General features: G+C 30.0%; 96 protein-coding genes, 3 tRNA genes, 1 pseudogene and 1 CRISPR repeat array (1 of these 101 cut by a window edge). Of the genes and pseudogenes, 69 read left to right on the plus strand and 31 right to left on the minus strand.

What is annotated here, in order from left to right:
• From ACSHW5_RS00710 to ACSHW5_RS00770, 13 genes are all read right to left on the minus strand, one after another.
• Window positions 1–2,770 carry the 5' portion of a sensor histidine kinase gene (locus ACSHW5_RS00710; protein WP_435674178.1) on the minus strand. It extends 122 nt beyond the left edge of the window, so the window shows 2,770 of its 2,892 coding nt (coding positions 1–2,770); its start codon is at window positions 2,768–2,770; its stop codon lies beyond the left edge, outside the window.
• A gap of 60 nt (window positions 2,771–2,830) precedes the next feature.
• On the minus strand, window positions 2,831–3,583 hold the full coding sequence (locus ACSHW5_RS00715; protein WP_435674179.1) for a LytR/AlgR family response regulator transcription factor: 753 nt from the start codon (window positions 3,581–3,583) through the stop codon (window positions 2,831–2,833).
• Between the two features lie 3 nt (window positions 3,584–3,586).
• Window positions 3,587–5,563, minus strand: a complete 1,977-nt coding sequence (locus tag ACSHW5_RS00720; RefSeq protein WP_435674180.1) for a tetratricopeptide repeat-containing sensor histidine kinase — start codon at window positions 5,561–5,563, stop codon at window positions 3,587–3,589.
• 151 nt (window positions 5,564–5,714) lie between these two features.
• Complete coding sequence (locus ACSHW5_RS00725) at window positions 5,715–6,575, minus strand: hypothetical protein (protein WP_435674181.1); 861 nt, start codon at window positions 6,573–6,575, stop codon at window positions 5,715–5,717.
• Window positions 6,576–6,681: 106 nt separating this feature from the next.
• A complete protein-coding gene (locus ACSHW5_RS00730; RefSeq protein WP_435674182.1) occupies window positions 6,682–7,482 on the minus strand; it encodes a TPM domain-containing protein in 801 nt (266 codons plus the stop codon).
• Window positions 7,482–7,919: a TPM domain-containing protein gene (locus tag ACSHW5_RS00735; RefSeq protein ID WP_435674183.1), complete on the minus strand. Its 438-nt coding sequence runs from the start codon at window positions 7,917–7,919 to the stop codon at window positions 7,482–7,484. The genes ACSHW5_RS00730 and ACSHW5_RS00735 overlap by 1 nt, the downstream gene beginning before the upstream one ends.
• A 6-nt stretch (window positions 7,920–7,925) precedes the next feature.
• Window positions 7,926–8,522 (minus strand): LemA family protein, encoded by a 597-nt coding sequence (locus ACSHW5_RS00740; protein WP_435674184.1) that lies wholly within the window; start codon window positions 8,520–8,522, stop codon window positions 7,926–7,928.
• Between the two features lie 198 nt (window positions 8,523–8,720).
• Window positions 8,721–12,374: an AAA family ATPase gene (locus ACSHW5_RS00745; RefSeq protein ID WP_435674185.1), complete on the minus strand. Its 3,654-nt coding sequence runs from the start codon at window positions 12,372–12,374 to the stop codon at window positions 8,721–8,723.
• Window positions 12,375–12,386: 12 nt separating this feature from the next.
• Window positions 12,387–13,589 carry an exonuclease SbcCD subunit D C-terminal domain-containing protein gene (locus ACSHW5_RS00750; RefSeq protein WP_435674186.1) on the minus strand — a complete coding sequence of 401 codons (1,203 nt, stop codon included), beginning with the start codon at window positions 13,587–13,589 and terminating at the stop codon, window positions 12,387–12,389.
• Between the two features lie 281 nt (window positions 13,590–13,870).
• Complete coding sequence (locus tag ACSHW5_RS00755; RefSeq protein WP_435674187.1) at window positions 13,871–14,611, minus strand: hypothetical protein; 741 nt, start codon at window positions 14,609–14,611, stop codon at window positions 13,871–13,873.
• A 72-nt stretch (window positions 14,612–14,683) separates the two neighbouring features.
• Window positions 14,684–16,498 carry an acyl-CoA dehydrogenase gene (locus ACSHW5_RS00760; RefSeq protein WP_435674188.1) on the minus strand — a complete coding sequence of 605 codons (1,815 nt, stop codon included), beginning with the start codon at window positions 16,496–16,498 and terminating at the stop codon, window positions 14,684–14,686.
• A 10-nt stretch (window positions 16,499–16,508) separates the two neighbouring features.
• Entirely contained in the window at window positions 16,509–16,838 is a 330-nt protein-coding gene (locus ACSHW5_RS00765; RefSeq protein ID WP_435674189.1) for a MerR family transcriptional regulator, read from the minus strand.
• Window positions 16,839–17,038: 200 nt separating this feature from the next.
• Window positions 17,039–18,007: a M23 family metallopeptidase gene (locus tag ACSHW5_RS00770; RefSeq protein ID WP_435674190.1), complete on the minus strand. Its 969-nt coding sequence runs from the start codon at window positions 18,005–18,007 to the stop codon at window positions 17,039–17,041.
• A gap of 160 nt (window positions 18,008–18,167) precedes the next feature.
• On the opposite strand from ACSHW5_RS00770, the gene alaS reads away from it, so the two are divergent.
• The 9 genes from alaS to ACSHW5_RS00815 all read left to right on the plus strand — a co-directional run bounded on the left by alaS (window position 18,168) and on the right by ACSHW5_RS00815 (window position 27,883).
• Window positions 18,168–20,786 carry an alanine--tRNA ligase gene (gene alaS, locus ACSHW5_RS00775; protein ID WP_435674191.1) on the plus strand — a complete coding sequence of 873 codons (2,619 nt, stop codon included), beginning with the start codon at window positions 18,168–18,170 and terminating at the stop codon, window positions 20,784–20,786.
• A gap of 69 nt (window positions 20,787–20,855) precedes the next feature.
• Window positions 20,856–21,803, plus strand: coding sequence for a GSCFA domain-containing protein (locus ACSHW5_RS00780; RefSeq protein WP_435674192.1), 948 nt, complete (start codon window positions 20,856–20,858; stop codon window positions 21,801–21,803).
• A gap of 75 nt (window positions 21,804–21,878) precedes the next feature.
• A complete protein-coding gene (locus tag ACSHW5_RS00785) occupies window positions 21,879–22,598 on the plus strand; it encodes a DUF6498-containing protein (protein WP_435674193.1) in 720 nt (239 codons plus the stop codon).
• A gap of 17 nt (window positions 22,599–22,615) precedes the next feature.
• Window positions 22,616–23,611, plus strand: a complete 996-nt coding sequence (locus tag ACSHW5_RS00790) for a hypothetical protein (RefSeq protein ID WP_435674194.1) — start codon at window positions 22,616–22,618, stop codon at window positions 23,609–23,611.
• 74 nt (window positions 23,612–23,685) lie between these two features.
• Window positions 23,686–24,165, plus strand: coding sequence for a DUF6252 family protein (locus tag ACSHW5_RS00795; protein ID WP_435674195.1), 480 nt, complete (start codon window positions 23,686–23,688; stop codon window positions 24,163–24,165).
• Between the two features lie 95 nt (window positions 24,166–24,260).
• Complete coding sequence (locus ACSHW5_RS00800; protein ID WP_435674196.1) at window positions 24,261–24,716, plus strand: hypothetical protein; 456 nt, start codon at window positions 24,261–24,263, stop codon at window positions 24,714–24,716.
• Window positions 24,717–24,920: 204 nt separating this feature from the next.
• On the plus strand, window positions 24,921–25,118 hold the full coding sequence (locus tag ACSHW5_RS00805; protein WP_435674197.1) for a hypothetical protein: 198 nt from the start codon (window positions 24,921–24,923) through the stop codon (window positions 25,116–25,118).
• Window positions 25,119–25,267: 149 nt separating this feature from the next.
• Complete coding sequence (locus tag ACSHW5_RS00810) at window positions 25,268–27,181, plus strand: tetratricopeptide repeat-containing sensor histidine kinase (RefSeq protein ID WP_435674198.1); 1,914 nt, start codon at window positions 25,268–25,270, stop codon at window positions 27,179–27,181.
• A gap of 48 nt (window positions 27,182–27,229) precedes the next feature.
• Window positions 27,230–27,883, plus strand: coding sequence for a response regulator (locus tag ACSHW5_RS00815; RefSeq protein WP_435674199.1), 654 nt, complete (start codon window positions 27,230–27,232; stop codon window positions 27,881–27,883).
• A gap of 69 nt (window positions 27,884–27,952) precedes the next feature.
• On the opposite strand, the gene ACSHW5_RS00820 is transcribed toward ACSHW5_RS00815, so the two are convergent.
• Window positions 27,953–28,270, minus strand: a complete 318-nt coding sequence (locus tag ACSHW5_RS00820; RefSeq protein ID WP_435674200.1) for a rhodanese-like domain-containing protein — start codon at window positions 28,268–28,270, stop codon at window positions 27,953–27,955.
• 12 nt (window positions 28,271–28,282) lie between these two features.
• Entirely contained in the window at window positions 28,283–30,043 is a 1,761-nt protein-coding gene (locus tag ACSHW5_RS00825) for an aromatic amino acid hydroxylase (RefSeq protein WP_435674201.1), read from the minus strand.
• A gap of 127 nt (window positions 30,044–30,170) precedes the next feature.
• Between ACSHW5_RS00825 and ACSHW5_RS00830 the strand changes: the two genes are divergently transcribed.
• A complete protein-coding gene (locus ACSHW5_RS00830) occupies window positions 30,171–30,935 on the plus strand; it encodes a M48 family metalloprotease (protein ID WP_435674202.1) in 765 nt (254 codons plus the stop codon).
• A 274-nt stretch (window positions 30,936–31,209) separates the two neighbouring features.
• Here ACSHW5_RS00830 and ACSHW5_RS00835 read toward each other — a convergent pair whose 3' ends face one another.
• Window positions 31,210–31,599, minus strand: a complete 390-nt coding sequence (locus tag ACSHW5_RS00835) for an ankyrin repeat domain-containing protein (protein ID WP_435674203.1) — start codon at window positions 31,597–31,599, stop codon at window positions 31,210–31,212.
• Between the two features lie 283 nt (window positions 31,600–31,882).
• Here ACSHW5_RS00835 and gpmI point away from each other — a divergent pair, with 283 nt between their 5' ends.
• The 5 genes from gpmI to ACSHW5_RS00860 all read left to right on the plus strand — a co-directional run bounded on the left by gpmI (window position 31,883) and on the right by ACSHW5_RS00860 (window position 36,237).
• A complete protein-coding gene (gene gpmI, locus ACSHW5_RS00840; RefSeq protein ID WP_435674204.1) occupies window positions 31,883–33,400 on the plus strand; it encodes a 2,3-bisphosphoglycerate-independent phosphoglycerate mutase in 1,518 nt (505 codons plus the stop codon).
• Between the two features lie 12 nt (window positions 33,401–33,412).
• Entirely contained in the window at window positions 33,413–33,943 is a 531-nt protein-coding gene (locus tag ACSHW5_RS00845) for a TlpA family protein disulfide reductase (RefSeq protein ID WP_435674205.1), read from the plus strand.
• A gap of 195 nt (window positions 33,944–34,138) precedes the next feature.
• The gene (gene map / locus ACSHW5_RS00850; protein WP_435674206.1) at window positions 34,139–34,942 is read left to right on the plus strand and encodes a type I methionyl aminopeptidase; all 804 of its coding nucleotides are present in this window, start codon (window positions 34,139–34,141) and stop codon (window positions 34,940–34,942) included.
• A gap of 96 nt (window positions 34,943–35,038) precedes the next feature.
• Window positions 35,039–35,413, plus strand: coding sequence for a GxxExxY protein (locus tag ACSHW5_RS00855; RefSeq protein WP_435674207.1), 375 nt, complete (start codon window positions 35,039–35,041; stop codon window positions 35,411–35,413).
• A gap of 53 nt (window positions 35,414–35,466) precedes the next feature.
• Window positions 35,467–36,237 (plus strand): class I SAM-dependent methyltransferase, encoded by a 771-nt coding sequence (locus tag ACSHW5_RS00860; protein ID WP_435674208.1) that lies wholly within the window; start codon window positions 35,467–35,469, stop codon window positions 36,235–36,237.
• Window position 36,238: 1 nt separating this feature from the next.
• Here ACSHW5_RS00860 and ACSHW5_RS00865 read toward each other — a convergent pair whose 3' ends face one another.
• Complete coding sequence (locus ACSHW5_RS00865; RefSeq protein ID WP_435674209.1) at window positions 36,239–37,552, minus strand: hypothetical protein; 1,314 nt, start codon at window positions 37,550–37,552, stop codon at window positions 36,239–36,241.
• Window positions 37,553–37,652: 100 nt separating this feature from the next.
• Window positions 37,653–38,732 (minus strand): FAD:protein FMN transferase, encoded by a 1,080-nt coding sequence (locus tag ACSHW5_RS00870; protein WP_435674210.1) that lies wholly within the window; start codon window positions 38,730–38,732, stop codon window positions 37,653–37,655.
• A gap of 54 nt (window positions 38,733–38,786) precedes the next feature.
• Between ACSHW5_RS00870 and ACSHW5_RS00875 the strand changes: the two genes are divergently transcribed.
• The 19 genes from ACSHW5_RS00875 (at window position 38,787) to ACSHW5_RS00965 (ending at window position 57,038) form a co-directional block, all read left to right on the plus strand.
• A complete protein-coding gene (locus ACSHW5_RS00875) occupies window positions 38,787–39,632 on the plus strand; it encodes an OmpA/MotB family protein (protein ID WP_435674211.1) in 846 nt (281 codons plus the stop codon).
• A 250-nt stretch (window positions 39,633–39,882) separates the two neighbouring features.
• Window positions 39,883–40,443 (plus strand): aspartyl/asparaginyl beta-hydroxylase domain-containing protein, encoded by a 561-nt coding sequence (locus ACSHW5_RS00880; RefSeq protein ID WP_435674212.1) that lies wholly within the window; start codon window positions 39,883–39,885, stop codon window positions 40,441–40,443.
• A 166-nt stretch (window positions 40,444–40,609) separates the two neighbouring features.
• Window positions 40,610–41,251, plus strand: coding sequence for a peroxiredoxin (locus ACSHW5_RS00885; RefSeq protein WP_435674213.1), 642 nt, complete (start codon window positions 40,610–40,612; stop codon window positions 41,249–41,251).
• A 243-nt stretch (window positions 41,252–41,494) separates the two neighbouring features.
• Entirely contained in the window at window positions 41,495–42,010 is a 516-nt protein-coding gene (locus tag ACSHW5_RS00890; protein ID WP_435674214.1) for a DUF4231 domain-containing protein, read from the plus strand.
• A gap of 327 nt (window positions 42,011–42,337) precedes the next feature.
• Entirely contained in the window at window positions 42,338–42,760 is a 423-nt protein-coding gene (locus ACSHW5_RS00895) for a hypothetical protein (RefSeq protein ID WP_435674215.1), read from the plus strand.
• A 218-nt stretch (window positions 42,761–42,978) separates the two neighbouring features.
• Entirely contained in the window at window positions 42,979–43,743 is a 765-nt protein-coding gene (gene map / locus ACSHW5_RS00900; RefSeq protein ID WP_435674216.1) for a type I methionyl aminopeptidase, read from the plus strand.
• A 215-nt stretch (window positions 43,744–43,958) separates the two neighbouring features.
• Window positions 43,959–45,332 (plus strand): hypothetical protein, encoded by a 1,374-nt coding sequence (locus ACSHW5_RS00905; protein WP_435674217.1) that lies wholly within the window; start codon window positions 43,959–43,961, stop codon window positions 45,330–45,332.
• A 367-nt stretch (window positions 45,333–45,699) separates the two neighbouring features.
• Window positions 45,700–46,494, plus strand: coding sequence for a cation transporter (locus ACSHW5_RS00910; RefSeq protein ID WP_435674218.1), 795 nt, complete (start codon window positions 45,700–45,702; stop codon window positions 46,492–46,494).
• 653 nt (window positions 46,495–47,147) lie between these two features.
• Window positions 47,148–47,663 (plus strand): hypothetical protein, encoded by a 516-nt coding sequence (locus ACSHW5_RS00915; protein WP_435674219.1) that lies wholly within the window; start codon window positions 47,148–47,150, stop codon window positions 47,661–47,663.
• Window positions 47,664–47,956: 293 nt separating this feature from the next.
• Complete coding sequence (locus ACSHW5_RS00920; protein ID WP_435674220.1) at window positions 47,957–48,559, plus strand: hypothetical protein; 603 nt, start codon at window positions 47,957–47,959, stop codon at window positions 48,557–48,559.
• Window positions 48,560–48,817: 258 nt separating this feature from the next.
• A complete protein-coding gene (locus tag ACSHW5_RS00925) occupies window positions 48,818–49,366 on the plus strand; it encodes a hypothetical protein (RefSeq protein WP_435674221.1) in 549 nt (182 codons plus the stop codon).
• A 546-nt stretch (window positions 49,367–49,912) separates the two neighbouring features.
• Window positions 49,913–50,791, plus strand: coding sequence for a Kelch repeat-containing protein (locus ACSHW5_RS00930; RefSeq protein ID WP_435674222.1), 879 nt, complete (start codon window positions 49,913–49,915; stop codon window positions 50,789–50,791).
• Between the two features lie 146 nt (window positions 50,792–50,937).
• The gene (locus ACSHW5_RS00935) at window positions 50,938–51,891 is read left to right on the plus strand and encodes a Fic family protein (protein ID WP_435674223.1); all 954 of its coding nucleotides are present in this window, start codon (window positions 50,938–50,940) and stop codon (window positions 51,889–51,891) included.
• 513 nt (window positions 51,892–52,404) lie between these two features.
• Window positions 52,405–52,653: a type II toxin-antitoxin system ParD family antitoxin gene (locus ACSHW5_RS00940; RefSeq protein ID WP_435674224.1), complete on the plus strand. Its 249-nt coding sequence runs from the start codon at window positions 52,405–52,407 to the stop codon at window positions 52,651–52,653.
• Window positions 52,646–52,945 (plus strand): type II toxin-antitoxin system RelE/ParE family toxin, encoded by a 300-nt coding sequence (locus ACSHW5_RS00945; protein WP_435674225.1) that lies wholly within the window; start codon window positions 52,646–52,648, stop codon window positions 52,943–52,945. Before ACSHW5_RS00940 ends, ACSHW5_RS00945 begins: the two co-directional genes overlap by 8 nt.
• 560 nt (window positions 52,946–53,505) lie before the next feature.
• A complete protein-coding gene (locus ACSHW5_RS00950) occupies window positions 53,506–53,832 on the plus strand; it encodes a helix-turn-helix domain-containing protein (RefSeq protein ID WP_299214677.1) in 327 nt (108 codons plus the stop codon).
• Entirely contained in the window at window positions 53,829–54,869 is a 1,041-nt protein-coding gene (locus ACSHW5_RS00955) for a DNA cytosine methyltransferase (RefSeq protein WP_435674226.1), read from the plus strand. The genes ACSHW5_RS00950 and ACSHW5_RS00955 overlap by 4 nt, the downstream gene beginning before the upstream one ends.
• Window positions 54,859–55,902, plus strand: a complete 1,044-nt coding sequence (locus ACSHW5_RS00960; protein WP_435674227.1) for a DNA cytosine methyltransferase — start codon at window positions 54,859–54,861, stop codon at window positions 55,900–55,902. Before ACSHW5_RS00955 ends, ACSHW5_RS00960 begins: the two co-directional genes overlap by 11 nt.
• Window positions 55,878–57,038, plus strand: a complete 1,161-nt coding sequence (locus tag ACSHW5_RS00965) for a hypothetical protein (protein ID WP_435674228.1) — start codon at window positions 55,878–55,880, stop codon at window positions 57,036–57,038. Before ACSHW5_RS00960 ends, ACSHW5_RS00965 begins: the two co-directional genes overlap by 25 nt.
• A gap of 329 nt (window positions 57,039–57,367) precedes the next feature.
• Here ACSHW5_RS00965 and ACSHW5_RS00970 read toward each other — a convergent pair whose 3' ends face one another.
• The gene (locus tag ACSHW5_RS00970; protein WP_435674229.1) at window positions 57,368–57,733 is read right to left on the minus strand and encodes a Na(+)-translocating NADH-quinone reductase subunit F; all 366 of its coding nucleotides are present in this window, start codon (window positions 57,731–57,733) and stop codon (window positions 57,368–57,370) included.
• A gap of 8 nt (window positions 57,734–57,741) precedes the next feature.
• Complete coding sequence (locus ACSHW5_RS00975) at window positions 57,742–59,094, minus strand: DEAD/DEAH box helicase (RefSeq protein WP_435674230.1); 1,353 nt, start codon at window positions 59,092–59,094, stop codon at window positions 57,742–57,744.
• Window positions 59,095–59,193: 99 nt separating this feature from the next.
• Between ACSHW5_RS00975 and ACSHW5_RS00980 the strand changes: the two genes are divergently transcribed.
• The 10 genes from ACSHW5_RS00980 to ACSHW5_RS01025 all read left to right on the plus strand — a co-directional run bounded on the left by ACSHW5_RS00980 (window position 59,194) and on the right by ACSHW5_RS01025 (window position 71,948).
• Window positions 59,194–59,958: a TatD family hydrolase gene (locus ACSHW5_RS00980; RefSeq protein ID WP_435674231.1), complete on the plus strand. Its 765-nt coding sequence runs from the start codon at window positions 59,194–59,196 to the stop codon at window positions 59,956–59,958.
• Window positions 59,959–59,962: 4 nt separating this feature from the next.
• Window positions 59,963–60,655 (plus strand): hypothetical protein, encoded by a 693-nt coding sequence (locus tag ACSHW5_RS00985; RefSeq protein ID WP_435674232.1) that lies wholly within the window; start codon window positions 59,963–59,965, stop codon window positions 60,653–60,655.
• Complete coding sequence (locus tag ACSHW5_RS00990) at window positions 60,652–61,131, plus strand: methylated-DNA--[protein]-cysteine S-methyltransferase (RefSeq protein WP_435674233.1); 480 nt, start codon at window positions 60,652–60,654, stop codon at window positions 61,129–61,131. Before ACSHW5_RS00985 ends, ACSHW5_RS00990 begins: the two co-directional genes overlap by 4 nt.
• A gap of 194 nt (window positions 61,132–61,325) precedes the next feature.
• A complete protein-coding gene (locus ACSHW5_RS00995; RefSeq protein WP_435674234.1) occupies window positions 61,326–64,622 on the plus strand; it encodes a hypothetical protein in 3,297 nt (1,098 codons plus the stop codon).
• A 297-nt stretch (window positions 64,623–64,919) separates the two neighbouring features.
• The gene (locus ACSHW5_RS01000) at window positions 64,920–65,264 is read left to right on the plus strand and encodes a hypothetical protein (protein ID WP_435674235.1); all 345 of its coding nucleotides are present in this window, start codon (window positions 64,920–64,922) and stop codon (window positions 65,262–65,264) included.
• A gap of 66 nt (window positions 65,265–65,330) precedes the next feature.
• Window positions 65,331–69,650 (plus strand): CusA/CzcA family heavy metal efflux RND transporter, encoded by a 4,320-nt coding sequence (locus ACSHW5_RS01005; protein WP_435674236.1) that lies wholly within the window; start codon window positions 65,331–65,333, stop codon window positions 69,648–69,650.
• Between the two features lie 2 nt (window positions 69,651–69,652).
• Window positions 69,653–69,778, plus strand: a complete 126-nt coding sequence (locus ACSHW5_RS01010) for a hypothetical protein (RefSeq protein ID WP_435674237.1) — start codon at window positions 69,653–69,655, stop codon at window positions 69,776–69,778.
• Window positions 69,779–69,793: 15 nt separating this feature from the next.
• Entirely contained in the window at window positions 69,794–70,780 is a 987-nt protein-coding gene (locus ACSHW5_RS01015; protein ID WP_435674238.1) for an efflux RND transporter periplasmic adaptor subunit, read from the plus strand.
• A 52-nt stretch (window positions 70,781–70,832) separates the two neighbouring features.
• A complete protein-coding gene (locus ACSHW5_RS01020) occupies window positions 70,833–71,381 on the plus strand; it encodes a DUF3575 domain-containing protein (RefSeq protein ID WP_435674239.1) in 549 nt (182 codons plus the stop codon).
• 63 nt (window positions 71,382–71,444) lie between these two features.
• On the plus strand, window positions 71,445–71,948 hold the full coding sequence (locus ACSHW5_RS01025) for a hypothetical protein (RefSeq protein WP_435674240.1): 504 nt from the start codon (window positions 71,445–71,447) through the stop codon (window positions 71,946–71,948).
• A gap of 101 nt (window positions 71,949–72,049) precedes the next feature.
• Here ACSHW5_RS01025 and ACSHW5_RS01030 read toward each other — a convergent pair whose 3' ends face one another.
• Both ACSHW5_RS01030 and ACSHW5_RS01035 read right to left on the minus strand, forming a co-directional pair.
• Window positions 72,050–73,591: a glycine--tRNA ligase gene (locus tag ACSHW5_RS01030; RefSeq protein WP_435674241.1), complete on the minus strand. Its 1,542-nt coding sequence runs from the start codon at window positions 73,589–73,591 to the stop codon at window positions 72,050–72,052.
• 45 nt (window positions 73,592–73,636) lie between these two features.
• Complete coding sequence (locus tag ACSHW5_RS01035) at window positions 73,637–74,200, minus strand: class I SAM-dependent methyltransferase (RefSeq protein ID WP_435674242.1); 564 nt, start codon at window positions 74,198–74,200, stop codon at window positions 73,637–73,639.
• Window positions 74,201–74,253: 53 nt separating this feature from the next.
• Here ACSHW5_RS01035 and ACSHW5_RS01040 point away from each other — a divergent pair, with 53 nt between their 5' ends.
• Together ACSHW5_RS01040 and ACSHW5_RS01045 are read left to right on the plus strand one after the other, a co-directional pair.
• Window positions 74,254–74,940 (plus strand): ComF family protein, encoded by a 687-nt coding sequence (locus tag ACSHW5_RS01040; RefSeq protein ID WP_435674243.1) that lies wholly within the window; start codon window positions 74,254–74,256, stop codon window positions 74,938–74,940.
• A 151-nt stretch (window positions 74,941–75,091) separates the two neighbouring features.
• Window positions 75,092–76,705, plus strand: a complete 1,614-nt coding sequence (locus ACSHW5_RS01045) for an Ig-like domain-containing protein (protein WP_435674244.1) — start codon at window positions 75,092–75,094, stop codon at window positions 76,703–76,705.
• An 82-nt stretch (window positions 76,706–76,787) separates the two neighbouring features.
• Here ACSHW5_RS01045 and ACSHW5_RS01050 read toward each other — a convergent pair whose 3' ends face one another.
• From ACSHW5_RS01050 to ACSHW5_RS01065, 4 genes are all read right to left on the minus strand, one after another.
• Window positions 76,788–77,396, minus strand: a complete 609-nt coding sequence (locus ACSHW5_RS01050) for a thioredoxin family protein (RefSeq protein WP_435674245.1) — start codon at window positions 77,394–77,396, stop codon at window positions 76,788–76,790.
• Window positions 77,397–77,399: 3 nt separating this feature from the next.
• Window positions 77,400–77,912, minus strand: a complete 513-nt coding sequence (locus tag ACSHW5_RS01055; RefSeq protein WP_435674246.1) for a TlpA family protein disulfide reductase — start codon at window positions 77,910–77,912, stop codon at window positions 77,400–77,402.
• Window positions 77,913–78,012: 100 nt separating this feature from the next.
• Window positions 78,013–78,537, minus strand: coding sequence for a GNAT family N-acetyltransferase (locus tag ACSHW5_RS01060; protein ID WP_435674247.1), 525 nt, complete (start codon window positions 78,535–78,537; stop codon window positions 78,013–78,015).
• 36 nt (window positions 78,538–78,573) lie between these two features.
• The gene (locus tag ACSHW5_RS01065; RefSeq protein ID WP_435674248.1) at window positions 78,574–79,356 is read right to left on the minus strand and encodes a S1/P1 nuclease; all 783 of its coding nucleotides are present in this window, start codon (window positions 79,354–79,356) and stop codon (window positions 78,574–78,576) included.
• A gap of 125 nt (window positions 79,357–79,481) precedes the next feature.
• Between ACSHW5_RS01065 and ACSHW5_RS01070 the strand changes: the two genes are divergently transcribed.
• The 7 genes from ACSHW5_RS01070 (at window position 79,482) to ACSHW5_RS01100 (ending at window position 85,178) form a co-directional block, all read left to right on the plus strand.
• The gene (locus ACSHW5_RS01070; RefSeq protein ID WP_435674249.1) at window positions 79,482–80,342 is read left to right on the plus strand and encodes an SPFH domain-containing protein; all 861 of its coding nucleotides are present in this window, start codon (window positions 79,482–79,484) and stop codon (window positions 80,340–80,342) included.
• Window positions 80,343–80,422: 80 nt separating this feature from the next.
• Complete coding sequence (locus ACSHW5_RS01075; RefSeq protein ID WP_435674250.1) at window positions 80,423–80,581, plus strand: DUF4177 domain-containing protein; 159 nt, start codon at window positions 80,423–80,425, stop codon at window positions 80,579–80,581.
• 2 nt (window positions 80,582–80,583) lie between these two features.
• Window positions 80,584–81,102 (plus strand): hypothetical protein, encoded by a 519-nt coding sequence (locus tag ACSHW5_RS01080; RefSeq protein ID WP_435674251.1) that lies wholly within the window; start codon window positions 80,584–80,586, stop codon window positions 81,100–81,102.
• A gap of 6 nt (window positions 81,103–81,108) precedes the next feature.
• Window positions 81,109–81,273: an Arc family DNA binding domain-containing protein gene (locus ACSHW5_RS01085; RefSeq protein WP_435674252.1), complete on the plus strand. Its 165-nt coding sequence runs from the start codon at window positions 81,109–81,111 to the stop codon at window positions 81,271–81,273.
• A 234-nt stretch (window positions 81,274–81,507) separates the two neighbouring features.
• A complete protein-coding gene (gene ggt, locus ACSHW5_RS01090) occupies window positions 81,508–83,208 on the plus strand; it encodes a gamma-glutamyltransferase (RefSeq protein ID WP_435674253.1) in 1,701 nt (566 codons plus the stop codon).
• Between the two features lie 341 nt (window positions 83,209–83,549).
• A complete protein-coding gene (locus ACSHW5_RS01095; protein ID WP_435674254.1) occupies window positions 83,550–84,290 on the plus strand; it encodes a hypothetical protein in 741 nt (246 codons plus the stop codon).
• A 24-nt stretch (window positions 84,291–84,314) separates the two neighbouring features.
• Entirely contained in the window at window positions 84,315–85,178 is an 864-nt protein-coding gene (locus ACSHW5_RS01100) for an RluA family pseudouridine synthase (protein ID WP_435674255.1), read from the plus strand.
• 192 nt (window positions 85,179–85,370) lie between these two features.
• On the opposite strand, the gene ACSHW5_RS01105 is transcribed toward ACSHW5_RS01100, so the two are convergent.
• On the minus strand, window positions 85,371–86,900 hold the full coding sequence (locus tag ACSHW5_RS01105; protein ID WP_435674256.1) for a PLP-dependent aminotransferase family protein: 1,530 nt from the start codon (window positions 86,898–86,900) through the stop codon (window positions 85,371–85,373).
• A 33-nt stretch (window positions 86,901–86,933) separates the two neighbouring features.
• On the opposite strand from ACSHW5_RS01105, the gene ACSHW5_RS01110 reads away from it, so the two are divergent.
• From ACSHW5_RS01110 to ACSHW5_RS01150, 9 genes are all read left to right on the plus strand, one after another.
• Window positions 86,934–87,224 (plus strand): DUF1272 domain-containing protein, encoded by a 291-nt coding sequence (locus ACSHW5_RS01110; protein WP_435674257.1) that lies wholly within the window; start codon window positions 86,934–86,936, stop codon window positions 87,222–87,224.
• 2 nt (window positions 87,225–87,226) lie between these two features.
• Window positions 87,227–87,742, plus strand: a complete 516-nt coding sequence (locus ACSHW5_RS01115; RefSeq protein WP_435674258.1) for a GNAT family N-acetyltransferase — start codon at window positions 87,227–87,229, stop codon at window positions 87,740–87,742.
• Window positions 87,743–87,744: 2 nt separating this feature from the next.
• Complete coding sequence (locus ACSHW5_RS01120; RefSeq protein WP_435674259.1) at window positions 87,745–88,404, plus strand: pyridoxamine 5'-phosphate oxidase family protein; 660 nt, start codon at window positions 87,745–87,747, stop codon at window positions 88,402–88,404.
• 52 nt (window positions 88,405–88,456) lie between these two features.
• Window positions 88,457–89,734: a hypothetical protein gene (locus ACSHW5_RS01125; RefSeq protein WP_435674260.1), complete on the plus strand. Its 1,278-nt coding sequence runs from the start codon at window positions 88,457–88,459 to the stop codon at window positions 89,732–89,734.
• The gene (locus ACSHW5_RS01130) at window positions 89,734–90,816 is read left to right on the plus strand and encodes an AI-2E family transporter (protein WP_435674261.1); all 1,083 of its coding nucleotides are present in this window, start codon (window positions 89,734–89,736) and stop codon (window positions 90,814–90,816) included. The genes ACSHW5_RS01125 and ACSHW5_RS01130 overlap by 1 nt, the downstream gene beginning before the upstream one ends.
• Window positions 90,817–90,823: 7 nt before the next feature.
• Window positions 90,824–91,999: a class I SAM-dependent methyltransferase gene (locus ACSHW5_RS01135; protein ID WP_435674262.1), complete on the plus strand. Its 1,176-nt coding sequence runs from the start codon at window positions 90,824–90,826 to the stop codon at window positions 91,997–91,999.
• A gap of 194 nt (window positions 92,000–92,193) precedes the next feature.
• Window positions 92,194–93,000: a formate dehydrogenase accessory sulfurtransferase FdhD gene (gene fdhD, locus ACSHW5_RS01140; RefSeq protein ID WP_435674263.1), complete on the plus strand. Its 807-nt coding sequence runs from the start codon at window positions 92,194–92,196 to the stop codon at window positions 92,998–93,000.
• Complete coding sequence (locus ACSHW5_RS01145; protein WP_435674264.1) at window positions 92,993–95,284, plus strand: FdhF/YdeP family oxidoreductase; 2,292 nt, start codon at window positions 92,993–92,995, stop codon at window positions 95,282–95,284. Before fdhD ends, ACSHW5_RS01145 begins: the two co-directional genes overlap by 8 nt.
• Before the next feature lie 44 nt (window positions 95,285–95,328).
• On the plus strand, window positions 95,329–96,858 hold the full coding sequence (locus ACSHW5_RS01150; RefSeq protein ID WP_435674265.1) for a hypothetical protein: 1,530 nt from the start codon (window positions 95,329–95,331) through the stop codon (window positions 96,856–96,858).
• A gap of 195 nt (window positions 96,859–97,053) precedes the next feature.
• On the opposite strand, the gene ACSHW5_RS01155 is transcribed toward ACSHW5_RS01150, so the two are convergent.
• Both ACSHW5_RS01155 and ACSHW5_RS01160 read right to left on the minus strand, forming a co-directional pair.
• On the minus strand, window positions 97,054–98,217 hold the full coding sequence (locus ACSHW5_RS01155; protein WP_435674266.1) for a DUF3095 family protein: 1,164 nt from the start codon (window positions 98,215–98,217) through the stop codon (window positions 97,054–97,056).
• Between the two features lie 187 nt (window positions 98,218–98,404).
• A complete protein-coding gene (locus ACSHW5_RS01160; RefSeq protein ID WP_435674267.1) occupies window positions 98,405–100,966 on the minus strand; it encodes an ATP-dependent Clp protease ATP-binding subunit in 2,562 nt (853 codons plus the stop codon).
• A gap of 272 nt (window positions 100,967–101,238) precedes the next feature.
• On the opposite strand from ACSHW5_RS01160, the gene gyrA reads away from it, so the two are divergent.
• Window positions 101,239–103,755, plus strand: coding sequence for a DNA gyrase subunit A (gene gyrA / locus ACSHW5_RS01165; protein ID WP_435674268.1), 2,517 nt, complete (start codon window positions 101,239–101,241; stop codon window positions 103,753–103,755).
• A gap of 22 nt (window positions 103,756–103,777) precedes the next feature.
• Window positions 103,778–105,022 carry a tetratricopeptide repeat protein gene (locus tag ACSHW5_RS01170; RefSeq protein ID WP_435674269.1) on the plus strand — a complete coding sequence of 415 codons (1,245 nt, stop codon included), beginning with the start codon at window positions 103,778–103,780 and terminating at the stop codon, window positions 105,020–105,022.
• Window positions 105,023–105,269: 247 nt separating this feature from the next.
• Here the strand turns inward: ACSHW5_RS01170 and ACSHW5_RS01175 are convergent, their stop codons facing one another.
• Both ACSHW5_RS01175 and ACSHW5_RS01180 read right to left on the minus strand, forming a co-directional pair.
• Window positions 105,270–106,040, minus strand: coding sequence for an NlpC/P60 family protein (locus ACSHW5_RS01175; protein ID WP_435674270.1), 771 nt, complete (start codon window positions 106,038–106,040; stop codon window positions 105,270–105,272).
• 36 nt (window positions 106,041–106,076) lie between these two features.
• The gene (locus tag ACSHW5_RS01180) at window positions 106,077–107,252 is read right to left on the minus strand and encodes an acetyl-CoA C-acyltransferase (protein WP_435674271.1); all 1,176 of its coding nucleotides are present in this window, start codon (window positions 107,250–107,252) and stop codon (window positions 106,077–106,079) included.
• A 137-nt stretch (window positions 107,253–107,389) separates the two neighbouring features.
• Between ACSHW5_RS01180 and ACSHW5_RS01185 the strand changes: the two genes are divergently transcribed.
• The 5 genes and pseudogenes from ACSHW5_RS01185 to ACSHW5_RS01205 all read left to right on the plus strand — a co-directional run.
• Window positions 107,390–109,453 (plus strand): HD family phosphohydrolase, encoded by a 2,064-nt coding sequence (locus ACSHW5_RS01185; RefSeq protein WP_435674272.1) that lies wholly within the window; start codon window positions 107,390–107,392, stop codon window positions 109,451–109,453.
• A gap of 102 nt (window positions 109,454–109,555) precedes the next feature.
• A tRNA-Ser gene (locus tag ACSHW5_RS01190) sits at window positions 109,556–109,639 on the plus strand.
• Window positions 109,640–109,696: 57 nt separating this feature from the next.
• Window positions 109,697–109,771: transfer RNA gene (locus ACSHW5_RS01195), tRNA-Pro, on the plus strand.
• 30 nt (window positions 109,772–109,801) lie between these two features.
• Window positions 109,802–109,875, plus strand: a tRNA-Arg gene (locus ACSHW5_RS01200).
• A 180-nt stretch (window positions 109,876–110,055) separates the two neighbouring features.
• Window positions 110,056–110,193: pseudogene (locus ACSHW5_RS01205) on the plus strand (DUF3871 family protein); the annotation flags it as partial.
• 75 nt (window positions 110,194–110,268) lie between these two features.
• Window positions 110,269–111,226: direct repeats of the CRISPR family, unit length 46 nt; unit sequence GTTGTGAATTGATTTCAAATTGTATTTTTACGTGAGCAATCACAAG.
• Window positions 111,227–111,299: the final 73 nt, after the last annotated feature.

Consider the following 111,299-nt stretch of genomic DNA (forward strand, 5'->3'; position numbering starts at 1 on the left):
AATCTAATCTTTCTGTAGTTGCTTTTAGGGCAAATGACTTATGGTTTTCTGCTCTTTTTTTATTAATCTCGTTCGATTTTTTCCTGCCTACACCGTTATCTTCTACAATACATTGTAAAGAATCTTTAGAGATTCTAGTCATTGAAATGAAAAGTTTTCTATTATCTTTTTTATGAAATAAACCATGTTTTAACGCATTTTCTATATAAGGTTGAATAAGCATTGTTGGTATTCCTATAGTTTCTGTATTTTTAATATGAACCTCTAAAGTATATTCTAAAGTATCTTCAAAACGAAGTTTTTCTAACTCTAAATACATGTTTAAACTATTTATTTCTTCTTCTAAAGTAATGCTACTTTTTGTACTTTGCGCCAGATAAGTTCGTATTAAATCTGCAAATTTCCCTAAATAATCTCCTGCTAAATCTTTTTGATTGCTAATAATATAATCTTGAATAGAATTTAATGCATTGAACACAAAATGCGGATTCATTTGTGATCGTAAATTCTCTAACTTTAACGCTGTTAATTCTTTATCAAAAAAAAGTTGTTTTATTTCTCGTTGTTTTGACTTTTCTTTTCTTCTTAATTTCCTATTGTAATAAAACATAATAAACCCAACAAGTAACAAGCTATACACCATTACAAACCACCATTGTTTCCAAAAAGGTAATTGAATAGTTAGGGCTATGTTTTTAATAATACTTTCTTGATTAGGCTTTATTTGAAAAGTGTAATTTCCGGCAGGTAAACTATTATATTTTATATGGTTTACACCCAAATCTGTAGTAACCCAATTATTATCATACCCCAACAAACGATATTGATAGGTTTTATTTTGATTGTACAAAATACCGTTCACATTAAACCCAAATTGTATGGAGTTTTGATTGTAATCTAAATGATAATTCGTTCCAATTTCTACTGATTTTTCGTTAATTTTTATATCATTAAAATAGATTTTTGGCGGATATATGGTTTTAAATACGTTGTTTTTATCGAAAGAAAAAATACCTTTATTAGAAGATAAAACTACCCGATTCTGTAAAATTTCTATTCCAGAAATCTTGTACGATAATATTCCTTCTGTTTTTGTTAAACTTTTAAAGATTTTTGATGCTGTATTTAACACCTGTAAACCTTTTGATGTTGCCACCCAAAGTTGGTTTTTATCCCCTTTTAAATATCTAGTTTCATTAGAAAGCAAACCATTTTCCGTAGTATATTGTGCAACTACTTTATTATTTTTTATTGCTAAAATTCCGTTTTTAAAAGTACCAATCCAAATAGTGCCATCTTTAGTTTCGGTAATAGAAGTTGCAGATATTTCTTTACCATCAAACGTAATATTAGTTGCTTTTAATTGACTATCTAAAACCACTAAACCATCTACATACGCAACATAAATCAATTTGTTTGCACTACTACAGTGCGTTGTGTAAACACGTTTAGTATTAGAATATTTATTAAATAAATTAGTAACTTCATTTAAAAAAGTTAATTGAATATACGTGCCAAATAGTAGTGTATTTTTATCTATACGCGAAAAACTTTTTACGCCTTGTAAGTTACTTTTACGGGTTGTTTTTAATGTATTATTATCTACTATATAAGATTCTTTATCTGTACTTACATAACTATATTTCTTATGAGTATTATATTGAATTGCAGATACCTTACTCTTTAATTGTTTAGATGTAGAATAACGGGCTGTATTGATATTAAAAAAACCCACTTTTCCTTTTTTTGTTCCAAAAAAGAGAATTGAATCATTTACTTTATTAATGGCTGTAATATCATTAATATCTTTAGGCAATGCATAATTAACTACGGCTATATTAGGAATTAAATAAATACCATTGGTAAGCGTTGTTGCCCAATAATTTTCATCTTTATCAATGATAACTTTAGTCACAATTTCATCCTTTAAAATATGCTTTTTAAAGTGAAATTTATTTTGATTGTTTTCAAAAACATAAATTCCTGTATAGGTTAACACCCATAAGTTATCATTAAAAATTGTGATACTAATAATTCTTTTCTCCTTTAAATTTTCTAAGCCTTTTGTTTCATTTATCTCTTGGGTATCAAAATCTATTTTCTTAAATATATTCTCATTGTTAAATTGTTGAGTGATAAAAAAAGAATTATTTATTTTGAATACATGAGTTGCGCCTTGTAAGGTAGATTTCCCTAATTTAGTTTTAATATGAATATTATTTTTAAACTGTCTTGTTTTTTCCAGATGTTTATTAAAGATAATTGTTTTGTCAAAGCCAACAAAAGTTACTGTATTATTAAAGGTTACCACATTACTTAAACCTGCTTCTGAACTTATTATTTTTGTAACTTTTTTTGTAGTTAAATCCGTAGAATAAACAGCATAATGACCGTTAATTAAAAGATAGTTTTCATGCACCGTAAAACTAGCCAGCTGGCCTTTTAACGCTTCTTGTAAATCTATAAATGTATTAAGTTTATTGTTTTCTATATAAAAAAACTGTCCAGAAATATTAGTACACCAAATACGTCCTAATGAGTCTTCTACCAACCCAAAAACAGACAGACCTCTTTTTTCTTTATTGGTATATTGAATGTATGTTTTACCATCATACCTATAAAAACCACTATCAGAAGCCAACCAAATAAAACCTTTACTATCTTCTAAAACATCATAAAACTCTATATCTGGTAAGCCGTCTTTTTCTGTTAAATGAATAGAAACTGGTTCTTGAGCAAACACAAATTGTAAGCCAATTAAAAAAAACAATATGTTTAAAAAAGACGTTTTCAATAGAAAGTAATTATCTAATAAATTTATACAATTAAATTAACCTATGTTGCTTACAATGGTTAAAAACTCTTCCTTTTTATCATTAGATACAGAAATTGTTTTATTATTTTCCATTACAATATAACCACCATCTTTCTTTATATACTCTTTTATATATGCAAGGTTTATAAGATAAGAACGATGTGGACGATAAAAAGTTTTTCTTTTTTGAAGAATTTCTACAAAGAATTTTAAAGGTTTACTTACTAAAATTGTACCATCGTTAATTGTAGAAACATTAGCGTACATTCCGTCTGCTTCTAACATAATAATATCTTGTATGTTTACAAACTTAATACCATCTGCATTTGGCAATCCTATTTTTTTAAAATTAGAATCTTGTAAACTAGTTTTTAATTCTGCTAAACGTTTATGAATTTGAGAATTCCCTAAAAAAGAAAGCGCCTTATTTACAGCGTCCTTTATTTGGCTGGGTCTTACTGGTTTTAATAAATAATCTATGGCAGAAAGCTGAAATGCCTGAATGGCATATTCACTATACGCAGTGGTAAAAATAATTTCGAAATTATAGACTTCTTTTTCAATAAAATTTAAAATTTCTAAGCCAGAGTGTTCTGGCATTTCAATATCTAAAAACACAATACTTGGTTGTTCTTGCTTTATAATTTCTACACCAGAAAGCAAATTGTCTGCTTCTAATATTTTGGTAATTTTAGAACAATTTTCTTCTACTAAAATATGAAGTACTTGTCTTGCTTTTTTTTCATCATCTATAATAAGTGCTTTCATATTCTATTTTTTTATTATTGGTATTTTTAAAATTACTTTTGTTCCTGTAGCTTTGTTTTGATCATATAAATCTATAATTTCTACACCTATTTTTTTCTCTCGACCATAATTTAATAAATCTAAGCGCTCTGTGGTTGCTTTTAAAGCGAAAGATTTGTGCTGACCTTCTCTTTTTTTATTAATTTCTTTAGATTTTTCTCTACCAATACCATTATCTTCTATACTACATTCTATAATTTTATCGGAAGCTTTAGTAATAGAAATTTGTAATTTTCTATTGTCTTTTTTATGCAGTAAACCATGTTTTAAAGCATTTTCTACATAAGGCTGAATAAGCATTGTTGGTATATTTATGGTATCTGAATTTGCTTGTGTATCAACTTTAAAGCTATAGTGTAATTGTTCTTCAAAACGTAACTTTTCTAATTCTAAATACAAGTTTAGATTATGAACTTCTTCTGATACAGAAATAAATCCTGTATCGCTAAAATGAAGATAATTTCTAATTAAATCTGCAAATTTTCCTAAATAATCGCTGGCTAAATTTTTCTTATTCAACACAATATAATCTTGTATAGAATTTAAGGCATTAAAAATAAAATGAGGATTCATCTGGGCTTTTAAAGCTTTCAGTTCAGAATCTCTATACTGTTTTTCTATGGCCAACCTTTTTTGAGTTTCTTTCAATTCTATCTTAATGAATTCTGCTTTCCTTTTTGCTTTTAATCTACTAAAATAAATTAATGACAATAGCAGTAGTAAACCTGTAATAATTAAAGTTCCTAAAAACAAATTCTTGTTTTTCTGACTTTCTAATTGGCTTATTGCTACTTGTTTTTCGGCAAGTTCTTTTTCGCGTTGTGTTTTTTCTGTTTCATATTTAACCTCAAAATCTTTAATGGCTTTTTGTTTTTCAATACCCGATAAAGAATCATTTAATTCGCGTTCTTTTTTATAATACTCTAAGGCTTTTTTATAATTCTTTTTTACATAATATAATTCTGATAAACCTTGATAGCTTTTTTGTTTTGTAATTACTTCTTGGCTATTTTCTATACCTTTATTCGCCATTAAAAAATACTTCTCTGCCTCATTGTATTTGCCCCATTCTAATAAATTATACGCCATATTATGATTAGTAGTAAATACACCGTCTTCTAAATTATTGCTTTTATAAATAGCGGCTACCTCTTTATAATAACGGTGAGCTTTTTCATGTTCTTTTTTATCGGAATAAATATTTGCAAGACTCCTTTTTACATTGGCCAAACTTCTAGGCCTTGTTTCTATTTTTTCAGATTCTAAAGCATATTTTAAGGCTTCATCTAGTTGTTTTTTGTTTTTATATCCTAATGATAAATTGATACAAATACTACTTAACAATCTAGGGTTCTTTTTAGTTACAAGATTGTTATAAACCTCTAAATTTATCGCAATAGATTTATCATATTCGTTAATATCGCTATAAAGTCCGCCAATATTCATTTTTGTAAATAAAACATTTAGTTCTTTGTCTGGACCTAAAGATTCTAAATAACTAATTACTTCTTTATAATACTTAATGGCATTTAAGTAATCTCCTTGATTGTTAAGAATATTTGCTTTGTCATTTTTGGCAATACAAACGGCATACGCATCATTATTTTTTGCATAAAGTGCTATTGCCTGATTACAAATAATTAGAGCAGAATCTAATTTTTTTATTCCTCCATAATAAATAGACAACTCTCTAATTGCGTCTGCTTTGTAAATTTCGTCATCAACTATATTACTGGTTTTAATAGCTTTATCTATAAAGTATTTCTGAATTTTAGAATTTCCCCTCCTATAATTTTTAGAGATTTTAATAAGTTCAAGGTTTTTTAAACTATCATTAGTTATTTTAGAAATTTGCAGTTCTAAACTATCTATTTCTCTTTGTTGAGAAAAATAAGTTTGAATAAAAAATAGGAAATATAATAAGGAAATTACCTTTTTCATACAGGTGGTTTATCCCCTAAAATTAAAAATAAAGTTACTATAAACAGCATATAAATTGCTGAAATACACTTTTGAGTTTTTAAAACAGCAAATGTGCACTAAAAAATACCTTTAATTTCTAATTGCTTGTACAAAAACTAAAAAAAAAGAATTACTTAAACGAAGAAGAATTATAATTTAATTCATACAAAAAACCACCTATTCCATGTGCTTTTTCATCTGTAATTAGTAGTGTTTTATCATCTTTAAAAGTAATTCCTTCTTTTTGAGAGAAATGTTTTAGTTCTATTTTCTCTACTTTTCCAGAAAAAAAATCATCTTCTTTAAAATCAGAAAAGAATACTATATTTTTTTGAGAAAGTAAAATTACAGTGTTTCCATCCGAAGAAATATCTGCAGAAGTAATCCAACTTTTATTAGAATCACCGTTGTCATATTCACCTATAAATTCGGCAACATAAGTACCTTCTTTTGCAGGAATTTTATACAAAGAAGTTTTACCATACTTATTTTTTACTCTACTTTTTGTAAAAAGATATAAGTAGTTTTGATGATAAAAAACAGCTTCACAATCAAAATATAATTGTTTCTTTTTAGGTGGATATTTTGTTTGATTTGGGTATGTAAACTTAATTTTAAGTACTTCAGCGTTCTTTTTTTGCAATTCTGCTGGCGTAATTTTAAGAATTACTAAGTTTTTTCTTTTACTTTGATTGTTCCCAAAATCACCTATATAGACATTCCCTTTTTCATCAGATGTTAAATCTTCCCAATCATGGTTTTTAGTCTGAATATATATTTCTTTTTCTATCTGTCCTTTTAGATTTACACCATATAATTTAGGCGAATTTCCGCTGTCATTCAGCATCCATAAAATTTCAGAATTTTTATCTTTTTCTACTCCAGAAACTTCATCTAACTTTTTTGGTAAATCTGCCAGCACTTTTAACTGTCCAAAATCTTGACAACTAATTTGCAATGAAATACATAAAAGTAAAAGAAGTTTTTTCATATTTAATTTGAAATAAAATAATAGCTTCACAAGAATTAAGAGTACTTTAAATGGTGTTTTTTTGAAGATTATATTACAGTAACAAAAGACAAATTAAATACTATTTTTACCAACTACCACCAGCGCCACCACCACTAAAGCCACCGCCGCCAAAACCTCCGCCAAAGCCTCCGCCAGAAGATGAACCTCCGCCAAAACTACCACCACCAAAACTTCCGCCGCCTCTACCAGCATTGCTTAAAATAATGGTTTCTAAAATGCTTCCGGCAATATCTCGTTTTCTGTAACCTCCACCTCTATTGTTTTTATTTCCTCTAGAAATTAGAATAAAAAAGATAATGACAATCAGGATAAAAAAGATAATCCCAGGGTCAAAACTTTCTGCGTTTTCTTTACGAGTTCCTTTGTATTCTCCATTCAGCAATTGAAAAATAGCATCAGAACCTTTGTCTAAACCTGCATAAAAATCTCCTTTTTTAAATTCTGGAATAATAACATTTCTGGTAATTTCTCCTGTGATACCTGCACTTAAAATATGCTCGATTCCATACCCTGGAGCAATCCAAATTTTTCTATCTTTTTCTGCTAAAAGTATTAAAATTCCGTTGTCTTCTTTTGCCTGTCCTATGCCCCAATCTTGGGCCCATCTAGGCGTAAGAATACCAATACTTTCATTTTTTGTTGTTTCTATAATAATAACAACAATTTGTGTTGATGTAGAATCTGAATAGTGAATAAGTTTGTTTTCTAAACTTGTTTTTTGCGTACTAGATAATAGATTTACATAATCGTAAACACTAGTTTGTTCTTTGGGCTTCTCTGGAATTGTAAATTGACAAAAAACGGTTTGAATTGAAAAAAATCCAACGAAGAAAAATAAAAATTTAAGTGATTTTATAAAATTCATTAACCTTTAGATATGTCATTTGTTAATTCATTGGTATCATCAACTGCCCAAGGAAAATGAACTTGTAATTCTTTTCCAGCCTTTAAGATACCTTGTACTATTCCTTCTTTAAAATTGCCTTTTACAAACTCCTTTTGAATAATTTCTTTTGTTGAATTCCAGAAATCCTTAGGAACCACTTTATTTATTCCGGCATCACCACAAATAACAAATTTTTTATCATCAACAGCAACGTACACTAAAACGGCATTTGCATCTTTTGTATTGTTCATTTTAAGAAGATAAAATACTTCTAACGCACGCTCATAATGGTCTTTTTCTGTGGAAGACTCAATATGAACACGTATTTCGCCAGAAGTATTTTTCTCTGCAATTCTTATAGCAGAAATAATTTCTTGCTCTTCTTCTTTGGTAAGAAACGCTTCTACTTTAGACATCTTTTTCTATTTAGTAAAATCAACTTTTACAGGTTTCTCTGCTCCTGGTTCTGCTTGAAAATAAGGTTTACCTTCAAAATTAAACCAACCCGCTAAGATGGAGTTTGGAAAGGTTTTAACGTGATTATTATACGGTTTTGTTTGTTCATTAAACCTTGTTCTTGCTGTTAAAATTTGATTTTCTGTACTTGCCAACTCATCTTGTAACTTTAAAAAATTCTCATTTGCTTTTAACTCAGGATATCTTTCTACAGTTACCAAAAGGCTTTTTAATGCACCGCTTAAACCTCCTTGTACTTGATTAAATTGTGCCAATTGTTCTGGTGTAATGTTAGAAGGATCTATGTTTACAGAAGTAGCTTTTGCTCTTGCTTCAATTACAGCAACCAAGGTTCCTTTTTCAAAATCTGTTGCTCCTTTTACAGTATTTACCAAATTATCTATTAAATCATTTCTTCTTTGATAAGACGTTTCTACATTTGCCCAAGATTCTGAAACATTTTCAGTTAATTTTACTGCAGTATTATTAAACCCTACTGCCCAACTATATAAAGCATACCCTATTACCGCGATAATTATTACCGGAATTAACCATTTTTTCATAATTTCTAAATTTAATTTTTGATTTGATTTCTTGTAATACAAAAATACCTTTTTTTCTTGACATTTTAAAGCAATGTATTACCAACTATAGTTATTGTTTACATGCATATTTATATTACATTATTTCTCCTGTTATTTTTTAATGTATGTCAGATTAATTCGTAAAATTCTTTGTTTTTAATATGTATTGTTTTCATTTTAAGGAATTTCTACCACGCTAATTCCGTTACTTTTTTTAGTAATTTTTATTTGGGTAGGAATCCGTTCTTTTAAATTTTCTACGTGAGAAATTATTCCTATCAACTTTCCTTGAGATTGCAGCGTTTCTAAAGTAGAAATCACCGTTTCTAGCGTATGATTGTCTAAAGTTCCAAAACCTTCATCAATAAACAAGGAATCTATTTTTACATTTTTACTTGCCAAATCAGACAATCCTAAGGCCAAAGCCAAACTAATAATAAACTTTTCTCCTCCACTAGAAGTGTCTACCAATCTCATTTGATCTGTTTGATAATGGTCTATCAAATTAAAATTAAGTTCTTCTTTTGGCTTGTAGGTATCTTCCATTTTTAAGGAATAACGCTTGTTTAATTTAAATAAATGAACGTTTGCAAGATCTAACAAATGCTTTAAAGTTAATCTTTGTACATACACATTAAATGCGTCTTTTGAGTTTCCTATAACGGTGTATAGCTCTTTCCAAACATTACAAATTTCTAATTGAGCATCTATTTTTTTATACACTTCTTGGTTACGATCTCTTATTTCTTTATCTTTTCTAAAAGCCTGAATAATTTCTCCTTTTTCTGATATTAATGCTTTGTTTTTTAGCTTTAAAGATTCTAATGCTAATTTGCTTTCTTCTTCAGAAATCTCAAAATTTTTGGCTTTAAGCAAATCTTCTTTTGCCTTTAAATTTGATTCTTTTAATGTTTTTATTTTAACCTCGTTCTCTTTTATTCGGTCTTTATTTTTCTTGAATTTTAAAACATCTTCAACAGATAATAAAGCATTTTCAATGGATGCCCTATTGTTAAAATCACTTGTTTTTAATTGAGCATCTAAAGTTAAGTTTAAAGATGCTAACGTTTCTATTAACGCTTTTAGATTTGCAATATTATCAACTTTTAAGGTCTCTTTTTTATTTTTCTCATCAAGTAATTTCTGCAAGGCTATTTTACCCAATCTCGCTTTTTCTACCAGTTTATTCTTTACAGACTGCAAACTATTTCTCTTGATTTCTACTGTAATTTCCATAGGTAAAATGGCAATTCTTTGTGTTTTTAATTCTGCTATTTTTAGTTCTGAATCTTCCTTAGATTTAATAAATGCCGTTTGAGTTTTTAAATGATTTACAAGTTGTTTTGTCTGATTATCTACATTGGTTTCTATTACTTTGGTAGTTGCTTTTAAATCATCTAAGTTCTTTTGAACTTTATTAAAGTTTGTAATTTTTTCTTCAACTTCTTTAATAAATATATTGGTTTTCTCCGGCAATGGCAACGTATAATTAAATTTAGAAAGTTTAATTTTTAAATCCTCTTCTAAATCAGTACAAATACTAGTTAAAGTATCTATAGCCTTTTGTTGCTCCGCAATATCATCAATAGTATTTTTATTTTTTTCTTCAAGGGTTGCAACCGTTGTTTTTAAAATATGAACAGCGCTATTTTGTGCTTCAATATCTTTTGACAATGTATTTACTTCAGTTTGTAATTGTTGCGCAATTAACAAACTCTTATTTACTATTTTTAGTTGTTCTGTAAACCCATTTAACTCAATATCAATTTTAGATACATTGTTTATTTCACATGAAACAGGCAACTGTTTTGCATTGAATGCTATAGTTTGTAACTCTGGAGTAATAGAATTTAATTGCTTAGTAACACTTTCAATATTTGTATTTAATTGGACTTCAATTTTATCTAATCTGTTTTTATCATTGATGAATTCTTGTAATTTTTCCTTACGTTTCTTTAATTCTAATTCAGATTTTGACACATTTATAGAAATTAAATTCTCTGCAAACGGATGCTCTTTTGAGCCACACAATCCACAAGGTTCTCCCGCAATTAAATGATGACGATCACTTTCATATTTAGCAACACTTCTTTCTAGGTCTAAAATTTTAGAAGCATCAAGAACCAATTTTTCTTGCACTTCACATTCTTTATTTACGGTTAAAATTTCTTTCTGAACCTTCTCTAAATCTGTAGTTAAAGACTTTTGATTTGCTTCTAAAACAATTTTTGATTTTTCAGATTTCGCATGTTGTTCTGCCAGATTTTTAAACTGTTTCCACTGTGCTTCACTTGATAAAAAGGTCTCTTTTTTAGCTAATAAATCAGTAATATTATTTTTACCTAATTCCTTAGTAACATTCGCAATTTCCTTTTCAATTTTTGCCGCTTCAACTATTTTTTGCTGTAGTTTTTCTTTATTTGTTTTTAAACTTTCGGTAGTTATTCTTTTTGCCTCTTTTTTCTGAACAACAGACAAAGAAGTTAGTTTTAAAGTTTCTTTATTACCTTTTAAGGTGGTTAAACTTGTTGCCCAATTAGAGATTTCTAAGGCAACTTCTTTTAAAAATCCATTTTCAGAAATAAAGGTTTCATCTATCTTAATTTTTCTTACTGTTTCGCTTAACTCTTTTGTTAAATTTTGTTGCTCAAGCTTTATTGCATTTATTTGTAAGGTTAATTCGGCTAAGTTTTCTTGTAATTTTTGTTGTGCTGCAAGTTCATTTTTCAGCTCACCATCTAATTTTGTAATCGAATCAAACTTTGGCAACCAAGCAGAAAATTCTTTCTCAGAAGCTGCTAAATTTAGATCTTCTTGTTTGGTAGTTTTATCTAAAATTTCAATTTTTGGGGCTAAAATTGACAATTCTTTTTCAAGAGCATTCAATTGATTTTCTTTAGCAATTTGCTCTTTTTCCGTGCTTTTTAAATTCTGAATAAGCTCCTTAAAAGGTTCTGCTTTTTCATTAAACGCTAACAAATCTAATTCTGGTTTATGCTTCTGAATAAAATTCTCTAAAGCTTTAGAATTTTGGTTTAACGCTTCTGCCGCCACCTCTAATTCCTTACATTGAACATACCAATTCACAATTAATTGTGCTGCTGTAAGCTCTTTTTCAGCGGTAAGTATGTCTAAATCTAAGGCTTTATCCTTCCGCTTTAGTTCCTTTTTTATTTCTTCAGATAAAATATCATCTGCATTAATTTTAGATTGAATCTCTTTTAAAAAATTTTCTTCCCTAGATTTTCTATCTAAAACACCCAGACCAATTTTTTTATAGATTTCTTCGCCTGTAATTTGTTCTAATAGCTTTCCTTTTTCCGGACCTTTTGCGGTTAAAAAAGAAGCAAATTCTCCTTGAGCTAATAGTACTGATCTTAAAAACTGATTGTAATCTAATTGGGTAACTCTAATAATTTCATCTTTTAAATTGGTTTTTTGAGTTGCCAAAGTAACATCTGTAGTAAGGTTTTTTAAACTTACTTCTTCTTGCGGATTCATTAGTAATTTACCCGATTTAGATGCTAATCTAATTCCCCAAAAGGCTTCATAAATTACTTGGTCATTTTCAAAAACCACCCGTGAAAAAGCTTCAAATGCACCATGACTAACCACGTCTATTAATGCACCTTTTGAGTTGTTAAAACGCGGCACATTATTGTACAATGCAATTGTAATGGCGTCTAAAATGGTGGTTTTTCCTGCACCTGTAGAACCTGTAATGGCAAACAAACCAACGTCTTTAAATTGTTCTTTTTCAAAATCGATAATTATAGGAGTATCTGATTTTAATGAATTTATATTCTGTAATTCTATTTTTAATATTTTCATAAAAAACTTCTTTTACTGATTTTTAACAGCTTGTAAAATTTCATTAAAAGCATCCCAAACTGCTGGTTTTTCGTCTAAATTATAGCCCATTTCTTCGCATTTTAGTTTAAAAACTTCAGTTGGTAATAATTCTTTAATCGATTTTGTATTTTCTAATAGTTCTTCAATTCCTATATTTTTTCGTTGATTTTTTAATGATATTTTTAAAATTTCAAACGGATACTTTTCTGCCAATTCTTTTAATTCATCTGTATTTACAGTATGGTTTTCTTTCAAAATAAATTCTACCCAAGGCGTTAATCCGTATAAATTAGAAACCAAATTTGGAAATGCACTCATACATTCTTCCAAAGTTCCTGTTAACCTATAAAACTCTCTAAAACAAGGAATCACATCAGCTTTAATCTCCGTAATTTTATTTTCATCAACCGTTAAAACAAGTACTTTTTTATCATAATTTACTTCACTAAAACTCAAAATATTTGGCGAACCAGAATATCTTACCTTTTCATTGCCGCCAATTATTTGCGGTCTGTGTAAATGGCCCAGCGCTATATAATCAAAATACGTCGGAAAATCTTCAGCGCCAATATGTCCTAAAGTTCCAACATAAATATTTTGTTCGCTATCGGAAATAGAACCTCCTATTGCAAATAAATGCCCCATTGCAATTACCGGTACATTATGTGTATTTATCAACTGGCTTTGTTTCGCTGCAACTTGATAATGTTTTATTAAAGCAGTTTTGTATTTATCTGTTAATTCGTCAAAAGATTCACCTGCAACAGCTCGTCTAATATCACCATCGCGCAAATAAGGAACTGCAGCAATAATTACTTTTTCATTCTTTACTTCAATTTCAAAAACTTCATCTTCAATATTTTCTGTAGCCTTGCCAACAACTTGTATAGAAAGTGCTTCTAATAATTGTTTTGGCGCATTTAGCGTACCTGCAGAATCATGATTTCCTCCGGTAATTATTATGGAAGAACAGCTTGTTGATTTTAACTTCATTAAAAAGTTATAGTACATTTTCATGCTTTGATTTGATGGCGAACCAGAATCAAAAACATCACCAGAAATTAAAAGTACATCTATATTTTCTGCTTTAATATAGTTTTCTATCCAATTTAAAAACAACATTTGTTCTTCAAATTGCGATTGTTCATGCAACCTATGTCCTAAATGCCAATCTGCTGTGTGAAGTATTTTCATATAATTTTTAATATTTTAAGCATCCTGTTAATTCTTTCCTTTACCTATACGTTCCTTTTTTAGAAACACAAATCACCCTAAACTTAGGATGATTTTATCAGTTTAACAAAAGAATAGACTGGTAATTTTAATACTATTTTTAACGTTGTAAAGTTCGTAAATAGAAATCATTTTTAATATCAGAACACCTGTTATTTGTCATACTTTTAAAAGGTATTTGAGTATCTGAGAAATCATAAGAATACAATACTAGACACAAATTCACGTCATAAGTTAGCATTTTATTTCAAATACTGTTCAAAATATTCATTAACTATTTTTTTGTTGAATTTATCTTCACCTCTCCAATATTCAACAAAAGCCCAATCGTGTCTTCCAGTTGTTGGTCTATCATAACTTTTAGGTTCCAAAATTTCACAGCATCCAAGAATTTCCATTATTGTATGGCGCTCATTTTTACTTCCTTTCATAACTTCCTTTAATCGGTCTCTTAATTTTCCTGGATATTCTCCAATCTCTGAATCATTTATAGATTTTAGAATATTTTTAAAAGTCTGAATGTCCAATTCTTTTGGTTCAGAAATATTTTCTTTTTCAAACAACTTTAAATCAAGATAATTGTATAATAAATCTGAATGTCTAACTCCGCTCCATTTAATTCGCTCAAAATTCAGAACATTTAAGTCTTCATTTTTATATTCAAAAATTTCAGGTCGATAAAACTCTCTTTTTCCTTCAAGTATTAATTTGGCATTAAAGTAACTAGCAATAGCAGAACGCCAATCAAGTCTTTTATTAGTCAAACTTGATAAAAATCCGTCAGTTATTTTTTTCGTACTTATTTGGTTTAATAAATTTTTCAAGTCCGCTTTAACCTCTTTCATTGACATTGAAACAGGTTCGAACATCAATCCTTTTGATTTAGCATACTCAAAATCTATTGGGTCAGTTTCAAATTCACGTTTCCAACCTTGAGTATTCCAATAAGTTTTAAATAAAATTGATTTCGCCTTTTTATCCATAGTGTTTCTCAAATGCACGCCTACAGCGTATAAAACAACTTTTTTTTTGTGCCTACATAAAAATGTTAAAACCTATAAAATATATTCTTTGTCTTTTTTGATGGTTACCTCTTCATTGTTCATTAAAGATTCTGACAATGCATTGGTTTTTGGAACTTCGTATTTAAAATAGAATTTCATGGTATGTATTTTACTTTCATAAAAGGTCTCTGAGTACTTTTTATCCCCATTTTTTAATGCATTTTTAGCATCAACAGCCATTTCTAACCACAACCAACCTAGCACTACAATACTCATATATTCCATAAATAAGTTTGCGTCTGCTAAAAAACGTTCGTAATTTCCTTTCTTCGCTATTGGCAATAAATGCCCCAGCACTTTTTGCGAAAGTTTTAATTTATCACCTAAAATAGTTGCATAGGTTTTTAAATCAATATCATTTGAAGCTGCTGCAATGGTTTTTAAAATTTCTGCGGATAATAATTCTAATCCTTTACCATTTTGCATGGTTACTTTTCTTCCCAATAAATCTTGAGATTGAATACCAGTTGTACCTTCGTACACCGCAAAAATTCTAATATCTCTATAATATTGTTGAAGTACAAAATCTGTGCAAAACCCATAACCTCCTAATACTTGTAACCCGTTATCTACAGACTCTGCCCCTGCTTCTGAAGGATACGTTTTTACAATAGGAATTATCATTTCTAACAATAAATGGTACTTTTCTTTTTCTTCTTTTGAAGTTGCCGTTGTTTCAAAATCATGATATTTAGAAGCCAACAACACCAAACATAAAGAACCTTCTGAAATTGCTTTTTGCAACAATAACATTCTTCTTACATCTGGATGTACTATAATTAAACTTTGTTTTTCTGACGGATTTTTTTTCCCTGTACTTGTTAGTTTCCTTCCTTGAGGTCTTTCATTTGCATATTGCAAAGAAGCTCTAAACGCCGCCATAGAAATAGCCGCTGCACCTCTACCAACTGCAATTCTTGCTCCATTCATCATTAAAAACATTTGTTTTAATCCTGCATGTTCTTCACCTACTAACCATCCTCTACAATCATCAGAATCTCCAAAACCTAAATGTGTAGTACAATACCCTCGTTGGCCCATTTTTTGAAAATCGGCAACGGTCATTACATCATTATACTCTAAAGTTCCGTCTGATTTTGGTCTGTTTTTAGGTACTACAAACAAAGAAATTCCTTTGGTTCCTTTTGGTGCTCCTTCAATTCTTGCCAAGACTAAATGCACAAAATTTTCAGAATATTGATGATCTCCACCAGAAATAAATATTTTTTGTCCACTAATTTTATAAAAACCTTGATTGGTTGGTGTTGCTTTTGTTACGATATCAGACAACGAACTTCCTGCTTGTGGTTCTGTTAAACACATAGTTCCTGCCCATTTTCCGGAAAGCATATTTGGCACAAACGTATCTATTAATTCTTTGGTACCAAATTCTACAATTAATTCTGCAGAACCACCTGTTAAACCCGCATAACCCGGTAAATTATTATTGGCAGATTCCATGATATAAAGTGCGGCCTGTAATATAATAAATGGAAGTTGTAAACCACCAATATCATAATTAAAACAAGCTGCAATAATGCCCATCTCTCCAGATTGTTGCATTACTTTTTCTACTTGTTTGTGAACTAATACTGTTCCATCTTTATGATACGCCGGCGTTGTATCCATTTCTTTAAAATACGGATACAACTCTCTATCTGAAAACTCCTTAACTGAGTCTAAAAATAAATTTAACGATTCCATATCATGATCTTGAAATCGTTCTCTAGCAAGTGAATTTTTTAATTTATGAATATCATAAAGTATGTATTTAAGTGTTTCTATGTCTACATACTTTTTTGGCATCTGATAAGATTTAGAGTTGATTTTTTATTTTGAGCAATGCTGCTTTCACTGCTTCTAATCTACTAATAATTTCGATATTATTTACAATTCCTTCCGGATTTTTCTTGAGTTTCTGTTTTGCTCCTTCTAATGTAAACCCTCTTTCCTTTACCAAACTAAAAATTAACTTGAAATTAGAAATATCTTCAGGAGTAAATAATCGATTACCTTTTGCGTTTTTTTTCGGTTTAATAACATCAAACTCTTTTTCCCAAAAACGTATTAATGAAGTATTTACAGAGAATGCTTTGGCAACTTCTCCTATTTTATAATATCTTTTTTCGGGTAAATCTATGTGCATTTTATTCAGTGGTTAGTGGTTAGTGGTCAGTGTTCCGTGTTCCGTGTTCCGTGTTCCGTGTTCCGTGTTCCGTGTTCAAAGCTAAAAAGACTAAGACATTTATAGCCAAAAAATTACTAAAACTTATGAACCATAACTTAATTCTTAATACTTACTTCTTAATACTTAATACTTTTTACTTTTTACTTAATACTTACTTCTTAATCATAAGATTGTCCTTCTTCTTCAGAAGCTTTCTGCATAGCTGCAAATTCTTCTGGAGTTAGATCTCCATAATAAAAACTCATAGGATTCACAGCTCTATCATTTTTGTGCACTTCATAATGTAAGTGCGAAGCCATTGAAAGTCCTGTATTACCCACATAACCAATTAAATCTCCCCTATTCACACTTTGTCCTCTTCTAGCTTTTATTTTACTCATATGCGCATAAATGGTTTTATAGCCATACCCGTGATCTATAAAAACAACATTACCAAAAGTAGCACTTCTTTCTGCTCTAATTATTTTTCCATTACCAGAGGCATAAATTGGTGTGCCAACAGGTGCTGTAAAATCCATTCCTTTATGAAACTTTCTAATTTTTAAAATAGGATGCATTCTATACTTAAAACCAGAAGCCATTCTTGTTAAATCTACTAATTTAACGGGTAAAATAGCAGGAATAGACGCTAACATTTTTTCTTTTTCTTTTGCCAAAACAACAATCTCATCTAAAGATCTAGATTGCACTGCCACTTGTAACGAAAGAATATCTAAATCTTTTGTGAGTTTTTTAATCATTGTAGAATTATCAAAACCGTCTAAGGCTTCATATCTATCTACACCACCAAAACCTGCTTTTCTTTGTTCTTCCGGAATAGGGTTTGCTTCAAAATAAATTCTGTAGATATTATTATCTCTTTCTTGTAGCTCTCCTAAAATAGTAGAACTCTCTTCTAATCTTTTTGATAAAACTTGATAGTGAAGTTTTAAATTCTCTAGTTCTCTTTTTTGAGCACGCTCATTAGGAGACATAAGAAATTGACTCAATACAATAAAGCCTATAAAAGCAATTAATAATACCGCAAAAAAAACAAAAACCGATTTCCTATAATAATCTCCCTTTTTTATATCAATTTTTCGATAAGAAAGTGTATCCGCATCGTAATAATATTTTACTTTTGCCATATTGCTAATTGTACTATTTTTGTGTATTTAAAACAAATTTTGAATTAAATTCATTTTTTGAATGTTAACAAATCTACAAAATGTTTTACAATTGTTATTTTAAAGTTGTTTTTTTAAAGTTTTATTAACAAAATCCTATATTGGAAATTTCCTTTTTTTTATGAAAGCTCAAGATATTCGTGCTACCTTTTTAAATTTTTTCAAAGAAAAATCTCACTTAATTGTGCCTTCTGCCCCAATGGTTACAAAAGATGACCCCACTTTGATGTTTGTAAACTCTGGTATGGCGCCTTTTAAAGAATACTTTTTAGGAAATGGAACTCCTAAAAAAAATAGAATTGCCGATTCTCAAAAATGTTTGCGTGTTTCTGGTAAACATAACGATTTAGGTGAAGTAGGTTATGACACCTATCATCATACGTTATTTGAAATGTTGGGAAATTGGTCTTTTGGAGATTACTTTAAAAAAGAAGCAATTGCCTGGGCTTGGGAATTATTAACCGAAGTTTATAAAATTGACAAAGACATTTTATATGTAACCGTATTTGAGGGTTCTGAAGATGCTGATCAACTAAAAATGGACACAGAAGCTTATGACATTTGGAAACAATTTATAGCTGAAGATAGAATTTTAAAAGGAAATAAAAAAGACAATTTCTGGGAAATGGGAGAGCAAGGTCCTTGTGGTCCGTGTTCTGAAATTCATGTAGACTTGCGTTCTGCTGAAGAAAAAGCAAAGGTAGACGGTAAAAGTTTGGTGAATGAAGACCATCCGCATGTTGTAGAAATATGGAATTTGGTTTTTATGCAATACAATAGAAGAGCTTCAGGCGAATTGGAAGAATTACCAAACAAGCACATAGATACAGGTATGGGGTTTGAACGTTTATGCATGGTGTTGCAAAACGTAAAATCTAATTATGATACAGATGTTTTTACACCAATTATTAGAGAAATTGAAACCATAACCAATACAAAATATGGGAATGATGAACAACAAGACATTGCTATTCGTGTAATTTCTGATCATGTAAGAGCAGTTGCTTTTTCTATTGCAGACGGACAATTGCCTAGCAATACTGGCGCAGGTTATGTTATTAGAAGAATACTTAGAAGAGCTGTCCGTTACGGATTTACATTTTTAGATAAAAAAGAACCTTTTATTTATAGATTGGTAGAAGTTTTAAGCAAAAAAATGAGCGTTGCTTTTCCTGAATTAAAAGCACAAAAACAATTAATTGAAAATGTAATAAAAGAAGAAGAAACTTCCTTTTTAAGAACTTTAGATCAAGGTTTATTGCTTTTAGATAGAATTATTGAAAGCGAAAAATCTAAAGAAATCTCTGGAGAAAAAGCATTTGAATTGTATGACACCTATGGTTTTCCAATAGATTTAACGGCTTTAATACTTTCTGAAAAAGGGTTAACTTTAGATGAAAAAGGTTTTGAAGAAGCTCTTCAAAAACAAAAAAGCAGATCACGTGCAGCAAGTGAAATGTCTACAGATGATTGGACCATTTTATATGAAGATGCCGAAGAAGAATTTGTAGGTTATGACACCTTAGAAACTTCAATAAAAATTACCAGATACAGAAAAGTTACTTCTAAAAAAGATGGTGAAATGTATCAACTTGTATTTAATTTAACACCTTTTTATCCAGAAGGTGGCGGACAAGTTGGAGACAAAGGATATTTAGAGGATTCTAGAGGCGATGTTGTTTATATTTTAGATACAAAAAAAGAAAATAACGTAATTATTCACTTCACAAAAAATCTTCCTAAAGAAATTCATGGTGTTTATAAAGCGGTTGTTGATGAAAAACAACGTTATAGAACTGAATGTAACCATACAGCAACACACTTATTACACCAAGCTTTAAGAGCTGTTTTAGGAACACATGTAACCCAAAAAGGTTCTGCTGTACACTCTAAACATTTACGTTTCGATTTTTCTCATTTTTCTAAATTAACAGTAGAAGAGTTACGCGATATAGAAAATTTTGTAAATGCTAGAATTGAAGGAAAATTACCTTTAGAAGAAAGCAGAAACATACCAATGGAAACGGCAATTGCTAATGGAGCAATGGCTTTATTTGGTGAAAAATATGGCGATTCTGTGCGCGCTATCAAGTTTGGAAAATCTATAGAACTTTGTGGTGGAACACATGTAAAAAACACCGGTGATATTTGGCATTTTAAAATAAAATCTGAAGGTGCAGTTGCTTCTGGTATTAGAAGAATTGAAGCAATTACAAACGATAGTGTTAAAGAATTTTATTTTGATAATAATAGAACTTTATTTGAAATTAAAGATTTATTAAACAACAGTAAAAACCCTGTAAAAGCCGTTGAGAAGTTACAAGAAGACAATGCTCTTTTACAAAAACAAATAGAACAATTATTAAAAGAAAAAGCACAAAATGTAACTGGCGAAATTAAAAACCAATTACAAGAAATTAATGGCGTACAGTTTTTGGCAACAAAAATAGATTTAGACCAAAACGGCATTAAAAACCTAGCTTTTTCTTTGGGTAAAGACAGTAAAAATTTATTTTTATTATTTGCTTCTTCCGCAGCAAAAGACAAAGCCATGCTAACCTGTTATATTTCTAAAGAATTAGCAAATGAACGTGGTTACGATGCCGGAAAAGTAGTGAGAGAATTAGGAAAATTAATTCACGGTGGTGGTGGCGGACAAAATTTCTTTGCGACTGCCGGAGGTAAAAACCCTGGTGGAATTCCTAAAGTATTAGAAAGAGCAATAGATTATTTAGTTTAAAAAAATCTAAAATAAAGTAAGAAAGGTTCAAAGTTTTATTTTGAACCTTTTTTATTTTACCTTTAACCTATGCAACTTCAAACTATAATTTCGTTAAAAAAAGAGACTAAAAACCTCATAGATTACAATGCTAAAATAGTATTGTTTGGTTCTTGTTTTTCCGAGAATATTGGTAACAAATTGGCATATTATAAGTTTCGTTCAAATCAAAATCCATTCGGAATTTTATTTCATCCAAAAGCCATAGAACACCTAATTTCAAACGCACTTTCTAAAAAAGAATACACAGCAGCTGATGTTATCTTACAAAATGAACGTTGGCATTGTTTAGACGCTCATTCCGCTTTAAGTTCTTCCGATAAAAATGAACTTTTAAACAATTTAAATTCCGCAAGTTCCTCTACCAATAAAAATGTAAAAGAAGCTTCACACATCATTATTACCTTGGGCACTTCTTGGGTTTATCGTTTTATTGAAACAAATAAAATTGTGGCAAATTGTCATAAAATTCCACAGAAAAATTTTTTAAAAGAGTTGCTTTCTGTTGATGAGATTACTGCAAGTTTAAAACAAATTATCTCGTTAATACAAAGTGTAAATGCAACAGCTACAATTATTTTTACCGTTTCTCCTGTAAGACATTTAAAAGATGGTTTTATAGAAAACACACAAAGCAAAGCACATTTAATTACCGCAATTCACAACATACTTAATAATAAAGCTGTGTCTTACTTTCCTTCTTATGAAATTATGATGGATGAATTACGCGACTATCGGTTTTATGCAGAAGATATGGTACATCCAAATAAAACAGCCATTAATTATATTTGGGAAAGATTTTCTGAGACTTGGTTTTCTGAAGATTCAAAAAAAACCATGTTACAAGTTGAAGCAATTCAAAAAGGAATTGTACACAGACCTTTTAACAAAAATTCTGAACAACATCAGCAATTTTTAAAAAACTTAGAATTGAAAAAACAAAAACTACAAAACTTGTTTCCTTTTATCAATTTTTAAAAAAATACGTCATTTGCCTTATTTTCAGTTGTAAAAAATTATTGGTACTTTACCTTTTAAAACAAAAAGGTTAAAATGCTAAAAAAAATATTATATCCAACTCCTGAAAATGCTTTTATCTGGTTAAGTTCTATCTACCTTTTATTTTTACTTTATATAGGTAAAGCTACCGCCATGTCTATACTTTTTGCTTATTTTTTAGAAACCATTATTATAGGTATTTTTAATGCATTAAAAATGTTAGGTAGCCTTTCCTACGGAAAATCAAAAAACATAAAATCAGAAAATTACGGTTTAGTTCTTTTTTTCTTAATACATTATGGTTTTTTTATTGCCATACAATCTATTTTTGGTTTTTCTCTTTTTGGCATAGAAGGCAACGGTATTATAAAAGAACCTTTTAATATTATAGAAAATTATACTGCAATTTTAAATTTAGAAGAAATACAATATGCGCTACCGGCAATAGTTTTTACACATTTAGGTAAATTTATTGTAGATTATATTAAAAACGAAAAATACAAAGTTTTTACTGCCACCGAAATAATGTTTAAGCCTTATGTGCGCATATTTATTCAACAATTTGTTGTAATACTTTCTTTCTTTTTTATTGTCTTTGGTGAAGCTGGTATTATTGCCGCTATTTTACTTATTCTTTTTAGATTAATTATAGATTTATCTTTAGAATCTATTAAAGAAAATTCAGCAACATTAAATTATATATCTAAAAAACTATCCAACGAAAAAGTTTCTGAAGAAGAAATAAAAAAACAACTTATTATTTTTACTGAATAAACAAAAAATGACGTAATATGAAAAATTTCCACTACTTAGTAATTGTCTTTTTAGCAAGTATTTTATTACTATCAAATTCTGCACAACCAGGTGTTTGGAATGCTGGTGGTAGTGGCTCTTTTACTCTATTATATCCTGAAGACACTATTGCTTACAAAAAAATTCAGATGAAATCTGAAACTATTTTTATGCAACTTTACAAAGGGTTTGCAACAGTAAAAGGAAACTATTACTTTAAAAATACCAGTACAGATACTTTAAAAATAAAAGTTGGCTACCCAATTAATAATGTTTTTAAACATGTTGAACAACAGGGTAAATTAAATCAGGTTAACGTAGATGGTTTATATAAAATTAAAGGTTTGGTAAACGGAAATGAAGCACCTATCTTTAAAGGACCAAATGCAGAAAACGATAATTGGTACGTTTGGGAAATTGTTTTTCCACCTAATAAAATAACAAAATTTACTGTCTTTTTCTTAGTAAACACCAACAATGCTAGAATTACAGCAGGATATAATGCAGCTAATAAAAATGCTTTTATTTATTTAATTGAAACGGGCTCTTTATGGAAATCACCTATAGAAAAAGGAGATTTTTATACACAAATAATGGATCATATTTCTTTGGATAACATAAATACCAGCACGCCAACACCGTTATTTTTTAACAAAGAAAATAACATTTTAAAATTCTCCATATCAGATTATGGGTACAATCCAGACCCTAATTTTGTGATAACCTACAGCGAGAAAATAGAAAACTTCAATTTTAAAGAAATTACAACAAAAAGTGAGTCTTATTTTAAAGCTATAGATACATTTTCTGAAGATAACATGCACAATACTATTTTTAAACCCATAGAGTTTAAAAGTGCTTACGAAGTAGGTGGCATGGGCAATGGCATAATTGGAGGTATTTTTTACCTTGCTATTTACGGAATTCCTATTCTTATCACTGTTATAACTCTAATTATCCTAATATTTATCTATAAAAAGTTCATTAAAAAATAAATATACGATAAATGCCGTATTGTAAACCTCTTAAGTATTCAAGATTTTTGGTATATAATTAAAAACCAAATATTATGAAAAATTTAAAAAACTTACTACTACTTACTTTTGTTACCATGTTGTTTTCTTGCAGTAATGCATCCGATGAAGACTTAGGGTTATCCGGCGAAGGAACTTTATCTGCTAAAGTTGAAGGAACTGATTGGACATCATTAAAAGCTACCGTTGGTGCAACAGTAACTACAGATGTTGCTGCCATACAAGGATCAACTTCTGACGGAGAATATATACGAATTAATATTTTTAATTATGCTGGTGTTGGTACGTATGTAACAGGCAATGCTTTAACCAATTCAAGTTCAATTTCATACGGAACCATTAATCCTATTGCTGCATGGATGTCTACCTTTGATTTTGGTAACGGAACAATAAAAATTACAGAAGATACTGCAACTACCATCTCTGGAACTTTTTCTTTCACAGGCATAAATGCTAGTGCCGGAAATTCTACTAAAGCTGTAACGGAAGGTAAATTTAGTGCTCCTAAAAACTAAAAAAAATTATGAAAAGGAGAAAAATACGACATCTGTCGTATTTTTTTTGACCCTAATTTTATAGACATTTGAAAAAGAATCTTAAAACTCATATTATGAAAACTTCTGTAAAAATTATAACACTATTTCTAATTTCATTTTTAATCTTTAGTTGTTCTAGTAGCGACAATAGTATGGATGGCAACTGCGCCACTGTTTGCGCATTTACTTTAGCGTCTGGAGACACCGCAGGAACCGCGGCCGCATCTATAGAAGGAACTTATAATTTAACCATGCATTTTCCGGATGCTGCCTCACCTTATAAAGAAGGTACAAAAGGCACTTTTACCCTTATGAATAACATTTTAACGGTAGAAATAGATGGTAAAGAATGTATTACTATTAAAAACCCAAGATTAACCACGGCGGGCTCTACAGAAATTCAATTTAGAGATACTTGTAGAGATAAAATTTCTTATGATGTTTCTATGACAGCTTCCAGAAGTTTGAATGAAATTAATATTTCATCCACAGAAAACAACAAATGGTTAGGACAGTTTAATGATCAATAAAAAAATAACTATTGTTTTTTAAAGGAGATGATTGATACTTTTTCAAAAGGATTTAATCATCTCCTTTAAAAAATCATGTTTTATCAACTAAATTAGTGCTCATTTTTAATATTTATGCCTACAAACCTACATTATCAAATTGCCTTAATTACGCTTATTTTATCAGGTATTTTAATATTTTATTTCACTTTTAATTATAAAAAAATGAAAGAAACAACACAACATAAACTATCTGTAATTTATAATGAATTAGAAATTGAGAAAAAAAATTCTGTACAACTTAAATCGGTTCAAAAAAAGGTAAAAAGACTAGAACAAAAAACCTTTCAGAAACTGGTAAAAATTAAAGTTGATATTTTAAATATTGATTTTACTTTAGGAGAAATTTTTAATAATATTTAAAAAAACCAACTCCTTCAATTCTTCCATTCCCAAAGAATGAAAAAATTCTGTAAATTAGTAACTTATAGATGATCGGTAATATCAATTTAATTATGATTTTTAAAAGACATTTTTTCTTTACCTCCTTTTTCATTTTTTTTTCATTAGTAGTGAACTCTCAAAACAAGAGATTAGACAGTCTTTTACATGAATCAAAAAACGCCAAAGACACTGTTTTAATAACCTACTTAAATGAGATTTCTTGGGAATACAAAAACTCTAATCTAGATACTGCTTTGTATTTTGGAAAAAAAGCACTCAGAATTTCTAAGGCAATAAAAAACAAAAAATCTATTGCAACCTCTTACAACAGTATTGGTAGTGTTTTTCAGGCAAAATCTAATAAAGATAGTGCGCTATATTATCACACAAAAAGTTTAGAATTAAAAAAGATAATACATGATTCTATTGGTATTGCAGATTCTTACACAAATTTAGGAATTATTTTTGATGAAAGCGGAGATTATTTAGAAGCGTTAAAAAACTATTTTATTGCCCTAAAAATATACGAAGAAAAGTCTACTAAATTTGATCAAGTTCCTGCAGTTTTAGTAAATATTGGCATTGTGTATAAAAAACAAAAAAAATATGCCAAAGTCTTAGAATATTATAACAAAGCACTAAAAATTTATGAAGAAAATGATTTTAAAATTGGCATTGTAATTACAACCGGAAATATTGGTGCAGTGCTTCTTAAATTGGGTGAAAATAAAGAAGCAATAACATATAGTAAAAATGCAAGAAAAATATATTCAGATTTGGGCTATAAGAGATATGTTCCTTATATGAATGCAAATATTGCAGAAGCAGAATATAATTTAAAAGAATATGCTACATCTATTAAACGCTATTTACAAGTTATAAAAGAATTTAATGTAGATAGAAATTTGTATGAACTCGCCAGCGCTAAAATTGGTATTTCAAAACCTTATATTTCAACAAAACAATATTATAAAGCAAAAACACAATTGCATGAAGCCCTAAATATTTGCACAACAAATAAGTATAAAGAATTTGAAGTTGATGCTTTAAAATACTTATCTGAAGTACATTTTAAATCTAGCAATTATAAAGTAGCTTATGAATATGAACAAGAATACAACCTTAAAAAAGATAGTCTTTTCGAAAAAACAAAAATAAAAGATATTAATGAGCTTTTAGTGAAGTATGAAACTTCTAAAAAAGAAAAAGAAATTGCCATTCAAAAAGAACAATTATTACAACATAAACTGGCTATAAAAAACAGAAATTTATACACACTTCTACTAACTTCTGCCTTACTTATTTTAGGAATTATCTTTTTTGCTATTTATAAAAAAAATCAATTTAAAAGAAAACAATTACAGAAAGAAATTTACTTAAAAGACGCTTTATCAACCATAAAAACCCAAAACAGGTTGCAAGAACAACGACTTAAAATTTCTAGAGATTTACATGATAATATTGGCTCTCAACTTACATTTATTATTTCTTCTATTAATAATTTAAAATTTATTACCAAAGATTCGAGCGCAACTTTAAAGAATAAATTATCTAGTATTAGCTCTTTTACTTCAGAAACTATTCATCATTTAAGAGATACTATTTGGGCAATGAATAAAAGCGAAATTTCTATGGAAGATTTACATGCCAGAATTTTATCTTTTGTTGAAAAAGCAAAAATTGCCACCGAAAATATCGCATTTGAAATTCATCAAAATGTTGATGAAAAAATTACGTTTTCTTCTATTGAAGGCATGAATGTTTTTAGAGTAATTCAAGAAGCGCTAAATAATGCTATAAAATATGCTGATGCTTCTAAAGTTACCATTACCATGAGCAAAGATCATGAGAATTTACATATTTTAATTGCTGATAATGGCAATGGATTTGATATGAATTCTATTGAATTAGGCAACGGTTTAAGCAACATGGAAAAACGAATGGCGGAAATAAATGGCACTGTAAAAATTAGTTCCCAACTAAAAAAAGGTACTAAAATAGCACTTCAAACACCAGTTAAAAATACGTCAAATGACGTATAACTGTTTTCTTAAGAATTTGTAAATTAGAGAATAAATTAAGAAACTACTATGAACTTAAAAATAAGCATTGCAGAAGACAACTATTTTCTTTTTAAAGCCATTAAAGAAAAACTTTCTTTTTTTGAAAATATTAGCATAAAATTTCATGCCAATAATGGTGCAGAATTAATTGGTAAATTAGAAGACAATCATAATATAGATGTTATTTTAATGGACATACAAATGCCAGAAATGAATGGCATTAGAGCTACAGAACTTGTAAAAAATAAATACCCACAAATTAAAATAATAATGCTTACTGTGGTAGATGATGATGATTGTATTTTTAAAGCGATAAAAGCTGGTGCAAATGGGTATTTATTAAAAGAAATAGATGCAGAAAACCTGTATAAAAGCATTATTGAAGTAACAAAAGGTGGCGCACCAATGACGCCAAGTATTGCTTTAAAAACGTTAAATTTGTTAAGAAACCCTAGTTTATTAGATACCATACCAGAGGAACAAGAAAACATAAAATTGACTAAAAGAGAAACTGAAATTTTAGTGCAGTTAAGCAAAGGGTTAAGCTACAATAGCATTTCAGATAATTTAATAATTTCTCCGGCAACTGTAAGAAAACATATAGAAAACATCTATAAAAAATTACAAGTACACAGTAAAATTGAAGCTGTTATAAAAGCCCAAAAACAGAATCTAATTTAGACAAGCATTGTCTAAATAAAGAAAAAAATATTGCTTTTTTATAGAAAAAAAGCATAAAACTTAGAAACCTTACTTTTCTTCTACAAACTGAGCTACATTTTGCCAAGGCCCACCGTTTATAACATCTACTCCGTTCTGTGCTAAAAACTGTGCTGCTTGCCCGCTTCTACTTCCACTTCTACATACTGCAATAATAGGTTTCTCCCAAGATTTAATTTGTTCTATTTCTAACGGAATTAAATTTAAAACAATGTGTTTAGAAGTACCAATATGGCCTTCATTCCACTCTTCTTGAGTTCTAACGTCTAAAACGATAGCGTCATTTTCTAAATAATCTTTAATTTCACTTTCTTTGTCATTATGACTAAATATACCGAATAATCCCATTTTTTTTTATTTTTAAGACTGCAATTTATTTGTTTGTAATAAATCTAATCCGTTCGCAATTAATTTTTTATAACCATCATGTTTCTTTAATTTCAATAGATATGATAAAATTTTATTTTGAATAGGAAACTGATGTTGCAAAGCTACTTCATATAATTCTAATGGCAATAACCAATCTAAAGGAAATTTAATTTTTAACTGATTCAAAATTTCTGTTATTTTTTTTTCAGTAGTTTGCTCAGCCTCACGCATTTCCCGAACTACATTATACAACACATATAACTTTTTCTCTGTCTCTGTGTAGTGTATTTTATGTGTTTTAGTTTCAGAAACTTTGTTTGTATTTTTAAAAGAATTAGCATCTGCCGCACCTGAATATGCAGAAACAACTTCTTTACCAATGGCCATATCATAAATTCCCCATGTTGGTTTAAACAAAACTCTATCTTCAAAAGTAACGGTACATTCTGTCAAGGAAATTAAAAGAATTTTTCCTCTTAAATCTCTAGTTCCTGTAATTGCCTTTCCTACTACTTTTACACCACTTTCAAATTCTAATGTTAAGCGTTCTCCTTCATAAATTCCGTATGCTTTTAAATCTCTAGGACTCATGTTTTCAATAGGTAAATTAATTCCTTTTAGCTTGCCAATCGGACAGCCAAAACCATCTTTATGTGCTGCTGTTTCATGACCAATTAACTCCTTATCCCTACTAGAAAGTGCTGTTTTTCCCTGAGTTTGTATATAGGCTATTTTTCCTTTTTTACATACAATTACTTCCTTAAAAAGACCAGAAATTTGTATTCCCGTACTTAATTCTACGGTTCCTAAATTATTTGAAGTAATTAGTTTTTCTACACTTTTTAAACCTCCTGTTCTTATTGCCATTGTTTCTGCAAATTCTTCTAAAACCAAACTTAAATAAGCAAAATCTGGCGTTACAAAAAGTTGCGGTTGCGGTTTTGTAATATCAAAATTAACATTTGCAGCTTCAATAGAATACGGTAATTTTTTCACCTCTTTTTGCATACACCATTTACTTTCTCCAATAGAAGACAACAAACCAGCTCCAAATATTTTGGGTTTTGTTAAAGTGTCAATTAACCCGTATTCAACGGTCCACCAATGTAAATTACGTATTTGAGCCATTTCAGACAATTCGCCCATATTTTCTTGTAAAAACGCTACTTTATTTTGAGCTTCAGAAATTTCCGATTCAGAAGAATTTGGGTCTTCTTTTAAAATGGATAAAAGCCTAATAGCTTCATACATTTCATAATCTTTAGCAGAAGAAATTGCCTTACTACCTATCTCTCCAAACCTTCTTAAATATTCTGCATATTCAGGATTTGCAATAATAGGTGCATGACCGGCAGCTTCATGAATAATATCTGGCGCTGGTGTGTATGCTATATGATTAATAGTTCTCATATCAGAAGCAATTACCAAAACATTGTACGCTTGAAATTCCATAAAAGCATTTGGAGGAATAAACCCATCTACAGAAACTGCCGCCCAACCAATTTCTTTTAAAATTCGATTCATGCCATCCATATAAGGAATTTTATCAATAGAAATTCCTGTTTTTTTCAAACCTTCTACGTATGATTTATGTGCAACTTTACTCAGATAATCAACATTCATTCTCATTACATAGCGCCAAACTGCCTGGTTTTGAGCTGTATATTCTTCATAAGGTTGTTGTACCACAAATTTATGCAAATGCTTTGGCAGTTTTTTTGTAACACTATTAATTGGAAAATGGTTTTTCATGTAAATGAATTGAATTATCCTTACAAAATTACATATTAAAATAGTGATTTAATATTTTTCACAAATAAAAGTTCTGTTTTTGTATCTTTATCGCAATTAATAAAAAACAAAAACTATTTTTTTAATAATGAGAAAAGGGAACTTTAAAATACGCATGTTACTTGTAGTTGCAATTGTCTCTTTTATTTACATCAGAAAATGTAGTCATAATGAAGTTAATCCCTACACAGAAAGAACACAAACAATTGGTCTTTCGCCTGCGCAAGAAATAGCCATTGGCGTACAACTTGCACCTACATTGGCTCAATTACATGAAGGATTACATGCTAGTAAACCAGCCAATGATTTGATAAATGCTGTAGGAAAAAAATTGATTGATAGTACTTTTGCTAAAAAATCTGATTATACATTTGAGTTTCATTTACTGCGTGATGAAAGAGAAATAAATGCATTTGCATTGCCTGGCGGACAAATTTTTATTACATACGCCTTGTTTTCAAAATTGAAAAATGAAGATCAATTAGCTGGCGTTCTCGGACATGAAATTGGTCATGTTTTAGCAAAACATACCAATGAAAGAATTACAAAAGAAAATTTTTGGAAACTAGTAACCATGGGCGATGATTTAGGGGATGATTTAGATAAACTTGCAACCGGCATAGAACAATCAACCTTTCTAACAAATGATCATGAAGATGAACTTGAATGTGATGAACTTGCTGTAAGATTAATGATTGATGCTGATTATAATCCGGAACATTTAATTAGTGTCATAAAAATTTTAAAAGCAAATGCAGTTCCAAACCGGATTCCAGAAATTAAAAGTTCTCACCCTATTCCAGAAGATAGAATAGAAAAAATAAAAGCAGCCATAAGAAAATACAGAAAGTAATTCATTCCTATACTTAAAACTACATAGCTGTAAAGTGTGAGATTTTAAATGCATTAAATTTGCCGTTTTTTTTTACAAATCATCTAGGCTTAACTTCCTATTTTAAACCCTTAAAACCCTAAATAAAATAAGGCTTATGTAAATAACACCGCTAAAGGTGATGAATACCATTTTCTAAATTTTAATTACTTAGTAGTTATCTTATTAAAATAAAAAAAATAGACCGCCTTTTTAAAAGACAGTCTATATTCAATTTGTATTTTTTAAGAACTTTTTAAAGCGCCTCTTTCAACACTTTTATGGCATCTGTTGCTTTAGATCTCTTTGCTATTTCCAACGCAGTCATTTTTGCTCTATCTGACTTTGTTTTAATTTTAGCTCCATTATCAATTAAAAGTTGCACAATTTTTGCTTTGTTATGTCTTGCAGCAAACATTAAAGGCGTTAATCCGTTAGATTTTTTGTTGACATTTTCTCCTGCTTCAATTAAAGATTTTACCGCTTCATAATTTCCCATTTGTATTAATTTACAAAAGGTATTTACATTGGTTGCATACGCATTTAACTCTACAGAAGTTTTAGAACTAGCATTTTTTAAAGAATTTGCATTTACTGAAGAAAATGCCATTAAACATACGAACATTGATAAGATTAATTTTTTCATAATATTGGGTTTTGGTTAAATTAAAAATTTGATTGTTATATAGAGAAGACTACCAAAAAAGAAAAACGTTTCAGTTAAACCCCCCAATTAACAAGGGTTTAACAAATGAGCTCTAATTTTAACAATATTTATGAGAAAACTTTTAAAGAAAAAACAATTAAAATTTTCTACATAAATATCTAAAAAACTGAACAAAAATTTACGCTATCGGTTTCGTAAAAAATTTATAAAATCAATAAAAACGGTAAAATATTTCTTAATTTTACTGTTCAATTTTAAGACAATGAACAAGAAAGTTATCCTTATGATTTTGGATGGTTGGGGAATTACACAAGACCCAAAAGTATCCGCAATTTACAATGCAAAAACACCTTTTATTAATGGTTTATATGACAAATATCCGAATGCACAATTAAGAACAGATGGAGAACATGTTGGCTTGCCAGAAGGACAAATGGGGAATTCTGAAGTAGGACACATGAATTTAGGTGCTGGTAGAATCGTGTATCAAAATTTAGCGCGTATAAATAAAGCTGTAAGAGAAAAAACTTTGGGTAAAGAAGAGGTTTTATTAGACACTTTTAAATATGCCAAAGAAAACAATAAAGATGTTCATCTATTAGGATTAGTTTCTAATGGTGGTATTCATGCACACATAGATCACTTAAAAGGTTTATTAGATGTTGCTAAAGAAAACAATGTAAATAATGTGTACTTACATGCATTTACAGACGGACGTGATTGTGACCCAAAATCTGGAACTTATTTTATTAAGGATGTGCAAGATTATATGAAAGAAAACGGAGGTGAAATAGCTTCTGTTACTGGACGATATTATGCCATGGATAGAGACAATAGATGGGAACGTGTGAAAGAAGCTTATGACGGACTTGTAAATGGTATTGGTACTAAAACTACCGATGTTATTGCAACTATGAATAAGAATTATGAAGACGGAATTACAGATGAATTTCATAAATCTATCATTGTAACCAATGAAGATGGCTCTCCAAAAACAAAGATAAAAGAAGGTGATGTTGTACTTTTCTTTAATTACAGAACAGATAGAGGAAGAGAATTAACAAATGCGTTGTCTCAAAATGATTTTCCTGAATTTGAAATGAAAAAATTAGATTTATATTATACTACAATTACATTGTATGATGAATCTTTTAAAGGAATAAATGTTATTTACAACACAGATAATATTAAAAATACTTTAGGCGAAGTATTATCTGCTGCAGGAAAAAAACAAATTAGAATTGCAGAAACAGAAAAATATCCTCACGTAACTTTCTTCTTTTCTGGAGGTCAAGAAGCACCTTTTGAAGGGGAATCTAGAATTTTAAGAAATTCACCAAAAGTAGCAACTTATGATTTAAAACCAGAAATGTCTGCGTATGAATTAAAAGATGCTTTGTGTGAAGATTTAAAGAAAGGAGAAGCAGATTTTGTTTGTTTAAACTTTGCCAATGGAGATATGGTTGGTCATACAGGTATGATGGACGCTGCTATTAAAGCATGTGAAGCCGTAGATATTTGTGCAAAAGAAGTTATAGAAACTGGTTTAGATAATGGGTATTCTATTTTATTAATTGCAGATCACGGTAATTGCGAAACTATGATGAATCCTGATGGTTCTCCTCATACTGCGCACACTACTAATCCGGTACCTTTTATTTTAATAGACAAAGAAATAAAATCTATAAAAAGTGGAGTTCTAGGAGATGTAGCACCAACAATATTAGATTTAATGGGCGTTGCACAACCTAAAGAAATGACACAACATTCACTTTTATAATCTAATTTTTATATGAAAAAAATCCTTTTAAGCCTTTTTATGGTTGTTTTAACTGCTTGTACAGTGCAACAAAAAGCAACTGCAGACAAAAATAAAAGCGGAGATTTAGTTGGTTACGCCAATAAAGAATCTTTTTCTCAAGAACCTTATAAAACATGGTTTCAAGAAAAATTTAATACTTATCAGCTAGACCAATCAACAATAACCCAATTAGAACCTGCTTTAAAAGGAATTAAAATTAAAGGATTTATGGGTACTTGGTGTGGAGATAGTAAAAGAGAAACACCACACTTTTATAAAATATTAGAAAACAGCAATTTTGACTTAAAAGGTTTAGAATTGATTACTGTAAACAGAAGTAAAAAAACTCCTGATAATTTGCAGAAAGGATTTAATATAAAAAGAGTACCCACTTTTATTTTTTATAAAGACGGTAAAGAAATTGGCAGATATGTAGAATATGCACGTGAATCTTTAGAAAAAGACATGCTAAAAATTGTTTCTGGCCAACATTATAAACACTCTTATGATAAAAGCAAATAAAAGATTTCAATACTAAAAATTTAACATAGTAAGCCCTTTCAGATGTACAAAACCTGAAAGGGCTTATTTTTTGTTTAAAAGACTTCATACCTTCTTAAAATTTGAGTTTCTTTTTTATAAATATACTTCTTCAAATCATGATAAAACTTCTAAAATCCTATAAAATACAGTAACTTTGCGTTTCAATTTTTTACGATGATTATAATTAAAACCAAAGAAGAAATAGAACTTATGCGCGAAAGCGCTTTAATAGTTTCAAAAACATTAGGGATGCTTGCTAAAGAAGTAAAACCAGGTGTTACAACATTATATTTAGACAAACTTGCTGAAGATTTTATAAGAGCAGAAGGTGCTGTACCTGGTTTCTTAGGCTTATATGATTTTCCAAACTCACTTTGTATGAGTCCTAATTCTCAGGTAGTACACGGTATTCCAAATAAAACTCCTTTAGTTGAAGGTGATATAATTTCTATAGATTGTGGTGCATATAAAAATGGTTTTCATGGAGATCATGCCTATACGTTTGCAGTTGGAGAAATTGCAGCAGAAACAAAAAAACTTTTAGACATTACTAGAGAAAGTTTATACGTAGGTATTAGAGAATTTAAAGCAGGTAATAGAGTTGGTGATGTAGGTTATGCAATTCAGAAATTTACAGAAGATCATGGGTATGGTGTGGTTAGAGAATTAGTTGGACATGGTTTAGGAAGAGAAATGCACGAAGATCCTGAAATGCCAAACTACGGAAAACGCGGTCGAGGTAAAAAATTTATTGAAGGTATGGTTGTTGCCATAGAACCAATGACAAATTTGGGAACTCATAAAATTAGACAACATGCTGATGGTTGGACCATTACTACTTTAGACAACAAACCTTCTGCACATTTTGAGCATGACGTTGCTATCGTAAACGGAAAACCAGAATTGTTATCAACCTTTAAATATGTTCATGAAGCTTTAGGTATTGTTACCGATGAAGAAGATGAATTTAGACAGTAGTTTTTACGCTGAGATTCACGGAGTTTATTTTATTATGATGTAAAAGAGTTTCACAGAGAAATTGTTTATATTATAAAACCATTTCATAAATAAACTATGGATAATAAAATAACAGAAAAGATTATTGGTGCAGCCATTGAAGTTCATAAAACTCTTGGACCAGGTTTATTAGAATCTGCTTATCAAGAATGTTTATTCTTTGAATTAAAAAATCTAAATTTAAAAGTAAAAAAGGAAGTTTCACTACCAATAATTTATAAAGATTTAAAACTAGATCACGGTTATAGAATTGATTTATTGGTGGAAGATAAAATAGTTTTAGAACTAAAAACTGTGGAGACTTTCACTGATGTTCATTCTGCTCAAATTTTAACATATATGAAATTAGGCAATTACCCATTAGGATTATTAATTAATTTCCACACAAAATTATTAAAAAACGGATTAAAACGTTTTATAAACACAATTTAAAAATCTGTGATTCTCTGTGAAAATACTCTGCGAATCTCTGTGGCACAATAACCATGAAAATCTTCAAGTCCATCTTAAATACAGTACCAAGACCTTGGCTAATTAAAGTCAGTTATTTAGTGCGCCCAATAATTTCTTTTTATTTAAAAGGCAATACATTTACAGATCCAATAGATGGTAAAAGTTTTCGAAAATTTTTGCCTTATGGATATGGTAAACAACGAGAAAATGCACTTTCTCCCTCTACATTATCTTTAGAAAGACACAGATTGTTATGGTTATTTTTACAAAATGAAACCACATTCTTTACTTCTGAAGAAAAAATAAAAGTATTACATATAGCCCCAGAACAATGTTTTTTAGATATTTTTAGACAACAGAAAAATCTAGATTATATTACGTCTGATTTAGAATCTCCTATTGCAGATGTAAAAGCAGATATTTGTAATTTACCTTTTGATGACAAGGCTTTTGATGTTGTTTTTTGTAATCATGTATTAGAACATATTACAGATGATACCAAGGCAATGCAAGAACTTTTTAGAGTGTTAAAACCAAAAGGAATGGGCATATTCCAGATTCCGCAGGACTTATCTAGAGAAAAAACTTTTGAAGACAATACCATAACAGATAGAAAAGAACGCACACAAATCTTCGGACAATATGATCATGTTCGTGTCTACGGAAAAGATTATTTTAACAAACTACGCACCATTGGTTTTACGGTTGATGAAGTAAATTATACTGAGAAATTTTCAGCAGAAAAATTAGCAAAATACTGCTTAATGAAGCATGAAATACTACCCGTTTGTTATAAAAAATAACTTATTGTAGACGCTGACTTTTAATATATTCATCCATTGTTTCTAGTTTTTTTTCTCCTAAAACAATTATATTGTCTTTAATTATATGAAAACCAGACTCTAATTCAACAACTTTAGCAGATCCTTTATAATCTCCATACTCATCTATTGGCGCTCTTACTTTTTTACCTTTATTATTAAGCCAAATGGTTTTATTTCTAAAAATTGCCTGAATAGCATTGTTATAAAAAGCCCCTAAATATTGGTAAATTGGTACTGTTTTTAAAACTTTACCCGATGCAGAAAATAAGAAAGAATCTACATGATGACTTTTTATAGTGTACAATGTATAAATACCACCTCCTAAAGAACCTCCAAAATCATACCATTTGTTATTTTTCTCAACTTTACCATTAATAGAATAATCCTGAATAATTTTTTTACTTTGCAAGTCATTATAAAAACCTACTTTCTCATCTGATTTTATAATTTTTTTCTGATTCAAATCATAAATCATGGTTTCATAAGATTTATTAGGATACATTACCAATAAACCATTTGCTCTTGGCAACATTACCCTGCCATAATGTGTAGATACTGTATTAAAAGCAGTTACTTTAGGCAATAGAAAGCCATCTTTTGTAACCGTATTATAACAAAATATTTTAGTAGGATTTAATGGTTTGTTTAAAAAAAGAATAAAACCATCAAATTTCATTGCACTTTTATACTCATCAGCCGTAATAACAATGTTGCCATCATCATTTAAAATTCCAAAATAAGAATCCTTTAAAAAAAGCGCTACTTTATTTTTATTAAACGGATATATTTTATCAACTTTTAAAACTAGTTCCTTAGATTTTTCTTTCCAAACAGACTTTAAAGATTCTATTTTATTTAAGTCTCTAGACCTACCAAAGATTGCGGTATAACCTTTAGATTTTTGGTAACCGGTATTTTTAATCAAATTCCCGTTTGAATCCTTATTATTTAATTGATTATCAATAAGCGTTTTAAAAGCCAGTAAATTTTCATATTCTTCAGAACTATCTTGGCTTTTTAATGAAAAATAAATATTCACAAACTCTTTGGCTTTCTTATATTGCTCATTTTCATAATAAATTAAAGCCCCCAATTGCGCAACATCAGTAGATGTAACTCTAGACATGTGTGTTAAGGCTTTATTAAAACTTACCAAAGCTTGTTTAAAATCTATTCTATCTTGAATTATATTATTTGCTTCATTAATATAGAGATCGGCAATAGTTTTTTTTATTTGTCCGTTTTGTGTAAAACTAATAAGCACACAAAATAATAAAGGAAGTAATTTTTTCAAACTATATTTTTCTTTTTTATTAATAATAATAACGCAAAATTATAAAAATAATTGCTCTATAAAAGTGAGCAATTACTTATTTATACACATAAAACAACAGCTACTTGTTAACATCAACAACTATTCCACTTTGTTTATAGGTAGAAAACTCTTCTAAAACACCATTAGAGTTTGCGTAAATTAAAATTACGTCTAAATTACTATGATTTTGTAAAAATTCTTTTGTTTTTTCTAATCCCATTGCCATAAAAGCAGTTGCATAAGCATCTACATTTGCACAATCTAAACCAGCTATAACAGAAGCACTTAACAAATTACTTTCTGTAGCCAAACCTGTTTTTGGATTTATAGTATGCACAAATTTTTTCCCATCTTGTGTAATTCTAAATTTTCTATAATTACCAGATGTTGCCATAGATTTGTTAGACAAGTTTAATTTTTTATACCCTTTTTCCGAACCAATTTTTACAGGATTTACTAATTTAATAATCCAAGGATGGTTGTTTTTCTTTGCTCCTTTAGCTCTTATTTCTCCACCAATTTCTATAAGGTAATTGTTTATTTTTTTATCGTCAAAAAAACGAGCAACCACATCAATACCAAAACCCTTTGCAATAGAATTAAAATCGATATAAATGTGATCATCTTCTTTAATTACTTTTTTATTGATGATTTTTACTTTGTTTAAACCTACCCACTGCATTTGTTCTTTTAGCACATTTTCTTCTAAAACAATGTTCCCTTTCTCAGGACCAAAACCATAAGCATTTACCAAGTTGCCAACGGTTGGATCAAAAAAACCATCTGTTTCTTTATAAATTTGTGTCGATTTTTGAAAAACTTCTAAAAATAAATCATCAACAACAATGGTAGAATCTCCTTTATTAATTTTAGAAATATCTGAAGTTGGAATATAAGTAGACAACGATTTATTCACTAAAAAGAAAATACTATCTAAAGATTTTTGATAGTTTTTAGCACCATTTAAGTAGGTAATCTTATAAGAAGTACCAAAAACCATTCCTTTTAAAGTAAAGTCTTTGAATACAGGTTTCTTTGTACATCCTATTAAAACAAAAAATAAAAATAAAAAAACAAGTAAACTTTTAGGTTTCATCCAAAAATAAATTAAGGCACAAAAATAGAGCATAAAATTTTCATAAAATATAGTTAATCCCATTTTTTTGTGAATCCATTTTATTAAGTTTGTAGTCATAAATTTAATTAAGAAATAATGAGAAAAATATCAGTCATTTTATTTTCAATCGTATTATTAAGTTCTTGTGCTAGTAAAAAAGAATTTAACGCATTACAAGCAAAGCATGACCAAGCAAGAACAGAGTTGGTAAATGTAAAAGCAAGTTTGCAAAAGTGCTTAATAGAAAAAGATAAGGATGATGCAAAAACAACTAGTTTGCAAGAGCAAATAGATTATTTAAAAGAAGACAAAAAAAATGCGTTAAAACAAGTTGAAAACTTAACTGTGTTAACACAATCTTCTACAGAAGGTATTAATAATGTGATTGCCCAATTAAGTGAAAAAGATAAATATATTAACGGAATTAGAAGTGCAATGACACAGAAAGATTCTATTAATTTGGCTATAAAATATCATTTAACAAAAAACCTAACAGATGGTATACAGGATGAAGATATTGAAGTAAACGTTGAAAAAACGGTTGTTTTTATCTCTATTTCTGACAAACTTTTATTTAAAAGCGGAAGTTATTCTATAAACGACAAAGCGTATACGGTATTAGAAAAAATAGCAAAAGTAATTAACGATCAGCCAGAAATGGAAGTTATGATTGAAGGTCATACAGATTCTAAATCTATAAAAACTCAGTTTTTACAAGATAACTGGGATTTATCTGCAATGCGTGCTACTTCTATAACTAGAATTTTACAATACAAATATGGTGTACAACCTGCAAGATTAATTGCAGCTGCAAGAAGCCAATATGTACCTTTAGTAGAAAATGATTCTCCTGCTAATATGGCAAAAAACAGAAGAACAAAAATTATAATCATGCCTAGATTAAATCAATTTTTTGATTTATTAGAGCAAGATGCTAAATAGTTTTAGCAAATAGTTTTTTAAAATATCTTAAACCATCTGAAAATTCAGATGGTTTTTTTTGTAAATAAATAGAAATGCAACAATTCTTATAACCAACATAATTAAGTGCTAACAAACCCTATGTTTTAGAGCTTGCAGAAAAGATTACTTCCCCTGTTTTTTTCTAATCATTATATTTTATCGAATACACCTTCCCATTCATAAAATAAAGAATACATATATTGATAAAAATTGTACTTTAGAAAATAATATGGAAACACTAAAACTACCTTTTACTTTTAATGTTGAATTGATAAAAAAAGAACTCGCTCAATTTAGTAAAGAAGATTATTACAATATTTACAATCCGTCTGTAGAAGCAGATACACTTTGGGCCATGCATTTCATAGAACCCATAAATGGAAAAAATGGTTTGCCTGAGTTTGTTCCTAATAAAGCATTACAAAAGTGTCCTTATTTGCTAAAAATATTACAGACTTTTAAATGTAAGAAAGAGACCTTTAGAGTGCATATTTTAGATGCAAATGCCGCCATAAGACCTCACAGAGATATTGGTTATAGAATAGAAGATGGAAAAGTTAGAATTCATATTCCGGTAGAAACAAATTCTGAAGTACAACTGCTAGTTAATAATACTATTGTAAAAATGAGCGAAGGCGAATGTTGGTATTGTAATTTTCATATCAAACACCAAGTTTATAATAATAGTAATGTGCCTAGAAAGCATTTAATTTTAGATTGTATGGCTAACGAATGGTTAGAAAACCTATTTACAGAAAACTCTAAAAATACGTCCCTTTTTAAAGTTTAACAAGACCTTAAAACCTGAAACTTGACTTTCACATAAAAATGGACTAACTTCGTTTACATTCTGATATAAATAACTTTAAACACTCTTAATGCATTAAAAAAAAAGCATGTTATATCAGTAGAAACCATACATAAGTTAAACTTAATATACATAAAAACTAAAAAAAATGAGTACTATTAGATTAGGAGATGAAGCTCCAAACTTTACAGCACAAACTTCAGAAGGAGAAATTAATTTTCATGAATGGCTTGGAGATAGTTGGGCCATTTTATTTTCTCACCCAGCAGATTACACACCTGTGTGTACAACAGAATTAGGAACTGTAGCTAAATACAAAGCAGAATTTGACAAAAGAAATGTAAAAGTGGTAGCGTTAAGTGTTGATGGTGTTGAATCTCATAAAGGTTGGATTAAAGACATTAACGAAACACAAAATACAACGGTTAATTTTCCCATTATTGCAGATGAAGATAGAAAAGTATCTGAACTTTATGATATGATTCATCCGAATGCAGATAGCAAACTTACCGTACGCTCTGTATTTGTGATTGATAATCATAAAAAAATAAAACTAATTATTGTCTACCCAGCATCAACAGGAAGAAATTTTGATGAATTATTAAGAGTTATAGATTCTTTACAATTAACAGCATACCATAAAGTAGCAACACCTGCCAACTGGCAAAATGGAGATGATTGTGTGGTTGTACCTGCGGTTGCAACTGCAGATATTCCTGCTATTTTTCCGAAAGGATTTACAGAAGTAAAACCTTATTTACGATTAACACCACAACCCAACTTAAAATAATTACTTTCCACATAAGGTAAATAAAAGCTCAAAATTATTAATTTTTATAATTTTGAGCTTTTTCATAAGCAAACTATTTTCTGTAAAAACTTCCACTTGACTTTATCAAAAAAAACGACTAACTTCGTTTCTACACCAACGTAAACCTCTAAGAACAAACCTATTTACACTATAATTCTTATAGTTTTTCTAGTGCAACACGTTTCCGATTAAATGAATTCTATGTAATTAAAAACAAAAACGATGAACAGATGGTACTTTAAATCTCAAGAAAATTATAATTCATACGAAGAATTAATAGAAAAAAGTGAACTGTCTGAATCTCAAAAAATTCTGTTTAGAATCAGTTGGTTAAACTATTTAAAATATTTAGATAAGCTAGCCATAAAGGATAGTTTGTTCTTTAATATTCTGCAGTTATTGGTGCTTATTATTGGTATATTAATTCCTGTAATTGAACAAACTGATTTAAATTCGAAAATAGGAATGTCATCCATTACTATCATCAGTATATTAGGTCTTACCATTGCAATATCTACCGCATTAAACAGACATTTTAGATTTGAAGAAAGATGGAAACATTATAGAAAAAATGCAGAAATCATTAGAAATGAAGGCGAAGATTTTTTTGGACAAACAGGAAATTATGAAGATGCTGAAAATGCAAATGATGCGTTTAAAAAGTTTATAGAAAACATCACCATCATCAAAAGACAAGAGGTTGATACCTTTATTATTAAAGTTAGAAAAAAGGAGTAAAATACGCACAGATTCTATGAATCCTTTTACGTATGACCATTATATAAGGCTTTAAAAACAACAACAATAAAGTTGACGACGTTTTAATACCTTCTTTTTTTCAAATCACCTATTTGATTTTTCCTTAATTTGATTTTCTCAATAAAAACAACTAAATTCGTTACCCTTCTGATAAAATGAATTAAAACTCACCTACCTATATTATTAGTTTTCATCGTTGGAAGAACTTTTATTAATTTAAAAACCAATTTGTAAAATTACCTATTTCTAGGTATAGCTTTGATTATAAATATAAGTCATTTTTGTATAAATATAAATCTTATAATTATGAAAAATTTAGCTATCGCTATTTTAATAGTAGCAAGTTCATCAATTTTAATGGCATTTACACTGCATAAAAAAGAAAACAAATTAATTACAAGTGAGAATAATATCTCCGTTGAAAATAAAATATTAAATTTAGATTGTTGGTGGGATGAAACATTTAAAAGAAATTTTAGAGGAAAAAGAGATGCCGCTTGCGGTTCTCGAACTTCCTTAAAAATATGGTATACCAACCCATATTCTTATCCAATTAGAGTTGCTTTTTATTTAAGAGATGCAAGTGGGAATTTAAATTCAAGAGGTCCTTATGTAATTAACGTAAAGCCAGGAAAAACAGTATATCACCATACATGCTACTCAAACGGTAGATACACAATTTTAGCTGCAAAATCAGGTTCTTATTGTTCTTTTCCTAAATTAAAATAGTATTTTTATTTCAATATTTCAATCTGAATTTTATTTGAATAATTAAGAAAATTAAAACCACGAAATAGCAACACCGTATAAAAAAATTGCTGGTAAATGTTAATTTATGAAAGTCCTTAGGGACTTTCTATTTGTTATTTATTTATTTATTTATTAACTTTCGTACTTAAACCCACAAAAAATACATACAAACACTTTGTAGCCAATTAAAAAAAACAATGTCAATAACAAAAGAAGAAGAATTAATAGGAATGAAAAAAATTAGTGAAGTGGTTGGAACTACACTAAAGTTAATGAGAGAATACGCTAAAGTTGGCATGTCAACCAAAGAATTAGATAATTATGGAGGAGAAATTTTAAAGAGTTATGGCGCCAAATCTGCACCGTATGAAACTTATGGATTTCCTGGCTATTCTTGTATAAGTTTAAATAATGAAGCGGCTCACGGAATACCATCAGAGAAAAAAATATTAAAAGAAGGAGATTTAATTAACATTGATGTTTCTGCAGAACTAAATGGTTTTTGGTCTGATAACGGAGGCTCTTTTGTACTTGGAACAGACATTCATAATCATCAACCTCTTGTAGATGCTTCTAAAAACATTTTACGTAAAGCAATAAATACTATTAAAGGTGGTGTAAAAATTTCTGAAATCGGATATTTAATTGAAACGGAAGCTAAAAAATCAGGCTTTAAAGTCATTAAAAACTTAGCTGGTCATGGAGTTGGCAGAAGTTTACACGAAGAACCTGAAAATATTTTAAATTATAAAGTTAAAAGTAACAGAGAACGCTATAAAAAAAACACCACTGTAGCAATAGAAACTTTCATTTCAACAAAATCTACAGTAGCTGTTGAATTAAATGATGGTTGGACTTTAGTAGGAAATAAAGGTGGATATGTTACCCAACACGAACAAACAATACTTATAACCGATAATTCTCCAATTATTTTAACAGCATCTAATGAAATCTGGAACTAAAACATTGTGTAGAAAGAGTTGCCAAATTAGTGCTTCACACAATGAGTCACATTTTTGTAAATGGCTATTTTTCTATAGAAAAATAGCCGTTTACTTTAAACCTAACTTTCTATTCAAAACATCGTAATCTCATCTTAAATATAAATATTCCTTCTTTTCTTATCAAAAAATAAACTTTTTGAAAAATCACGGGTCATAGAAGCAAAATATTTAAAATGATAAAGCACTTCCTTATACTACTCGTTTTTTTAGCAACACCATTATTCTCTCAAGAAAAAGGTGTATCCAATATAATTTCTAGCCCAAATATTAATCTCATAAAACAATCAAAGCAACAAGAAGCAACACCTATAAATTACATCAGTCAGTATGCTAATGTGCCTGAAGGAGGTGTAGCAACAAGTGGCAAATTACCAGATTTAAATGCTTATTACGAGAATGGAGATCCATTAAAACTAAGAGAGTTGATCAAAGGTAAATATACAGTATTGGCTATGGGGTGTTTAACTTGTCCGGAGTTTCATAAAGCATACACAGGTATTGAGGCTTTAAATGTAGATTATGCGCCCAAAGATGTGCAATTCTTTTTTGTGTACAAGAGTCTGCGTCACCCAGAATTAGAAGGATATGTTGAAGCACAAAATATATCGGAAAGATTACGAATGATTAAAGAAGTAAAAAAGAAGTTGGGTACAAAAGTTCCGTGGATTGCAGATGCCATGGATGATAATATTCGAATTGCTTTAAATGCTGGTTCTCAATCTGTATATTTAATATCTCCAAACGGTGAGATTGTTAAAGGATGGGGCAAATTAAAAGAACAGGAGTTGCGCCAAAAGTTAAGCGATAAAGTTGGAGCAGCAAGTACGCAAACTACTGTAAAGGATCTTGACTTGCCTGTTATTAAGCGCTATAAAAAACGCTCAAATGATGCCACAAACATTACAATACACAGACCAGAAGGTTTGAATATTTTATCTATTGAACCTAAAAATCCGGAAGACATCTACTATGTAAAATTACGTGCAGAAGCAGATAGAGATCTACTTGAAACAGGAAATGGTAAATTAGGGTTAGGATTTTTTCCAGATCCAATTTATGATGCACATTGGAACAATCTAACGCCACCAATGAAATATGTACTTGAATTGCCCGAAGGAGTTACCGCTTCTCCTCAAGAGGCAAATGCTGAAAAAGGTCCTGGAGAAAGTGATACAAAACCCCGACAATTTTGGGTAGACATAACAGGAGCTAACCCTTCTGATAAGATAGAATTAACCTTCCATTATTATGGATGCACACCAACAATGTGCAAAGCATTTACGCATAAATACACCATTAATATAACGCCAGAAAACAATGGCGCAAGAACCTTTGGTTTTAATAAAGGTCAACGAAAAAAAAATAATCAAGGAGTAAAAAACAGCAGCAACTCTTTTGGAAAAACGCTAGAGAATATGGATGCTAATGCGGATGGAAAAATTTCTAAGTCGGAAGCAAAAGGTAAATTGAAAGAAAACTTTAACAAACGTGATAAAAACAAAGACGGTTATATTACAGAAGATGAATTGGCAAGAAGAAATCGATAAAAACAGGGTACAATAATGTTACTAAATTACTAGTAAATGCCAATTTACAAAGGTAATCACTGACTTTCTATCTATAATTTATCTGCCATTTTATTGCCGAAACAACACCACCAATCCTATGCAAACCTGTTAAAAGAACTCCTTTAACACCCTTACAATTCAACAAAAAAAACATATTAGGACTAAACTTTCTGTTATACAAACAAGTAAATAAGAAGCTAATCTTAAATGCAATAATTACATCGTGGTTTTTATCTTAACTTGATTTTCTCAATAAAAACAACTAAATTCGTTACCCTTCTGATAAAATGAATTAAAATTCTCTTTATTATATTGTTGTAAGTAATGCAAAAAAAATAGAAACCGAGTGAAAAAGACAATATTTGAGATTACCAAAATGGACTGTCCTTCAGAGGAAAATCTAATCCGAATAAAATTGGACGGCATTTCAAGTATCGCAAATTTAGACTTTGATATTCCGAATCGAAAATTGACTGTTTTTCACAGCGGAGAAATCGAGCAAATAGAAAAGTCTGTTAGCGAACTGAATTTAGGCGGAAAGAAAATCTCGACTGAACAAACCAATCAAACGGAATTTGAAGAAAATAAAAACCAAAAAAGACTACTTTGGTCTGTCCTTATAATCAATTTCGCCTTTTTCATTATCGAAATAACAACAGGAATTATCTCAAAATCTATGGGACTTGTTGCCGATAGTTTGGATATGCTTGCGGACAGTTTTGTTTACGGAATTAGTTTGTTTGCGGTTGGAGGAACTTTGATTATGAAAAATCGGGTTGCAAAACTTGCTGGATATTTTCAAATTACGCTTGCGATTATCGGATTTGTGGAAGTTTTAAGGAGGTTTTTAGGAGACGAGAAACTTCCCATTTTTTCGACAATGATTATCGTTTCGGTTTTTGCACTTATTGCAAACGGAATTTGTCTTTACATTTTACAAAAGTCAAAAAGTAAAGAAGAGGCACATATGAAAGCGAGTATGATTTTCACCTCAAATGATGTGATTATCAATTTGGGAGTAATAATCGCAGGAATTTTAGTAAATTGGTTTAGTTCAAGCAAACCTGATTTGATTATTGGAACAATCGTTTTTGTTTTGGTAATTCAAGGAGCATTTAGAATATTAAAATTAAGTAAGTGAAAGAAAAAAGCATTACTTACAACACATATATAATTTATTGCTGGTTTCTTGCCTATCCCTTCGACAAGCTCAGGACAGGCCCTTCGACAACCTCAAGACATGCTTACATAAGTCCTCACGGACTTTCTTTCTCCTTAATTATTTACAAAATTAGTTGCTTAAATACGCAAAGAAATCATACACAAAACTGTTAAAAGAACTCCTTTAACACCCTTACAATTCAACAAAAAAAAACATATTAGGACTAAACTTTCTGTTTTACAAACAAGTAAATAAGAAGCTAATCTTAAATGCCATAATTACATCGTGGTTTTTATCTTAGCTTGATTTTATCATTAAAAACAACTAAATTCGTTACACTACTGATAAAGTGAATTAAAACACTCTTTATCATATTGTTGTATCCGATTAAAAAAATTAAGTTGTTAAAAAAATCAATCCAAATAATAATCACAATAATTATTCTTACAATTGTAATAATACAATTTCCTAGACTTTTTATTGATAAGCAATATGAATATCGTGTATTCAAAATTTACTCTAATGATAGCATTGAATTAAACGAAGACGTTAATAATATTTTGGATTCAGTATTCATAAACTTGACACGAAGTGATTTTTACAATGACCAAGATGTATTTGAATTATACTTTGTGAAAGACACCTTTTATGAAAAATTAATTGGCGTTTTCGGAATGAATAATATAGCATCTTCAAAATACAATAAGCATATATATATCGGATCTCCTGATTTTAGAAAGAATACCTTAACAAAAGAGAAAAATGAGTATGAATGGTTAAATTTAGTCCAAGTAGTAACTCATGAAGCAGTACATAGTCAAATGTATAGAGATTATTCAAAATTAGGCTTTATGGTAACACCAAGTTGGATAAATGAAGGTTATGCCGAATATATTTCTTATTATAAGACAAGTAGGCAACATAACTATCCATTATCGAAACTTTTTGAAAGATATCAGAAATCGAATCATAATTGGGTAAAAACCGAAATCGGATCATTAACTCCTAAACAATACTTAAGAGACAGAATATTAATAGCATATTTAATTGATGAAAAAAACATGAGTATTGATGACATCATAAAGGATGAATATTTAAAACCATCAGAAATTCTTGAAGAAATTAAAGAAAAGTATTTAGAAAACTAAAACTGGCCATAATAACACCTTGTATACTTTCTTGCTTCTTCTCTCCCATCCCATAAATTCCTGTGGAATTCAATGTTTGTGAGTACTTGTAATTTTATTACTAGGTTTACCCAACTGGTCATAGTCATACCTTACTTGCTTTCCTATAAGTAAATAAAAAGTGACAACTATATTTGATTTTTTCTTAGCTTGACTTTCTCAATAAAAACAGCTAACTTCGTTTAACCTCTGATAAAATGAATTAAAACTTGTATTATCATATCGTTAGGCACAATAAAAAACCGAAATCCTGAATGACAATAATTAAGGCTACAAATACAAAAACTGACAAACAAAAATGGTTGGTTTATATCGTACTTGGAATTTGTGCTTTAACATACATTATTAGATATTCTGAATGGCATTTTATTCTTAAATTTATTTTTTCATTTCCTTTGGTAATAAATCTATTATTCGATTTTTATTATCTAAAAAAGACAAAACCCAGTATAACGAATATTGAGCTGTCTGAATCGTCTTTAATTATTAATAGAAAAAATAAAAAAGGAAGGAAAATAAAATTATCGAATTTAAAGTACTCAATTAGAAAACGGAAATTTGACAAACAAAAAACAGCGATAGAGTTAAAAGAGAAAAAAGGATTAACTTTTAAAACATCTGAAAGATTACACATAAAAAATTGGGACGAAATATTTAAAATTGAGAAAGAACTTGAAAACAAGAAAATCCCAAGAGTTGAATGGAAACCTAAAACTATTTGGGGAAAATATTGGGGAATCTTAATAGATTTATTCTTTATGACAACTATAGATGGAGATATTGGAATGATAGATTACCAAAAAAAAGCAATAGATGGAAACACTGAAAATCCGATAAAAAAAAATAAAAGTAACTAAAACCATATAAACTTTATTGCTAATTATAGCTCACTTGGGAAATTCCTCTGGAATTTCGCTGTTCGTGCTTTATTTAATAAATTCACTGATTAAACACGCAACAAAGCTTATACTACAACGTTAGACGAACTACTCCAATTTCTCAATAAAAACAGCTAACTTCGTTTAACCTCTGATAAAATGAATGAAAACTCACATAATCATATCGTTGGCAAACATTTGAGAAAAATCACGTTCATATTAGTATTTTCAACCTTTATGAGTTGCATTATAGAAGAACAAAAAGTCTTCTATTACCCAAGTTATTCAGAAAATTCCGAAAATAAATTTGAAACAATCAATTTAGATAAAACTAGTTTGAATTTTAAAGAAATTGTAAATAAAATTGACCAAAATTCAAACGAAACATTCATTGAATTTAATGACGGAAAAAATATCAAAAAAATTAAAGCTTTTGTTCATAATGGAGGTTTTATAAAAAGGAAAAATGTACTGCAAATTAGTACAGATTCTGTTTTAATAGACAATGGTTATTTACTTTCAGACTTAAAAAATTTAATGAAAAGACATTTTCTGAATAAAGGGAAAATTAAATATTATTCAGATTCTGTAGAGAAAGCAATTATTGAAATTTCTATAAATCCAAATAAAAATGCTAATGAATTGAAAGAAACTTTAAAAAAATTAACACTTGAATTTGATAATCTTAAAAAAGAAATTAATGAAAGAATTGAGTTGTTTGCTTTTTTTAGTTATTTTAGGTTTGAAAAAATTAATATTCCTCCTCCTCCAATGGAATTGGAATAAAAAAAATTTGCCCACAGCATATATAATTTATTACTTGGTTCTAGCCTATCCCTTCGACAAGCTCAAGACAAGCCTTTCGACAAGCTCAAGACAGGCTTACAAAAACCCTCGCGGATTTTCTATATGTGATTTATTTGCTGAATTTAGTGATTAAAACACGCAACTAATCTTATACAAACACGTTAATCGAACTACTCCAATATCCTCACAAACTCTTCAAAAGCCACATAATATAGTTGGCTTTTAAAAACAAAAGCTATACATTACTTGCTTTCCTATAAGTAAATAAAAAGTGACAACTATATTTGATTTTTTCTTAGCTTGACTTTCTCAATAAAAACAACTAACTTCGCTTAACCTCTGATAAAATGAATGAAAACTCACCTTATTATATAGTTGTGCTTCATTATGAAAAATATACTAATACTAATTACTTTTATAGTAGTTATTTCTTGTAAATCTAAACAAATAGTAACTATTAATAATAACATTCGATTTATTCCAAATAGCAAAACTTTAAAGTTTAAATTGACTGAAAAACAAAAAATGCCATACGCTGCATATGATTTTGGTGCTGAAATTTACGAAGGAAAAATTTACTCATTTTTTGAAGTTCTTACAAAAAAGAGTAGTGGTTTAAGTTACTATAGCCATGGAGAAGTATGGACTTATGATGTTGATAATGATTCTTGGGAATTAATTAATAAAATACCAATGAGACAGTCCTCACCAACTTCTATATTAGTTAACAATAAAATATACTTAATAGGGTCATATGATGATAAAGCAAGAAATTTAGTTCAAGTATATAATATAAGTAACAATGAATGGGAGAAATCATTTAAAATTCCTGTCGGACTATATTGGACATCGGTTGAAAAATTTAAAGATAAGTTTTATGTAATGGGAGGATACAGTGGGTATAACAAGAATATTCCTGGAGGGTCAACTTTTTACAATCTTTTACAAATATATGATACTAAATCTGAAAAATGGAGCGTTGGAAAAGCAGCACCTCAAAGAATGCACTCTCCAAATTCTTTAGAATTTAATAATATGTTTTATGTTTGGGATAATTATAATAATGTGTTTTTTAAATACAATCCTATAGAAAATAAGTGGAGTAATTTAGATAAATTAAAACCTTTTGTTAAGGGCTCTCAAGAAGGAATAAAGTATAAAGATAAATTATTATTTGTCTCTGGAACAAATAACAGTAGTAAAAATACAAAAGCTCGAAAAAAAATATTTTCTTACGATTTGAAAACAAGAGAATATGTTGAGTCTTTTAATAATTTATCTATTGGTAGACACTATGGCTATGGAGTTTTTGAACATAAAAATAAAATTTATATTCTAGGAGGAAGAGAAGAAATTAACTGGAATTCAATAGATAAAGTCATTGAGCTAAATGTAAATAACTAATTACAACAGAGTAAATAATTTATAGCTAAAACACGCAACTAATCTTATACAAACACGTTGGCAACAAGCAAATAAAAAATCCGTTTCATCACATCCTATTAGTTAAATGATTGTATCTTTGATAGTATCAAATGATAGTATTAAAAATGAAACCACCTTACGAAATAACATCTTCTATTTTAAAATTAATAACTTCTATTTCGGAGAAAATTGGAGAATTAAATGCTCATTTATTAAACAAACCTTCGCCTAAATTAAGAAAACAGCATAGAATCAAAACTATTCATTCTTCATTAAAAATAGAAGGAAACACACTTACCGAAGAACAAATAACGGCACTTTTAGAAAACAAAAAAGTTATTGGCCCCAAAAAAGATGTTTTAGAAGTTTTAAATGCAATTAATATTTATGAAAATTTAGATCAATATAATCCTTCTAATGAGAAGTCTTTTTTTAAAGCACATAAAAACTTAATGGAAGGTCTAATTGAAAATTCTGGAAAATACAGAAACCAAAGTGTCGGAATTGTAAAAGGTTCAAAAGTTGAGCATTTAGCACCACCTTTTAGAAATGTTCCTTATTTAATGAAAGACCTTTTTGAATACCTGCAAAAGTCAGACGAAATTGAATTAATTAAGAGTTGTGTTTTTCATTATGAAATGGAATTTATACATCCATTTTTGGATGGAAATGGTAGAATGGGAAGATTATGGCTAACTCTAATTTTAATGGAAAAATATCCAATATTTGAGTTTTTACCTTTTGAAACTTTAATTAGTATAGGACAAGAAGAATATTACAAAGCTTTGGCAGAAAGTGATAATTCAGGAAAATCAACAAAATTTATTGAATATATGTTAAACGTAATTGATGTTTCAATAAGTGAGTTATTGAATTTCAATAATAGAACATTAAATGAAAAAGATAGGTTAGAATATTTTGTTTCTTTAAATAAAACTGAATTTACGAGAAAAGATTATATGGATATTTTTAAAGATATTTCTTCATCGACAGCAAGTAGAGATTTAAAAAAAGGTGCTGAATTAAATTTATTTAAAAAAATAGGCGAAAAAAATAAAACAATTTACCTTTTAAAATAACTGGGCACAATAACTTACAAAATTAATTGCTAGTTATAGCCTATTCCTTCGACAAGCTCAGGACAAGCCTTTCGACAAGCTCAAGACAAGCCTTCCGACAAGCTCAAGACAGGCCCTTCGACAATCTCAAGACAGGCTTACAAACATCCTCGCGGATTTTCTATTCGGTTTGTATTTGCTAAATTAGGTGCTTAAACCACGTAATTTTCTTTACACAAAACCGTAAAATGAACTACTCCAATATCCTCACAAATTTTTCAAAAGCCACATAATAGGGTTGGTTTTTAAAAACAATAACCATAAATTACTTGCTTACCTATAAGTAAATAAGAAGTAACTTCTATCTTTGATTTTTTCTTAGCTTGACTTTCTCAATAAAAACAACTAACTTCGTTTAACCACTGATAAAATGAATTAAAACTCACTTTATCATTTCGTTGGGTGTAATTTGAAAATCGTGATAATTTTGGATAATTTACCAAAAATTGGTAAATTTGGATAAATTTATTAATTATGAAAAATACATCAATATCACTTGGAAATTATTTTGACCAATTTGTGAGTTCACAAGTTTCTGTTGGCAGATATAAAAATGTGAGCGAAGTAATTCGTGCTGGACTTCGTCTTTTGGAAAATGAGGAAAATAAAGTGGTTGCTTTAAAAAACGCTATCCAAGAAGGACTAAATAGCCCAATAGTTGAAAACTTTGACTTCGAAGAAAATCTGAAAAAATTAAAATCTGAAAAACGAAAGAATGATTAAAATTTCTTTCAGGCAAAAAGCCAACAATGATTTAAATAATATCTGGGATTATACTTATGAAAACTGGTCTGAAAATCAAGCAGATAAATATTATGCAACAATTAAATTTGCCTGCCAAGAAATTGGAATAAATCCAGAATTAGGAAAAGTATATAGTGAAATTAGTCAGAATTTGCTCGGATTAAAATCTGGAAAACATATTATATTTTACACTATGATTTCTGAAAATGAAATTGAAGTTGTTAGAATATTACACGAAAGAATGGATTTGAAATATAAAATAACCGAATAAAAACTACACCCAACACCCTATAAAGTTAATTGCTAGTTATAGCCTATTCCTTCGACAAGATCAGGACAAGCTTACAAAAATCCACGCGGATTTTCTATTCGGTTTGTATTAGCTAAATTAGGTGCTTAAACCACGTAACTTTCTTTACACAAACCCATTAAACGAACTACTCCAATATCCTCACAAATTCTTCAAAAGCCACATAATAGGGTTGGTTTTTAAAAACAATAACCATAAATTACTTGCTTACCTATAAGTAAATAAGAAGTAACTTCTATCTTTGATTTTTTCTTAGCTTGACTTTCTCAATAAAAACAACTAACTTCGTTTAACCACTGATAAAATGAATTAAAACTCACTTTATCATATCGTTACCTGCAAGCTGAAAAGCCAACGCACAGTCAAGCACATTTTATTTTTCTCGTGCCTCAAAAAACAAAAAGAGCTTGCCTTTTCCCACCACCATCCGAATAAAAATTATCAAAACTTGATAGTAAATTAGCAAAACATTTATATATTTGCGAATTAAGGGTCAAACCTATTAATGTAAATATCTAATAATGGCAAGTTTCGGAGATTTCATAAAAATTGAAAGAGAAAAGCGAGAATGGACTCAAACTGATTTTGGTGCAAAAATCGGAGTTAATTCGAGTGCGGTTAGTCGCATAGAAAATGGTTCTCAAACATTCAGTAAAAATAAGCTTGATTTACTAGCTAACTTATTTGATAAAGAAAAACAAAACGTTACCGACCTATATTTTGCAGATAAATTTGCACGAGAAGCTACAAAATACAAATGTTCTGAAACTATATTTTCTGTAGCCGAAGAGACTGCTTCGTACATACGAAACAAAAATGTTAAACAAGGAAAATTAGAATTAGAATGAAAAAATATACTCTCATAGATGTATTTTCTGGAATTGGAGGATTTCATAACGGATTTTTAAACACAGAACGTTTTGAAATGTTACTGGCTGCTGATTACAATCAAGATTGTGAATCTTTTCATAGAAAAAACCATCCTGAATTACCTTTTGAAAAGGTGGATTTATCAAAAATTGACGAAAAAATATTTTGGAAGGAAAAAGGAATATCAGAAGTTGATGTTCTTATTGGAGGACCACCTTGTCAGGGCTTTTCAACTATTGGTAGTCGAGCATCTTCAAATGTTCAAAGACGAGAAAAATATGATATCCGAAATAACTTAATTGGACATTTTATAAATCACGTAAGAGTTTTGCAGCCTAAATATTTTATAATGGAAAATGTTAGAGGCTTAACTACTTATAAAAAAGGCAATTTCTTTGAAGATGTTTTAGAAGAATTTAATTCAATCCCAGGATATAAAATAGATTACAAAATATTGAATGCTGCTGATTATGGAGTACCTCAAGTAAGACAAAGAACTTTTGTTTTCGGTAATCGAATTGGTTTTGAAGAAAATACATATCCTGAACCTGACCATTTTGAGAACGGAGTTAATGGTTCCAAATGGACAACTGTTGGTAAAGCTATCAACGACTTAATTGGCAAAGAAAATGAAATTGATAATCATAGCCCATTAAATCATAGACCAAAAAATATTGCGAGATATCAATTAATCCCTGAAGGAGGAAGAATGCCTGAAGATAAATTACCACCTGAACTTTACAGGAAAAATTTTGGTAGTACATTCAAAAGATTGCACAGAGAAAAACCTTCTTTGACAATGGTACCTGGTCATAATGCGTTTCCAATTCATCCAATACTAGACAGAAGTTTAACAGTTAGAGAAGCTGCAAGAATTCAAACATTTTCTGATGATTTAATTTTCACAGGAAATAGACAATCACAATGTATTCAAGTTGGTAATGCAGTTCCACCATTATTTGCCGAAAAATGGGCAAGTCACGTTATTAATATTTTAGATAAATATGGAGAATAATTTAACATTTATTGACTTGTTCTCTGGAGCAGGTGGTTTTTTGAGAGGTTTCATAAATCAAGGTTTCGAGCCAGTATTTTCGGTTGAGAATTGGAAACCTGCTATCGAAACTCATAAATTGAACTATCCAGAAGTTCCTATTATTTCACAAGATATTCGAGAAGTAACTAACGAAAAACTAATTGAATATACAAAAGGTAAAAAAATCAATGTTGTTGTTGGTGGACCACCTTGCCAAGGTTTTTCGACAATTGGAAATCGAAATCCAGAAGACGCGAGAAATAACTTGATTTTGGAATTTTTAAGAGTTGTTGATACTGTGAAACCAGATTACTTCATTATGGAAAACGTAAGAGGTTTAGTTTCTTCGAAAAATGGTTATTTTAAAGATATTCTACTTCAAAAATTTAAGGACATTGGATATGAAAATGTTCAATGCAAAATAGTTTGTGCAACAGATTATGGTGTTCCACAAAAACGATATAGAGTTCTTTTTATGGGTTCATTAGACGGTTCTAAAATTGAATTTCCAGAGCATACGAACTCTAAAGAAAATCCAGAAACTTTAAGAAAGCATATTATGGATTTGGTTGGAAAAGAAAATAAAATTCCGAATCATATTCCCACAAATCACAATCCAATTGTAAAAGAACGTATCAGTTTTATTAAAGAAGGTGGTGGAATTGACTCTGATATTCCTGAACACCTTTTAAAGGGTTCTAGAAGTGATTATAAGGACAATAAACTCAAAAATTTTAGTCACGTTTACAAGAGATTACACAGAGATAAACCTGCAACAACAATGGTTCCAGGTCATAATGCTTTTCCACTTCATCCAACAGAGAATAGAAGCTTGACAGTTAGAGAAGCTGCAAGAATTCAGACTTTCCCAGATGATGTAGTGTTTGAAGGAACAAGACAAGACCAATGTATTCAAGTAGGTAACGCAGTACCAGTAAAATTATCTGAAGTATTTGCAAAACATTTAAAAGAAAAACTAGTAGAACAATGGGAGCAAATCACGACTTATTAGCAGACAAAGCAGGAAGAGCTATAATTTCTAAAATTGTTAACCGAGTTGACGATTGGGGTCAAATATTCTCTGACAACATAAATAAAGCTGGAGATTTTGGTTGGCCAAGACCAGACTATGTTTGTTATGATTATGATTTAGACCAAAGTATTGCGTTTGAGTTTAAACCACCAAATCACCAAAAGCGGGAGTATTTAACTGGTTTAGGTCAGACTTTATCTTATTTGGAAAAACACCATTATTCAGGATTAATTCTTCCAACTGTAGTTGAAGGTTTTGAAATTGCACAGCATATTTCTAATATACTTTCTTTGGACGTTTTTGCTAGACACCACATAGCAGTAATTGGATATAACGAAAGAACACTAGAATCTGACCCTTTAAATTCAATACAATTATTAAAAAGCGTAGCAGATGAAAGAACAGGCGAGATTGTTACAAACGATTTAAGCCAAACATATTGGTGTTGGTGGCGTGACATTAGCCACTACGAAATTTCTACTTTATTAAATATTCTCGACAAACATTCCGACAAGACTGGAGATATTTATAGCCAACACGCTTGGCCAGAATTTTGGGCAATGATGGTAGCTGGTCAGACTAGAACTTGGGAAGGACAAGGAAGGAGAAAAACTGACAATCCTAGAAATAGAGCTAGTGAAAAGCAGAATTATAAAATTCCATTGTTCCAACTTGGTTTGATTGAACCTTCTGAAGGTAGATTAACTGTTGAAGGTTATAAATTAATTTCTGTGGGTAAAATTTATGGATTAGATAGTAGCCTTTATCTCGACTACTTGACAAAATTAGTTTTAATAGAGGGAAAACATTTAATCTTAATTCAAGATTTAGAAGAATTTAAAAACATTGCTGCTGCACCAAGTCTTGCGAGTCAAGACCAATTCAGAATTGACTTTGAACAATACTTGAATGACAATAATTCGATTGGTAGGAGAAAACCTGGTCGTACGACTACAGGTAACAAAGTGAGTTATATTCGAGATGAATTTAAGCTATGGAATAAATTAGGATTACTTAAAACTGTAGGAACAAGAAATTATTTCGTTAATGGTCGTGGAATTGAATTTAATTGGTCCAGAATTACCGAGATTTTAACAAAAGATTTTCTTTACTAAACCAAACGGAAAAGCCAACGCATAAAGCCATACACATTTGCAATTCGCACCAGCCGACACACAAGCCAAAAATCACAAAAGAGTATGTCTTTGCCAACGCTAGCAAGTTTGCGGAAAGAAAAAGCCAGTTTACAACAACGTATATAAAACATAGCTATTACAGGCTTTACGAGAGGTTTTTGCTTATTTATTAAGTCCGCCAAATTTTTATTTTTGTATATTTAGAAATTAAAAGATAAACATAAAAAATAAAAATTCGGCTCGTGTATAATCCGAAAAGTTAGCGTCTTTTTACACGCTACGTTTCATACACAAGACCGTTAAACGAACTACTCCAATATCCTCACAAATTCTTCAAAAGCCACATAATAGGGTTGGTTTTTAAAAACAGGATTATCAACACTTTCCGCATTGGCAATACCAACACCTGCAAACCAAACTTTGGCATTTTGTTTTTTGGCATGTTCTTTAAAAGTTTCCATCCAAAGCACATCATATTCATCTGGGTTTTGAATATTATTACTTGCTTTTACCAATACAAAAATAGTAGGCTCACCTTTTTTAAACAAGACAAACTGCGGATGTCTTTTTAGCTTGCTGTTAATTGCCTGAAACTCATACCCCATTTTTTGAAGCTTCTCTCCTACTATGTTCATTGCTAAATTATGCAATTCTTGTTTCGTTAAAACTTGCATTTGTACTATTATTTTTTCTTGTTTCTTTTGTTGTAATTCTTGTCTCCTCTTGTTTTTGGCTTCTTGTATTTTGCCGCAATCTCTCTTCGGTAAGAACCTCCTTGATTGGTTTTACTGTTTTTCTCGCTCTTTTCATGAAATGCAGGCCCAGGAACGTATTCTAAAGAAGTTCTATTTTTAGAAATTCCTTGATCTTCTCTTGGACGCTCATCTTCTGTTAATAAGGTAGAGATTTCTACATCTTCTGGTAATTCTAAAACCGGAATCTCATAATTCATTAACGCCTGAATACTTGTCTTTGATTCTTGCTCTTTTGGCGTAGAAAAAAGAAGGGTTTTTCCGGCTTTTTCTGCACGACCTGTTCTACCAATTCTATGCATATAATTTTCTGGAAACTCTGGTGTATCAAAATTGATAACATGAGAAATTTTATCAAAATCTAAACCACGCGCCATGACATCTGTAGCTAATAAAATACGGTTTTTACCTTCATCAAATTGTCTTATAGATCTTATTCTATAATTCTGAGTCTTATTAGAGTGTATTACACACATTTCTTCATTAAACGCTTCTTGCAAATGTTTAAATAACAAATCTGCCGTTCTTTTAAAACCAACAAAAATTAATACTTTATGATACGTTTCTTTGTCTGCCAAAAGCTCGTGTAATAAGTTCACTTTGGTAAAAAAGTTGGGCACATTATAAGAAACTTGTTCTATGTTGTCTAATGGCGTTCCACTAACAGCCACAGATATTTTTTCAGGATTTTTAAAGAAATCATAAATCAACGCATCTACATCTTCTGTCATGGTTGCAGAAAACAATACGTTTTGTCTTCTTTCCGGAATTACATCAAAGATGTTCATCAACTGAAAACGAAATCCTAAATCTAACATTACATCTACTTCATCAATGACTAATTTCTGAATAGATTTTAACTTTAATGCATTGCTCAACGCCAAATCATATAAACGACCAGGAGTGGCAACAATAATATCTTGCCCTTGCAAAATAGCTTGTTTTTGGGTATTGATGTTTGTACCACCATAAACTCCTAAAACACGTGTATTTATGTAACTAGATAATTTTTCTATTTCATCTACAACTTGCAAAACCAGCTCACGTGTTGGTACCAATACCAAAACTCTAGGGTGTTGTTGTTTAGAAAACTTTAAATCTTGCAAAATAGGCAACATGTACGCAAAGGTTTTTCCGGTTCCTGTTTGCGCAATTCCTACTACATCTTTCCCTGATCTTACTACAGAAAATGCTTGTTCTTGTATTGGCGTTGGGTTTACAAAACCTAAATCGTCAATGGCATATTGTAATTGATTAGAGATTCCTAAATCTTGAAAAGTCATTCTTAATATTTTCTGCAAAGGTACGTTTTATAAAACGCTAAACAATAGCCGTATTCACTAAGAATAATTTGTAATTTTGCACCAGAAAATTTACCGTAAATGATTACAGATACGCATACACACTTATATTCTAGTCAGTTTAACGAAGACCAAGCTGCCATGATACAACGCGCCAAAGACGCCGGGGTTACTCGTTTTTTTATTCCAGCCATAGATTCTACCTATACAGATAAAATGTTACAGTTAGAAAAAGACTATCCAAATGATGTTTTTTTGATGATGGGTTTGCATCCAACGGCTGTGAAAGAAAATTATTTAGAAGAATTGGCCCAAGTTAAAAAATGGATAGACAAAAGAGATTTTTACGCCATTGGCGAAATTGGTATCGATCTATATTGGGATAAAACATTGTTAACGCAACAACAAAATGCATTCAGAACTCAAATACAATGGGCAAAAGAGAAAAAAATGCCTATTAACATTCATTGTAGAAATGCCTTTGATGAAGTTTTTGAAGTTTTAGAATCTGAGAAAAGTGATGATTTAAGAGGGATTTTTCATTGTTTTACAGGAACTTTAGAACAAGCAAAACAAGCTATTTCTTACAATATGAAATTAGGAATTGGTGGCGTTGCTACGTTTAAAAATGGTAAAATTGATAAATTTTTACATGAAATTGATTTAAAACACATTGTTTTAGAAACAGATGCTCCTTATTTAGCGCCAACTCCATACAGAGGAAAAAGAAATGAAAGTGCTTATTTAACCAATGTAGTTGATAAATTAGTTGACATTTATGGTCTTTCTTTTAATGAAATTGCAGAAATTACCACACAGAATTCTAAAGATGTTTTTAAAATTTAATATGATGAAAAGAATTATTACTTTTTTATTTTTGATTGTTTTTTCGATTAACTCATATTCTCAGAACGGAGAATTATTAAAAAGAAATACTTTTAAAAGTAATCCGACTAAAAAACAGAAAACTTACGCAGAAAAATTAAACTTAGGTTTTAATTTTGGAGCTGTTTTTTCAACTTATGGAAAAGAATTTGATAAAACATTTGACAATAGTCTAGGTCTTCACATTGGTATTGATTTATATTATAAAAAACTATTACTTGGGTTTAACATGCTATTTTCAAGCAGTAAACTAAATCAAAATTTAATAATTGATGATTTTTTTCTGGAAACAGGAAAGAGAAGTATGATTAATAATGGAAATTTAACTTTTGGATATTCCATTTATGAAACTAATCGATTTAGAATATTACCTTTTATAGGTTATGGTGGATTTGGATTTCTTGAGACTTCCGGCAACAACTCAGATGAAAGCGCATTTGTAAAGAGTGTAGCATTTGGACTAAATTTTGATTTAAAGAGTAATAAAAAAACTAGTTCCAAACCAAATATAATTGGTTATTATGAGCGAACCAATTTCTTTTTGAGAGCAAAAATTTTTATGAGTAATAGTATTGGCGAATCATCATTTGAAGGGCACTCAATCAATATGGGCTTAATTATTGGTTTACAAGGAGCAATGTTAAAATCTATTAAATGATTTTGTTTTCCACATATTACAAAACACCAATTGGTACTGCAAAAATTGTAGGAGATGAAAACGGAATTCAATCTGTTTCTGTTTTAGATGAAGACATTGATACATCTAAAGAAATTCCTGATTGTTTACAAGATTGTGTAACGCAATTAAATGATTATTTTAAAGGTAATAGGACCAATTTCAATCTTAAATTAAATCCGCAAGGAACCGATTTTCAGAAAAAAGTTTGGACAGAATTATTGCAGATTCCTTATAATAAAACCAGAACGTATTTAGAACAAAGCAAAGCGTTGGGAGATGTAAAAGCCATAAGAGCAGTTGCATCTGCAAACGGTAAAAACCCAATTTGGATTATTATTCCTTGTCATAGAGTTATTGGTTCTGATGGTTCTTTAACCGGTTATGCTGGCGGAATTTGGCGTAAAAAATGGTTATTAGCACATGAAAACCCCATAAAACAACAAACATTATTTTAATTCAAAAAAAATAGATAAGCCTAGTACTTCACTTTAATTGATTCAAAAAAAATCTTTTTTTTATTCTTCATACATTAAAAAACTATTTTTACGTTATGATGTAAAGATTATATATGCAGCAAAAAATTCTTTTTTTATTCTTATTGTTTCTTGGATTTACAGTCCAATCACAAACAGTATCCAAAGAATTTAGGGTGCAAAAATTACGGATTCAAAAAGACAGCATACAATTAGATTCTGTTGCTCTAAATCCAACAAAGTTTAAAGTTAAAAATGGGTTCTTAAAGGTAATTCCATCATCAGAATATACCATTAATTTTAATGAAGCACTTTTAATTATCAATTCAAAAAAATACCCAGAAATTACAGTAGAGTATTTTAGATTCCCCACATTTATCACTAAAATTTACACACCTTTTAATGAAGGTCTTATTTTTCCAAACGGCACAAGTAACAATCAATTATATAGTGCTACAAGCAAAAAAAAAGCATCAGAAATTAAATTATTTGAAGGTTTACAAACCAAAGGTTTTATCACAAGAGGTCTTACTAGCGGTAACAATCAAAATGCAGTTACAAACTCTGCATTAGATTTAGAAATTTCTGGTAAACTGTCTAAAAATGTTACGCTAAAGGCAAATATTTTTGATACCAATATTCCGTTACAAGAAAATGGTTACTCGCAAAACATTACTGATTTCGACCGTATTTTTGTAGAAATGTTTAGTGATCATTGGCGTGTAAAAGCAGGAGATATTTCTATTCAAAATAATGAAAGTTATTTTTTAAACTTTAACAAACAAGTAGCTGGTTTGCAAGTAGAAGCAAACCTTAATGATCGTACAAAAGTTGCTGCTTCTGGCGCTGTGGTTAGAGGTTTATTTAGCACCTATAAAATTGTAGGTTCAGACGGCAATCAAGGCCCTTATAAAATTTATGGAACCAATAATCAATCTGCAATTGTTATTATTGCTGGCAGTGAAAAAGTGTATATTAACGGCATTCAAATATCACGCGGAGAAGATAAAGATTATACCATAGATTATAATTTAGGCGAAATAGAATTTAACACTACTTTCCCTATTACTAATGACATGAGAATTTCTATTGATTTTCAATATTCCGATAGAAATTACACGCGTTTTGTGACCTATGAAGAGGCTTCTTATAAAAGTGAAAAACTGAATATTAGCGGTTATTTTTATTCTGAAAATGATGCAAAAAATCAACCTTTACAACAAAATCTTACAGACAATCAAAAAGAAATTTTAGCAAATGCTGGTAATAATACCGATTTAATGTTTTCAGAAAGTGCGTATGTAGACAGTTTTAGTGAGAACAAAATTCTCTATAAAAAAACGCTAAGTGGCGCTACAGAAATTTTTGAATATTCTACCAATTCTACAGATGAATTATACAATGTAACCTTTACAAATGTTGGTGATAATAAAGGTAATTACATCATAGATAAAAGTATTGCCATTGGTACAATTTTTAAGTTTGCAGGAATAAATTTAGGGAATTATCAGCCAATTACGCGTTTAGTTCCTCCTACAAAAGCACAATTTTTTGTACTTAAAACAGCTTACAACTCAACAAAAAAAACACAGTTTAATTCAGAAATTGCTTTTAGTAATAATGACGCTAACTTATTTTCTTCGTTAGATAATCATCAAAATACGGCACTTGCAGCAAAAATAGGTTGGCAACAACTTTTAATTGATAAAAAATGGAAACTAAAAAGCAATATAAACCATGAATTTGTTCAAGAAAATTTTAAAACAATACAACGCTGGGAAACTGTAGAGTTTAATAGAGATTGGAATATTTTAACCAATAATGCTACAAAAAACTATTTTCAATCGGAATTTACCTTGCAAAACAACAAAAACGATTTTATTTTGTATCGATTTAACAACCTACACTATAAAGATATTTTTAAAGGGATAAAACATGAAGTGTTATCTAAAATTCAACTAAAAAATACTACTTTTTTTATTGATGGTAGCTTGCTAGAAAACACTTCTACAGAAGAAGACAATTCCTTTTTTAGAGCCAAAGGAAAAGCAGAACAAAATTTTAATAAAAAATGGTTGGGAGCTTTTATCAATTTTGAAACCAATACAAGAAAGAATATTACTACTCAAGATTTTATCAATACAAGTCATCGTTTTAAAGAATATGAAACCTATTTTGGTATTGGAGATTCTACCAACGTTTATGCAAAAGTTGGCGTTAATTTTAGAAATAATGACAGTATAAAATCAAACATATTTACAGAAATTAACAACCGTAAAACATTGTATATTCAGAGTAAAGTACTTGACAATAAAACAAGCAACCTAAGTGTTTTTGCCAATTATAGACTCACTAAAAACAATTTTACAGAAGATACAAAATCATTAAACTCAAAATTGGTATTTAACCAACGTTTATTTGGTAATTTTTTAAATAGTGCCACCGTTTATGAAACCTCTTCTGGTAATGTTGCCAGACAAGATTATGTATATATAAAAACAGAACCAGGTTTGGGTTTTTATACCTGGATTGATTATAATAACGATGGTGTTCAAGACTTTAATGAATTTGAAGTTGCTCAGTTTCAAGACCAAGCTAACTATTTAAGAGTTCCAAAACCAAATTTGGTATTTATTGCCACTCAAAAAGCAAAAATAAACCAAACGTTAACCATTAATTTTACTTCGTGGAACACCAAAAAAGGACTTAAAAAAGCAATTTCTCATTTGTACAATCAAAGTTTTTTATCTGTTGAAAACGAACAAGAACGCATAGGTAATTCTTTTAATTTTAATCCTTTTAAGGTTGATGATAATAAAACAATTGCACTTAACTTTAGTTTTAGAAACAGTCTCTATTTTAATAAAAACCTACAAAAATATAGTACTACATACACCTATGGAAGCCTACAAAGCAAACAACAGTATTTTATTGGAAATCAAGAAAATAACACAAAATTACATCAAATAGATTTTGCTCATAAGTTTAAAACATTTTGGTTGTTTGATTTTATGGGAAAAACATCAAATAACAATTTAGAAACAGAAAATTTTACCAATAGAAATTATCAGATAAATACAAATGAAGTGCAACCTAAAATTAGTTTTTTATACAATGACAACAATCGGTTTACCGCATTTTATCATTTAAAAAACAAAGCAAACCAACTTGCTGATTTTGAAGAATTGCAACAACAAAAATTCGGAATAGAATATTTTTATATCAGCAAGAAAAAGAACCAAATTTCTGCAAGTATTAATATGTTTTTGAATAATTTTACTGGTGATACCAATACGCCTGTTGCCTATCAAATGTTAGAAGGTTTACAAGCAGGTAAAAATTATACTTGGAACTTGTTATTCAATAGAAAATTAAATTCTTTTTTAAATTTAAACTTGAATTATCTGGGTAGAAAAAGTGAAAACTCAAAAACCATTCATACCGGAAGTGTACAATTAAGAGCTATTTTTTAGAGACTTCTTAATTCCTCGAAGCGACACGATTGTGAGGTTCTTTACCCAGTTTTGTCATTTCGAATTTTTGGCAGAAATCTCATAAAGTTTGGTCAGTATGGAGGTATCACTGTTATGAGATTTCTCAATACTTCGAAATGACAATTTTAAAGGTTGCTTTTGCCTCTATCAACTAAATTATTAAAATGTTAATTTTTTTCTTATGTAACATTTATTTCATTATTTATTAAAATAAAATGGTTAATTTGCAGTGTAACTATGAAATTTACGACACTTATATTATCAACTTTAATTCTCATGCAGAGTTTAAATATTGATTTAGAATCTTTTTCTAAAATCAATGTCTTAATAAAACATGCCCAATTTCATCAAGAAACATACGGAGATTCTTTTCTAGATTTTTTAAATGAACATTATGGAGATGAAAAAAATGCTTCAAAAAATCACAAAGAACATGGCAATTTACCTTTTAAAAAAGACTGTGTAAACCACAACCACATCCCTACTGTTTTTACGCTAAACACACAAATTTTTGAATTGAAACAAACCTTAGCAATTCAAATTCCACAAAATTATTTTTACAAAGAATCTTATTCTTTGGTTGAAAAATCTTCTATTTTTCAACCCCCCAAATACGCATAATTCATTCAAGATTTTTAATCCTGTTTTTAGAACAGGTAGTTATTTATTTCTTAATTTTTATGAATTATGTTAGAAAACATTATAAAATTTAGCTTAAAAAACAAGCTAATTATTTTCCTTTTCACACTATTTATCATTGGTTCCGGAATTTATTCTTTAACCAAAATCCCTATTGGGGCAGTACCAGATATTACCAACAATCAAGTACAAGTTATTACCACATCTCGTAATTTATCTACCCAAGATGTAGAGCAATTTATTACCTATCCTATAGAGCTAGAAATGGCAAATTTACCAGGAGTTTTAGAAATTAGATCGGTTTCTAAATTTGGCTTGTCTGTGGTTACTATTGTTTTTGAAGACAATTTAGGCACTTATTTACCGCGGCAATTGTTGGCAGAAAAAATAAAATCGGCTTCAGAAAAAATTCCGGCAGGATTTGGAACACCAGAAATGGGACCAATTACTACAGGTTTGGGTGAAATTTATCAATATATACTAGATGTAAAACCAGGATATGAAGACCAATATTCTCCCACAGAATTAAGAACCATTCAAGATTGGATTGTAAAGCGTCAGCTCTCCGGAATACCAGGTGTTGTGGAAATAAATACTTGGGGAGGATTTTTAAAACAGTATGAAGTTGCCATTAACCCAAACAAGTTAAATGCCATGAATATTTCTGTTTCTGAAATTTATAATGCCTTAGAAAACAACAATAGTGTTGCCGGTGGTGGTTATATTGAAAAAAACAATCAAGCTTTTTTTATTCGTGGAGAAGGTTTGGTAAAATCTCTTGATGATATTGCAAATATTGTTGTTAAAAATGAAGGAACACCCATCTTTATAAAAGATGTTGCTAAAGTGGGGTTTGGTAGTGCAACGCGTTTTGGCGCTATTACAGGAAATGGGCAAGGAGAAAAAGTATTGGGTCAAATTATGATGCTTAAAGACGGAAATTCTAAAGCCATTATTGATGCTGTAAAACAACGTGTAGCTGACATACAAGGTAGTTTGCCAGAAGGTGTTTACATCAACGGTTTTTTAGAACGAAGTGAATTGATAGACAAAACGACCTTTACAGTATCTGAAAACTTAATTTTAGGATCGCTCATTGTTATTTTTGTTGTGGTTTTATTATTAGGAAATTTACGTTCTGGTTTGGTGGTTGCCTCCATTATTCCACTAAGTTTACTATTTGCTATTTCTTTGATGAACCTCTTTGGTGTTGATGCTAATTTAATGAGTCTTGGTGCTATAGATTTCGGAATTATTATTGACGGAGCCGTAATTATTGTTGAATTTATTGCTTTTAGAATTATTACGCAAAGCGATCAGCTAAAACTTCTTTCAACACAAGATAAACAAAAACAAATTGATGCAATTACCCTAAAAAGTGCTTCAAAAATGATGAATTCTGCCATATTCGGTCAATTAATTATTCTCATCGTTTTTATACCTATTTTATCTTTAAGTGGCGTAGAAGGAAAAATGTTTAAACCCATGGCATTAACGTTTAGTTTTGCTTTAATAGGAGCTATGTTGTTTTGTTTAACCTACGTTCCAGTGGTTTCTTCCTTGTTTTTAAAACCTCAGAAACCTAGCGAAAAAAATATTTCTGTTAGGTTAATGAAGCTGTTAAACTATTGGTACAATCCATCCATACATTGGGCGTTACAACATAAAAAAATAGTTGTTGGTTTGTCTGTTGCTTTATTAGTTGCCAGCGCATTTTTATTCAGCAGAATGGGTGGCGAATTTGTACCTACTTTAGATGAAGGAGATTTTGTTATTCAACCTGTATTAAAAACGGGAACTTCCTTGGGAAAAACCATTGAAATAACAACTAAAATTGAGCAAATTCTATTAGATAATTTCCCAGAAGTAGCACAAGTAGTTAGTAGAATTGGTGCGGCAGAAGTACCAACAGACCCAATGTCTATGGAAGAAAGTGATGTAATTATTAAATTAAAGCCTAAAAAAGAATGGGTTTCTGCTAAAAACAAGGATGAATTAGCCGATAAATTTAAGCAAGCTTTGTCTATAATTCCAGGAATGGAAGTAGAATTTACACAACCTATAGAAATGCGTTTTAATGAATTAATTACTGGCGTTAGAGCAGATGTTGCCATCAAAATTTTTGGTGAAGATTTATCGGTTCTAGCCAACAAAGCAGAAAAAGTAAAAACACTTATTGCCAACGTAGAAGGTGCTTCTGACATTATTATTGAAAAAGTAGAAGGACTGCCGCAAATGAGTGTTCATTTTAACCGAAATAAAATTGCACGATATGGTTTAAACATTTCCGAAGTAAATCAATTAATTTCTATGGGTTTTGCCGGAGGAACAGTTGGCAACATATTTGAAGGCGAAAAACAATTCGATTTGGTGATTCGATTAGATGAAAACAATCGAAAAAACTTGGCAAGTCTACAAAATTTATATGTAGATACACCTAGTGGAACAAAAATTCCGTTGAGCGAATTGGCAGAAATAAAATACTCAACAGGACCCGCAAAAATATCTAGAGACAATACCAAACGTAGAATAGTAATTGGTATTAATGTAAGAAATCGCGATTTGCAATCTGTAGTAAATGATATTAGCGCCATCGTAGAAAAAGACCTTAAACTACCCGTTGGTTATACCATTACTTATGGCGGTCAATTTGAAAACCTACAAAGTGCAAAAGCTCGTTTAATGGTGGCTGTGCCCATTGCCCTAGCGCTAATATTTCTATTACTTTATTTTGCCTTTGGCTCTATAAAAGAAGCTTTAATGGTCTATTCAGCCATTCCCCTTTCCGCAGTAGGTGGTGTTTTATTATTATGGTTAAGAGATTTGCCTTTTAGTATTTCTGCAGGTGTTGGTTTTATTGCTCTTTTTGGTATTGCCGTACTTAATGGAATTGTACTTATAGAACATTTTAAGGAATTAAAAGAAGAAGGCGTTACCAATATTGAAGAATTGATAAAACGAGGAACAGCAGAAAGATTAAGACCCGTTTTATTAACAGCCGCAGCCGCCGCTTTAGGCTTTTTACCCATGGCAGTTTCTACCAATGCTGGCGCAGAAGTACAACGGCCATTGGCAACTGTAGTTATTGGAGGCCTGGTTACGGCAACCATTTTAACTTTAATTGTATTACCGGTTTTATACGCCTGGTTTGAAGAGAAAAAAACTTTTAAAATGAATAAAAAAAACATATTCACTGGTATTGCTGTTTTGTTGATGCTACAAGTAAATGCTCAAGCAAAATTATCAGTTGATGAAACATTTGATTTGGCTATAGAAAACAATGCCGATTTAAAAGCTTCTCACCTAAAGGTTGATAAAAGTAACGCCCTAATTGCAAGTGCTTTTAGCTTTGATAAAACAAGCATTTATTATAATTATGACGAAAACAATTTAGCAACCAATAACCTACCTTTAAAAGTATTTGGTATTGCACAAGATTTTAAATTTCCTACTGTTTATTTTGCAGACAAAAACCTAAATCATGCTAAGTTTTTAGTAGAAAAAACAAACTACAACATTAAATATCTGCAAGTTAAAAAAGAAGTGTATCGTAATTATTACCAACTAGTATACACTAAAAACAAAGCGAAAACCTATTTATTTTTAGACAGTTTGTACCAAGATTTTTCAAAAAAAGCAGCCCGTAGATTTGACTTAGGTGAAACCAATTATTTAGAAATGATTACCGCAAAATCGAAACAAAAACAACTAGAAATTTTATACAAACAAGCATTACAAGAAGTAGTATTAACAAGAGAAAACCTAATAGCTATTGTGCAAATAGATAGTTTACAAATAGTAGACAAACCTTTAGAAATGCTTACCATACAAAACATTACTACAAAAGGTAATTTGGGCTTGCAATATTTTGAAGACATTAACAACCTTGAAAAGGCACAGTTTAAAAAAGAAAAACAACGTTTATTGCCAGATATTAGTTTAACCTATTTTCAGGGCTCAGATAATTTACTTAATACCAATGTTAAAGGGTATCAAATTGGATTAAAAATTCCCTTATTGTTTTCAGGAAATGCTTCAAAAATTAAAGCAGCAAAAATTACTCAAGATATAATTTCTGAACAACAACAAAATTATAAAATAAAATTAGAGTCTAAATACAATTCGCTTTTAGCAACTTTAAATCAATACCAACAAGCTATAAATTATTATGAAAAAGAAGGGGAAATCCTTAAAAATGAAATTCTAAAAACAGCTAACAGAACATTTAAAGAAGGAGAAATAGACTTTTTCCAATACCTACAAAGTATAGAAACGGCTAAGGAAATAGAGTTGTCTTATTTAGATAATTTAAATGCCTACAACCAAACTGTTATCAACATTAATCATCTTATTTTAAATACTTTTTAAAAATGAAAAATTTATATATGCTTTTATTTTCTGTGGTAATTTTAGCCTGCGGAAACAAAGAAAACACCACGGAAACCGCCATAGAAAATGCACTTAATAGCAATCAAATTGAAATTAGTAAACAATAATTTGAAAGCGAAAAAATGCAACTTGGACAACTAACAACTCAATCTTTTAATACTGTTATAAAAGTAAATGGCATGATAGATGTACCGCCAGAAAATAAATTTAGCGTGAGTACTTTTATGGGTGGTTACATTACCAATATACCACTTTTAGTAGGTGATAAAGTAAAAAAAAGCCAGTTAGTAGCCAGTTTAAAAAACACGGAATTTGTAGACATTCAGCAACATTATTTAGAAGTTTCTGCGCAACTTAATTTTTTAAAAAATGAATACAACCGACAAAAAAGTTTATTTGAAGAAAAAATAACCTCACAAAAAAATTATTTAAAAGCAGAAAGCACTTATTTAAGTAGTTTGGCAACTTATAAAGGATTACGTCAAAAACTACAAATGATACACATAAGTCCTGCTGCAGTAGAACAGGGAAAATTAACATCTACCATTAATTTATATGCCCCAATTAACGGGTATGTAACAAAAGTAAATATTAACAATGGCTCCTATGTTTCTTCTGCAAGTGAATTGTTAGAAATTATAAATACAGATCATATACATTTAGAATTAAATGTTTTTGAAAAAGATATTTTAAATATTAAAAAAGGTCAAAAAATAACATTTAAAATTCCAGAAACATCTGATAAAGTTTATGAAGCAGAAGTTCATTTGGTAGGTACATCCATCGAAAAAAACAGAACCATAAAAGTACATGGACATATTAAAGATGAAGCAAATACCAATTTTATTTCAGGCATGTTTGTGGAAGCTGAAATTATTACCGAATCAAAAAAAGAAATGGCACTTCCAAAAACTGCACTTTCTAAAAATGCAGATAAATTTATGGTCTTAGCTTTCCATAAAGAAATAAACAACACGTATATTTTTGACAAAGTATATGTAAATACAGGTTTAGAAAACGAAGACTATGCAGCCATAATGAACCATACATCTTTACAGGATAAAAAAATTCTTACAAAAGGGAATTATATGTTGGTAAATGAAGAGTAAATCTGTGCTAAGAAAACAAATAGTTTGTTATGTTTGTACTCAAAAAAACAACATGAAAAAAGCAACCTTATTAGCGCTATTATTTTTTACTGTAATTTCAATTGCACAAGAAAAAGAAAAAACATATCCACAAGACATTAACAAAAAGCACGAAGTAAAAATGAATGCCTTTGGTTTATTAGCTTTTGAATGGTTAGATGTTTCTTACGAGTATTTAATTAATGAAGAATCTTCATACGGAATAGGTGCTTTAATTGGTTTTAATAATGATAATGATTTAGATAATTACAGAAAATTCTCTTTAACGCCCTTTTATAGAAGGTATTTTTCTAGCAAATTTGCAAGAGGTTTTTTTATTGAAGGCTTTGGAATGTTACACACCTATGAAGACGATAATTATTTTTATGACGGAAATAATACTGTAAATATTTCAGAAGATAAAACAGAATTTGCCGTTGGAATTTCTGTAGGTGGTAAATTTATATCTAAAAGAGGGTTTACAACAGAAATATATTTAGGTTTAGGAAGAAATTTAGGAGGAGACGATAATTCTATAGAAGCTGTTGGTAGAGGAGGAATTTCTTTAGGTTACAGATTCTAATTGTAGGTTTAATTTAGTATGTTTGTAGTATATTTTAGTTAAAATATCCTAAATTTATAAACTATGAAAAAGTTATTATTGTTATTTACATTACTATTGAGCACTTTAAGTTATGCTCAGCAAGAAGCTAAGTTAGATCTGGCAGACGCTTTAATTTTTAGAAGTTTAGGGTTGTCTTATGAAAACTATATTAATAATGAATCATCATTAGGGTTGTCTTTACTGGTTAATTTTGCCAAGAGAACAGAAGATTTAAGATTCAATGAAGACCTAATGATTACTCCTTATTTTCGTCATTATTTTTCCAACAATCATAAATGGAATCTTTTTGGTGAAGCTTTTATTGGGATAAATTCCGGAAAATATATAGACGCAAATTCAAGTGGAAGCAATATTATTTATGAAAAATATACAGATACTGCCTTAGGTGTTGTTGTGGGTACAAAATATATTTCTAGAGAAGGTTTTGTTCTTGATATTTTTGCTGGTTTGGGTAGAAATTTCTTTGGCACAGATTCTCCAAACCTTGTACCCAGAATTGGCTTAAATGTTGGATGGAGGTTTTAAGGTTTAAAGTTTAAAGTTTAAGGTTTAAGGTTTAAAAAAAAATCCGTTTGAAAATATTTTCAAACGGATTTTTTTATGTACTAATAATGCAAAAATATTTTTTACATCTTTTGTAACCAAGTTTTAACATCAACAGCTGCTTTGATAATTTCTTTTAAATCAGAAATAGCAACACGTTCTTGTTCCATAGAATCTCTATGTCTTATGGTTACTGTTTTATCTTCTAAAGTAGCATGATCTACCGTAATACAAAATGGCGTTCCTGCGGCATCTTGTCTTCTATAACGTTTACCAACGGCATCTTTTTCGTCATAAAAAACGTTGAAATCCCATTTTAAATCGTCCATAATTTCACGGGCAACTTCTGGCAAACCATCTTTCTTAACCAAGGGTAAAATAGCTGCTTTAAATGGTGCTAAAACTGATGGTAATTTTAATACAGTTCTAGACGTTCCGTTTTCTAAAGCTTCTTCTTGTAATGAATTAGAAAAAACTGCTAAAAACATTCTATCTAAACCTATAGAAGTTTCTACAACATAAGGTGTATAACTTTTATTTTCTTCGTGATCAAAATATTGTAATTTCTTCCCAGAGAACTTTTCGTGGGCTTTTAAATCAAAATCTGTTCTAGAATGAATTCCTTCTAATTCTTTAAAACCAAACGGAAAATTAAACTCAATATCTGCTGCAGCATCTGCATAATGTGCTAATTTATCATGATCGTGAAAACGATAATTATCTGCGCCCATTCCTAACGATAAATGCCATTTTAAACGGGTTTCTTTCCATTGTTCATACCATTCTTTTTGAGTTCCTGGTTTTACAAAAAATTGCATTTCCATTTGCTCAAATTCACGCATTCTAAAAATAAACTGTCTTGCAACAATCTCATTTCTAAAGGCTTTACCTGTTTGTGCAATTCCAAAAGGTATTTTCATACGTCCTGTTTTTTGCACATTTAAAAAGTTTACAAAAATACCTTGGGCCGTTTCCGGACGTAAATATACTTTTGTAGAACTCTCTTCAGAAGCCCCTATTTGCGTACCAAACATTAAATTAAATTGCTTTACGTCTGTCCAGTTTCTAGAACCTGTTAACGGATCTGCAATTTCTAATTCTTCAATTAGCAATTTAACATCTGCCAAATCTTCATTTTCTAAAGATTTACCCATTCTTGCCAAAATGGAATTTATTTTTTCTTGATAACCAACAACTCTGCCGTTTGTAGAAAGAAATTCTTCTTTATTAAAAGCATCTCCAAAACGTTTTGCAGCTTTGGCAACTTCTTTATTAATTTTTCCTTCAATTTTAGCACAATAATCTTCTATTAAAACATCTGCACGATATCTTTTTTTAGAATCTTTGTTATCAATTAAAGGGTCATTAAACGCATCTACATGCCCAGAAGCTTTCCATGTTGTTGGATGCATTAAAATTGCAGCATCTATACCAACAATGTTTTCGTGCATTTGCACCATTGCTTTCCACCAATAATCTCTTATATTTTTCTTTAATTCTACGCCATTTTGAGCGTAATCGTACACAGCACTTAATCCGTCATATATTTCACTAGATTGAAATACATAACCGTATTCTTTTGCGTGGGAAAGTACTTTTTTAAATTGATCTTCTTGTTTTGCCATAATGAGCGCAAAGATACACGTTTATAGAAATTTTAAAAGAAAAATTTAAACGACTTTTTTACAACTATAAACAAATGCTGGAGGGAAGTTTAATGGCTCAAATTCTAAAGAAATAGATTCTTTAAATACTGATTTCAATTTTTTATAATATGTTAAACTATATTGATATTGAGTAAAAGTTCCTTCATTTTCTAAAAATTTATACGAAACATCAAGTATATTTTTTGCAACAATATCTGGTAACATGGTAAATGGTAAACTAGAAATAATATGCTTGGTATTGTAAATACCCAATTTATTTAATTCTTCTATCATTCTTTCTGCAGAAGCCTTAATAACAACCAATTGCGGATTATTTATTTGTAGTAACTGATGGTAAAAACTATCATTAATTTCAAAACAAATTAAAGTGGCATTAGGTGGTAATTGTTCTAAAATATATTTAGTAATTGCACCGGTTCCGGGACCTAATTCTATGATAACTTCTACGGTAGCAAAGTTTATATTTTTTAACATTCTATTTGCTAAAAAACGAGAGCTAGGTGTAACTGTGCCCGATGTTTTTAGGTTTTTAATGGCTTCCTTGAAAAATTTTATTCTGCTAGTCAATAGTTATATTGTAATTATTATTCTTTATCTTTCTAAAAAAAATGTGAGTAAAGATGCAATTTTTAAAAGACTTTTTCAGTATTTTTTATCCTAAATTATGTGCAAATTGCGAAAATCAATTGGTTTATAATGAAATGGTTTTATGTACTTTTTGCAGACATGATTTGCCTTTGACCAATTTTACTGATTATAAGAACAATAAAATTACCCAAACTTTTTTTGGAAGAATTCCTGTAGAAAAGGGTTTTGCATTACTTCTATTCAGAAAAAAAGGGATTACAAAAAAACTTATTCATGAACTTAAATACAAAGGAAACCAAGAAATAGGTGTATTCTTTGGCAATTGGTTGGGGCAACTTTTGATAGAAAATAAGGAATTTTCTAAGGTTGATTGTATTGTACCTGTTCCGTTACATCCAAAAAAACGAAGAGCAAGAGGATACAATCAAGTTTCTAAATTTGGCGCAACGTTGTCTAATTATTTAAAAATTCCATTTATAGAGCAACAATTAATTAGAGCTTCATCAACAAAAACACAAACCTTAAAAGCCAGATTTGAACGTTTTAAGAACCTAGACACAAAGTTTTTAGTAACCGATTATACAAAATTAAACAACAAACATATTTTAATAATTGATGATGTTATTACAACAGGCGCTACTTTAGAAGCTTGCGCAAAAGAATTGCTAAAAGGAAAAAAGGTTACCATTAGTATTTTAACCATGGCGTATACAGAATAAGTATTTTAGCATGAAAATGAGTACTGTAAATCTAAAATCTGCTAAAAAAATGCACATTACTATGGATAACAATTATAAAAATATCACTTTGTGATTTTTTTAAATTAGAGTTTCACTAATAAATTGTTAATTTGTAAAAAACTTACGCTTCTTGAAATTAACTTATAGATTTCTTTTTTTTATTCTTTTAATAGTATGTAGTACTAATTGTGCAAGAACTGGTAGTCCAGATGGTGGACCAAAAGATGAAGATGCACCGTTGCTTGTAACTTCAAATCCACCTTATGAAACAACTAATTTCAAGAAAAAAGAAATAAAGTTATCGTTTGATGAATATATCAAACTAAAAGATTTGCAAAAACAATTAGTGGTTTCTCCTCCGTTAAAAACACCTCTAATAATTTCACCACAAGGCACCTCTACTAAGTACTTAAAATTAAAAATAGTAGATACGTTGGCTAAAAACACTACCTATATTTTTAATTTTGGAAATGCCATAGAAGACAATAATGAAAGCAACACTTTAGAAGGCTTTAAATATGTTTTTTCAACAGGTAGCTATATAGATTCTTTAAAGGCTTCAGGTAGTGTAAAAAATGCAAAATCGGCTGAATTACCTAAAAACATTAACGTTGTTTTGTATAGAATAGACAGTACTTTTACAGACTCTATCATTTTTAAAAAGAAACCCAATTATATTACAAACACACAAGATACTACCATCTTTAATTTTTCTAATATGAAAAAAGGAAAGTATTTATTAGCAGCGCTAAAAGAAACTTCTAACGATTATATTTTTGATCCTAAAAATGATGAAATTGGTTTCTATACAGATACCTTGTATTTACCCAAAGATAGTATTGTAAAAGAAAATATTGCACTCTTTAAAGAAATTCAACCTTACAAGTTTAAAAGAGGAAATGAAGCTTCTAAAGGAAAAATTCTATTCGGTTATGAAGGTGAACAAACAGATTTAAAAGTTAGGGTTTTATCAGATGTTCCTAAAGATTTTAAAAGTATTTCTAAATTTGAAAAAGATAAAGATACTTTAAACTATTGGCACACACCTATTGATGCAGATTCTTTAAACTTTGTTGTGTCTAACACACATTTTTTAGATACAGTAACGGTAAGGCTTCGAAAAAAGAAAATAGATTCTTTAAAGGTAAGTTCTTCAATAAGCGGTACGTTTCATTTAAGAGATACTTTATATTTAAAAGCGAACAACCCCATTGTAAAAATTGATACTAGCAAAATTTCTATTATTGATAAAGATACATTGGCTGTTTCTTTTTCTAGTTATATTTCTTCTAAGGTAAATGCTGTTGCAATTCTATTTGATAAAAAACAAAAAGAGAATTATACCATAAATATATTGCCAGAAGCATTGTCTGATATTTATGACTTTAAAAACGATAGCTTAAAATATAGTTTTAGAACCATGGAATTAGAAGATTATGGAAAACTAACTTTAAAAGTGAACAATCCAGAATCTAAAAACTTAATCATAGAGTTATTAGAGGGAAAGAATAAAGATAAATTAGTAGAAAAAAGATTTATTACAAATTCAGAAACGCTAGTCTTTGATCTTTTAGAACCAAAAACTTATTTTGTAAGAGCTATTATTGATGATAATAAAAATAACAAATGGGACACAGGAAACTATTTACAAAAACTGCAACCTGAAAAAATAATTTACTATTCCGAAGAATTAAAAGTTAGGGCAAATTATTATATAGAAAACACTTTTACTGTAAGTGAATAATTTTTCTACTCCTATCAAAAAAAAAGCTGAATTAAAAATGATTATTTTTAGTTCAGCTTTTTTTTTAATCCCAAGAAATAATTTACATCACTTTTATAGAGCAACCAATGGCTCTTGTTTCAGTTTTTGCTGGTTTTTGTCCTGCCAATAAAGCATCCACAGCATTTTCTACATATTTTTCTGTTACGGCATCTTCATCTCTAGAACTGTTATCAATAGCACCAATATACTCAACTTGCATGGTGTTTTTGCTTATAATATAAACATGCGGAGTTTTAGTTGCTCCAAATTTTGGGTACACTTCCTGACCTTCATCTAACAAATATGGAAAATTAAATCCTTTCTCTTCTGCACGCACTTTCATCTCTGAAAAACCATCTCCTTTAGATGCTTTTGGATCATTAGGATTTATGGCAATAACCGGAAAACCTTGATTTTCATATTTAGAATTTAACGCAATAATTCTATCTTCATTTGCCACAGAATACGGACAAGTATTACAGGTAAAAATAATTATATATCCCTTTACATCTTCATAATCTTCTAAAGAAATTATTTCATCATCTATATTTTTAAGCGTAAAATTTTCAATAGTATCGCCTATTTTATACCCTTCACTAACAGATTTAGATGTAAAAGCAACCGCAATTACAACAATACTAAGTACTAAAATTAATTTTATAGTTTTCATAATTTATAATTTTAAATAGGTTTTTAGTTCACTTTCTAAAGTTTCATAATCAAAAGATTTATCGTAAAAAGTTCTCTTTTTGGCATTGTAAATAATGGTTACAGGAATTGCTCCAGACCAAGTACTATCTATATCTTTTATCCAAAAATCTTCATGAACATCATCTAAAACTACAACTTTTGATTGCAGTTTTTTAGTATTGATAAATGGAATTAATTTTTTTTCTATTTGTTTCGGAAAATCTAAACTTACCAACAAAACTTCTACCTTTTTATCTTTGTAGTTCTTAGAAATTTTTTCAAAAGCGGGTAATTCTTTTACGCACGGTGCGCACCAAGTAGCCCAAAAGTTTACAATATAGGTAATATCATTTTTTTGTTCTAAAAGTGGCTTTAGTTCCTTATACGTATAAGATTTTACTGAAGTTACTTTTGTAAAATTTGATGTAGCTTCATCTTTTTTGCACGCCAAGAACACACAAAAAATAACTGCCCCAAAAACTATCTTTTTTATCATATTATAAAAATACATAATTTAAAATAACAGTTTTCTTTATTAACGAAATATTAACGTAGTCATTGCTATTTCAAATACAATTTTGTGGCCAATAAAAAGTTTATAACTTCCAGTTCTTTTTGTCTATGCTAAAAATATTGAAATTTTTAATTTTTTTCTCAAAAGTCATCCCATTTTTCAAAGCTACTTTTTCCGAACCTACATTATTAACATGTACCATAGACATTAAGGAAGTAGAAAAGTTATTCTCAAAACCAAAATTCTTGCATTTTAAAGCTGCTTCAGAGGCAAAACCTTGATTCCAAAATTCTGGAAGTATAGAATAACCTACTTCTAATCTCTGCACATTTTCTATAGTTTGTACCAATAGGCCGCATTGCCCTACAAGACTATTTGTTTTTTTATCAATAAGAACATTCATTCCGCCCAAATCATTTTCATACCTATGAAAAGCTTTGTCAAACCAAAATTTACACAACTCATTTGCTGATAATTTTGGGTTCAAATCTAAATATTTAGCAACATTATCTGCCTTAAATAAAGCTACCCAAGAAGTAAAGTCTTCTGGTTTTAGAAGTCTAAATTTTAACCTTTCAGTTTCTTCACCAAGGAGTAAATATTTCATTTTCTGAACTCACTTATTAGACTTAGAATGTTAAAATTAATCAAAAATATCATTCAAAACCTTTGCCAATCTAATACCACCTTTTTGCAGTTGATTTCTTACCGTTCCGAAATGATCATAGGAATATTTATAACGTAAATTTTCTCCTACTTTTACAGAATTGTACACCTCTTTTGTAACTTCATGAACTTCGTTTACCCAATCAATTATGGTTCCTTCTTTTATAGCTTCTATTTGTTTTTTAGACAAAGGTTTAGCATTATCTGCCAATTCTAAATAACTCATATTCCACTCTTCTATCATCTTTGTATCCCAAACAGTGTGTAAATTTGTTCCTTGCCCAAACCATTGTACCTGTATAGTGTTAGCACCTTTATCTTCTCGTTGCCCAATGTGCAAAGGTTGATGCAAATCTCCTATTAAGTGTACCAATATTTTTAAATAAAACACTCGATCTTCCTCTTTACTTTCTTTGCTTTTTAAAACAGCTATGCACTTATTTATTCCGGTAACTAAATCTCCTTTAGGATTCTTTTCTGCTTCTGCATAGTTTTCATCCAAATTCATATTTACATAATGCCAAGAATAGAAATCATTGTATATTTTATCAGATTTTATCTCATCAGCATAGGTAGATACAAAAGCCAAACTTTGTCCTTTTAACAATTTATCAATTTTTCTTTTTGCTCTTTTAGTAAGATGATTTTCTGCAATCTTACCCGTTGCTCTATGTCCGTTTTGTCCCCAAAAAAATGCAGTTTCTGTATATGAATTCGAAATAAAAAAGAAAGAAATGAGGAATAATAATTTTATTTTCATCGGTTAAATACTATTTATTATTTTTTTGCTAATTTATAAAAATAAAACTCAAAAAATTTGTTAAATCCTTAAAAAATTATATATCTTTGTGATATCATTTTAATATCATTTTAAAACACACTTATATGAAATCAGAAAAAATTATTAAACCGGCAAATGGCTACCTTATGTTAGCCATAGTACTATTCCTGTTTTTTGGAGGCATTGTATTTTCAATTCTACAAGAAAACCCAATTTTTATTTTATTATCAATTATTGGTTTTATAGGTTTTTTCGGGTTTATTTTGGTAAATCCAAATACATCAAAAGTTGTTTTATTATTTGGTAAATATGTTGGTACTATTAAAGAAAATGGTTTGTATTGGGCTAATCCGTTGTTTAGAAAAAAGGCTATTTCCTTAAGAGCGAGTAATTTTGATAGCGAACGCTTAAAAGTAAATGACAAACTAGGAAATCCTGTTATGATTTCTACCATTTTAGTATGGCGCGTTACAAACACCTACAAAGCTGCTTTTGATGTAGATAATTATGAAAACTTTGTGCGAGTGCAAACTGATGCCGCTGTACGTAAATTAGCAAGTATGTATCCGTATGATAATTTTGCTGATGAAGGTTCTGATGAAGATATTACCTTAAGATCTAGTGTAAATGAAGTTTCTGAAGCTTTAGAAAAAGAGTTAGAAGAGCGTTTATCTATTGCCGGAATTGAAGTTTTAGAAGCAAGAATAGGATATTTGGCATACGCACAAGAAATTGCAAGTGCCATGTTAAAAAGACAACAAGCAACAGCTATTGTAGCAGCAAGACATAAAATTGTACAAGGAGCAGTAGAAATGGTAGAAATGGCTTTAGAACAATTAAGTAAAAAGAATATTGTTGAACTAGACGAAGAAAGAAAAGCTGCAATGGTGAGTAATTTATTGGTTATTTTATGTGGAGACAAAGAAGCTTCACCCGTGGTAAATACAGGTACTTTGAGTCATTGATTTCAGTAAACTATAGTAACAGGAGCTCAGGAGCAGTAGCAGTAACAGTAACTTAGTAGCAGTATAAAATTAAAAAAAGAATGAAAGAATATAAGGTTATAAATTGGAAAATGGGGCTGTCTAAAAACAACCAAAGACTAGAAGACACACTAAATCAATACGCTAGAGAAGGTTGGGTTTTAAAAGATATTGCAGAGCAAACTTCTAGAATTATTTTTGAAAGAGATAAAAACAGGTAATAATGAAAGTTTTTAAAGAAGAACAACGGTTTACACAAACTTGGCTCATTATACTATTAGTGATTAGTCTTGTTATACCTGTATCAATTATAGTTAAAGAATATTTAGAAGAAAACTCTAAAATGTCTACTAATAAATTGATACTAACATTAACCCTCATACTAGCATCTATTCTTTTTATTTTCATCATAAAATTAACAACAAGAATTGATGAAAAGGGAATTCATTATCAGTTTTTTCCTTTTCATTTTTCATTAAAACTTATTCCTTGGAATGAAATAAGCTCCGCAAAAGTAAGAAGCTATGATCCTATTGGAGAATATGGTGGTTGGGGACTAAAAGGTGGTGCTTTTTGGAACAAATCTAAAGGAGAAGCAATCAATATATCTGGTGATATTGGCATTCAGCTAAAATTGACAAACGGAAAAAAATTATTAATTGGCACTCTTAAAAAGGAAGAAGCAAAAAGAGTGCTACAAGTTTATAAAGAGAATCTAAAACCCATTTTAGAAAACAAATAATTGTTTATGGCTAAAAAAAAAGCATTTGCATTGCGCATAAATGAAGATATGATAAAAGCTATTGAAAAGTGGGCTTCAGATGAATTTCGTTCTACAAACGGACAAATAGAATGGATGCTGATGCAAACGTTAAAAGATGCAAAAAGAGCACCTAAAAAAAACGAAGAATAAAAACATACATTTTAACTAATATTTTTAGCGCCGTTCTAAAATTTACCCAATTTAAAAACACCTCTTTTTTCAATCTTCACCAATAAGTCTTTTTTTTTATTACTACGTAAACAAGCTACCTATTTTGTTTTTACACACTACACATTAAAGAATTTTTTGCACTTTTTTTACATTTAGCATTCCTTGAAATAATGTATCTTTATTTTTTAAATAAACATATAATTCCATTTCTAAATGACAAATTTTAAATCCATTCTCCTACTCTTTTTAATTTCCATATCATTTACAAATTGTAAAACAACACCTAAAACCGCATCAATTATTGGTGAAATTAGCCAAAAAGCAATGGTAGTTTCAGCAAGAGAAGAAGCTTCTAATATTGGTTTACAAATTCTTAAAAACGGTGGTAATGCTTTTGATGCCATGGTTGCCACAGAATTAGCCTTGGCTGTTGCATATCCGTACGCGGGTAATATTGGTGGTGGTGGCTTTATGGTTTACCGTAAAAATAACGGAGAAATTGGCGCATTAGATTATAGAGAAAAAGCACCATTAGCGTCTTCAAAAAACATGTTTTTAGATGAAGACGAAAATGTAATTCCAGATAAAAGCACTTTAGGTTCTATGGCAGTTGGAATTCCTGGAACTGTTGCCGGTGTATTTGAAGCACACAGAAAATTTGGAACACTTCCTATTCAGGAAATTTTACAACCAGTAATAGCATTGGCAAAAAAAGGTGTAATTGTTACTAAAAAACAAGAAGCTAGAATTAAACATTATCAACCATCATTTAAAAAAGCAAATACATCTTTAATACTTCTTGATAGTGTTTGGAAAGAGAATGATGTTATAAAATATCCTGCTTTAGCAGAAACTCTAGAAAGAATTTCTAAAAATGGTAGAGACGAGTTTTACAAAGGTGAAACTGCCCAGCGTTTGGTGCATTTTATACAGGAAAATGGTGGAATTATGACGCTTGAAGATTTGGCAAAATATGAAGCTAAATGGCGTACTCCTATTACCTTTAAATATGACGATTTAAGAGTTATTTCCATGTCTCCACCTTCTAGTGGCGGAATTTGTTTAGCACAAATTATGAACGGAATTGAACCTTTTGATTTAGAAAAATATGGACATAATACTACCAAAACTATTCAAATAATTACAGAAGCAGAAAGACGCGCTTATGCAGATAGAAGTTTCTTTTTAGGAGATCCGGATTTTGTAAAAATTCCAATAGAAACTTTAATTTCAAAAGAATACACTAACGGAAGAATGGATAATTTTTCTTTTGAAAAAGCTACCAATTCTAATGATGTTGCTCACGGAACCATAGAAATGGTAGAAAGCGATGAAACAACACATTACTCTATTGTAGATCAATTTGGAAACGCTGTTTCTGTAACCACTACTTTAAATGGCGCTTACGGCTCTAAATTGTATTGTTCAGATTTAGGCTTCTTTTTAAATAATGAAATGGATGATTTCTCTAGCAAACCTGGCGTACCAAATATGTTTGGTTTAATTGGAGCAAAAGCCAATGAAATTGTTCCAGAAAAAAGAATGTTAAGTTCTATGACACCCACCATTGTAGAGAAAAATAACAAACTGTATATGGTTGTTGGCACGCCAGGAGGATCTACTATTATTACCTCTGTTTTACAAACTATTTTAAATGTTCACGAGTTTAAAATGGGCATGCAAGAAGCCATAAATCAACCACGATTTCATCATCAATGGTTGCCCGATGTTATTATGATGGAACCCAATAAGTTTGATAAAAAAATTACGGAAGAACTAAAACAAGTAGGTTATCAAATCAATGAAAAAGATGCGCCTGTAATTGGTAAAGTTGAGGGAATTTTAATATTACCTGATGGCACCTTAGAAGGCGGCGCAGATCCTAGGGGAGATGATAAAGCTGTTGGGTTTTAAATTGCTGTTAGTTGTTAGTTGTTAGGTATTAGGTGTTAGGTGTTAGCAAAAATGAAAAAATCTAACAAATGTCATTTCGAAATGAGCTTTTTTTAAGCGATTGAGAAATCTCAACTTTAAACTTTGAACTTTGAACTTGAAACCTTAAACCTTAAACCTTAAACCTTAATCTTAAAGTCTCATAACCTTTTTCAAACACAACCATCTGTTATAATATTAAGCGATAAAAAATAACGCTCAATTAAACTCACAGCTACAATAAATCACAAACAGTTAACTATCAATAGGTTATGATAATTTTTTTTTGTAACTTTATCTCATAACCAAAAAATATACTAACTATGTGTGAATGTGATAACGAATGCTTCTGCAAAGAAGTAAAAGAAATCATCAATATGCTTTGGGTAATGCTTGTTGATGGATTAACCGGAAAAAGAACAAGAAAAGCGCGTAAAATTCTTTTTACATTAGAAGCGTATGCTTGTGGAGACATGACTTTTGAAGAACAAGGAAATAAAGACCCAGCATCTTGGGTTGCAACGCCTAGAATGGGAATTCCTGGAGTAATTATTTGGGCCTATTCTAGAGAAATTTATATCCGATATAGATGTGATGAACGAACAGTTCAGTTAATTAAAAAAAAGCAAGAATCTGCTTCTAAAGAAGATCAAGAATGGGCTAAACAATATATTGTTTGTGGAAACTGCTATATAAATAGATGCGAATTAATTAATAGTTTAGCACATGAAGCTGTGCACGCAAGGCACAACGATCCTGAAGGCAACGCCATTGAAGAAGAATATGAAGGCTGTTTGGTAGGAGAACAAGCCGCAAGAGCCTTAGGTTGTTCTGACGGAAGACTTACCAAAGTATCTAAAAAGAAAGGGCTAGCTATTGTAAAAAGACTTTACAGAGGTGCTGGTTTAAAAAATGATAAAAACTACAAACCTATAGAGTCTTGGAAACTACCACGCTCTAAAAAAGAATACCGAGAAATTTGGTCTAAAAAATTATTTGGCAAAACTTTTAAAGAATTAAAAAAATATTGGAAAGATAAAACAGGATTAACCTTAGTTAATTAAACCCATTATCCTACTTTTACTATTATGATAAAAGTAGGATTTCATTTAGCTAAAACCCAAGAAAAACCAATTCGATTTCAAGAATATGCTGTAGGAATTTTTAAAACAATACCTACAAAATCTGGTATTAAAAAGGCAATTAAAAAAGGGCTTATTTTTATTGATGGAACTTTAGCAACAACTTCTAAATATATTTCTGGAGGAGAAAAAATTGAACTTTTTTATTCTGAAGAATCTTCAACTTTTAAACGGCTAGAATTAAATTTAGAAGTATTATTTGAAGATGATTATTTAGCGATTGTTTACAAACCAGCCGGTATTTTAGTTAGTGGTAATAAATTTGTTACAATTGCCAACGCGCTAACACAAAACCTTACAAAAAGCAATCTTTCAGACGCTGTTAAACCACAGCCAATTCACAGATTAGATTATCCCACAAGTGGAATTTTATTAATCGGAAAAACAAGTGCTGCAATTACTGAATTAGGAAAATTATTTAAAGATAAAACAATTCAGAAAACATATTTTGCCGTTACTATTGGAAAAATGAAAACTCTTGGAAACATCATTTTTACTGTTGATGAAAAAAAAGCACATACAGATTATAAGGTTTTAAAAACTGTAACTTCTGAACGTTTTGAATTTTTAAACTTGGTGAAACTACAACCAAAAACGGGTAGAAAGCATCAGCTAAGAAAACATTTATTAGGCATTGGAAATCCAATTTTAGGTGATAAAGAACATTTTTTAGAAGACAAAATTCTAAACGGAAAGGGTTTGTATTTACACGCAGCAACTTTAGAATTTATACACCCGTTTACAAATGAAAAAATTTCTGTATCAAAAGAACTTCCTAAAAAATTTACAAAGATTTTTCCAAACTTGTAAAAGCATTTTACTATTCAAAAAGGTGCCAAAACAATTTAATTCAAAATACCTTTTTGTGATTTTTGAAGAATAAAAATATACTATTCAAAAAAGTCTTCGACAAGCTCAAACTGACAAACGTAAACATCGTTGGAATTAAAACTCCATGATAAGAATAAAAGTTAAAGTTGTTCTATTTTAAAGAACATTAAATTAATTTAATCTAACTTCATCCATAGTTTTAGAAAGTCGCTTCATCAATTCATAAATTTCTTCTTCATTATAGGTTGCAAAACCCATTCTAATTGCATTATGGTTTGTTTTAGCCAAATCATAACGTTGCCACTCTCCTATTTCTAATTGATATTTTCTAGCAGTTTCCGCAACAGTTTCCCAAGAATATTTTTTATGCAAACGTACCCAAACGGCCATTCCTCCTTTTGGAAAATCAAAAGAAAAAACATCAGAAAAACGCTGCTTTAAAAGTTGACAAAACAGATCTCTTCTTGCCTTGTAAACTTTCATTACTTTTTTAATATGTCTATCCAAATCTCCTGATTTTATAAAATCTTCAAACGTTAATTCTAATAATGCATCACCTTGTCTATCTATAAACCTACGTTGGTTTGCGGCTTCATTTACAAAATCTGTTGGCGCAATAATATAACCAATTCTAAAAACAGGCGCTACAGTTTTACACACAGAGCCAATATAAATTACGTTTCCGTTTGTATCATGACTGGCCAATGGTAAAATAGGCGAATGATTATAATTAAAATCATAATCATAATCGTCTTCAATAATGGCAAACTTGTATTTCTTTGATAAATTTAACAAATGAATTCTTCTTTCCGCAGACAAAGTAACTGTTGTTGGGTGATGATGATGAGAAGTTACATAGACGGCTTTTATTGGTTTTTCTTTACAAATTTGTTCAATTTCATCAGTAATTAATCCATTTTCATCTACAGAAACACGTAATAAACAAGTGGTATTTTGTAAAAAAAGAGTGTCCGCAGCACCATAATTTGTTTTGCCAACAACAATAGCATCGTCTTTTTTTAAAAGTAATTTTGCACTCAAATACATTCCCATTTGACTACCTCTTGTAATTAAAACATTCTCTTTAGCACTATGCAACCCGCGTGTTTTATTCAAATAATTAGCCAACGTTCTTCTAAGTTTTTCATTTCCAAAAAGAGAACCATAAGACATCTCTTTATAAATTTGTTGTTTGCTACATATTCTTCTGTACGTTCTTGCTAAATCTTCTGTTGGCGTTAATCTTGTATCAGAAATACCGTCATTTAAATACATAAAACTATTTTCAATTGTAAGAGCTTTTCTCTCTAATAATGCATCCTTATAAAACTGAAAACCTATTGAATCTAGCGTTTTTTTATAATCATTTTTAAGAAATTCTTGTTGTTGTAATTCAGGTAAATTTGCATTTATAAATGTTCCTTTTTTAGGAATTACCTCTAACCAACCTTGCAACAACAACTCATCATAACAGGCTACAACCGTTTTTCTATGAACACTTAAAAGCTCTGCCAATGTTCTACTTCCTGGCAATTTAGTTTCTGGAACTAATTTTCTCTCTCTAATCAATACTATAAATTGATTTGACAACTGTAAATACAAAGCTTGTTTGCTTTTTCTCTTTAATTGAAAACTGGTTTTATACGGAAACATAAACTGGACTATTATATATTTTAAATCTGGATTATTATTAGAGTCCATAAATATAGTATTTTTGAATAAGAAATAATCTTTATGTTAGAAATTAGACCCAATTGCGAACACTGTAATAAAGAATTACCCAACACATCTACTGAGGCAATGATATGTTCTTTTGAATGCACGTATTGCAAAAATTGTGCTTTAGAAGTCTTTGAAAACGTTTGTCCAACATGTTCTGGAAACTTTGTAGAAAGACCCATTCGTCCTTTAAAAATGATAGAGAAATATCCTTCATCCACAAAAAGAGTTTTTGATCAAAAAAATTTAAAAACTGCAAAAGTAAATTCAGAAAAGTATAAAAACATTACACCCACAAAAAGATAAAAATGATTACCATAAAAAGAGCAACCCTGTCAGACGCTATACATATTGCTTTACTAGGAAGAATTACCTACACAGAATCTCATGGAGAATATATAGAAAACAAAAAATATTTACTCGATTATTACAATACCCATTACGCTGTTGATCAAATTAGAAAAGAAATTAATGATAAAAATAATTTATTTTGGATTGTTTTTTCTGATGAATTACCCATAGGTTTTGCCAAACTTTCTTTACACACGAATTATCCGAAATTAGAAAATCACAATTCTTGTAAACTACAGCGACTATATATTTTAAATGATTTTATCGCTTTAAAAATAGGTTCACAATTACAAGAAATTATTCTAAAAACGGCTACAGAATTAAAATGTACCACAATTTGGTTAACTGCCTATTATAAAAACACCAAAGGCATTCACTTTTATAAAAAATACGGATTTAAAGAAATTGGAAATATCGATTTTTTTGTAGGTGAAAAAAATTATGAAAATCTAGTATTTGCTAAAAAACTATAGGAATGGAAGAATATTCAAAATCAAAAACAAACAGAGTAAAAAGAGGTGCAAATAGAGCAACCTACAATGTAGAGAAAATAAACACCATTTTAGATGCTGGTTTTTTATGCTACGTTGGCTACATTTATGAAGGCAAACCCATTACAATTCCGATGGCATATTCTAGAAGAGACGATAAAATTTACATTCATGGTTCTACAGCAAACAGAATGTTAGTTTCCATCTTAGAAAGTAAGGAAACATCAATAACAGTAATGCATTTAGACGGATTGGTTTTAGCTCGTTCTGGCTTGCATCACTCTGTAAATTATAGATCTGTTACACTTTTTGGAAGTCTTAAAAAAGTAGAAAAAGATGCTGATAAAACCAATGTTTTAAAATGGATTGTAAATCAAATGGTACCCAACCAATGGCAATCTTTAAGACCCATGTATCAAAAAGAATTAGACAGAACTTTAGTAGTAGAATTTACTATTGAAACTGCTTCTGCCAAAGTAAGAGAAGTTAGCGTTTTAGATGAACCTGAAGATTATGATTTAGATATTTGGGCAGGAATAATTCCTATAAAACAAGTGGCAAAATACCCTATTGCTGATGAAGGAAAACCTAAAAAAATGAAAATTCCTAAACATATTTTAAATTATTATGAAGCCAACAAATAGTTTCTTCTTTTAAAAAATATTAATTTAGCTTCTGATTTTTTAATTCACAAAAATGAAGAAGCTTTTTAAATTTATTGGAATTCTTTTACTACTTTTAATTGTTTCTGCAGGAGTATTTTATGTTGCTTATAACGAAAAAATCCCCGAAGGAAAACAAGGTAAGGAAGCAGATGAATTGGCAGAAAACATGTTAAAAGCTTTAAATTATGATGCTTTTAAAAATACTGAAGTTTTAAAATGGAGTTTTAGAAATGATCATGTGTACAGATGGTATCAACAAGAAAATATTGCTCATGTTTCTTGGGATCACTACAAAGTAACTTTACATACCAATGAACCAGAAAAATCTGAAGTTTATATTGATGGAAAATTGACTAAAAATCAAGAATTAGTAACAAAAGCGCAAGACTTTTTTAACAACGATTCTTTTTGGTTAATTGCACCTTACAAAGTGTTAGACCCAGGAACTGAAAGACGTGTTGTAAATTACAAAGGTAAAAAAGCGCTTCTAATTACCTACACATCTGGCGGTACAACTCCTGGTGATTCTTATCTATGGATTTTAGACAAAAACTACTTGCCAACTGCTTTTAAAATGTGGACGTCTATAATTCCTCTTGGTGGCGTTTCTGCTACTTGGTCCGATTTAAAAAACACCGAATCGGGAATTAAATTACCAACAAAACACAAACTCTCGTTATTTGGTTTAAAAATAGATATGGGAGACGTAAAAGCTTATAATGAAAAAGCAGACGAATTAGCTCATAAAATTTTAAAGGCAATCAATCACAAAGCCTATAAAAACACTCGTTATATAGAATGGAGTTTTGCAGGAAAAAGACATTTTAAATGGGATAAAGAAAAACATATTGTAGATATATCTTGGGATACAATTCGTGTGAATTTACATCCGCAAGAAACTGAGAAAAGCACGGTTTTTTTCAATGAAAAACAACAAGAAACTATCGATAAAAAAATAGTAAAAAAAGCTTGGGATATTTTTAATAATGACAGCTTTTGGTTGGTTGCACCACATAAATTATTTGAAAAAGGAATTATAAGAAGCATTCAAAAAGTAGAGAATAAAGAAGCGCTTTTGGTAAAATACACAACGGGTGGTACAACGCCAGGAGATGCCTATCTTTGGATTCTTGATAGCACGTATGTTCCTAAAAGTTACAAGATGTTTGTACCTAGTATGAAAATGAAGGGTACAACTGCAACTTGGGAAGATTGGAAACAAACAGAAAGTGGCACATTATTACCAACAAATCATGTTTTTGCAAATGGTAAAAACTTAAGTATGGGAACAGTAAAAGGATATAACTAATGAATTCAAAAACACTAGCAAACGGTATTTTAAGAGCTTTAGGCATTGTAGTTGGAATTTTCCTTTTAGGATACTTCTTATTTACAATTCAATCTGTAATAGTATACATAATTATTGCAGGTATTTTATCGTTAATTGCAAGGCCTATAATTTTATTTTTGCGAAAACGCCTAAAATTTCCGAACACATTGGCCGTTGTTTTTACAATGGTTTTAATGTTAGGCTTTTTAACGGGTTTAATTTTAATGTTTATTCCCTTAATTACAGAACAAGGTAAAAGTTTATCTTTATTAGAAGTAGACAAATTACAAGCAAACATTCAAAAGGTTTTTAATGAAATTACTGCTTATTTTTCAACCAAAGGAATTGACGTTTTGGGCGTATTAAAAAACATTGATATCGCATCGCATTTTAAGGAAATTCCCGATTTTTTAAACTCCGTATTGGGCACGTTAGGGTCTTTAAGTATTGGCTTGTTTTCTGTTTTGTTTATTTCTTTCTTTTTTATGAAAGACAAACAATTATTAAAAAATGGTGTGATGACCATGGTACCAAAAGGAAATGAAAACCGGTTCTCAAAATCACTAGAAACTATTAATGATTTGTTATCAAGATATTTTATAGGATTGCTCTTTCAAATTACAATTCTATTTGTTTTATATACCATTATCTTATTAATTTTTGGAATAGATAATGCCGTAGTTATTGCTTTTTTATGTGCTTTACTAAATTTAATTCCTTATGTTGGACCACTGATTGGCGCTGTAATTATGTTTATTTTATCAATGACTAGTAATATTGGCCAAGATTTTCAGACAGAAATTTTACCAACAACAATTTATGTTATGATTGGCTATTTTATAGCTCAATTGGTTGATAATTTTGCGAGCCAGCCCATCATTTTTTCTAAGACTACAAAATCACATCCTTTAGAAATATTTTTAACAATTGTTATTGGTGGTCTATTATTTGGCGTGGTTGGTATGATAACCGCTGTACCTATGTACACTGCTTTAAAGGTTATTTTAAAAGAGTTTTTGGCTGATAATAAAATTGTAAAATCAATTACAAAAAACATATAAATTGTCTTTGAATTTTAAAATATTAAACACAGAAGTACAACAGTTTATTGTTGCTAATTTAAAATCAGACATTACCAAATTGATTTTAAAAGGAAGTCCTTTTAACGATATTTCCATACAAGAATTAGCAAATCAAATAATAGCAAAACAAAAATCTGAACTCAAACTCCCTAACTGGTTTACAACTAAAAACATTTATTACCCACCAAAAATTAGCATAGAACAAACGTCTTCAGAAACAACGGCAGCATACAAAAGCAACTTAATTCTTGGCAATTCTATAATAGATATTACGGGTGGTTTTGGTGTAGATTGTTATTATTTTTCAAAACAATTTAAAGAGGTTATTCATTGTGAAATAAATAGCGAATTATCAACAATTGTAAATCACAATTATCAACAATTAAAAGTAAAAAACATTACTTCTTTTTCTGGTGATGGTCTCGAATTTCTAAAAAATTCCAATCAAAAATTCGACTGTATTTATATTGATCCATCAAGAAGGAATGATTTAAAAGGAAAGGTTTTTTTATTAAAAGATTGCGAACCTAATGTGCCAGAAAATATTGATTTTCTATTTTCTAAAACCAACCAAATTCTTATCAAAAACTCGCCTATTCTAGATATAACAAGCGCCATTAACGAGTTAAAATTTGTGAAAGAAATTCATATAATTGCTGTAAAAAATGAAGTAAAAGAATTGCTGTTTTTATTAGAAAAAGACACTTTACAACCAATTAAAATTAAAACCCTAAATATAACTAACAATAACATTGAAACGTTCCAATTTAAGTATCAAGAAAAAGGAACATCAATCTATTCAGAACCTCTTACCTATTTATATGAACCCAATGCTGCCATCTTAAAATCAGGTGGATTTCATCAGGTTTCACAACAATTAAAGCTTTTTAAAATTCAGCAACATGCTCACTTATATACTTCTGTAGAATTAATACACTTTCCAGGAAGAACTTTTAAAATTGAAAAAGTAATTCCTTATGATAAAAAACAAATACTAAAATTAGTACCCCATAAAAAAGCAAATATTACCATAAGAAATTTCCCAAAAACAGTTGCGCAAATACGGAAAGAAACAAAACTTAAAAACGGAGGTAATACCTATCTCTTTTTCACCAAAAACAACAACAATAATTTGATTGTAATTTTTTGTAATAAGCTATAAATATTTACTTTACAGAAAGGAAACTACTTTATTTATTTTTATTTTAAATAAATTTATCTATATTTGTTATATAATTGTAGTGTTTGTTATGTAGGGGTATATAACACTATAATAAGTCTCGAATTAATTTTCGAGGCTTTTTTTTTCCACTTTATTTTCAGTAAGTTTGCATAGAGAGCTTAACTCTCTAATGTATGCAAACTTTAACCTATGAAGCTTTAAAAATTAACAGTAAAAAACCAACAGCTTTAAAAGATATTTTAGTTGTAGAAGCGCCACTTCAAATAAACATTAACCATGAGGCCTATACTGTAGTAATGAGAACTCCTGATGATGATACAGAACTTATTAGAGGCTTACTTTTTGCTGAAGACATATACAAAGAAAACACGCCGTTCGCTATTAAAATTACCCAACTAAAAGACGGAATTCCAACAATAATTAACTGCACAATTGCTACACAATTTTTAGGGAAAGGCTATCTAAATAAAAGAACCTTATTATCTGTTTCTTCTTGTGGTATTTGTGGCAAAAAAGAGTTAAAGGACATAGAAATTTATGGTGATAAACTAGCAAAAACCACCTCTTTTTCTAGCGATATTTTGCATGAAATGCTTTTAAAAATGAGTAGTTTTCAAAATACTTTTAAAAACTCGGGAGGAAGTCATGCTGCCGCAATATTTAATACAAAACATGAATTTTTAACAATTAAAGAAGATATTGGAAGGCACAATGCTGTTGATAAAGTTATTGGAGATTTGTTACTAAAGAACAAGCTAAAAAATGCAAATTATTTATTGGTAAGTGGCCGTGTTTCCTATGAAGTTGTAACAAAAGCATTCATTGCAAAAATACCTATTATTGTTGCCGTTTCTGCCTGCTCTTCTTTGGCTGTAGATTTCGCAAAAGAATTTGGTATTTGCTTAATAGGTTTTACAAGAGACAAAAAAATGACTATTTATTCAAATCCTAACTACTTATTAAATTTAGAAAATGTCTAAGAAAGCAATTGCACAACCGCCAGAAAAATTAACAGGAATTCAACTCATAGACATTCCTAAATCTTCTGTTGGTGCAAAAGCAATTGTAACTGCATTAACTCATATAAAAAATGAAGTTGGCGTTGTAAAAGGAATTAGTTTATTATCAAAACTAAATCAGAAAAACGGTTTTGATTGTCCTGGTTGTGCATGGCCAGATCCTGACGAAAAACGAGCTTTTTTAGCAGAATATTGCGAAAATGGCGCAAAAGCAGTGGCGGAAGAAGCCACTAAAAATAAAGTTTCTCCATTATTTTTTACAACACATACTGTAGATGAACTGTCTAAATTATCTGATTACGAAATTGGTAAAAGTGGTAGAATTACACACCCAATGTATTTAGCAGAAGAAAAAGATACCTATGAAGAAATTTCTTGGCAAGATGCTTTTACTATTATTAGCGATGAATTAAATTCTTTAAATTCTCCTGATGAAGCTATCTTTTATACTTCTGGAAGAACAAGCAATGAAGCTGCATTTTTATATCAATTATTTGTACGTCAATTTGGCACAAACAACTTACCAGATTGCTCTAATATGTGTCATGAATCTAGCGGAGTAGCACTTTCTGAAACTTTAGGAATTGGTAAAGGCTCTGTTACTTTAGATGATTTTAATCATGCAGATTTAGTAATTGTAATTGGTCAAAACCCAGGAACCAATCATCCAAGAATGTTAACCTCTTTAAACGAAACTAAAAATAACGGAGGTAAAATAATTACCATAAATCCGTTACCCGAAGTTGGTTTAATGAATTATAAAGACCCACAAAATCCATTAAAATGGATTGGTTCTGGCAAAGATTTAACAGATCTTTTCCTTCAAGTAAAAATAAATGGTGATGTTGCTTTGTTAAAAATCATTTTAAAGTTGATGAAAGAACAAGAAGATGAAAAACCAAACACTGTTTTTGATCATCAATTTATAAAAGAAAAAACATCAGGAATTGAAGATTTACTTACAGATTTAGATTCGTATTCTATTGAGGAATTAGTACCACAAACAGGGTTAACATTCGCTGAAATTAAAAAAGCATCAGAGCTCATCATCAATAATAAAAAAATTATTATTTGTTGGGCAATGGGTTTAACGCAACATAAAAATGCCGTAGACAATATTAGAGAAGTTGTAAATATATTACTATTAAAAGGAAGCATTGGTAAAAAAGGAGCAGGCACTTGCCCTGTTCGTGGACATTCTAATGTACAAGGAGATAGAACTATGGGGATTTGGGAAAAAGCACCAGATTCTTTTTTAGACAATTTAGAAAAAGAATTTAACTTTAAAGCACCAAGAAAACATGGTTTTAATGTTGTTGAAGCTATTGAAGCCATGCATAAAAAAAAGGCCAAAGTTTTTTTTGGAATGGGTGGTAATTTTATTTCCGCAACACCAGATACAGAACTTACCGCAACTGCATTGCGCAATTGTAATTTAACGGTTCAAGTATCTACAAAACTGAATAGAAGTCATTTAATTACTGGAAAAAAAGCATTAATTTTACCATGCTTAGGACGTTCTGAAAAAGACATACAAGCTACCGGAGAACAATTTGTTTCTGTAGAAAACTCTATGGGAGTTGTACATCAATCTCATGGTCATTTAACTCCTTGTTCAGAAAAGTTGTTAAGCGAAACAGCCATTGTTGCTAATTTAGCCAATATTGCTTTAAAAAAATCAACAACAAATTGGCTAGAATTGGCCGAAAATTATGATTTAATTAGAGAAAAAATTGAAGCTACAATTCCTGGTTTTGAAAATTTTAACAAACGAATTCTTAGAAAAGGAGGTTTTTATTTACCTAATAATGCAAGAGATAATAATTTTGAACCTACCTTAACCGGTAAAGCTAATTTTAGCATTAATAAACCTTCAGAAATTGAACTAGAAAAAAATCAATTTTTAATGATGACTATTAGAACTCATGACCAATATAACACCACTATTTATGGTTTAAATGATAGGTATAGAGGCGTTTTAAATGAACGAAGAGTTATTTTTATGAATCCAGATGATATGAAAACATTGGGAATTCAAAAATTAGATGTTGTAGATTTAACCAGTCATTATAAAACGGAAACAAGAGTAGCAAAAGGTTTTTTAGCCATACCGTATTCTATACCCAAACAATGTACAGCCACTTATTTTCCTGAAACGAATGTATTAGTGCCTTTAAAAAGTACTGCAGATTTAAGCAATACCCCTGCATCAAAGACAGTAATAATTACTATTGAAAAAAGATAACCAACAAAAAATTTTAACTATAAATTAAACCTAATTTTATTTCTGTGAAAAAATTTATTTTAGTACTCGTAATACTTGTTTCTAATCAGTTTGTAACGGCTCAAAATGAAGCTTATATTCCCGAAAAAAAGACTCAAAAAGCATTTGGAGAAATAGATTTTATGTCTATTAATTTACCAAAATTAGATCCTAATATGGGATTTACAGGAATCCATTATAATTTATTTTTAAATGATTGGTCTTATGCCGGAGTTGGAATTTACGGAGCGGTTTCCGGAAATAAAGGTGGTTTTTTTACGCTTGGCGTAAACGCCGGAATAAAAAAATATCTTTCAGATAAAATCTTTGTAGATGCAGGGATTCATTTTGGAGGCGGAGGTGGTGCTGCAGCGCCAGATGGTGGTGGCGCATTTATTTTACCACATGTAAACCTCGGTTACAATTTTGAAAACTTTTCTGTAACTTCTGGTTGGAGTTATGTAAACTTTTTTGATGGTGGTGAAATTAAAAGCCATCAATTAAATTTTGGATTAGAATTTCCTTTAGATTTTGAATATACAGATTATGAATCTTTAGAAAGAGAACTAAACATATACGATTTAAAAGAATCTGATTGGAACACAGAAGCCAGTAAACTATCTGTAATGCTTCATGTAAATACTTTAAAAATTAAAGGAGACACTAAAGATACAAATGGCAATAAATACAACGGAGAAACTATTGGTTTAGCAGGTTTTGAAGTGGCTTCTTATTTAGATAAAAATTGGTTTGGTTTTGTAAAAGTTGATGGGGCTTTCAAAGGAATTAAATCTGGATATATGGATGTTTTTTTAGGAGCTGGTTACCAACTAAGTTTTAATAAAAATCGAACTAATATTTTAGCCAAATTTGGCGTTGGCGCTGGTGGCGGTGGCGGTGTAGATACAAAAGGAGGTTTTTTAATTTATCCTGATATTTCTATTGAACAAAAAATATTTGAAGACCTGTACTTATCGGTCAACAAAGGTTTTGTAATGTCTCCTGATTCTCACTTCTTAACCTCTTCTTTTGGTGTTGGTATAAAGTACTATACACACAAAAATGGTATTATTTCTGATGACATAATTTTTAGTGAAGGAAAATTAAAAGGATTAGAATTTATTATAAAACAAGACATGTACTTTAATGCTAAAAGAGATACGAATCCTACAGAAAATTTGCATCAGATTTCTTTGCAAATTAATTTAGATATTGCTAAAAACTTCTATTTAGCTGGGCAAACTTCTTTTGCTAATTTTGGAAACGCAGGTGCTTATGCAGAAGGAATTGTAGGTTTAGGTGTAAAAACCAATCCTATATTTAATCAAACCACCACATTCTTTACTCAGGTTTTAGGTGGAGCCGCTGGAGGCGGAAATATTAGCACTGGTGAAGGTTTAATAATTAAACCAAGTTTAGGTGCAGAATACAAACTTATAAACGGATTAAGTTTACGAACTGCTCTTGGATATGTTAAAGCTGATGGCGGTGAGTTAAGTAGTCTTTTTGTAAACTTAGGAATCAAATACAATTTTTCATTTTTAAAAATGAACTAATTAAAGAGCTAAAAACGCTGTAAATACTCTTTAATAACAAAATAAATACATCTTCATTTAGCTTTTTAACAAAAACACTAAATGAAGATGTACAAAATATACAAAGCACTTTTAAAAGATAGCAGACCTTACGCCTATAATAGTTTCGGTATTTTAATGTTGATTTCTATTCTAAGTTTCTAAGAACAAGTTGTTCTACAATTTCAAAGCTTGCATTTTAACTTTAAACATTTTAGCGGCCGATGTATAACCACCTTCAGTACCATCTACAAAGTGCGCGTGTTTTGTTTTCCTATCTAACACGTAACAAGACATTACAGAAGCATGCGTAAGATGAATACCATAAATTATCTTTTTGTTTTTTTCCAATTCATTTAGATAGCTTATAAAAAGATCTATTTTAGATTGCTCTGCTGTAAAAATTGTATTCATCATCCCATCCAACATAAAAGTATGTGACAATTGACCTACTTGATTTAAATATTGTTTCCCATTTTCTGTCAGACTAAAATACCATTTTCCAAAAAGTGTTTCAAACCAATTTTTAAATAAGTATATGAAACTTTTTTCAGCAAGACTTATTTTCATTTCTTCCCAAACTTTATAAATGCTAAAGTTTAACTTTAGATTGGTTGTTTTTATAGGTTGTCTACTATTAAATGTACCAAAAATAGTATCCATTTTAATTAAAACATCTCTATAAACAGCTCTTTGATCGGTTTCTTTTATAGTATCTAACAGCAAACAAACAACTTTCTTTTTAGCCTGTATCGGATTAATTTCTTTCCACCTACATTCCATTCCTGTTAAATTTAAAAGTTCTTTTTTAAAGATAACGGTATCTATTTCTATAAAAGTACTTTTAACAATCTCTTCAGCTTTTTTTAAACCATTTCCCAATAAAATGGGAATTGCCAATTGGTCTGTAAGCTGATGTTTTACTATTTTTAAATTACATTTTTCATCTAATAATTTCTCAACAGAAATATGCCCTACTCTAAGTATTAAATTAACATTTCTTTTTATATGAAGACTATAATTTTCTAATACCAGCGTAATCTTCTTTAACAGTACACTAGGAATAATAAAAGTAGCTCCATCACCACCAAAAAAGTAAGGAATTTGAATATTCTTTTTTTCTTTCCTAATTGTATTTAAAACAGAGATTATTGCTCCTGTAGCGGTTAAATTTATCTGATGATGTTTTCCTTCATCAACAGCTTTTGTAGAGTTTTTAACATCTACTACCACCACATACCATGTATTGGGAATGCTAGAAAATAAAGATTCATCAGCCAATAAATCTACCAAAGATTTATTAGAGTTCTTTAATTCCGTATAATATTTTACATGCTCCATTAGTGCTATTACTGTTTGGCAATTTACATAAGTACTTTGCTAAGTTAGGTTTTTTTGTCTTAAAAGATTGGTTGAAGAATAAAAGTTAAAAAACGTAAACAGTTACAAAAAAATATCCCAAACTTTTACATTTGGGATTTTTTTTCACATTCCTGATTATACAGGAATTACTTTTTTAAAAAAAATATTAAGACTCTGTTTCTGTTCTAGTTTCAGAAGATTTCTCACCTTTTTTAATGATGATGGTAAGCTTATTTTCTGCTTCATCTAAATCCATAGAAATAGTATCACCTTCAGAAAGTTTAGAGTTTACAATCTCTTCTGCCAAGGCATCTTCAATATACTTTTGAATAGCTCTTTTTAGAGGTCTTGCTCCGTATTTTTTATCAAAACCTTTGTCTGCAATATAATCTTTGGCCTTTTCACTTAATTCTAGTGTGTATCCTAAATCAGAAATTCTGTTTAATAATTTATCCAATTCAATATCTATTATTGAATGAATATCTTCTCTTTCTAGAGCATTAAACACAATAACATCATCTATTCTATTTAAAAATTCTGGAGCAAAAGATTTCTTTAATGCACCTTCAATTACAGATTTTGCATGATCATCTGCTTGAGCCGTTTTTGAAGAAGTACCAAAACCTACACCACCGCCAAAATCTTTTAATTGACGAGAACCAATATTAGAAGTCATAATAATAATGGTATTTCTAAAATCTATTTTACGTCCAAGACTATCTGTTATATGTCCATCATCTAAAATTTGCAGCAACATATTAAACACATCCGGATGCGCTTTTTCAATTTCATCTAACAACACTACAGAATACGGTTTTCTTCTAACTTTTTCAGTTAATTGTCCGCCTTCTTCATAACCTACATAACCTGGAGGCGCACCAATTAAGCGAGAAATAGCAAATTTCTCCATGTATTCACTCATATCAATTCTAATCAAAGAATCATCAGAATCAAACAACTCACGTGCTAAAACCTTTGCTAACTGCGTTTTTCCTACACCTGTTTGTCCTAAGAAAATAAAAGAACCAATTGGCTTGTTTGGGTCTTTTAACCCAACTCTATTACGTTGTATTGCTTTCACCACTTTGGTAACCGCATCATTCTGCCCAATAACTTTGCCTTTAATTAAATCTGGCAATTCGTGTAATTTATGGCTTTCTGCTTCCGCAACTCTATTTACAGGAATTCCTGTCATCATAGAAACTACTTCGGCAACATTATCTTCAGTTACAATTTCTCTGTTTAATTTAGAATCATCTTCCCATTGTTTTTGGGCAGAATCTAATGCCAGTTCCATGTTTTTTTCATCGTCACGCAACTTAGCCGCTTCCTCATATTTTTGTCCGTTAACGGCTTTGGTTTTCCGTTCTCTAATAATCTCTAATTGCTTTTCTAAATCTAAAACTTGTTTAGGAACCACAATATTAGTGATATGGATTCTAGAACCTGCTTCATCTAAAGCATCAATAGCTTTGTCTGGCAAATACCTGTCTGTCATATACCTATTTGTTAATTTCACACAAGCTTCTAATGCTTCATCTGTATAATTTACATGATGATGTTCTTCATATTTACCTTTAATATTCTGTAAAATTTGTATGGTTTCTTCAACTGTTGTTGGGTCTACAATTACCTTTTGAAAACGACGTTCTAACGCGCCATCTTTTTCTATATTGGTTCTAAATTCATCCAACGTAGTTGCGCCAATACATTGTATATCTCCTCTTGCCAAGGCAGGTTTTAACATATTAGAAGCATCTAAAGAACCCGTTGCGCCACCAGCGCCAACAATGGTATGTATTTCATCGATAAATAAAATAATATCATCATTTTTTTCTAGTTCATTCATCAAGGCTTTCATGCGTTCTTCAAACTGACCACGGTATTTTGTACCAGCAACCAAACTTGCTAAATCTAGAGAAACCAAACGTTTGTCAAATAAAATTCTAGAAACCTTACGTTCTACAATTCTTAATGCCAAGCCTTCTGCAATGGCAGATTTACCAACTCCAGGCTCTCCTATTAACATAGGATTATTTTTCTTTCTTCTACTTAAAATTTGAGAAACACGCTCAATTTCTTTCTGTCTACCAACAACAGGGTCTAACTTTCCTTGTTCTGCTAACAAGGTTAAATCTCTACCAAAATTATCTAATACAGGAGTTTTTGATTTTTTTACAGTTTTTCCTTTTTGAGATTGCTCAAACGGATTCTGTTTTTCTGACGCAAACTCATCATCAGATGGCGTTTCTGCAATCGGATTTATAGGTAAATCTATAGCGTCATCTACATGCAATTGCTTATAAAGCGCTTTTGCTTCATCATAATTTACATGATATTTTTGTATTAATTTGGTTGTTGGATCATTCTCGTTTCTAAGAATACACAGCAACAAATGTGCGGTATCTATAGCTTCACTTTGATATAATTTAGCTTCTAAAAAAGTTGTTTTTAACGCTTTTTCTGCTTGCCTTGTTAAATGCAAGCTCTTCTTTTCTGAAGACTCTATAAAAGTGGGATTTGCCGGGTTTAATTGTTCTAGTTTTCTGCGTAATAAAATTAAATCTACATCAAATGCAGTTAAAATTTCTATTGCCTTACCCTCTCCTTTTCTAATTAAACCTAATAACAGATGCTCTGTTCCAATAAACTCATGCCCTAAACGTAGTGCTTCTTCTTTACTGAAAGTGATGACATCTCTTACTTTTGGTGAAAAATTATCGTCCATATTTTTTTCTGTCTATAATTGATGTGATGTAAATTTAGTCCTTTTTTTTTATAGATAATTACAAAAAAGATGCCAATGGTAAAAAACTGACAGTTTGACTAAGATACTAAGGTAGAAAACTCTTGTAAATCAAGCAAATAAAAAAGTGTTAAAAATTATAAATAAATGTTGATAACTCTACTTAATTCTGAACCTTAAAACCTTTGTAAATACTGTGAGAAATAGTATCTTGCCTTGTTTTAAAAAAATGAATAAAAACTAATAAATAATATATGGCAGACGGAGAAAAGGTAATTCCGATTAACATTGAAGAGCAGATGAAAGCTGCATACATCGATTACTCGATGTCAGTAATTGTTTCAAGAGCATTACCAGATGTAAGAGATGGTTTAAAACCCGTTCATAGAAGAGTTTTATTTGGAATGCACGAATTAGGGATTAAAGCAACTGGTTCTTATAAAAAATCAGCAAGAATTGTTGGGGAAGTCTTAGGAAAGTATCACCCACACGGAGATACTTCTGTATACGATTCTATGGTACGTATGGCACAAAGCTGGAGTGTACGTTACATGATGGTAGACGGGCAAGGTAACTTTGGTTCTGTAGATGGAGATAGCCCAGCAGCAATGCGTTATACTGAGGTTAGATTTCAAAAAATATCAGAAGACATGTTAGCTGATATTGATAAAGAAACCGTAGATCATCGTTTAAATTTTGATGACACCTTACAAGAACCTACAGTATTACCTACAAGAATTCCTAACCTTTTGGTTAACGGAGCTTCTGGTATTGCAGTAGGTATGGCAACAAATATGGCACCGCATAACTTAACAGAAGTTATTAATGGTACTGTTGCTTACATCCAAAATAATGATATTGAGATAGATGAATTAATGCAACACATTAAAGCACCAGATTTTCCTACAGGAGGAATTATTTATGGCTATGATGGTGTTAGAGAAGCTTTCCAAACAGGTCGTGGACGTATTGTAATGCGTGCTAAAGCCATTATTGAGGAAGTAAAAGGACGTGAGTGTATCATTGTTACAGAAATTCCTTACCAAGTAAATAAAGCAGAAATGATTAAAAAAACTGCTGATTTGGTAAATGAGAAAAAACTAGAAGGTATTACAAATATACGTGATGAATCTGATAGAAACGGAATGAGAATTGTTTACGTTTTAAAACGTGATGCAATACCAAATATTGTTTTAAATAAATTATTCAAATACACACAATTACAAACTTCTTTTAGTGTAAATAATATTGCGTTGGTTAACGGAAGACCAGAACAATTAAATTTAAAAGAGTTAATTCATTATTTTGTTGAACACAGACATGAAGTTATTGTTCGTAGAACAGAATACTTACTAAGAAAAGCAGAAGCCAGAGCACATATTTTAGAAGGTTTAATTATTGCTTCGGATAATATTGATGAAGTAATAAAAATTATTAGAGCTTCTTCTAATGCTGATGAAGCAAGAGAAAGTTTAATTGCGCGTTTTGAGTTAACTGAAATTCAGGCCAAAGCAATTGTAGAAATGCGATTGCGTCAATTAACAGGACTAGAACAAGATAAATTACGCGCAGAGTATGATGATATTATGCTCACAATTACAGACTTAAAAGATATTTTAGCAAACCAACCAAGACGTTACCAAATTATAACAGATGAGTTGTTGCAAATAAAAGATAAATATGGTGATGAACGTAGATCTGTAATAGAATACGCCGGTGGAGATATGCGTATTGAAGATATGATTCCTGACACAAAAGTGGTGGTAACCATCTCTAATGCCGGTTATTTAAAACGTACAAATCTTGATGAATATAAAGTTCAGAACAGAGGTGGTAGAGGACAAAAAGGAGCAACAACCAGAAATGAAGATTTCTTAGAGCATTTATTTGTAGGTACAAATCATCAATACATGATGTTCTTTACCCAAAAAGGAAAAGTATTTTGGATGCGTGTGTATGAAATTCCTGAAGGTGGTAAAAACACCAAAGGTAGAGCCATGCAAAATCTTATCAATATAGAACAAGATGATAGCGTAAAAGCATTTTTGGTAACTCAAGATTTAAAAGACGAAGAATACATTAATAGCCACTATGTTATTATGGCTACTAAAAAAGGTCAAGTTAAAAAGACTTCTTTAGAACAATATTCTCGTCCTAGAACAAACGGTATCAATGCAATTACCATTAAAGAAGGTGATGAGTTATTAGAAGCTAAATTAACAACAGGAGACAGTCAAGTAATGTTGGCGTTAGCATCGGGTAAATCTATTCGATTCGAAGAAGCTAAAACACGTCCGATGGGAAGAACAGCTTCTGGAGTTAGAGGAATTACCCTACAACATGATAATGATGAAGTTATAGGTATGGTTGCTGTAAACGATATGGAAAGCAACATCTTAGTAGTTTCTGAAAAAGGTTATGGAAAACGCTCTAAACTAGAAGATTACAGAGTAACCAATAGAGGAGGTAAAGGTGTAAAAACATTGAATATTTCAGAAAAAACCGGTAATTTAGTAGCCATTAAAAATGTAGATGATTCTAACGATTTAATGATTATTAATAAATCTGGTTTAACCATTAGAATGGCTGTTGAAGATTTAAGAGTTATGGGACGCGCAACGCAAGGAGTACGTTTAATTAACATTAAAGAAGATGATAGTATTGCCGCTGTAGCTAAAGTAGCAAGAGAAGAAGATGAAGAAGTAGTTTCTGAAGATGATATAGAAAATGGCACGAATATTGAAAATGATTTAAACGAAAATCAAGAATAACAATAAATTTAACCCAATTACAATGAAAAAACAAATATTAGCATTTGGATTAGCAGTATTTTCGCTAGCTAGTTTTGCACAAAAAAATGAATTAAAAGCTATTGAAAAAGCCATAAAAAATGGTGATTATAAATTAGCAAAAGAAACAGTAGCTACATTAGAAGCTACTGAAGATTCTATGGATCCTAAATACAAAGCAAAGTATTTATTTTTAAAAGGCTCTGCTTATGGAAAATCTAATGTAGCTAAAGCTGCAGATGCTTACAATGCACTTATAACATTTGAAAAAGAATCTGGAAAAGCCAAATACACAAAAGTAGCACAACCTAAGCTTAGTGAATTAATACAATTTGTTTCTGGTAAAGCAATAGAACAATACAATGCGAAAGATTATAAAAATGCAACTTCTAATTTTGCTTTAACTTACAAGTTAAGCCCTACTGATACTACTTTTTTATACAACGCTGCTATTAGTGCATCTTTAGATAATGATTATGACACTGCTTTAAAGCACTATTTAGATTTAAAGGAAATGGGCTATACAAGTATAAGTACAGCATATTATGCCGTAAATAAAGCAACCGGTGAAGAAGAAAATTTAGGTACTAAATCAAACAGAAATACCATGATTAAACTTGGCAAGTACAAAAGTCCTAGCCAAAAAACAACTGAATCTAAACAACCTGAGATTATTAGAAACATTGGTTTTATTTATGTAAACCAAGGAAAACCTGAATTAGCAATTGCTGCTTTGAAAGAAGCAAGAAAGGCAAATCCTAAAGATTTAAACCTTCTTTTAAATGAAGCTCAAATGTATATAAAACTAGAGCAAATGGATAAGTTTGGTGAATTAATGAATGAAGCTGTATTAATAGACCCAACAAACCCAACTTTATTTTTTAATTTAGGAGTTGTAAACGCTAATGAAAACAAAACTGAAGAAGCTATTGGTTATTACAAAAAAGCAATAGAATTGAAACCAGATTACTCAGATGCTTACATGAATTTAGCAGTTACAATTTTAAGCGGTGAAAAAGCAATTGTAGATGAAATGAATAAAAATTTATCTAATAATACAAAATATACCGAATTAGAAAACAAACAAAAAACATTGTACAAAAAAGCGTTACCATACCTAGTTAAAGCAGATAATTTAGGAAGAAATGAAGGAACGGTTAGAACTCTTTTAAATATTTATGACACTTTAGAAATGACATCTGAAGCAGATGCTTTAAGACCTATTTACAATGAAATGAGAGAAAAATAAAAACCTTTTAATCACATTATAAAAAATCCGAAACTGGACTATCAGTTTCGGATTTTTTTTGTTTATTTTTCTTTTGAATTCTAGTACTATACAAAACCATATTAATACGTTTTTTTTTGCTTTTTTATAATTGAAAAGACAAAAACATTAGAAGATACATGATAATGTAATACTAAACTAAGCCAAGGTTAAAGAATACTAATAACACAACACTTAAAGTCTTTCAGCAATTTCTTTTTAATACCAATTATAACACCTTTTTAATAATACGAAGTTTGTGTGTATGTTTTTGTAAATCTGCATTAAAAATACCACTATGATCTAAAGTGTCTATCCGTACTTTGCCATGTACATGAATAATACTGTAGTTGTCTAAAATAATGCCAACATGAATAATTTCTCCTTCTTCATCATCAAAAAAGGCCAAATCACCAGGCTCACTTTCTTCAATAAAACTTAAGACCTTACCTTGTGTTGCTTGTTGCTTTGCATCTCTTAACAAACTATAACCACATAATTTGTACACCATTTGCGTAAAACCAGAACAATCTATACCAAAAGAAGTTTTTCCTCCCCATAAAAAAGGTGCATTCAAAAACATAAAAGCGGTTTGCAAAATGCTGGTTTTTGATTTTTTCCCTGACACAACAGCACCTTCATATAAATACGTTGTATCATTTAACTTTAAGTATCCATCGGAATAAAAAGGCAAAGTAACTCCAATAGTAATGGTGGTTAACTCATTTTTATCATCAGTAATACAATCTACAATTTCTCCTGAATAAATAGCATTAGAATTACAAAGATTGATGTAATTTTCTTCTGAAGTTTCTACAAATTGATTATTATCGATAAAACCTTCATAATTGTCAAAATGTAATCGAATTTTACTCCATTTTTTTTGTTTGTCTAACACTTCAAAATGCTCACCAAACAACACCTGACTAATCATTTCTGATGAGTCTGAAGCAGATAAACGAAGAGGAACAATACTTAAATTACAAATTCCGAATGACAAAATTATTAGTTTGAAGTTAGTGGATTGGTTTTATTTTTAATCTCTTTCAATAATTAGAGCACTTGCGCCACCACCACCGTTGCATATAGAAGCAACACCAATTTTTGCGTTATTTTGTCTTAATATTGAGGTTAATGCAATAACAATTCTTGCACCAGAAACCCCCAAAGGATGTCCTAATGAAACTGCGCCACCATGAATATTTACTTTTTCATCTGTAATTCCTAAAATTTGCATATTTACCAAACCTACAATAGAAAACGCCTCATTTAATTCAAAATAATCTACATCATCAATACTTATATTGGCTTTTGCCAACGCTTTTGGAATTGCTTTTGCAGGTGCCGTTGTAAACCATTTTGGTTCGTGGGCAGCATCAGCATAACTTTTTATTTTTGCAAGAGGCTGTAAATTTAATTCTTTCGCTTTATCCGCAGACATTAAAACCAACGCCGCACCACCATCATTAATAGTAGAAGCATTGGCAGCAGTAACGGTACCGTCTTTTGTAAAAGCTGCTCTTAAACCAGGAATTCTTTCCATTTTTACATTTCTAAATTCTTCATCTTCAGAGAAAATAATCGGTTCTCCGCGTCTTTGTGGAATTTCTACAGGTACAATTTCATCTTCATATTTTCCATTACGCCACGCTTTTTCAGATCGTTTATAAGATTGAATAGCAAAAGCATCTTGATCTTCTCTAGAAAAATTATATTTAGCAGCACATTCATCTGCACAAACGCCCATGGCAACGTTGTCATAAGCATCTACTAAACCATCTTTTTGCATGCCATCTTCCATGGTAATTGCTCCAAATTTAGAACCTGTTCTTGCCTGTTGATAATGCGGAATTAAACTCATATTCTCCATACCACCTGCAATTACAATAGCTGCATCTCCCAAAGCAATTGTTTGAGCTGCCAACATAATAGATTTCATGCCAGATGCACAAACTTTATTTACGGTTGTACAAGGAACACTATCAGGAATTCCTGCATAAATTGCAGCTTGCCTTGCAGGCGCTTGTCCTAACCCAGCGGAAACTACATTTCCCATAAAAACTTCTTCTACCAATTTAGGATCTAAATTAATTTTTTCTAAAGCTCCTTTAATGGCAATTGCACCTAATTTTGTAGCCGGAATTGTAGATAAACTCCCCATAAAACTACCTATTGGTGTTCTTGCAACTGATACAATTACAACGTCTTTCATACAGATATCTAATTTAGGTTTTAATAAGATTTATGTTGCTAAATTAACTAATTTTAATCAATTTATATTTTATTAATCTACTTGAATTTTTGAGCGTGATTTTTTTACTGTAAGTTTGTATTTAGAAGACAAAGTATATGAGCACATTAGTAAACAAATTATACCAAAATAACACCATAATTTATAAGGTAATTTTATTTTTAGTAACCTCTGTTGCTATTGTGTATTTATTTCCTAAAGGAACTCATTTTAAATATGATTTTAACAATGGTCAATTATGGAAATACGAGAATTTATACGCTCCTTTTGATTTTGCTATTCAGAAAACCAAGGAAGAAATTGCTACTCAGAAAAATAAAATTGAAGCCAATGCAAAACTTTATTTCTTTTATGATTCTGGAATTGTTTCTAATGTAAAAACCACATTTAAAAACAGGTTAAATCTTATAAAACCATCAGATTCTTTAAGCTTTGGTCAAATTGAAGAATTAAGAACTATTGGAAACAACATTTTAGACAAAGTTTATAAAACAGGCTTTTTAGAGGTTATAAATCAAAATAAAATAACCAACAAAAATGAAGTAATTGTTTTAAGGCGAGGCAATGAGGTTGAAGATCTACTTTTTAAATATCTTTTAAATTCTAAAGAAGTTTTATCAACAATTAAAAATAATTTAGGACCAACCCCCTATTCTTACGGACAATTATTATTGCTAGATTGGCTTTCTGAAATTATACAACCCAATGTTACTTTTGATACTGATTTTACTCAAAAAATAATAGACACAGAACTTAAAAACATTAGTTATACCAAAGGAAAAATTTCTACAGGCAAGCTTATCATCTTTAAAGGAGATATTGTTGAAGGTGAAAAATTGGCCATTTTAAACTCTCTTAAAAGCGAATCTGAGTCTAAAGTTTGGACAGACTCTAATTACAACTGGATTGTTTTTGGATATGCAATTTTAGTCTCTTTAGCCATGTTAATGTTATTTTTATTTCTAAAGAAATATAGAGTAGAAATTTATAATAATAACAACAAAGTTACTTTTATATTTTTTAATGTTTTATCCATGATTTTTATTCAAACCTTGGTTATAAAATATAATGCTGATTATTTATATGTGGTTCCTTTAAGTATTTTACCTATTATTTTAAAAGCCTTTTTTGATGCTCGATTAGGCTTGTTTACTCATGTTTTAACCGTTTTATTGTTGGGGTATATTGTACCCAACAGTTTCGAGTTTATTTACTTGCATATTATTGCCGGAATTGTCACCATTCTTACGGTTTCTGAATTATCTAAAAGAGCCAATTTATTTATCTCTGTAGCACAAATTACTCTTATTTATATGCTAACTTATTTTGCTTTTTCTATTATTAGAGAAGGCAACGCGTCTCAAATAAATTGGAATTATTTTATGCTATTTGCTGCCAACGGATTGCTATCGTTTTTATCGATTATATTAATTTATATTTACGAAAAAGTTTTTGGTTTAGTATCTGATGTAACGCTTTTAGAACTCTCTAACACAAACACCAAACTATTAAGAGAATTAAATGAAAAAGCTCCGGGTACTTTTCAACACTCTATGCAAGTTGCCAATTTAGCAGAAGCTGCCGCTAATGAAATTGGCGCAAATTCTATGTTGGTAAGAACTGGTGCGCTGTACCATGATATTGGTAAAATGTTAAACCCTATGTATTTTACTGAAAATCAATCTACAGGTGTAAACCCTCATAACGATTTATCGCCCAGAGATAGTTCAAAAATAATTACAGATCATGTAATTAAAGGGATAGAATTGGCTAAGAAATATAAATTACCAGATAGAATTATAGATTTTATTAGAACCCATCATGGAACAAGTGTAACCTACTACTTTTACATGAAAGAAAAGGAAATAAATCCTGAAACTAAAGTTGATATTAAGAAATTTCAATACAAAGGTCCTATTCCCTTCTCTAAAGAAACAGCTATTTTAATGATGTGTGATTCTGCGGAAGCGGCCTCTAAAAGTTTAAAAATACCCACTGCACAAACAATAGATAGTTTGGTGAATAAAATTATTGACAAGCAAATGTCAGACAATCAGTTCTTAAACTCTAATATAACTTTTAGAGAAATTGAACTTATTAAAAAAGTAATCAAGAAAAAATTAATGAACATTTATCACCTTAGAGTTGAATATCCAGAATAATTATTTTTTTATAAAAAAAACTCAAAAACATCTTGCTAAATTGTAAATGTAGTATTACATTTGCACTCGCAATTTTAAACAATTGCAATAAGTTCTTAAAAAGGAGAGGTGCCAGAGTGGTAATGGAGCAGATTGCTAATCTGTCGACGGGTGACTGTCGCCAGGGTTCGAGTCCCTGTCTCTCCGCAAATTTTTAATTTTTAAAGGTTAAAAAATCTATGATTTTGTAAACCTTAAATAGCTCGGGGTGTAGCGTAGCCCGGTCATCGCGCCTCGTTTGGGACGAGGAGGTCGCAGGTTCGAATCCTGCCACCCCGACACAGTTGGTTGTAACAACTTAAAAATTACGGGCTCTTAGCTCAGCTGGATAGAGCACCTCCCTTCTAAGGAGGCGGTCGCAGGTTCGAATCCTGCAGGGCTCACTTAAACTCTTGTTAACCTTTTGGTTTTCAAGAGTTTTTTGTTTTAAAGGGGGCGAAACATAACTTATGTATAAGTACTGATGGTATGGCTTCAGAAATGCGTGTAGGAAGTGTAAGTGAATTGTCAATAAAAGTAGAAGATTTATTTAATAGTTATGATGACAAAAGCATTTAAAACAGATGGAATCTTTAACTCAATACAGCTTTACTGAAAGCCAATTTGCACAATTAGTAGGAAGGGCAAGACTATACAATCATCTTCCTAAAAATGAGAAGTTACAGATGCCACAATTTCTTTTAAATGACTGGCAAGTTTCTACTATTGCAAAAGATTATTACCAAGATGAAAGGTTTTGTAAAAATGATGAAGGAACTATTACCAAGGTCGTATCTGTTGTGAATTGATTTCAAATTGTATTTTTACGTGAGCAATCACAAGCTATAGTTGCTACATAATCTGTATTTCTGTGTTGTGAATTGATTTCAAATTGTATTTTTACGTGAGCAATCACAAGCAAAATCACTTTCTATGTCATGTTTGTTGTGTTGTGAATTGATTTCAAATTGTATTTTTACGTGAGCAATCACAAGCAACAATGTGTTTATTTGTAGAAATGTCTTGTTGTGAATTGATTTCAAATTGTATTTTTACGTGAGCAATCACAAGTTGATGTGGCCATATATTCTAACTTGGCCAGTTGTGAATTGATTTCAAATTGTATTTTTACGTGAGCAATCACAAGAGAACCAACAGGAGACTTATTGAACGCCTAGTTGTGAATTGATTTCAAATTGTATTTTTACGTGAGCAATCACAAGTATATCAACTAGAACGGTTGAAACTCATTTGTTGTGAATTGATTTCAAATTGTATTTTTACGTGAGCAATCACAAGGAAAACAATAGTGATAACAAAGCCGTTAGTGTTGTGAATTGATTTCAAATTGTATTTTTACGTGAGCAATCACAAGTTTACAAATCTAACGGTACTACTATATCCAGTTGTGAATTGATTTCAAATTGTATTTTTACGTGAGCAATCACAAGCATTCAGGACTATATTAAAAGTAAAGAGCAGTTGTGAATTGATTTCAAATTGTATTTTTACGTGAGCAATCACAAGCATGGAACCAAAATCTTTAAATGGATATATGTTGTGAATTGATTTCAAATTGTATTTTTACGTGAGCAATCACAAGTTTTACAAATAGCTGCTATTATAGTTTTATGTTGTGAATTGATTTCAAATTGTATTTTTACGTGAGCAATCACAAGAACACGCTTTTATATATTTTACATTTGCTGGTTGTGAATTGATTTCAAATTGTATTTTTACGTGAGCAATCACTAGTTTAGCCCCTTAATAGTTCGGAGTGATATTTTAAATTTCAAAACTAATATATTTGAGATATGAAATACAAGAA

Source organism: Polaribacter sp., from assembly GCF_051251875.1.
Taxonomy (GTDB): Bacteria; Bacteroidota; Bacteroidia; order Flavobacteriales; family Flavobacteriaceae; genus Polaribacter.

What these genes read in the sequence shown, in the direction of transcription:
- ACSHW5_RS00715 (WP_435674179.1), bottom strand. Translation starts at nt 3,583, where the DNA reads ATGAAAGCACTTATTATAGATGATGAAAAAAAAGCAAGACAAGTACTT.
- ACSHW5_RS00720 (WP_435674180.1), bottom strand. Translation starts at nt 5,563, where the DNA reads ATGAAAAAGGTAATTTCCTTATTATATTTCCTATTTTTTATTCAAACT.
- ACSHW5_RS00725 (WP_435674181.1), bottom strand. Translation starts at nt 6,575, where the DNA reads ATGAAAAAACTTCTTTTACTTTTATGTATTTCATTGCAAATTAGTTGT.
- ACSHW5_RS00730 (WP_435674182.1), bottom strand. Translation starts at nt 7,482, where the DNA reads ATGAATTTTATAAAATCACTTAAATTTTTATTTTTCTTCGTTGGATTT.
- ACSHW5_RS00735 (WP_435674183.1), bottom strand. Translation starts at nt 7,919, where the DNA reads ATGTCTAAAGTAGAAGCGTTTCTTACCAAAGAAGAAGAGCAAGAAATT.
- ACSHW5_RS00740 (WP_435674184.1), bottom strand. Translation starts at nt 8,522, where the DNA reads ATGAAAAAATGGTTAATTCCGGTAATAATTATCGCGGTAATAGGGTAT.
- ACSHW5_RS00745 (WP_435674185.1), bottom strand. Translation starts at nt 12,374, where the DNA reads ATGAAAATATTAAAAATAGAATTACAGAATATAAATTCATTAAAATCA.
- ACSHW5_RS00750 (WP_435674186.1), bottom strand. Translation starts at nt 13,589, where the DNA reads ATGAAAATACTTCACACAGCAGATTGGCATTTAGGACATAGGTTGCAT.
- ACSHW5_RS00755 (WP_435674187.1), bottom strand. Translation starts at nt 14,611, where the DNA reads ATGGATAAAAAGGCGAAATCAATTTTATTTAAAACTTATTGGAATACT.
- ACSHW5_RS00760 (WP_435674188.1), bottom strand. Translation starts at nt 16,498, where the DNA reads ATGCCAAAAAAGTATGTAGACATAGAAACACTTAAATACATACTTTAT.
- ACSHW5_RS00765 (WP_435674189.1), bottom strand. Translation starts at nt 16,838, where the DNA reads ATGCACATAGATTTACCCGAAAAAAGATATTATAAAATAGGAGAAGTT.
- ACSHW5_RS00770 (WP_435674190.1), bottom strand. Translation starts at nt 18,007, where the DNA reads ATGGCAAAAGTAAAATATTATTACGATGCGGATACACTTTCTTATCGA.
- alaS (WP_435674191.1), top strand. Translation starts at nt 18,168, where the DNA reads ATGAAAGCTCAAGATATTCGTGCTACCTTTTTAAATTTTTTCAAAGAA.
- ACSHW5_RS00780 (WP_435674192.1), top strand. Translation starts at nt 20,856, where the DNA reads ATGCAACTTCAAACTATAATTTCGTTAAAAAAAGAGACTAAAAACCTC.
- ACSHW5_RS00785 (WP_435674193.1), top strand. Translation starts at nt 21,879, where the DNA reads ATGCTAAAAAAAATATTATATCCAACTCCTGAAAATGCTTTTATCTGG.
- ACSHW5_RS00790 (WP_435674194.1), top strand. Translation starts at nt 22,616, where the DNA reads ATGAAAAATTTCCACTACTTAGTAATTGTCTTTTTAGCAAGTATTTTA.
- ACSHW5_RS00795 (WP_435674195.1), top strand. Translation starts at nt 23,686, where the DNA reads ATGAAAAATTTAAAAAACTTACTACTACTTACTTTTGTTACCATGTTG.
- ACSHW5_RS00800 (WP_435674196.1), top strand. Translation starts at nt 24,261, where the DNA reads ATGAAAACTTCTGTAAAAATTATAACACTATTTCTAATTTCATTTTTA.
- ACSHW5_RS00805 (WP_435674197.1), top strand. Translation starts at nt 24,921, where the DNA reads ATGAAAGAAACAACACAACATAAACTATCTGTAATTTATAATGAATTA.
- ACSHW5_RS00815 (WP_435674199.1), top strand. Translation starts at nt 27,230, where the DNA reads ATGAACTTAAAAATAAGCATTGCAGAAGACAACTATTTTCTTTTTAAA.
- ACSHW5_RS00820 (WP_435674200.1), bottom strand. Translation starts at nt 28,270, where the DNA reads ATGGGATTATTCGGTATATTTAGTCATAATGACAAAGAAAGTGAAATT.
- ACSHW5_RS00825 (WP_435674201.1), bottom strand. Translation starts at nt 30,043, where the DNA reads ATGAAAAACCATTTTCCAATTAATAGTGTTACAAAAAAACTGCCAAAG.
- ACSHW5_RS00830 (WP_435674202.1), top strand. Translation starts at nt 30,171, where the DNA reads ATGAGAAAAGGGAACTTTAAAATACGCATGTTACTTGTAGTTGCAATT.
- ACSHW5_RS00835 (WP_435674203.1), bottom strand. Translation starts at nt 31,599, where the DNA reads ATGAAAAAATTAATCTTATCAATGTTCGTATGTTTAATGGCATTTTCT.
- gpmI (WP_435674204.1), top strand. Translation starts at nt 31,883, where the DNA reads ATGAACAAGAAAGTTATCCTTATGATTTTGGATGGTTGGGGAATTACA.
- ACSHW5_RS00845 (WP_435674205.1), top strand. Translation starts at nt 33,413, where the DNA reads ATGAAAAAAATCCTTTTAAGCCTTTTTATGGTTGTTTTAACTGCTTGT.
- map (WP_435674206.1), top strand. Translation starts at nt 34,139, where the DNA reads ATGATTATAATTAAAACCAAAGAAGAAATAGAACTTATGCGCGAAAGC.
- ACSHW5_RS00855 (WP_435674207.1), top strand. Translation starts at nt 35,039, where the DNA reads ATGGATAATAAAATAACAGAAAAGATTATTGGTGCAGCCATTGAAGTT.
- ACSHW5_RS00860 (WP_435674208.1), top strand. Translation starts at nt 35,467, where the DNA reads ATGAAAATCTTCAAGTCCATCTTAAATACAGTACCAAGACCTTGGCTA.
- ACSHW5_RS00870 (WP_435674210.1), bottom strand. Translation starts at nt 38,732, where the DNA reads ATGGGATTAACTATATTTTATGAAAATTTTATGCTCTATTTTTGTGCC.
- ACSHW5_RS00875 (WP_435674211.1), top strand. Translation starts at nt 38,787, where the DNA reads ATGAGAAAAATATCAGTCATTTTATTTTCAATCGTATTATTAAGTTCT.
- ACSHW5_RS00880 (WP_435674212.1), top strand. Translation starts at nt 39,883, where the DNA reads ATGGAAACACTAAAACTACCTTTTACTTTTAATGTTGAATTGATAAAA.
- ACSHW5_RS00885 (WP_435674213.1), top strand. Translation starts at nt 40,610, where the DNA reads ATGAGTACTATTAGATTAGGAGATGAAGCTCCAAACTTTACAGCACAA.
- ACSHW5_RS00890 (WP_435674214.1), top strand. Translation starts at nt 41,495, where the DNA reads ATGAACAGATGGTACTTTAAATCTCAAGAAAATTATAATTCATACGAA.
- ACSHW5_RS00895 (WP_435674215.1), top strand. Translation starts at nt 42,338, where the DNA reads ATGAAAAATTTAGCTATCGCTATTTTAATAGTAGCAAGTTCATCAATT.
- map (WP_435674216.1), top strand. Translation starts at nt 42,979, where the DNA reads ATGTCAATAACAAAAGAAGAAGAATTAATAGGAATGAAAAAAATTAGT.
- ACSHW5_RS00905 (WP_435674217.1), top strand. Translation starts at nt 43,959, where the DNA reads ATGATAAAGCACTTCCTTATACTACTCGTTTTTTTAGCAACACCATTA.
- ACSHW5_RS00920 (WP_435674220.1), top strand. Translation starts at nt 47,957, where the DNA reads ATGACAATAATTAAGGCTACAAATACAAAAACTGACAAACAAAAATGG.
- ACSHW5_RS00925 (WP_435674221.1), top strand. Translation starts at nt 48,818, where the DNA reads ATGAGTTGCATTATAGAAGAACAAAAAGTCTTCTATTACCCAAGTTAT.
- ACSHW5_RS00930 (WP_435674222.1), top strand. Translation starts at nt 49,913, where the DNA reads ATGCCATACGCTGCATATGATTTTGGTGCTGAAATTTACGAAGGAAAA.
- ACSHW5_RS00935 (WP_435674223.1), top strand. Translation starts at nt 50,938, where the DNA reads ATGAAACCACCTTACGAAATAACATCTTCTATTTTAAAATTAATAACT.
- ACSHW5_RS00940 (WP_435674224.1), top strand. Translation starts at nt 52,405, where the DNA reads ATGAAAAATACATCAATATCACTTGGAAATTATTTTGACCAATTTGTG.
- ACSHW5_RS00945 (WP_435674225.1), top strand. Translation starts at nt 52,646, where the DNA reads ATGATTAAAATTTCTTTCAGGCAAAAAGCCAACAATGATTTAAATAAT.
- ACSHW5_RS00950 (WP_299214677.1), top strand. Translation starts at nt 53,506, where the DNA reads ATGGCAAGTTTCGGAGATTTCATAAAAATTGAAAGAGAAAAGCGAGAA.
- ACSHW5_RS00955 (WP_435674226.1), top strand. Translation starts at nt 53,829, where the DNA reads ATGAAAAAATATACTCTCATAGATGTATTTTCTGGAATTGGAGGATTT.
- ACSHW5_RS00960 (WP_435674227.1), top strand. Translation starts at nt 54,859, where the DNA reads ATGGAGAATAATTTAACATTTATTGACTTGTTCTCTGGAGCAGGTGGT.
- ACSHW5_RS00965 (WP_435674228.1), top strand. Translation starts at nt 55,878, where the DNA reads ATGGGAGCAAATCACGACTTATTAGCAGACAAAGCAGGAAGAGCTATA.
- ACSHW5_RS00970 (WP_435674229.1), bottom strand. Translation starts at nt 57,733, where the DNA reads ATGCAAGTTTTAACGAAACAAGAATTGCATAATTTAGCAATGAACATA.
- ACSHW5_RS00975 (WP_435674230.1), bottom strand. Translation starts at nt 59,094, where the DNA reads ATGACTTTTCAAGATTTAGGAATCTCTAATCAATTACAATATGCCATT.
- ACSHW5_RS00980 (WP_435674231.1), top strand. Translation starts at nt 59,194, where the DNA reads ATGATTACAGATACGCATACACACTTATATTCTAGTCAGTTTAACGAA.
- ACSHW5_RS00985 (WP_435674232.1), top strand. Translation starts at nt 59,963, where the DNA reads ATGAAAAGAATTATTACTTTTTTATTTTTGATTGTTTTTTCGATTAAC.
- ACSHW5_RS00990 (WP_435674233.1), top strand. Translation starts at nt 60,652, where the DNA reads ATGATTTTGTTTTCCACATATTACAAAACACCAATTGGTACTGCAAAA.
- ACSHW5_RS01000 (WP_435674235.1), top strand. Translation starts at nt 64,920, where the DNA reads ATGCAGAGTTTAAATATTGATTTAGAATCTTTTTCTAAAATCAATGTC.
- ACSHW5_RS01005 (WP_435674236.1), top strand. Translation starts at nt 65,331, where the DNA reads ATGTTAGAAAACATTATAAAATTTAGCTTAAAAAACAAGCTAATTATT.
- ACSHW5_RS01010 (WP_435674237.1), top strand. Translation starts at nt 69,653, where the DNA reads ATGAAAAATTTATATATGCTTTTATTTTCTGTGGTAATTTTAGCCTGC.
- ACSHW5_RS01015 (WP_435674238.1), top strand. Translation starts at nt 69,794, where the DNA reads ATGCAACTTGGACAACTAACAACTCAATCTTTTAATACTGTTATAAAA.
- ACSHW5_RS01020 (WP_435674239.1), top strand. Translation starts at nt 70,833, where the DNA reads ATGAAAAAAGCAACCTTATTAGCGCTATTATTTTTTACTGTAATTTCA.
- ACSHW5_RS01025 (WP_435674240.1), top strand. Translation starts at nt 71,445, where the DNA reads ATGAAAAAGTTATTATTGTTATTTACATTACTATTGAGCACTTTAAGT.
- ACSHW5_RS01030 (WP_435674241.1), bottom strand. Translation starts at nt 73,591, where the DNA reads ATGGCAAAACAAGAAGATCAATTTAAAAAAGTACTTTCCCACGCAAAA.
- ACSHW5_RS01040 (WP_435674243.1), top strand. Translation starts at nt 74,254, where the DNA reads ATGCAATTTTTAAAAGACTTTTTCAGTATTTTTTATCCTAAATTATGT.
- ACSHW5_RS01050 (WP_435674245.1), bottom strand. Translation starts at nt 77,396, where the DNA reads ATGAAAACTATAAAATTAATTTTAGTACTTAGTATTGTTGTAATTGCG.
- ACSHW5_RS01055 (WP_435674246.1), bottom strand. Translation starts at nt 77,912, where the DNA reads ATGATAAAAAAGATAGTTTTTGGGGCAGTTATTTTTTGTGTGTTCTTG.
- ACSHW5_RS01060 (WP_435674247.1), bottom strand. Translation starts at nt 78,537, where the DNA reads ATGAAATATTTACTCCTTGGTGAAGAAACTGAAAGGTTAAAATTTAGA.
- ACSHW5_RS01065 (WP_435674248.1), bottom strand. Translation starts at nt 79,356, where the DNA reads ATGAAAATAAAATTATTATTCCTCATTTCTTTCTTTTTTATTTCGAAT.
- ACSHW5_RS01070 (WP_435674249.1), top strand. Translation starts at nt 79,482, where the DNA reads ATGAAATCAGAAAAAATTATTAAACCGGCAAATGGCTACCTTATGTTA.
- ACSHW5_RS01075 (WP_435674250.1), top strand. Translation starts at nt 80,423, where the DNA reads ATGAAAGAATATAAGGTTATAAATTGGAAAATGGGGCTGTCTAAAAAC.
- ACSHW5_RS01080 (WP_435674251.1), top strand. Translation starts at nt 80,584, where the DNA reads ATGAAAGTTTTTAAAGAAGAACAACGGTTTACACAAACTTGGCTCATT.
- ACSHW5_RS01085 (WP_435674252.1), top strand. Translation starts at nt 81,109, where the DNA reads ATGGCTAAAAAAAAAGCATTTGCATTGCGCATAAATGAAGATATGATA.
- ggt (WP_435674253.1), top strand. Translation starts at nt 81,508, where the DNA reads ATGACAAATTTTAAATCCATTCTCCTACTCTTTTTAATTTCCATATCA.
- ACSHW5_RS01095 (WP_435674254.1), top strand. Translation starts at nt 83,550, where the DNA reads ATGTGTGAATGTGATAACGAATGCTTCTGCAAAGAAGTAAAAGAAATC.
- ACSHW5_RS01100 (WP_435674255.1), top strand. Translation starts at nt 84,315, where the DNA reads ATGATAAAAGTAGGATTTCATTTAGCTAAAACCCAAGAAAAACCAATT.
- ACSHW5_RS01105 (WP_435674256.1), bottom strand. Translation starts at nt 86,900, where the DNA reads ATGGACTCTAATAATAATCCAGATTTAAAATATATAATAGTCCAGTTT.
- ACSHW5_RS01110 (WP_435674257.1), top strand. Translation starts at nt 86,934, where the DNA reads ATGTTAGAAATTAGACCCAATTGCGAACACTGTAATAAAGAATTACCC.
- ACSHW5_RS01115 (WP_435674258.1), top strand. Translation starts at nt 87,227, where the DNA reads ATGATTACCATAAAAAGAGCAACCCTGTCAGACGCTATACATATTGCT.
- ACSHW5_RS01120 (WP_435674259.1), top strand. Translation starts at nt 87,745, where the DNA reads ATGGAAGAATATTCAAAATCAAAAACAAACAGAGTAAAAAGAGGTGCA.
- ACSHW5_RS01125 (WP_435674260.1), top strand. Translation starts at nt 88,457, where the DNA reads ATGAAGAAGCTTTTTAAATTTATTGGAATTCTTTTACTACTTTTAATT.
- ACSHW5_RS01130 (WP_435674261.1), top strand. Translation starts at nt 89,734, where the DNA reads ATGAATTCAAAAACACTAGCAAACGGTATTTTAAGAGCTTTAGGCATT.
- fdhD (WP_435674263.1), top strand. Translation starts at nt 92,194, where the DNA reads ATGCAAACTTTAACCTATGAAGCTTTAAAAATTAACAGTAAAAAACCA.
- ACSHW5_RS01145 (WP_435674264.1), top strand. Translation starts at nt 92,993, where the DNA reads ATGTCTAAGAAAGCAATTGCACAACCGCCAGAAAAATTAACAGGAATT.
- ACSHW5_RS01155 (WP_435674266.1), bottom strand. Translation starts at nt 98,217, where the DNA reads ATGGAGCATGTAAAATATTATACGGAATTAAAGAACTCTAATAAATCT.
- ACSHW5_RS01160 (WP_435674267.1), bottom strand. Translation starts at nt 100,966, where the DNA reads ATGGACGATAATTTTTCACCAAAAGTAAGAGATGTCATCACTTTCAGT.
- gyrA (WP_435674268.1), top strand. Translation starts at nt 101,239, where the DNA reads ATGGCAGACGGAGAAAAGGTAATTCCGATTAACATTGAAGAGCAGATG.
- ACSHW5_RS01170 (WP_435674269.1), top strand. Translation starts at nt 103,778, where the DNA reads ATGAAAAAACAAATATTAGCATTTGGATTAGCAGTATTTTCGCTAGCT.
- ACSHW5_RS01180 (WP_435674271.1), bottom strand. Translation starts at nt 107,252, where the DNA reads ATGAAAGACGTTGTAATTGTATCAGTTGCAAGAACACCAATAGGTAGT.
- ACSHW5_RS01185 (WP_435674272.1), top strand. Translation starts at nt 107,390, where the DNA reads ATGAGCACATTAGTAAACAAATTATACCAAAATAACACCATAATTTAT.